Origin of the sequence: Acinetobacter junii, assembly GCF_018336855.1 — a bacterium.
Classification (GTDB): Bacteria; Pseudomonadota; Gammaproteobacteria; order Pseudomonadales; family Moraxellaceae; genus Acinetobacter; species Acinetobacter junii.
This window is the reverse complement of the sequence record NZ_CP059558.1, coordinates 2,422,197-2,537,539: the sequence shown is the minus strand read 5'-3', so window position 1 is coordinate 2,537,539 and position 115,343 is coordinate 2,422,197. Positions and strand designations below refer to the sequence as shown.

The following is a 115,343-nucleotide window of genomic DNA, read 5'->3' as shown; positions in this document are numbered from 1 at the left end:
TGATGAAGTGATGCCTTATGTATTTATATTGTACGCATTAGGGCGAGAGTCTGAGCACTGAATGAGCTAAATCTGAAGGTGATGAAAAAAGAGGTGGTATGGGTAATTTTTTTCTCTTACAAGCTTTGACAGCAGTTTTTACTCTCTCAATTGCAACCACTATTTTTAACAAACGTGTACTCGGTTTCCCACAAGCAATTGGGGTGCCGATTGTCTCAGCTATCTTTGTATTTTTATTACAATGGGGTGCCAGTCTTTTAAACGGGAACCAATTTGTTGAAATCAATATTCACAATATTGAATCCGCAGTACGTGATATCGACTTTTATGATTTTCTAATTAATGGTGTGATTTGTTTCATTCTTACATCATCAGCTTTAAAGTTCAAAATTTCTGACCTACAAAATTATTGGAAACCGATCAGCATTCTTGCCACCATTGCGCTAGTACTTTGCGCGATGATTTATGCTGGATTACTTTATGTATTTCAATGGTTAGTTGGTTATCCAGTACCGATTTCTGTATTACTGTTATTGGGTGCTGCATTGGGTGCAACAGACCCTATAGGGATTAAAGGGGTCTTAAGTTCCATTCGAGCACCGCATCATTTGATCGTAAAACTAGAAGGCGAATCATTATTTAATGATGCGATGTGTATTGCGTTATTCATGACATTACTAAACGTTATTCGTGGCGAGCATTTTTCACTTATCAGTACGATTGAAACACTGATCTACGAAATTCTTGTTGCAGTGCTTATAGGGTTTGCATTTGGACTTGGGATTTTACGACTACTAAAAGGCAAGCATGAGATGGAATCTCTGATTCTTACAACTGCTTTACTAGCCAGTGGTTCATATTTAGTTGCACTTTTTGCTCATGCTTCAGCACCGATTGCGTGTGTGATTGGCGGTTTGATTGTTGGTAATAAGTGGCAGGAGATCCGAGAACAACGTGAAATCAGGGAGGTAAATCATTTTTGGCATACCGTCGAAGGGATTATTAACTCGTTCTTGTTTACTCTAATTGGCTTAGAGCTTTTTATCTTAGATCTAAGTGCAAACTTGATCATCGGTGGAATATTTGCCTTTTTAATTCTGCACCTCTCTCGATTCGCAGCGAATTTTGCGGCGTTCAGGCTTTTTCCTTCTTTTAAAAACAAAAGTTATAACGGTAGTTTAACTATTCTTTCTTGGGGAGGTGTTCGAGGTGGAATCTCATTGGCATTAATACTCGCTGTAGCAAACATTCCTGCTTTAAGTCCTTATAGTAGTATTTTAATTGGTTACACATTCATTAGTGTTCTGCTGTCTGGCGTTGTTTGTGGTTTAGGTTTACCCGCAGTAATGAATGCATTTTATTACAATCCTAATGAGGAGAGAAATGGTGTAAAAGGTGTTTACCAACGCTTATGTCATAAAATGAATCGCCGTGGTTTTAAGTATGTGGTCACAGAAGACCAAGATGGAAAGGAAATCATTAAAATCTATAACCCTGAGCTAATTACCAATAAAAAGTCTGAAGATACAAAAACAGAAATCTATCATCCAGAAAAAGAAAAAGAAGTTGAGCAACTGCAGAATCCGAATAATTTCTAAAATACATTGCATGGTTATGCAGTTCTAAATTTGAACTTGTTTATTTGTGTTTATACGATAATAGGTTTTTTCTAATATGTAAGTTTTGTTAGTCCCTAACGAGATAAAAACAGAATAATTTCAATAGGGTTTATGGCTAAGCTCTTGAAAATTTTTGCTTATTTTTTGTTCTCTAATTTGTAATTTTTTGTGGAAAATACGATTTTAATGAAAGTGTTTATTGGTTTATTGAATAAACAATCGTTATTATTTGGTTTTTGATTTTGTTGATTATTTTACTTGTTGGTAAATATTTTAAATATTATATTTTAAATTAATATATTGTTTTTTAATGTGTTGAGTTGACCTTAAGAGAAAAGCAGGTTTAACAATTGTTAATAATATTTAATAAATTAATTCACAAGTGTAGTTTTTTTAATTATTTAAGATTTGTTTCGGCTTTTTTGACTTTTTAATCAAAATGTCCTGTCATTTTTGTAAATTTTTTTTGTGATATATTTAACAAAAATTGATTTTAATTTAGATTCTAAGAGGTATGGGAAATGATTATTAAACTAGACGAATATACATACACAAAAATTATTAAATAATCAGAGGAATAGCCAAAATGTCTGAAATTCAAATTATTTCTAAGGAAAGCCATAAAACACTTTCTACTACAATGGAAAGTACTACAACGATACCGACGGAACCATCCGTAGTATTGTTAAAAATTCCTATGAATGATATTTCCGTTATTAAAAAAGACGGTTTAAATGCGATAGTTTTCCTTAAAAACGGAGAAAAAATCGTAATTCAAAATTTCTTTAATGAGGAAAACACACTAGATAACAGCTTGGTGATCCAAGATGAAAATGGTCAGTTAATTTGGGCTAAGTTTAAAGAAGCAGAAAGTGATGCTGATGCTGATGCTGATGCTGATGCCGACGCTGATGCAGACACTGAAGCAGCTGCATATGTAGAAGAAATGCCAGCAGCAGTGCCTGAGGTTGTTGAGGCACCAGTTTCGGACGTTGTTTTTCAGCCTATCGATGCTATTGAGCCTTTACTTTACCATGATGCAAGTTTGAGCCCTTGGTTGTGGGCAATTCCACTCGTAGCTGGTGGTATTATTGCAGCTGCAAGTGACAACGATAGTAACAATAACAACAATAATAACAATCCGCCAAATACAGATAATGTTGGTTTTAATGTTGATCCAATTACATCTGATAACGTGATAAATTCGAGTGAATCTGCTGGTGATGTAACAATCACAGGGACACTTACAAATATTCCAAGTGACGCTGCATCAACAACAGTCACTGTCGTAATCAATGGTGTGACATACAACGCAATTGTAAATGTAACGAACGGTACATGGAGTGTTGTTGTACCGGGTAGTGCGTTAATTGCTGATAGCGACAAAACAATTGAAGCTACAGTTAAATTTACTGATTCGGCAGGTAACTCAAGTACAGTAACTGATACACAGACTTACACTGTAGATGTAACTGCACCAAATGCACCAGAAATTGATCCAATCAATCCAACAGATCCAATTACAGGTACAGCAGAACCAGGTTCGACTGTTACTGTAACGTTCCCTGACGGTACAACAGCAGAAACAGTTGCGGGTCCTGACGGTACGTGGACAGTGCCAAACCCTGGCTTAGAAGATGGCGATGAAGTTACAGCGGTAGCAACAGACCCAGCAGGCAATACATCACCACCAGCAACAGAGATTGTGGACGGTGTAGCACCAAATGCACCAGAAATTGATCCAATCAATCCAACAGATCCAATTACAGGTACAGCAGAACCAGGTTCGACTGTTACTGTAACGTTCCCTGACGGTACAACAGCAGAAACAGTTGCGGGACCTGACGGTACGTGGACAGTGCCAAACCCTGGCTTAGAAGATGGCGATGAAGTTACAGCGGTAGCAACAGACCCAGCAGGCAATACATCACCACCAGCAACAGAGATTGTGGACGGTGTAGCACCAAATGCACCAGAAATTGATCCAATCAATCCAACAGATCCAATTACAGGTACAGCAGAACCAGGTTCGACTGTTACTGTAACGTTCCCCTGACGGTACAACAGCAGAAACAGTTGCGGGTCCTGACGGTACGTGGACAGTGCCAAACCCCTGGCTTAGAAGATGGCGATGAAGTTACAGCGGTAGCAACAGACCCAGCAGGCAATACATCACCACCAGCAACAGAGATTGTGGACGGTGTAGCACCAAATGCACCAGAAATTGATCCAATCAATCCAACAGATCCAATTACAGGTACAGCAGAACCAGGTTCGACTGTTACTGTAACGTTCCCTGACGGTACAACAGCAGAAACAGTTGCGGGTCCTGACGGTACGTGGACAGTGCCAAACCCTGGCTTAGAAGATGGCGATGAAGTTACAGCGGTAGCAACAGACCCAGCAGGTAATACATCACCACCAGCAACAGAGATTGTGGACGGTGTAGCACCAAATGCACCAGAAATTGATCCAATCAATCCAACAGATCCAATTACAGGTACAGCAGAACCTGGATCGACTGTGACTGTAACATTCCCAGACGGTACAACAGCAGAAACAGTTGCGGGTCCTGACGGTACGTGGACAGTGCCAAACCCTGGCTTAGAAGATGGCGATGAAGTTACAGCGGTAGCAACAGACCCAGCAGGCAATACATCACCACCAGCAACAGAGATTGTGGACGGTGTAGCACCAAATGCACCAGAAATTGATCCAATCAATCCAACAGATCCAATTACAGGTACAGCAGAACCAGGTTCGACTGTTACTGTAACGTTCCCTGACGGTACAACAGCAGAAACAGTTGCGGGACCTGACGGTACGTGGACAGTGCCAAACCCTGGCTTAGAAGATGGCGATGAAGTTACAGCGGTAGCAACAGACCCAGCAGGCAATACATCACCACCAGCAACAGAGATTGTGGACGGTGTAGCACCAAATGCACCAGAAATTGATCCAATCAATCCAACAGATCCAATTACAGGTACAGCAGAACCAGGTTCGACTGTTACTGTAACGTTCCCTGACGGTACAACAGCAGAAACAGTTGCGGGTCCTGACGGTACGTGGACAGTGCCAAACCCTGGCTTAGAAGATGGCGATGAAGTTACAGCGGTAGCAACAGACCCAGCAGGTAATACATCACCACCAGCAACAGAGATTGTGGATGGTGTAGCACCAAATGCACCAGAAATTGATCCAATCAATCCAACAGATCCAATTACAGGTACAGCAGAACCTGGATCGACTGTGACTGTAACATTCCCAGACGGTACAACAGCAGAAACAGTTGCGGGTCCTGACGGTACGTGGACAGTGCCAAACCCTGGCTTAGAAGATGGCGATGAAGTTACAGCGGTAGCAACAGACCCAGCAGGTAATACATCACCACCAGCAACAGAGATTGTGGATGGTCTTGCACCAGTTGTAACGGTAGAAGATGCACTGACCAATGACAGCACACCTGCATTAACAGGAACAGTGAATGACCCAACAGCGACCGTAGTTGTCACGATTGATGGCGTGGATTACCCAGCGACCAACAATGGTGATGGTACATGGACACTTGCGGACAACACCTTACCAGCGTTAACTGATGGTGATTACACGATTACTGTGACGGCAACAGATGCAGCAGGTAACAGCTCAACAGCGACTGGTACCTTAACGGTCGATACGATTGCACCGAATGCACCAGTACTTGATCCAATCAATGCGAATGATCCAATTACAGGTACAGCAGAACCTGGTTCAACAGTTACTGTGACATTCCCAGATGGAACGACAGCAGAAGCGATTGCTGATCCAGTAACGGGCGAATGGAGTGTTCCAAACCCAGGCAACTTGGTTGATGGAGATGAAGTTACAGCGACAGCAACAGACGGAGCGGGTAACGAATCATTACCAGCGACAGGTATTGTTGCAGCGGACATCACACCACCAGTTGTAACGGTAGAAGATGCACTGACCAATGACAGCACACCTGCATTAACAGGAACAGTGAATGACCCAACAGCGACAGTTGTTGTCACGATTGATGGCGTGGACTACCCAGCGACCAACAATGGTGATGGCACCTGGACACTTGCGGACAACACCTTACCAGCGTTAACCGATGGTGATTACACCATTACTGTGACGGCAACAGATGCAGCAGGTAACAGCTCAACAGCGACAGGTACCTTAACGGTCGATACGATTGCACCGAATGCACCAGTACTTGATCCAATCAATGCGAATGATCCAATTACAGGTACAGCAGAACCAGGTTCAACTGTGACTGTAACCTTCCCGGATGGTACGACAGCAGAAGCGATTGCTGATCCAGTGACAGGCGAATGGAGTGTTCCAAACCCAGGCAACTTGGTTGATGGAGATGAAGTTACAGCGACAGCAACAGACGGAGCGGGTAACGAATCATTACCAGCGACAGGTGTTGTTGCAGCGGACATCACAGCACCAGTTGTAACGGTAGAAGATGCACTGACCAATGACAGCACGCCTGCATTAACAGGAACAGTGAATGATCCAACAGCAACAGTAGTTGTTACGATTGATGGCGTGGACTACCCAGCGACCAACAATGGTGATGGCACATGGACACTTGCGGACAACACCTTACCAGCGTTAACAGATGGTGATTACACCATTACTGTGACGGCAACAGATGCAGCAGGTAACAGCTCAACAGCGACTGGTACCTTAACGGTCGATACGATTGCACCGAATGCACCAGTACTTGATCCAATCAATGCGAATGATCCAATTACAGGTACAGCAGAACCAGGTTCGACTGTGACTGTGACCTTCCCGGATGGTACGACAGCAGAAGCGATTGCTGATCCAGTGACAGGCGAATGGAGTGTTCCAAACCCAGGCAACTTGGTTGATGGAGATGAAGTTACAGCGACAGCAACAGACGGAGCGGGTAACGAATCATTACCAGCGACAGGTATTGTTGCAGCGGACATCACACCACCAGTTGTAACGGTAGAAGATGCACTGACCAATGACAGTACTCCTGCATTAACAGGAACAGTGAATGACCCAACAGCGACAGTTGTTGTCACGATTGATGGCGTGGATTATCCAGCGACCAACAATGGTGATGGTACATGGACACTTGCGGACAACACCTTACCAGCGTTAACCGATGGTGATTACACCATTACTGTGACGGCAACAGATGCAGCAGGTAACAGCTCAACAGCGACAGGTACCTTAACGGTCGATACGATTGCACCGAATGCACCAGTACTTGATCCAATCAATGCGAATGATCCAATTACAGGTACAGCAGAACCAGGTTCGACTGTGACTGTGACCTTCCCAGATGGTACGACAGCAGAAGCGATTGCTGATCCAGTGACAGGCGAATGGAGTGTTCCAAACCCAGGCAACTTGGTTGATGGAGATGAAGTTACAGCGACAGCAACAGACGGAGCGGGTAACGAATCATTACCAGCGACAGGTATTGTTGCAGCGGACATCACACCACCAGTTGTAACGGTAGAAGATGCACTGACCAATGACAGTACTCCTGCATTAACAGGAACAGTGAATGACCCAACAGCGACAGTTGTTGTCACGATTGATGGCGTGGATTATCCAGCGACCAACAATGGTGATGGTACATGGACACTTGCGGACAACACCTTACCAGCGTTAACCGATGGTGATTACACGATTACTGTGACGGCAACAGATGCAGCAGGTAACAGCTCAACAGCGACAGGTAGCTTAACGGTTGATACGATTGCACCGAATGCACCAGTACTTGATCCAATCAATGCGAATGATCCAATTACAGGTACAGCAGAACCTGGTTCAACAGTTACTGTGACATTCCCAGATGGAACGACAGCAGAAGCGATTGCTGATCCAGTAACGGGCGAATGGAGTGTTCCAAACCCAGGCAACTTGGTTGATGGAGATGAAGTTACAGCGACCGCAACAGACGGAGCGGGTAATGAATCATTACCAGCGACAGGTGTTGTTGCAGCGGACATCACAGCACCAGTTGTAACGGTAGAAGATGCACTGACCAATGACAGCACGCCTGCATTAACAGGAACAGTGAATGATCCAACAGCAACAGTAGTTGTTACGATTGATGGCGTGGACTACCCAGCGACCAACAATGGTGATGGCACATGGACACTTGCGGACAACACCTTACCAGCGTTAACAGATGGTGATTACACCATTACTGTGACGGCAACAGATGCAGCAGGTAACAGCTCAACAGCGACTGGTACCTTAACGGTCGATACGATTGCACCGAATGCACCAGTACTTGATCCAATCAATGCGAATGATCCAATTACAGGTACAGCAGAACCAGGTTCGACTGTGACTGTGACCTTCCCGGATGGTACGACAGCAGAAGCGATTGCTGACCCAGTGACAGGCGAATGGAGTGTTCCAAACCCAGGTAACTTGGTTGATGGAGATGAAGTTACAGCGACAGCAACAGATGGAGCGGGTAACGAATCATTACCAGCGACAGGTATTGTTGCAGCGGACATCACACCACCAGTGGTAACGGTAGAAGATGCACTGACCAATGACAGCACACCTGCATTAACAGGAACAGTGAATGACCCAACAGCGACCGTAGTTGTCACGATTGATGGCGTGGATTACCCAGCGACCAACAATGGTGATGGCACATGGACACTTGCGGACAACACCTTACCAGCGTTAACAGATGGTGATTACACCATTACTGTGACGGCAACAGATGCAGCAGGTAACAGCTCAACAGCGACTGGTACCTTAACGGTCGATACGATTGCACCGAATGCACCAGTACTTGATCCAATCAATGCGAATGATCCAATTACAGGTACAGCAGAACCAGGTTCGACTGTGACTGTGACCTTCCCGGATGGTACGACAGCAGAAGCGATTGCTGACCCAGTGACAGGCGAATGGAGTGTTCCAAACCCAGGTAACTTGGTTGATGGAGATGAAGTTACAGCGACAGCAACAGATGGAGCGGGTAACGAATCATTACCAGCGACAGGTATTGTTGCAGCGGACATCACACCACCAGTGGTAACGGTAGAAGATGCACTGACCAATGACAGCACACCTGCATTAACAGGAACAGTGAATGACCCAACAGCGACAGTAGTTGTCACGATTGATGGCGTGGATTACCCAGCGACCAATAATGGTGATGGCACATGGACACTTGCGGACAACACCTTACCAGCGTTAACAGATGGTGATTACACCATTACTGTGACGGCAACAGATGCAGCAGGTAACAGCTCAACAGCGACTGGTACCTTAACGGTCGATACGATTGCACCGAATGCACCAGTACTTGATCCAATCAATGCGAATGATCCAATTACAGGTACAGCAGAACCAGGTTCGACTGTGACTGTAACCTTCCCGGATGGTACGACAGCAGAAGCGATTGCTGACCCAGTGACAGGCGAATGGAGTGTTCCAAACCCAGGTAACTTGGTTGATGGAGATGAAGTTACAGCGACAGCAACAGACGGAGCGGGTAACGAATCATTACCAGCGACAGGTATTGTTGCAGCGGACATCACACCACCAGTTGTAACGGTAGAAGATGCACTGACCAATGACAGTACTCCTGCATTAACAGGAACAGTGAATGACCCAACAGCGACAGTTGTTGTCACGATTGATGGCGTGGATTATCCAGCGACCAACAATGGTGATGGTACATGGACACTTGCGGACAACACCTTACCAGCGTTAACCGATGGTGATTACACGATTACTGTGACGGCAACAGATGCAGCAGGTAACAGCTCAACAGCGACAGGTACCTTAACGGTCGATACGATTGCACCGAATGTTGTACTGGATGACTTAACAACTAATGATTCAACTCCTCCTCTAAGTGGAACAATTGATGATCCAACTGCAACAATTATTGTTACAGTAAATGGTGTTGACTATCCTGCAATCAACAATGGTGATGGTACTTGGACGTTAGCTGATGATACTTTGGCAAGTTTATTAGAGGGGCCTAACACAGTAACAGTCACTGCTACAGATTCTGCAGGTAATACGACTACTGATACGGCAATTATCACTTTAGACACAATTCCACAAGACTTGATTGGTGCAATCACCCTACCAGAAGACCTCAATGGCGATGGCGTGTTAAATGCTGACGAGTTAGGTTTAGATGGCGTATTTGATGTCCAAGTTGGTTTAGGTCCAGATGCAGTTGAAGGCACAGTAGTGAATGTCAACGGTACGGACTACACCGTGACGGCAACTGATCTTGCGAATGGCTTTATCACAGCGACTTTAGATGCCTCAGCAGCAGATCCTGTGACAGGTGAGATCGTGATCCATGCAGAAGCAGTCGATCCACAAGGTAACGTGGATGTTGCAGATGCTGATGTGACTGTAACGATTGATACCGTTCCACAAGACTTGATTGGTGCAATCACCCTACCAGAAGACCTCAATGGCGATGGCGTGTTAAATGCTGACGAGTTAGGTTTAGATGGCGTATTTGATGTCCAAGTTGGTTTAGGTCCAGATGCAGTTGAAGGCACAGTAGTGAATGTCAACGGTACGGACTACACCGTGACTGCGACTGATCTTGCGAATGGCTTTATCACAGCGACTTTAGATGCCTCAGCAGCAGATCCTGTGACAGGTGAGATCGTGATCCATGCAGAAGCAGTCGATCCACAAGGTAACGTGGATGTTGCAGATGCCGATGTGACTGTAACGATTGATACTGTTCCACAAGACTTGATTGGTGCAATCACCCTACCAGAAGACCTCAATGGCGATGGCGTGTTAAATGCTGACGAGTTAGGTTTAGATGGCGTATTTGATGTCCAAGTTGGTTTAGGTCCAGATGCAGTTGAAGGCACAGTAGTGAATGTCAACGGTACGGACTACACCGTGACGGCAACTGATCTTGCGAATGGCTTTATCACAGCGACTTTAGATGCCTCAGCAGCAGATCCTGTGACTGGTGAGATCGTGATCCATGCAGAAGCAGTCGATCCACAAGGTAACGTGGATGTTGCAGATGCCGATGTGACTGTAACGATTGATACCGTTCCACAAGACTTGATTGGTGCAATCACCCTACCAGAAGACCTCAATGGCGATGGCGTGTTAAATGCTGACGAGTTAGGTTTAGATGGCGTATTTGATGTCCAAGTTGGTTTAGGTCCAGATGCAGTTGAAGGCACAGTAGTGAATGTCAACGGTACGGACTACACCGTGACGGCAACTGATCTTGCCAATGGCTTTATCACAGCGACTTTAGATGCCTCAGCAGCAGATCCTGTGACTGGTGAGATCGTGATCCATGCAGAAGCAGTCGATCCACAAGGTAACGTGGATGTTGCAGATGCCGATGTGACTGTAACGATTGATACCGTTCCACAAGACTTGATCACTGTGATCACTGTTCCAGAAGATTTGAATGGTGATGGCATCATCAACGCCACTGAACTTGGACTAGACGGTGTACTTGAAGCACAAGTTGGTTTAGGTCCAGATGCAGTTGAAGGCACAGTAGTGAATGTCAACGGTACGGACTACACCGTGACGGCAACTGATCTTGCCAATGGCTTTATCACAGCGATTTTAGATGCCTCAGCAGCAGATCCTGTGACAGGTGAGATCGTGATCCATGCAGAAGCAGTCGATCCACAAGGTAACGTGGATGTTGCAGATGCCGATGTGACTGTAACGATTGATACCGTTCCACAAAACTTGATCACTGTGATCACTGTTCCAGAAGATTTGAATGGTGATGGCATTATTAATCTTGTTGAATTAGGTGTAGATGGCGTATTTGAAGCACAAGTTGGTTTAGGTCCAGATGCAGTTGAAGGCACAGTAGTGAATGTCAACGGTACGGACTACACCGTGACTGCGACTGATCTTGCCAATGGCTTTATCACAGCGACTTTAGATGCCTCAGCAGCAGATCCTGTGACCGGCGAGATCGTGATCCATGCAGAAGCAGTCGATCCACAAGGTAACGTGGATGTTGCAGATGCCGATGTGACTGTAACGATTGATACCGTTCCACAAGACTTGATTGGTGCAATCACCCTACCAGAAGACCTCAATGGCGATGGCGTGTTAAATGCTGACGAGTTAGGTCTAGATGGCGTATTTGATGTCCAAGTTGGTTTAGGTCCAGATGCAGTTGAAGGCACAGTAGTGAATGTCAACGGTACGGACTACACCGTGACTGCGACTGATCTTGCCAATGGCTTTATCACAGCGACTTTAGATGCTTCAGCGGCAGATCCTGTGACTGGTGAGATCGTGATCCATGCAGAAGCAGTCGATCCACAAGGTAACGTGGATGTTGCAGATGCCGATGTGACTGTAACGATTGATACCGTTCCACAAGACTTGATCACTGTGATCACTGTTCCAGAAGATTTGAATGGTGATGGCATCATCAACGCTACTGAACTTGGACTAGACGGTGTACTTGAAGCACAAGTTGGTTTAGGTCCAGATGCAGTTGAAGGCACAGTGGTGAATGTCAACGGTACGGACTACACCGTGACGGCAACCGATCTTGCGAATGGCTTTATCACAGCGACTTTAGATGCCTCAGCAGCAGATCCTGTGACAGGTGAGATCGTGATCCATGCAGAAGCAGTCGATCCACAAGGTAACGTGGATGTTGCAGATGCCGATGTGACTGTAACGATTGATACCGTTCCACAAGACTTGATTGGTGCAATCACCCTACCAGAAGACCTCAATGGCGATGGCGTGTTAAATGCTGACGAGTTAGGTCTAGATGGCGTATTTGATGTCCAAGTTGGTTTAGGTCCAGATGCAGTTGAAGGCACAGTGGTGAATGTCAACGGTACGGACTACACCGTGACGGCAACTGATCTTGCGAATGGCTTTATCACAGCGACTTTAGATGCTTCAGCGGCAGATCCTGTGACTGGTGAGATCGTGATCCATGCAGAAGCAGTCGATCCACAAGGTAACGTGGATGTTGCAGATGCCGATGTGACTGTAACGATTGATACCGTTCCACAAGACTTGATCACTGTGATCACTGTTCCAGAAGATTTGAATGGTGATGGCATCATCAACGCTACTGAACTTGGACTAGACGGTGTACTTGAAGCACAAGTTGGTTTAGGTCCAGATGCAGTTGAAGGCACAGTAGTGAATGTCAACGGTACGGACTACACCGTGACTGCGACTGATCTTGCGAATGGCTTTATCACAGCGACTTTAGATGCCTCAGCAGCAGATCCTGTGACTGGTGAGATCGTGATCCATGCAGAAGCAGTCGATCCACAAGGTAACGTGGATGTTGCAGATGCCGATGTGACTGTAACGATTGATACTGTTCCACAAGACTTGATTGGTGCAATCACCCTACCAGAAGACCTCAATGGCGATGGCGTGTTAAATGCTGACGAGTTAGGTCTAGATGGCGTATTTGATGTCCAAGTTGGTTTAGGTCCAGATGCAGTTGAAGGCACAGTAGTGAATGTCAACGGTACGGACTACACCGTGACGGCAACTGATCTTGCGAATGGCTTTATCACAGCGACTTTAGATGCCTCAGCAGCAGATCCTGTGACAGGTGAGATCGTGATCCATGCAGAAGCAGTCGATCCACAAGGTAACGTGGATGTTGCAGATGCCGATGTGACTGTAACGATTGATACCGTTCCACAAGACTTGATTGGTGCAATCACCCTACCAGAAGACCTCAATGGCGATGGCGTGTTAAATGCTGACGAGTTAGGTCTAGATGGCGTATTTGATGTCCAAGTTGGTTTAGGTCCAGATGCAGTTGAAGGCACAGTGGTGAATGTCAACGGTACGGACTACACCGTGACGGCAACTGATCTTGCGAATGGCTTTATCACAGCGACTTTAGATGCTTCAGCGGCAGATCCTGTGACTGGTGAGATCGTGATCCATGCAGAAGCAGTCGATCCACAAGGTAACGTGGATGTTGCAGATGCCGATGTGACTGTAACGATTGATACCGTTCCACAAGACTTGATCACTGTGATCACTGTTCCAGAAGATTTGAATGGTGATGGCATCATCAACGCTACTGAACTTGGACTAGACGGTGTACTTGAAGCACAAGTTGGTTTAGGTCCAGATGCAGTTGAAGGCACAGTAGTGAATGTCAACGGTACGGACTACACCGTGACTGCGACTGATCTTGCCAATGGCTTTATCACAGCGACTTTAGATGCCTCAGCAGCAGATCCTGTGACAGGTGAGATCGTGATCCATGCAGAAGCAGTCGATCCACAAGGTAACGTGGATGTTGCAGATGCTGATGTGACTGTAACGATTGATACTGTTCCACAAGACTTGATTGGTGCAATCACCCTACCAGAAGACCTCAATGGCGATGGCGTGTTAAATGCTGACGAATTAGGTTTAGATGGCGTATTTGATGTCCAAGTTGGTTTAGGTCCAGATGCAGTTGAAGGCACAGTAGTGAATGTCAACGGTACGGACTACACCGTGACTGCGACTGATCTTGCCAATGGCTTTATCACAGCGACTTTAGATGCTTCAGCAGCAGATCCTGTGACCGGTGAGATTGTGATCCATGCAGAAGCAGTCGATCCACAAGGTAACGTGGATGTTGCAGATGCCGATGTGACTGTAACGATTGATACCGTTCCACAAGACTTGATTGGTGCAATCACCCTACCAGAAGACCTCAATGGCGATGGCGTGTTGAATGCTGACGAATTAGGTTTAGATGGCGTATTTGATGTCCAAGTTGGTTTAGGTCCAGATGCAGTTGAAGGCACAGTAGTGAATGTCAACGGTACGGACTACACCGTGACGGCAACTGATCTTGCGAATGGCTTTATCACAGCGACTTTAGATGCCTCAGCAGCAGATCCTGTGACTGGTGAGATCGTGATCCATGCAGAAGCAGTCGATCCACAAGGTAACGTGGATGTTGCAGATGCCGATGTGACTGTAACGATTGATACCGTTCCACAAGACTTGATCACTGTGATCACTGTTCCAGAAGATTTGAATGGTGATGGCATCATCAACGCCACTGAACTTGGACTAGACGGTGTACTTGAAGCACAAGTTGGTTTAGGTCCAGATGCAGTTGAAGGCACAGTAGTGAATGTCAACGGTACGGACTACACCGTGACTGCGACTGATCTTGCCAATGGCTTTATCACAGCGACTTTAGATGCCTCAGCAGCAGATCCTGTGACAGGTGAGATCGTGATCCATGCAGAAGCAGTCGATCCACAAGGTAACGTGGATGTTGCAGATGCTGATGTGACTGTAACGATTGATACTGTTCCACAAGACTTGATTGGTGCAATCACCCTACCAGAAGACCTCAATGGCGATGGCGTGTTAAATGCTGACGAGTTAGGTCTAGATGGCGTATTTGATGTCCAAGTTGGTTTAGGTCCAGATGCAGTTGAAGGCACAGTAGTGAATGTCAACGGTACGGACTACACCGTGACGGCAACTGATCTTGCGAATGGCTTTATCACAGCGACTTTAGATGCCTCAGCAGCAGATCCTGTGACAGGTGAGATCGTGATCCATGCAGAAGCAGTCGATCCACAAGGTAACGTGGATGTTGCAGATGCCGATGTGACTGTAACGATTGATACTGTTCCACAAGACTTGATTGGTGCAATCACCCTACCAGAAGACCTCAATGGCGATGGCGTGTTAAATGCTGACGAGTTAGGTTTAGATGGCGTATTTGATGTCCAAGTTGGTTTAGGTCCAGATGCAGTTGAAGGCACAGTAGTGAATGTCAACGGTACGGACTACACCGTGACGGCAACTGATCTTGCGAATGGCTTTATCACAGCGACTTTAGATGCCTCAGCAGCAGATCCTGTGACAGGTGAGATCGTGATCCATGCAGAAGCAGTCGATCCACAAGGTAACGTGGATGTTGCAGATGCCGATGTGACTGTAACGATTGATACCGTTCCACAAGACTTGATTGGTGCAATCACCCTACCAGAAGACCTCAATGGCGATGGCGTGTTAAATGCTGACGAGTTAGGTTTAGATGGCGTATTTGATGTCCAAGTTGGTTTAGGTCCAGATGCAGTTGAAGGCACAGTAGTGAATGTCAACGGTACGGACTACACCGTGACGGCAACTGATCTTGCGAATGGCTTTATCACAGCGACTTTAGATGCTTCAGCGGCAGATCCTGTGACTGGTGAGATCGTGATCCATGCAGAAGCAGTCGATCCACAAGGTAACGTGGATGTTGCAGATGCCGATGTGACTGTAACGATTGATACCGTTCCACAAGACTTGATCACTGTGATCACTGTTCCAGAAGATTTGAATGGTGATGGCATCATCAACGCCACTGAACTTGGACTAGACGGTGTACTTGAAGCACAAGTTGGTTTAGGTCCAGATGCAGTTGAAGGCACAGTAGTGAATGTCAACGGTACGGACTACACCGTGACGGCAACTGATCTTGCGAATGGCTTTATCACAGCGATTTTAGATGCCTCAGCAGCAGATCCTGTGACAGGTGAGATCGTGATCCATGCAGAAGCAGTCGATCCACAAGGTAACGTGGATGTTGCAGATGCCGATGTGACTGTAACGATTGATACCGTTCCACAAAACTTGATCACTGTGATCACTGTTCCAGAAGATTTGAATGGTGATGGCATTATTAATCTTGTTGAATTAGGTGTAGATGGCGTATTTGATGTCCAAGTTGGTTTAGGTCCAGATGCAGTTGAAGGCACAGTAGTGAATGTCAACGGTACGGACTACACCGTGACTGCGACTGATCTTGCGAATGGCTTTATCACAGCGACTTTAGATGCTTCAGCAGCAGATCCTGTGACTGGTGAGATCGTGATCCATGCAGAAGCAGTCGATCCACAAGGTAACGTGGATGTTGCAGATGCCGATGTTACAGTTACAGTCCTTACAACAAGTGCATTACAAGCTTTTGATAACTTTGATACAGCTGTATTGGCGCCTGAACCTCTTCTTGTACAAGATGATGCTTCTTTAGGTAGCCAAACTTACTTAGCGTTGGTATCACTTGCAGGTCTAGATTTACAGTTAGGCTCTGAATCAATTGACTTTACAGTAGGCGCCAACCAAGAAGGAACAGCGACATTTACATATAGTGCATTAATTGGTGTGGATGCATTATCTGACTATTCGCTTGTAGTACAAAAATTTGATACTGCTACAGGTCAATGGACATCAATTTACGGCGGTGGTGAAGCAGATATTCTTGATTTAACCTTATTAGGTTCAACTCCTGGAGTTGTTATTGAAGGTTTGGAAGAAGGACAATATCGTGCATTCATGACTTACACAGGTCTAGCTGGTATTGGTCTACTCGGAACATTGAGTGGAACTATGGATGTGTATGATACGACTCAAATAGGTGGTTTCTACACAGAAACAGCTGATGGTAATGTCATTACTGATATTAATACCAGTGGTGAAACAGATATCGTTACACCTACAACTGTCGTTACAGCTGTAAATGGTCAACCTGTCACAGCCGTAGATACTGTGATTAACGGTTTGTACGGTACTTTAGTGATTGATCCAGATGGTACCTACACTTACACACCTAATTTAGATGCTGCTGGTGTTGGTCAAACAGATGTGTTTGTTTATACATTGACTGACCCATTAACTGGTGATGGAGCTCAAGCAACATTAACGATTCAATTAAGTTCTGTTAATGCTGTGGATAACTTAGCTGTAGCACAAATTAATCCAGAACCTTTACTAGTAACTGATGATGCTGCATTAGGAAGTTCTAGTTATCTTGCTGCTGTATCATTAGCTGGATTAGATTTACAGTTGTTAGGTAATGATGCAATTGAGTTCTCGGTTGATCCAAATCGTGAAGGAACTGCTACATTTACATTTGATGCCATAATTACCGCTGATTTGTTAAGTGATTATGCAATCGTTGTCCAAAAATTTGATGAAGTAACTGGACAATGGGTATCAATTGGTGGAACAGATCCTGAAGCAACATTGGTTGATTTGTCTTTAATCGGCGGTACTCCTACAGCAGTCATTGAAGGTTTAGATGCTGGTCAATACCGTGCATTTATAGGTTATGAGGGCTTATTAGGTATTGGTTTAGGTGGAACCTTAACTGGTACTATGGATGTCTTTAATCCATTTATCATCGATGGTTATTCAGTAGTTCCTGTTTCTGGTAACGTGATTAATGATACAGGAATTAGTGGTGGTGTAGATGCTGCTAGTGGTAGTGCTATTATCTCTATGGTCAATGGTGTAGCTATTGATCCAGCAGGTACAACAATAAATGGTACTTATGGAACATTAGTCATCGATCAAGATGGTAACTATACGTATACACCGGATGCCGATGGACTAAATTTAGGTCAAGTAGAGCAGTTCACTTATACATTACTCGATCCTGTTACAGGTAATACTTCAGATGCCATTCTGTATGTACATCTAGACAGTGAAAGTGTGGATATGACTTGGAATGATCTAGATCCATCACAACCAGCAGTTATTAATAGTCCATTACCAGTCGATGCAATGGATAACGTTGAATCTGCGTCTATTGATATTGTTTATCCGGTAACAACAGAAGTTCTTGATAACGCGATTAGCTATAGTTGGTTACTAGGTGTTGGTGGCTTAGTAATTGGAGCTAAAGAAGGTACAGCTAACTTTACTGTTGATCCAGGTAATATCACAGATGCTGTTATCTCTGTTGACTTCGGTTCAGTTGCTACGGTGGTTGATGGGTTACATGTAGTTCTTACTCGAGTTAATCCAGATGGTTCTCGTACTGTTGTAGCCGATAGCAGTGATACAGGTGTAATTGATTTACTCGGTATCTTTGGTTCAACTGTAGAGTTCCAAGTAAGCAACTTAGGTGCTGGTACGTATGAATTGTTTATGGAAAGCAATACACTTCTTACCGCGCTTGGTAGCGTGACTGCAGATATTACTTTGAATCATGGTGATATTACGCAGACTCCAACACTTGAAGTGGCAACTGTATCTGGAAATGTATTAACAGATGATGATTCAGTTGTATATGGTGCTGGTTATACACCAGACTTCATTACAAGCAGTTCTGTTGTAACTTCGGTGACTACTGAAGTTGGTGTGACAGAAGCTGTAGTTGTTGGTGTACCTACGGTTATCAGTGGTGTTTATGGTGATCTAACAATTAATTCAGATGGTACTTATAGCTATGTAGCTACAGCTGATTTATCAAATGTTGGTAAAGTGGATAGCTTTACTTACACTGTTACTGATCCATTAACGGGTAGAACAGATACTGCTGTATTGCATGTCCAAGTTGGCTCACCAGATGTAGATATTGCTTGGAATGTTGCTGATCCTTCAGCTGATGCTGTAATACCTGCACCAGTGGCTAACCCAGATACAAATGACGCTACGGTAAGTATGGTGAATAGTACTGGCAGCATTGCGGATACGAATGTATTCAACTTTGCGACTAATACATCGCTGTTGAACCCAATCAAATCAGGTAGCTCTTCAGGTTCAATCACTGTAGCTGCAGGAACATTATCTGATTTAACAATAACTGCGGAAATGGGATCGGCAATTGCTGGCTTATTCCCAAGTTATACATTTACTTTGGTGAATTCGCTTGGTGTAACAGTTGCAACTGCTACACAAACAGCTTTACTTGATTTGTTAGGTGGTACAACTGCACAAGTAACATTTGAATCAGTTCAAGCTGGTACGTATACATTACAAGTTTCAACAAGTGGTGTTTCTGCAACGAACTATTCATCGGCTGTATCAGTTGCTCAAGACTTTGTAAACTTGAATCAATTTATTCCTGATGGACAATCAGATTGGATTCAAGGAAATATCTTGAGTGGCGATGCTCTAGGTGGTGTGGCTGATACATTTGAAGGATCTCAATTGTATGTATTCAACCCTGTCTCTGGCGTGTATGAGATCGCTGCTGGTCAAGTAATTAACACTGGTGAAGGTCAGTTAGTGATGTACACCGATGGTAGTTACTACTACAAAGCGAACGATGCAACTATAACGCCTGCGACAGATGTAATTGATTACAAACTTGTTAACATTGATGGCACGATTGAGTCAACTTCATCACTGACAATTGATGTAACCGCTGAGCTTAATCAAACATTTGTGAGCACATCAGCTAATGATACTTTCACATATGGAAATGGTTCAGATACGTTGATCTACAGCGTATTAAATATTGCTAGTGCAACTGGTGGCAATACAACCGGTGGTGGGGTAGATACTTGGACTGACTTCCATTTAGGTGATGTTGCGACTGATAGTCAAGCAGATAAGATCGATATTTCTAGTTTATTAAATGGATCACCAACTGCACTTACTATCGGACAGTATGTTGATGTAAATTACGATGCAGCTTCTCAAACTGTTACGTTGCTTGTTGACCGTGACGGTGGATTGCTAATCGAAGGCACATTCACTGAAACTCCAATATTGCAATTGACGAACATTACAAGCGAGATCACATTACAAGACTTGCTTAACAATGGTCAGATCATTTACTAATCCTTTCTTCTAAAAAAGAGAACCTTCGGGTTCTCTTTTTTATTTCAATCTAATATAAATTTGTATGGTATCGTGTTAAAAACGCAAAGAATTTTTAGAATATAAAGTCATGATAGTTACATCAAACGAAGAATTTAAACACCTAAAAAAACAGATTAAAGAATATTTTGAAAGGATTGCTCAGCATATTAATATGAGTAAAACTGTGCTGTTTTATTCATATGGCGATCGAGAAAATCGTTGCCAAGTTTGGAATTCTTCATACTTAGAATTAAATAACGCGTTAAATCAACTTTTTGAAATACTGGATCATCAATTTGCAATCAATCAACAACTCAATGAATATATAAAAATTGATTGTGCTTACAACATTCAAAAGGAAGATTGGCAAAAAATAGATCAAGCCATAAAAAATCAACAGCACAATAACCATTACCGTAAGGGGTTAAGTTTTGATGAAAAATTTACTATTTGCTTTCTAGAACAAGAGCTTTATGGAAGGGCAATTATTCGTGGATTAAGTTATGATCAGCCGAATTACTTTGACCAAGATAACCTAAACTCGGCACTAGAATATAAATATTCAAACCAGAACACATCTATACAATTCAAGCAACTTGAATATGCTTGGACTTTTGACACCTACGCTGTGTTTTATGAAAATGGTCAACTGATTCCTTTACAAAGCCAATTTACTGAAAATGGAGTACGTTATTTAACAAGCGACAAAAAGACGCACATCAAAGACATCATTAAAAAAAATGCGAGCTTTTTATCAAGTCAAATAGCACAAGATGGAAAATACAATTACGGTTTTTTCCCTGCCTACGATCGTTCTATCAGAAGCTATAATACGGTCAGACACTGTACTACGACCTATTCATTACTAGAAACCCTGATCATAGACAAAAATGACTCAGTTCTTGGTCGTTGCAAATTAGCAATAGAGTATGCATTTCAACATTTCTATGTAGAAATTCAGCCTAATCAAGCTTATATGTTAGATGGATCGACTCCAGAAGATTTAGATGAAATAAAATTAGGAGCAAATGCAGCAGCGTTGTTAATGCTAACAAAATATCAGGAGATTACAGGGGAGACTACTTATCTAAATCAGGCATTGGCATTGGCTAAGGGTATTCAATCTTTGATGAATAGTGAGGGTGAAACTTCACATGTATTGCATTATCCAAGTTTAGAAATGAAAGAAAAATTTAGAATTATTTATTACGATGGTGAAGCTGCTTTAGCCTTACTGCGTTTATATCAACTACATTCAGATGAGCATCTATTAAACAGTGTCAAACTTATGTTTGAACGATTTATACAAGAAAAATACGAGCGTTATCATGATCATTGGTTGAGTTATTGCACCAATGAACTTACCAAAATTTGTGCAGAAGAAAAATATTTCTTATTTGGAATAAAAAACTATGTCAGGCATATGATTTTTATTCGTAATCGAAAAACTACTTATTCAACTCTTCTAGAAATGATGATGTCTGCATATCTCATGGTCAATCGGATCAAAGAATTGGGTCTCAATGATATTCTTGAGAAAGCACATTTTGAAGATCTCAAGAAGTTGATTGAATTCAGGGCTGAATTTCAGAGAACTGGTTTTTTCTATCCAGAAGTTGCGATGTATATGGCATGTCCTGAAAAGGTTTTGCACGCATTTTATGTCAGACATGATCGTTTTAGAGTTCGTATTGATGATCAGGAACATAATCTTTCAGGTTATATCGCCTATGTACAACATTTTAACTAGTCAAAATCTAGGATCATGACTATGAAATTACAAGAAGAAATAAAAATAATTTCGCATTTGCATCAAGAAACTTTCCAACATCCAATTTGGAATCAAGTATTAAATGTCGATTGCACTCATTGGATGACTTTACTTTTAGCCATCGAACATATTTCCGATCAAAAAATTCAATTAGATGATGTGATTCCGATTGAGAAACAGCAACAAGAAAATTTTTGGGCAAGTTTTGAGAAAAAAAATTATTCGGTTTTAGCTCTTCTACAGCGCCTCATTCTGACTGCAGATAAGGAAATGAGTCAGCACATTTTGTCTCATATTTTTGGAAATATGCTGATTGCTCAAGAAGTTATAGATAAAAAATTAAAAGAATTAGACATAGACTCACATCGGGTAAAAATTAAAGATTTATATGTGATCGCTCAGACAATATTTGAGCTGCCAAATGCACTAATCAAGAAAATATTTTCTATCCAGCCGCTTATTGATAGTGCAAATATTCCATTAAAAACATTACTTTTTAGTTGTACTCAACTTGATGCACTTATGTATTTAGAGTTTGAACAAAGGATACTATATTGTTCCTTTCGTGCTCAAAATCAAAGTATCGGCCTGTTTTCCTTATTAGATAATATCCATCGAATAGATCATCTCGTGCCTTATTATCATTATTTTTCAGAAGGCTTAATTGAAAATAAAACCATTCAGCCTAAAACTGAATGGATGAATGTAATGGGGGATACTTATTTTGGTGAATACTATACAGAAATTAGAAAATGTCGTGGTCAAGATGATGCGTTGCAACGTTATGGTTATGGGCATTCATTTGAAAAAATTAAATCTTTCTTTCAAAAAGATGATATTAATTGCATTAATTTTGAAGCGGTATTTAATACAGAAACGCGTTCACCATTACAAGATGCAAAAGCTTTTATTTTAGGGGCTGATCATACTCAAACGCTTGAACAGTTTCAGCATTTAAATATCAATCTTGTCAATCTCGCAAATAACCACTTAAAAGATTATGGTAGCAAAAGTTTAAAATTTACCTTAGATAAATTTGAGGGAGCAAACATCTGTCATATGGGTGCAGGTGTCGATCAGCAGAAAGCTCATCAGTTTATTGAGTTAAATCTCAAACCTAAAAAAGTTGCTATTTTTAATGGCTATTGGCATCGTGATATTGCTTATCAAGACTATGACTTTTATGCATTAGGTAAGAGTGCAGGCGTGGCTTGCTTAAATGCCATCCTATTTGAACAAATCATGCAATATCGTATGCAGAATCCAGATGCAAAAATCATTGTAATTTGTCATTGGGGCATAGACTTTAAATCGATACATCCTGAACAAGAAAAACTAGCCAACTTATTTACACAGATTGGTGTTGATTTAATTATCGGACATGGTGCTCATACGATTCAATCCATTCGCTATGTTAATAATAAGCCAGTTATTTTTGGCATCGGTAATGGAGTGTTTAATAGCAATGGAGAATATGAAAAATACCAAGCTTTACCATTTGGAGCTATCATTAGAATTAATTTAGTAAAAGAAGTTGTTCAGTTGTATCCTATTTTTACTGATAATTTATCAAGTTTTTGGCAACCTTATCCTGTCAATCAGCAACAATTTGAACGAGCAAGTGATTACTTAACCAAAGACTTAAATCAACATCATTTTAGAATTAGGAAAAATGATTTAGGGTTTTATGTAGAACTAAATATTTAAGGATACTTTGAGTAATTATCTAGAATTATATTCAATTGCTCAGAAGTAAAACCAAGATTACGTAATCCGCCACTGCCTAGTTTGCAATCATAACTAGTCATGATATTTGTCGGTGTGGTTTTCTTGGCGTTTGGTGCACAGACATGATTGAGACCAAAAGCATGTCCCATTTCATGAATACTCGCAGCTTGAGTCTGATAATTTAATCGTTCCCAATCAATTAGAATGAAAGGTCGACCTTGATTCCTAAAACCCCAACTCGTGATATCACTATATTTCAGCTTGGGGGAGTAGGAGTCATAGATAATAAATAAAACTTCTTTACTTTTGCGTTTAGGAAAACAATCTTTGACTGCACTAGGCACATTTTCAGTGACTAAATCCATTGGTTGATTCAGTTTTGAAGCAAGATCACATTTCCTTTTTGTAAAATCACGATATGAATAGTAGTGATTCATCTTAAACTTGAAGATCTTATTGTTATTTTCATCCAAAAAGTAACGATTTAAGATTTCAATTTCTTTTTGCATCTGAGCTTTAGTATCAAAGATCTTTGCTTGAGGTCGATTGATTGTATAAACAAAAGTAAGATATACGATAGGCAAATGATCGGATGAATCAGTTTTGTACTTATATGGGGTAATTTTAATAGGTGGTTTTTTGGAAGGTGTGCATGAAGCTGTAATCGCAATACTCAGTATGGATACAAATAATAGTTTCAATTGCATCTTCGAACTCTCAACTCTTCAAGATTTTAATTGTTATGGAAGTATTTTAATGTGGATTTAGACATGCTAACAGATTTTATGAGTAATGATGATGAATGATACCAATGAACTACAACGCCAAATTCTTGAAGTCGTCGCTTTAATTCCATTTGGAAAGGTCGCTACCTATGGACAAATTGCTCAACTAGCTGGGCTACCAAAACATTCCCGTCTTGTAGGTACAGTTTTAAAGAATTTAGATGAAGGAAGTCAGCTTCCATGGCATCGGGTAATTAATTCACAAGGTAAAGTGAGTACAACAAACCTAGATGAACATGGTGAAAATCGACAGTTAAAGCTATTAAAAAATGAAGGTATTTTGTTAGAGAATCACAAAATTAAATTAAAAGATTATCAATGGATATTTTAACTAATTATTAATTGAACAAACGATAAAAATAATATTGAAGCTTTATTACATATAAAATACAATTCGATTACAAAAAAATACATACCTTGTTTTGGAAATTAAATGAAAAAATTATTCATTGCATGTTCAGTTTTAGCCTTAAGTTTATCTGGATGTGCAAGTATTATATCTGGTAGTACTCAAACGATGACATTCCAGAGTACGCCTGAATATAGCAATATTACAATTTTAAATCGTGCTGGAAATAAAATTCATGTTGGTCAGTCTCCAGTTACAATCAATTTGAAGCGTGGAGCAGGTTTCTTCAAGCCTGAAAAGTATCAAGTTACTTTTGAAAAAGAAGGATTTGAGACAAAAACAATTAATATCTCATCTAGCATTAATGGATGGTATGTCGGAAATATTTTATTTGGTGGGTGGATTGGATTGTTAATAGTGGATCCTGCTACAGGGGCGATGTATACCTTAGACTCTAAAAATAGTAATGTTGTACTAAATGATTTGAAGAAAGACGTTGCTCCTAATGCTCAATCACTAACGATCGTATCTACCGATGAATTACCAAAAGATGTGTTAGATAAAGCTAAGCTTGTTAAATAATAAAAAACTGCATGCCTGAAATTGGGCATGCAGTTTTTATTTAGATTAACGATAATCTTAAATCAGCGAACGATCAGAACAGGAATATGACTTTCCCCCAAAACTTTCTGAGCAACGCTACCTAAAATAAACTTTTTAAATCCAGTTCTACCATGAGAACCCATGATAATTAAATCCACTTCAAGATTTTGAGCAGCTTTAATAATTTCCTCATGAACTGAAAAACCTTCTACAACTTGTGTTGCAACTGTTTGTCCCAATTCTTCAAATTGTTTTTGAGCTTTCGTTAAATTTTCCTGAACATAAGATCGCACACGTTCGATCAATTCATTACTTTGCCCCATACGTAAATACGCATCTGCCAAATATGGGTCTAAAGTCATTACTTGAACCAAAGTAATTTGGCTATTTAAAGCTTTAGCAAGTTGTGCTGCTTGCTGAATGACATTTGCTGAAATTTCAGAGTCGTCGATAGCGACAAGAATTTTTTGATAAGCCATGATAAATACTCCTTATTATTACACTTTGATTCGCTTCTAAATTTTTGTTTAAAATAAAAACTATACTTTCATATTAAACTTATTATTCGCATAATAAAACCTAGTAATTTCATAAGAATAATTGTTGGTTTTAGATGTTTTGATGTGTTTAGTTATTTGAAAAATATAAGAATATTAAAATTATATAAGGTGTATTGTAAAGTTAATTATTTTATAGACTTTTGTCTAAATATGAGCGTAAACCATCAAGTTGATCAGTTTGTAATAGTTCTCTAATTTTTAAAATCTGCTTTTCATCTAGCTCATAGAGTTTTAAAGAAAGTATTCTTTCAATATCTGTTTCAGAAAAACGATACTTAATAATTTTAGCAGGTACACCGCCTACAATTGCATAAGGTGGGACATCTTGAGTGACTATAGCTCCTGTGGCAACCACAGCACCTTCACCGAGTTTAACACCTTGCATGATCATGGCTCTGCTTCCAATCCAGCAGCCATCTGCAATTATGGTGTCACCCGCAGGGAGAAAACTGCGTGTATCAAAGGGGAATGTTGAGATCCAGTCTGGTCTATGCAGCTGATTGCCGCCCATCATAATGACACATTCGGCACCGAAGCAAACAAAATTACCAATATAAAGTTGGTCTATTGGTTTATCTGGTGTGGATACTTTGTCATGTAGATAACGTACTACACAACGTTCAAAACCCTGATCCCAATAAGCAGAATAATAGGAATAATTACCTTTAATATGGATATTTGGATTCTTTACAGTTTTCGCAATAAATTCGAACTCACACCAATGTTTAACAGGGGAGTTGATCGAAGTTGAGTCCATTTACATTTCACAGAATAATTTGAGAAGAAAAACCCCTCAAAGGTGAGGGGTTAATTGGGCTTGGAATATTATAGGTATTCCACGCTCACGATTTCGTATTCAACTTCACCTTGTGGTGTTTGAATTTTAGCTTCATCGCCTTCGCTTTTGCCTAATAGGCCACGTGCGATCGGAGAGTTCACTGAGATTTTATTAATTTTAAAATCTGCTTCATCGTCGCCTACGATTTTATAGGTCTTACGTTCTTCAGTATCTAGGTTTTCAATCGTTACCGTAACACCAAATACAACACGACCGTTTTGTTCAAGATCTTTAACGTCAATTACCTGACATGCGCCAAGTTTACCTTCGATATCTTGAATACGACCTTCACAGAAGCCTTGTTGCTCACGTGCTGCATGATACTCAGCATTTTCTTTGAGGTCACCATGCTCACGTGCCTCAGCAATAGCCTGTGTAATACGTGGGCGATCAACTGTTTTTAACTGTTGTAATTCTTTCTCTAAGGCAACCTTGCCTTCAGGAGTCATAGGATAACGTTGCATTTTAGTCCCCTCTAAATTGGTTGGGAAAATACAGGATTAAAAAAAGAAAAAGCCCGCCACCGATAAGGTGACGGGACTTTATCGGTAGAGAATTAACCTACAGTTTGTAAATCTTGCAAGCGGTATACATCCATTGGCAATTTCACAGCAAATGCTTGGCAAACTGCTTCTGCACCATTGATTGTCGTTGTGTAGTACACTTTGCCTTGTAGGGCAGCACGACGAATCATTGCAGAATCGTATTGAGCTTGTTTGCCTTCAGTGGTGTTGACAATAAGATGAATTTCACCATTTTTCAAGCGGTCTACAATGTGTGGACGGCCTTCAGTCACTTTATTGACTGCTTCACATTCCAAACCAGCTTCTTGCAATACTTGGTAAGTACCGTTGGTTGCAACAAGTTTGAAACCGTAAGCAATCAATTGTTTAGCGATATTAGCAATATATTTCTTGTCTGATTCACGAACAGATAAGAATGCATATTTCACTTCGCCTTCAGTTGGCAAGCCTGGTAAACGTTCATTTGAACCAAGCACAGCTTTGTAGAATGCTTCGCCAAAAGTTTCACCTACACCCATAACTTCGCCCGTAGATTTCATCTCAGGTCCAAGCATTGGGTCAACACCTTGGAATTTAGCAAACGGGAATACCGCTTCTTTTACAGCAAAGTGAGTTGGGATGATCTCTTTAGTGAATCCTTGAGATTCTAAAGATTGACCAGCCATACAACGAGCAGCAACTTTCGCTAAAGATTCACCGATACATTTCGATACGAAAGGAACCGTACGTGATGCACGTGGATTCACTTCAAGTACATAAATGTCGTTGCCTTTTACTGCAAACTGAACGTTCATCAAACCTACAACGCCAAGCTCTTTTGCCATCGCAACAGTTTGACGACGCATTTCATCCTGAACTTCTTGTGAAAGAGAGTAAGGAGGAATCGAACATGCTGAGTCACCTGAGTGGATACCTGCTTGTTCAATATGTTGCATGATACCGCCAATCACGACGTCTTTACCGTCAGATACGCAGTCCACATCAACTTCAGTTGCATCATCAAGGAAACGGTCAAGAAGAACAGGCGCTTCATTAGACGCTTGAACTGCTTCACGAAGGTAACGCTTAAGTTCTTCTTCGTTATATACGATTTCCATTGCGCGACCACCTAATACATAAGATGGACGAACAACTAGCGGGTAACCAACTTTTGCAGCTTCAGAGATACCTTCTTCAGCAGATTTTACAATGCTGTTGTTCGGTTGACGAAGTTGTAGACGTTGAATCATTTGCTGGAAACGTTCACGGTCTTCTGCACGGTCAATCGCATCTGGAGATGTACCAATGATTGGTGTACCTGCTTCTTCCAAAGCACGAGCCAATTTCAAAGGTGTTTGACCACCGTATTGTACAATCACGCCTTTAGGCTTCTCAGTACGTACGATTTCAAGAACATCTTCCAATGTAACAGGTTCGAAGTACAAACGATCTGATGTGTCATAGTCAGTTGAAACAGTTTCAGGGTTACAGTTCACCATGATTGTTTCGTAACCGTCATCACGCATAGCTAGGGCAGCGTGTACACAGCAGTAGTCAAACTCAATACCTTGACCAATACGGTTCGGACCACCACCGATGACCATGATTTTGTCACGGCTTGATGGATTTGCTTCACATTCTTCATCATAAGTTGAATACATGTAAGCTGTACCTGATTCGAACTCAGCAGCACATGTATCAACACGTTTATAAACTGGATATACACCCAAGTTCCAACGTTGTTTACGGAATTGCTTTTGCGAAATACCCATTAAGTCAGCAATACGAAGGTCAGATAAACCTTTGCGCTTGAATGAACGGATATTGTCAGCGTTTAAATCACCAAAACCTAGAGTTTTTACTTGAGCTTCAGTTTTAACGATATCTTCAATTTGGATCAAGAACCAACGGTCAATCTTCGTTGCTTCAAACACTTCATCTAATGAGAAACCATGACGGAATGCATCGGCAACATACCAAATACGATCTGGACCTGGAACTTTAAGCTCTTTTAAGATGATGTCTTTAGCATTTGCTGTACCAACTTCGATTTTTTCATCAAAGCCACTCACACCGACTTCAAGACCACGAAGTGCTTTTTGAACAGATTCTTGGAAGTTACGACCAATCGCCATCACTTCGCCCACAGATTTCATCTGAGTTGTAAGAACAGGCTCAGCTTGTGGGAATTTTTCGAAGTTAAAACGTGGAATCTTGGTTACGACATAGTCAATTGCTGGTTCGAAGCTTGCAGGTGTTACACCGCCAGTGATGTCATTTTTCAATTCATCAAGGGTATAACCAACAGCAAGTTTTGCAGCAATTTTTGCAATCGGGAAGCCAGTAGCTTTAGACGCAAGCGCAGATGAACGAGAAACACGAGGGTTCATCTCGATCACAACCATACGACCATCTTTCGGATTAATACCGAACTGAACGTTTGAACCACCTGTTTCAACACCGATTTCACGCAGAACAGCAACCGATGCATTACGCATGATTTGATATTCTTTATCTGTCAATGTTTGAGCAGGGGCAACAGTGATTGAGTCACCAGTATGCACGCCCATTGGGTCAAAGTTTTCGATCGCACATACGATAATACAGTTGTCGTTTTTATCACGAACAACTTCCATCTCGTATTCTTTCCAACCAATTAATGATTCATCAATCAATAATTGTTTAGTTGGAGAAAGATCGAAACCGCGTTCACAGATTTCAATAAATTCTTCTTTATTGTATGCGATACCACCACCAGAACCACCCATCGTGAATGACGGACGAATGATCACTGGGAAGCCGAAACGTGCTTGAATTTCCAATGCATGTTCCATGCTTTCAGCAACATCAGCACGTGGACATTCAAGTCCAATTTTACGCATTGCGATGTCAAAAAGTTTGCGATCTTCTGCTTTCTCAATCGCTTCTTTTGATGCACCAATCAATTCAACGTTATATTTTTCTAAAATACCGTTAGCATCTAATGCAAGTGCACAGTTCAATGCAGTTTGACCCCCCATCGTTGGGAGAACTGCATCTGGGCGTTCTTTTTCAATAATTTGTGCAACTGTCTGCCAAGTGATCGGCTCGATATAAGTTGCATCCGCCATTGAAGGGTCGGTCATGATGGTCGCTGGGTTAGAGTTCACCAAAATAACACGGTAACCTTCTTCACGAAGCGCTTTACATGCTTGCGCACCAGAGTAGTCAAACTCACACGCCTGACCAATGACAATAGGACCAGCACCAATAATTAAGATGCTTTTAATATCCGTACGTTTAGGCATTATTCGCTCCTTAATTACTTCTTAGCTGCTTCGATAAGTTCGATGAAATGATCGAACAACGGAGCGCAATCATGTGGACCAGGACTCGCTTCAGGGTGACCTTGGAAGCTAAATGCTGGTTTGTCAGTGCGATGAATACCTTGGTTTGTACCATCAAACAATGAACGATGTGTTACTTTTAAGTTTGAAGGTAAGGTGCTTTCATCAACTGCAAAGCCATGGTTTTGAGAAGTAATCATCACTGTACCATTCTCAAGGTTTTGTACAGGATGGTTGGCGCCGTGATGACCATGATTCATTTTCATCGTCTTCGCACCAGAAGCAAGCGCTAAAATTTGGTGACCTAAACAAATACCAAAGACTGGTAATGTTGTGGTTTCAACAATGGTTTTAACTGCTTCGATTGCATAGTCACATGCTGCTGGATCACCAGGACCATTTGACAGGAAAACGCCATCTGGATTTAAAGCAAGGACTTTTTCAGCAGGTGTTTGTGCAGGAACAACTGTTAATTTACAGCCGCGATCTGCGAGCATACGTAAGATGTTGGTTTTGACACCATAATCATATGCAACAACATGATATTTAAGTTCTGGTTGGGTAAAACCTTTGCCTAATGCCCAAGAACCTTCAGTCCATTCGAAACCTTCAGGGTCACAGCATTCTTTAGCAAGATCAAGACCATTTAAACCACCGAATTCACGTGCTTTGGCGATAGCTTCTTCTTCTGTAATATTTTCGCCAGCAAGGATACAACCGTTTTGTGCTCCTTTTTCACGTAAGATACGAGTTAACTTTCGTGTGTCAATATCTGCGATTGCAACAACATTATGTTGTTGTAAATATTCGCTAAGTGATTGCTCAGAACGGAAGTTACTGTGTAATAGTGGAAGATCACGAATAATTAAACCATTCGCCCATACTTTATGGATGCGACCTGATTCAACGTCTTCACTATTACAGCCAGTATTTCCGATATGAGGATAAGTCAACGTAACAAGTTGCTGTGCGTAACTTGGGTCAGTCAAAATTTCTTGATAACCAGTCATGGCAGTATTAAAAACGACTTCACCAGTCGTACTACCCGATGCACCGATAGACGTTCCTTTAAAGATCGTTCCATCTGCGAGGGCTAAAATGGCGGGGGTGCTCAAACCAAAGCTCCTGAACTAAAACCACAAAAATAGGGCTGTAAAAAAGCGAGTAGACATAAAAAAAGGTAGGCTGTCTTTAAAAACATGCCCCTCCTTCCAGTCTGCTCGCTTGTAACTTAACAGCGCATTATACGCATGAGTCTCTGAAAAGTCTATGTGTTTTATTTATTAAAGTGAGTTAAAAGCACACGTGTAAAAATGAGGGGCAGAAAAGAGTGTCTATTGCAAAATAACTCATTCTTCTAAGTATAGAATGAGATATTATGAAAATTGTTAGACAATTTTTGCCTGATTCGATACTGAAGCGATTTATCTTATACCTAGCCAAAAAATCAACAATCAGTATAGAGGGGAATCAAAATGGCTGAGAATCAAGCGCCGACAACTGCTGAAGAAGTGAAAGAAGTTGCTGTCGAGAAAACGGCTAAAGCTAAAGAAACTGTTGCTGCAAAAACGGCAGAAGTTAAAGAAGTTGTAGCTGAAAAGACTGCTGAAGTTAAAGAAGCAGTTGCAGAGAAAACAGCAAAAGCGAAAGAAGTTGTGGCTGAAAAGACTGCTAAAGCGAAAGAAGTAATTGCTGAAACTCAAGAACAAGCGAAAGAAGTAATTGCTGAAACTCAAGAGCAAGTGAAAGAAGTGATTGCTGAAACTCAAGAAAAAATTGAGACTGAAGCTAAAGAATTGAATCAAAATATTCAAAATCAATTGACTCAAATCAAGCAAGATTTACTTCAACGTATTGAAGTGATCAAATCACAATTAAATTCTTCTCAAGGTAACTTGGTTGAATTAAAGAATGCGTTGAAAACTGAGTTAAATGCTTTGATTGAAGATTTAACGAAAGTAAGCAAAGAATTAAAAGATGATATTAGCCAAATCTCTGTTAAGCACAAAGATACGCTAGTTGGCAGTTTTAAACGTACTAAAGATCAAGCTGTAGAAGCTTGGAACAAAGTTCGTGCTAGTTAATTACTAGCCAATAAAAAAGCGAGATATATTCTCGCTTTTTTATTGATTAAAATTGATGTAGCCAATCACGTTTGTTGTGAAAATCGGCTTGAGGGCTACTGTGCTGCATTGCAAAATAATGCATACCTTGTGTGGTATTTAATACAGCAGTTAAACCTACAAATAAATCTGACCACTTCAACTTATTGCTTTGCATAAATTGAGTAAGGTCTAAACTTACATTTAATCCGTAATGGGTTTTCTGTAAGTGATTTAGCTCAATATCATATGCAGGAAGTGGCGGTATATTTTCAGGGAATCGGTATTCTTCAAATTGATAAGCTTGCCAAGCTTGAGAAGGGGAAAGATTAATTTCTCTATAGAAATCTTCATCTTTCACACCTACAAAAATTTCAAAACACGTTTGTTCCCATAAAAAGTCGAGGCGAGGATGTGCTGCGACGAGATCGGGATAAATTAAAAACTGATTTGGGTCACGAACCCAAAAACCAACATTTATAGTCGCTGGTGTTTGTTGCTCAATCGCTCCAACAACGGTAATTGCACTAAAACGATCGAAAGCAGAGAGTTCATAACTTGCCATAGCTTGATTACTTGCTTAAATGTGCAAAACGAACGAGATTTGAGAGATTTTGATTTTGTTTGTTCGCTTTCTTATAAAGCAAAACAATTTTACCAATTTTTTGTACTGATTCAGCGCCTGTAGCTTCAACAAGTGCATCAATTACAGCTGCACGATCTTCACGATCTTCACCCGCGATTTTAACTTTGATAAGTTCATGATCATTCAAAGCGCGATTTGTTTCTTCAATTACGTTTTCTGTCAAACCCTGACCACCAATCATAACAACTGGATTCAGCGCGTGGCCAATTTGACGTAAACGTTTGCGCTCATGGATAGATAAAGCCGCCATTTAAAAAATACCTGATTTGAAAAACGAACTAGTATAACTTGCATCCCGTTTCTAAGATAGATTAATGGTGCTTGTGGATGGATAAAAATGATCAAAAATAAGAGAAATATCCAATCTAGATGATCGAAAAAAATCTGTAAAAGTTCGTGTGAATGAAGTACATCCGTACTGTAATGAGAGTAATTTTCACGTACAATGACTAATCAGAAGTTTTTTGAAATTTAGTGAGTTATGGCGACACGCATTACCAATCAAAAATTGTCTAAAAGCAGTCGTGCATGGATGAGAGAGCACTTGGATGATCCTTTTGTGAAAAAAGCACAAAAAGAAGGTTATCGCGCTCGTGCAGCATATAAGTTACTTGAAATCCAAGAAAAATATAAAATGATCAAACCAGGAATGACGGTTGTCGATCTTGGTGCAGCACCAGGTAGTTGGTCACAAATCGCTGGAAAGCTGGTTGGTTCTAATGGTCTAGTAATTGCTTCAGATATTTTACCAATGGATGCACTTCCTGACGTGACTTTCTTACAAGGTGACTTCCGAGAGGAAGAAGTTTTTGAAAAATTGTTAAATATTTTAAATGGACGTCAAGTTGACGTTGTAATTTCTGATATGGCCCCCAATACATCAGGTAATAGGGCTGTTGATCAACCGCGCCAAATTTATCTTTGTGAATTGGCTTTGGATTTTGCTCAAAAAGTTTTAGGACCAAATGGACAATTTATTGTTAAAGTGTTCCAAGGTTCGGGCTTTGACGAATTCAGAAAGCAAGTGGTCGATAGTTTTGATGTATTAAAAACAGCTAAACCTGAGGCGTCACGTGCTCGATCAAAAGAGGTTTTTTTGATTGGACAAGGTCGTAAAAAGGCATTGCAATAAAAGTGTACTTGCCAAGTTGTTAAAAATTGTGCATTTTGTACCTTTTAAGTTTTTTGCAACGCAAATTCATTGCTGTTTTTGTGAAGGTCAGCCAAGATTAGGTATGATCAAATTAGATTGATATGGGAATAAAGCCTTGAGCGATTACTTCAAGAATGCCGTATTGTGGCTCATCATACTCGGTGTTCTGATTTTGATTTTTAGCAACGTCAGTGACCGCAATAAGCCTGCCGCGATGAAATATTCTGATTTCGTAGCAGCAGTTAATGCTGGGCAGATTAAACAAGTCACAATTGACGGTTTAAATATTAGCGGTGAAAAAACCAATGGTTCTTCATTTGAAACGGTTCGCCCACAAGTTGAAGACACTGAGTTGCTACCAAGCTTGAACAAACAAAATGTTGTAGTTGAGGGGACAGCTCCGCAACGTCAAGGCATTTTGATGCAACTTCTCATTGCGAGTTTCCCAGTATTGCTCATCATTTTATTATTCATGTTCTTCATGCGTAATATGGGCGGTGGCGCTGGTGGCAAAAACGGTCCTATGAGTTTTGGTAAGTCAAAAGCAAAAATGTTATCTGAAGATCAAATCAAGGTAACGTTTACTGATGTTGCAGGTTGTGACGAAGCAAAACAAGAAGTCGTTGAAATTGTCGATTTCTTAAAAGATCCAGCAAAATTCAAACGTCTTGGCGCAACTATTCCACGTGGTGTGTTAATGGTTGGTCCTCCAGGTACAGGTAAAACATTATTAGCTAAAGCAATTGCTGGTGAAGCTAAAGTTCCTTTCTTTAGTATTTCTGGTTCTGATTTCGTTGAAATGTTTGTTGGTGTTGGTGCTTCACGTGTTCGTGATATGTTCGAACAAGCTAAACGTCATGCACCATGTATCATTTTCATTGATGAGATTGATGCTGTAGGTCGCCATCGTGGTTCAGGTACAGGTGGTGGTCATGATGAACGTGAACAAACTTTGAACCAAATGCTTGTAGAGATGGACGGTTTTGAAGGCAATGAAGGTGTGATCGTAATTGCTGCCACAAACCGTGTAGATGTATTGGATAAAGCTTTACTTCGTCCAGGTCGTTTTGACCGTCAAGTGATGGTAGGGTTACCTGACATTCGTGGTCGTGAGCAAATCTTAAATGTTCATTTGAAGAAATTACCTTCAGTGACTGGTGTTGATGTTAAAGTCCTTGCACGTGGTACACCAGGCTTCTCTGGTGCGCAACTAGCAAACTTAGTGAATGAAGCTGCATTGTTCGCTGCTCGTCGTAACAAGAACACTGTCGACATGCATGATTTCGAAGATGCAAAAGACAAAATCTACATGGGTCCTGAACGTAAGTCGATGGTGATTCGTGAAGAAGAACGTCGTGCTACTGCGTACCATGAAGCGGGTCATGCCATCGTTGCTGAAATCTTGCCTGGTACTGATCCTGTGCATAAAGTAACGATTATGCCACGCGGTTGGGCTTTGGGTGTGACATGGCAGCTGCCTGAACAAGACCAAACTAGCCATTATAAAGATAAGATGTTGAATGAGCTTTCAATCTTATTTGGCGGTCGTATTGCTGAAGAAGTTTTCATTAATCAAATGTCAACAGGTGCTTCAAACGACTTCGAACGAGCGACTAAAATGGCTCGTGCGATGGTAACCAAATATGGTATGTCAGAAAGACTCGGCGTCATGGTCTATGAAGATGAAAACCAAAATGGTTTCTTTGGAAATGTTGGTAGTCGTACAATTTCTGAAGCTACTCAACAAAAAGTAGATGAAGAAGTTCGTCGTATCCTCGATCAACAATATAAAGTTGCTCGTGATATTTTGGAAAATAATCAAGATATCGCACATGCCATGGTTAAAGCCTTGATGGAATGGGAAACGATTGATCGTGACCAAATTCGTGACATCATGGAAGGGCGTGAACCTCGTCCACCAAAAGTATATGTTGCTGAGAATCCTGTGGCTGCATTTGAACCACCAAAAGATGGTCCATCTACGCCACCACCATTACCAGCAATGGGTTAATACTTTGAAATTAAAAAGAGCAACTTAGGTTGCTCTTTTTTTATGTTCTAAAAAATATATAAATAAAATGAGCATTTGTTAGCTTGGAAATTGCAACTTTATTATTCTATTGAAAATAAATCATCAGCTTGCGCACTTCAGTCTTGTTAATATATACGAACTAGAGAGAGGAGTGTCTAAATGCAGTTGATGCCATTACCAAATTGTCAGTTGAAGTGTGGTCGTTTAAGTTTAGATTTATCTCAACCTCAAATTATGGGTATTCTGAACGTAACTCCTGATTCTTTTAGCGATGGTGGGTTGCATCATCAAAAAGATCAAGCAGTACAACGTGCGTTACAAATGATTGAGCAGGGCGCTACTATCATTGATATAGGCGGAGAATCTACCCGTCCCAATGCTTCACCAGTCGAACTAGAAGAAGAAATTCGCCGTGTGATTCCTGTGGTTGAAGCATTATCAAAACACGATGTGATCATGTCGATTGATACCAGTCAGCCCGAGGTGATACGTGCGGCAGTGAAAGTAGGTGCACATATTTGGAACGATGTTCGTGCACTCACACGTCCCAAAGCATTAGAAACGGCTGCCGAATTGAATATACCTGTAGTTTTGATGCATATGCGTGGTGAGCCGACTAATATGAATCAGTTAGATCAATATGAAAATGTGACAGAGGACGTGATTCAAGAGTTACAACAGCGTCTAGATCAAGCTGTTCAAGTTGGAATCAAACCTGAAAATATTATTCTCGATCCTGGTTTTGGTTTTGCTAAAAATGCTCAACAGAACTTCCAATTACTAAACGAGTTTTGGAAACTGAATCGCATGGGATTTCCTTTGCTATCTGGTTTATCTAGGAAAAGATTTATTGGTGATGCATTAGCAGGTATACCAGCACAAGAGCGTACAGTAGGGAGTGTCATGGGACATATGTTAAGTATCCAGCAGGGTGCGAGTATTGTTCGCGTACATGATGTTAAGGCGACTAAAGATGCAATCAATGTTTGGGATAGAATGTTGTTCAGTTCATTGTAATTTAAGAGAAATTATGAAGATAAAGATACATTAACATACGGTGTATCTTTATTTTTTTACGTAGAATATTAAGCAAAAGACATATCTAAAAAAATTGAAATTAGATCTAGGGGCTTTAAGATGTATCAATCAAAGAAAATTTTGAGTTTAGCAGTACTCAGCTCTATGCTCGTTGCTTGTGGTAATCCAGTCAGGGAAACAGGCATTGTTGCTATGTCACCGCCGCCGACTGCGCACATGTCTTCGGAAATGGCACGTAAGATGGTTACACCGTCTTACATAGCTGCAATCCCTGCACCTGAGCGAGTAAAACTTGAGGCAAACACAGAAAAATATCAAAAGAATGAAGTCAATCCAGTTCATCGCGTAGCTGAGCAAGCAGTTTCTACTTTTAGTATAGATGTCGATACAGGAAGTTATACCAATACAAGACGTTTTCTGAATGATGGTCGCTTGCCTCCTGTTGATGCTATTCGTGTCGAGGAAATGATTAATTATTTTGATTATCAATATCCTCAACCTGTTGGAATCCATCCATTTTCAGTGACAACGGAAACTGTTGATTCTCCATGGAAAGAAAATGCCAAATTAATCAAAATTGGCATTCAAGCAAAAGATTTATCAGTCAAACAGTTACCTGCTGCTAATCTTGTTTTTTTAGTCGATGTTTCAGGCAGTATGGATGATCCAGATAAATTGCCATTAGTGAAGCAAACATTAAGAATCTTAACTGAACAGCTTCGTCCTCAAGATAAAGTAACGATTATTACTTATGCGAGCGGGGAAAAATTAGTTTTAGAACCCACCTCAGGTGATCAAAAAGATAAAATTCTTCGTGTAATTGATGAGCTTCGTGCGGGTGGGGCTACATCAGGAGAGCAGGCGATACAACTAGCTTACAAACAAGCTGAAAAAGCATTTATTAAAAATGGAATCAATCGCATTTTATTGGCAACGGATGGCGATTTTAATGTTGGAATTACAGATTTTAGTACCTTAAAAGGTATGGTGGCTGAGAAGCGTAAAAGTGGAGTTTCTTTGACTGCATTAGGTTATGGTACAGGTAATTACAATGAAGAATTAATGGAGCAAATTGCTGATGCAGGTGATGGTAATTACTCTTATATCGACAATAAGAATGAAGCTAAAAAAGTCGTGCAACGTCAGTTATCATCAACATTAGCCACTGTCGCTCAAGATGTTAAAATTCAAGTTGAATTTAACCCAGCAACTGTTAAAGAATATCGATTAGTTGGTTATGAAAATCGTATGTTGAAACAGGAAGATTTTAATAATGATAAGGTTGATGCTGGAGACATTGGTGCAGGACATAATGTCACAGCACTTTATGAAATTATTCCAGTGGGTCAGCAAGGCTGGAATAACGATTCACGCTATCAAGCAAGCACAAAAATCGATGCTTCAAAGAAAACAGAATATGCATTTGTAAATTTGCGCTATAAATTGCCAAATCAAGATAAAAGCATCTTATTGAATCAAGCTGTTCAGCTTGGCAGCAAGCCTCTAGAAAAAGCCAATAGTGATACAAGATTTGCGATAGCAGTAGCATCATATGCACAGCAATTAAAAGGTGGACAATATAATGGTGCAATGGGCTGGGATCAGATCATTCAACTTGGTCAGCAATCTACCCAACCTGATCCATATCAAATGCGTGCAGAGTTTGTAGAGCTTGCTAAGATCGCCAAGAATTTAAGTGCACGAAAAGATTAAAATCTGTTTTCTAAAAAGCGGTTGATAGAGCCGCTTTTTTTATGCCTAAATATCGTGCTTTACATGAGATTGTGATATAAGCATGTCGTTTTATTGATGTATTCATTTTTATGTTTGAAAATTTACTTCTCCCGATGTTTGATGATGATTATTATCCCGATATTCTCGTGGCTGAAATCAAACAACATATTAAGCAATTTTCAAAGAAAGTCAGTCGGTCTGATTTATCTGAAATGGAAATTTACGCAGTAGCTCATCAAACGATGAAAGAAATAAATGAGATGAAACCTCAGTTTGAAGATTTAGAGTCAAGTTTAGATGATACAGCCGCAGATTATATCGCTGAAGCTATGATGATGATTGTTCAAGATGCAGGTTATCTTGATATCGAAATGGAAGAGTTAATTGCCAATCGAGAGTGGTAATCACACTCTCGATATAATTATTTAATAATTACTGCTGAGTTACCTCTTTTTCACTCCATAATTTAGGTAACTTTATTTGGCCAGAAATCCAAGCTTCAACTTTGTTCTGTTTTACTCTTTTGTAATATTTACTTTGACTATGAACGAGTAGCCCAATCGTATCTCCTTGTTGAAGATGGGTATTAATGCTTGGTAACTCAACATCTTGATAATTCTGTGTCTTTAAATTTAATCTAGAAATAATTTGGTCATAAAGTTGCTTACGTTTTGGGTTAAATGGTGTTGTTTGTTCATTAAGAGTCTTATATTTCCCTGTTTGAGCTGACTTGACTGCCATTGAAATAAAAAAAGTTGCATCATCATTTTCTGTTTCGACAGCAAGTGACAATAAAGACGATCCTGTGATGAAGCTTTTTTGATTTGCTGTATGGATAGGGATAAATACATCCTGAGTTGTGTTTGGTGCAATCCATGTTTTGTTCAAATCGTAGGATGTAATCGGTTTTAAATCATTGATTTGGATTGCTGGACTTTGATCAATACAGACTTCAGGAAGTTCAGATGATGAATTTTGATCTTTTAGTTTGAGGTCGAACCAGCTTATTATGGTTTTTTGTAAATCGTAGCTCTTTTGATTCCCACAACGAATAGATTTTCCAATATACCAAAAAGGTGTACTGCCCAAAGGAGAGTGTTGAGCAAATGGCTGTAGATGCCCACCTTCGACACCGATCAAATGTACTTGACGATTCGCTTCTTGCAAGCATTTTGTTGCTTTCACACCTTCATTAAATGGGAAAAGTACATCTCTAAATCCCTGAATAATTAAAGCATCAGCCTGAGGACGTTGTTCACGTTGGCAAAACCAGCTAGCTTGATGTGTTTTTAGAAAATCATAAATGGAAGGATTGAGTTGCTGCTGTTGAGTATCTCGATATGCTTGTTTTAATTCTGGGTCGAATTTGTTCCAATTCCACCAGTCGCCAATCAGATTTAAGAAATCAATCCAATTACTTTTTGGCACACCATTCGGGGCTAAACTTTCAACAATATCGTACCATGTCGTAATAGGAACAATTGCTTGTAATCGTTTGTCTAAAGCTGAAGCAATATATTGCACACCACCTGCATAGGATTCACCAATCATTCCAGCACGAACACCATTTTGATTTTTAGCCAGTTGCGGTAAATTTTGTTCTGCCCAATTTAAAATCGTAATGACATCTTGTGCTTCTTTTTCAGGGTCTGTTAAGCGAATCTTTCCTTGACTCCCCCCATGTCCTCGTTGATCAAAACTGATGACCCAATAGCCTTTTTTCCAAGCTGATTTGGCAACCTGCCCAGTTGGAAGTAGAAAACCATACAAGCTTAGTTCAGGGCGCTTCATGCGAGATAGGCCGAAACCATGTGTATGGAGGATTAATGGGGCAGTTTGATTTGTTGATAGTTTGGGTTGATAGACGGTAAAAGCAATCAAGGTTCCATCAGAAGCTTTTGTTTTGACTTGATAATAACGTTGTTTTAGCTCAGTCGTATGAGCTTTAGAAATTTGATTTGGTTGAACAGTGGCATGCACACAGCCTTGTAAAATCAAAAATACAGCGAACCAAATCCATAAAAGGCTACTACGCATTGATTCTTTCATCCTTGAATAAATCTTTCTATAAGTAGTGTAACTGTAGCATAGCGGGTTATGCTATCGACGAGTCGGTCATTTTACTGACCAACTCGAGTTCTGATTAGCTAGTATTTAGTTCTAGGATAGGTATACGCAAAAAGACCAAAACACAGCAAGCCCAATCCAGTAACCAAATATAAATGGATTTGCTCATGATTAAATAAGGTACCCCAAATTGTTGCCAGTACTGGAGTAATAATCGTAATGAGCATGACTGTTGTTGGATTGAGTTTTTGGACTAAGTGAAAATAAAAAATCATAGCCAAAACTGAAGAGCACAAAGCACTATAGAGTAAAGCTATAGAGGTTTGAATGCTTGGCAGCTCTGTTGGAATTGCTGACAGAAAAAAGGGAAGTAGGCACACATAACCTAACCATGACACGATCGTTGAACCTGTCATTTGAATGATAGGGTGTATACCAGCTCCAACTCGTGCAATTGCAAACATCGATAATACATAGAGCATCACTGCAATGATTTCATAAATCACGCCAACAAGATCAAGTTGAATATCGCGTGAACCGATACCTATTGTCAGTAACAAGCCTATAAAGGCAATCGTCAGACCAAACCATTGGCGGTTATGAAATCGTTCTTGTTTAAGGATAAAAACTGAAATCAAACCTGTCCATAAAGGTGCTGTTCCATAAATGATTGAAATCATGCTGGATGAAACTCGAGTTGCTCCCATATAGCAAAATGTCATAGAACCAAATAGTCCCAATGCACCTGCGAGATAACTCATCAGTGCCTGTTTACTGAGGGTTAATTTAAGTCGAAAGCAGACTAAACAAATGAGTGCAAAAGGAATTGCCAAACTGAATCGGATAAACAAGCCCCACGCCCAATGAATCTCATGCACGGTCCAGACGGCTGCTAACGGAGTGAGCGACCAAATCAATACAACCGCAATAAATTGCCCGACTGTAGCAAGGCGAGGGTGAAACATCGCTACAGTCGGCGAAGTCGGTGTTGGTGAAATAAAATTCTTTTGTTGTAGCTGTGTCATTTGATAACTTCCTTATGGATAGGTTTTTTTATGCAATAAAAAAAGGTCGCTGTTGAGGCGACCTTTCTGTTGTGAATGTTTTATTTAGTCATTCATTTGATCAACGTTAGAAAAGTTTCCTCGCATAAAAATGCAGACACGTCGCCATGCTGCATAGGCTGAGACGCGATGCGAAATTTGTACTAAACGTGGAGAAAAACTTTTCGATTTAGTCATAAGAGGTTTAACTGAATATTTGTAATTTTTATAACATAAGATATGTCTGAAAAATAGTCATATTTATAGTGGCAATAAAATAGATTTAAGGAAAATCATATTTTAAAAATTGATTATTAAATAGAATTTCTCATAATAAATAGATCGGACTACATTGAAGTATTAATTTGTCTAATTTAGAAATTTTCGCCGTTTTAATTAGTATTATTGGCGTTAGCTTAACCATAAAGCGAAATATGTGGTGTTGGGGATTTAATGTATTCGCATGTGTTCTCTATGCATATCTTTTTTTTAATTTTAAGCTCTATGGAGAAACGATTCTACAGTTCTTCTTTGTAGGTATGAATCTATATGGATTGTATGTATGGCTGACAGGAAAACGCCAAGATCATGAAATTCGCATTGAAACAATAAATATAAAATCGATGTATCTGCACATAATTTTAGCGTCGATTGGTGGTTTGTGCTTCGGTGTGTTTCTTAAACAATTTACGGATGCATCTGTTCCAATGCTGGATTCACAGTTAGCAGCATTTAGTTTACTAGGAACCTATTGGACAAGTCGAAAATATATTGAGACTTGGATTTTATGGATCGTCGTTGATATTGTTTATGTGGGTATGTTTATCTATAAAGAGTTACTGTTAACAGCAGGCTTGTATGCTGTATTTGTAGGTTTAGCGGCTTATGGTTGGTGGCAATGGCAACAGGTAAAGCGCAATCAAATTGCGATGTAAGGAAATGGGTAGTCTGAAACTACCCATTTTTTGATTTATTGTGCAGAGGTAGTTAAATAACTTTGGACCGCTTTGCGCCCAATAGCTGGATCATCAGTAAATACACCGTCAACACCTGCTTTAAAGTAGAGTTGCATTTCTTTGATAGAGCCAGATTCACAACGTTCGTCAGCTTTTGAGCTGCATTTTAATGATTCAGCTAAGAAATTATTCTCAGGTCTGAAAGTATAAGGATGAACCTTTAAACCGACTTGGTGTGCATCTTTTACAAAGGATGTGGTTTCAGTCATGCTTGCATCTTTAAAGACATATACTTTCCATGGTCCAACACCATTTGCATAGCTTGCCACTTCTTTTAAGCCTTGAGCGGTTGCCATATCTCCATATGTTGTCGAGATTTGTTTAGCAACATAGTCTGCTGGTCGAGCTGATTGTTCATCGTAAAGCTGGATGAGTTGTGCGTGTTTGAGGCTCTTGTGCAAATCTAACTGTTGTTTAAGGTATTTTAAATTGCTTACTTCAAATGATTGAAGATAGATTGGAGCAATATCTCGACTGTATTTATATTTAGATAAAGTTTGAAGTAAACGATCTTCCATTGCTAGATTTTGATTTTGGAAATACGTTGGATGTTTCGTTTCTATATATAAGCCGACAATCTTGCCGGTTTTTTTGTAATGAGCATCAGCAAGTTCAATAATTTGCTCTAGAGTCGGAACTGGATATAAATCATTGTATTTAGTATTTTCTGGTCGATACTGTGGAATTCGTTCACGCGCTTTCAGTTGCTGTAGCTCATTTAAGGTAAAGTCTTCTGTAAACCAGCCTTCAATACTTACGCCGTCAATGACTTTAGTTTTTTTACGATTAGCAAATTCTGGCAATTCTGCAACATTGGTTGTTCCACTAATTTCATTTTCATGACGTGCGACTAACACACCATCTTTGGTCGAAACTAAATCGGGTTCAATGAAATCTGCACCATCTTCGATAGCTTTTTGATAGGAGGCGAGTGTGTGTTCTGGGCGTAGGGCACTAGCACCACGGTGACCAACTACTAAGATTTTCGGTAGCTCATAATTCGGTTGTTTGGAGTTGGTTTGATCATTATTGTCATCATTACAACCAACTAAACTGAGTAAGCTCAGGCAAATCACTGCTTTTTTTAACATAAATTGACTCTTTCATTTTTTAATTAAAGCAGTCAGTGTGCAAATTAAATTTATCAAACGGATGACAGTAAGATGATAATTTTATGAATTTTTTATAGATAAAAATAAACCCAGCTTAACCTCTTGATCAAACTGGGTGTAAAAATCATTTTCTTAAGATTTATTTTCCCAATAGGGCCAATTTACCTCAGGTGTGAAACGATAATCTTGATCTAACCAATACGAATGATTGGAAGAGGATTTATCTTTTAAGCCCATGATATGCATTAAATTCTGATCCAGTTCAGCAGTATTGAGATTTGTATCTTTATTTACGCCTGTTAAATTTAACTTATCCGACCACATGATGACAGGAACTTGGTAGCCTGCTTTGGTCGTTGGGCTATGACCAGCATAATCTAGTTCATGTCCAACTTCATTGCCGTGATCTGAAACTACCGTGAAAGACCTAAAATCAGGTAAATGATCAGCTCTTAAAGTGTCCAGCATTTTTGCCAATAAATGATCTTCATATAGTACTGCATTGTCATAATCATTACGTAAGGAACGAATCCAAGGATCGATATTTCGTGCTTTTAAATCTGATTCAACACGATCATTACTATTACTATTAAATTTATTAAATGCCGTTGGGTAGCGTTCTTGGTAATTAGGATGAGTCCCGATCAAATGTAAAATAATAAGTTTCTTTTCGACGGGATCAGCAAGTGCCTGCTGGTAAATAGGCAGTAAATTTTCATCTAAAGATGAGCTGCTACGACCTGAACGGGTATTTTTATAAATGGCTTGATCCGCATAAGAGCCAAATAATGATGATAGATAACTATCATCTTGATTACTTAGCCAATAAATTTTATATCCTGCTGCTCGAGCATAAGCCAATACACTTTCGGGTGAATATTTATTATGTTCTGATGCAGGGCTTTCAGTCAATAAAACACGTAAAGCATTGATGGTGGAAGGCGATGGAGAAAATGCATTACAGAAAACTTTGATCTCTGAAAGTCGTTTATTTAACTCAGGAGTGGTATCCCTAGGATAACCGCAAATGCCAAGATTTAAACTGGTTAAGCTTTCTGAAAGTACTAGGACATGGGTTTGTTTACCTTTCGCCTGTCGCGTCATGACTAGATTTTTTTCAGCACTTAGATCCCATTGCTTATGTACATTCTTATGTTGTTTTACTCGCCCACGGAAATCTTGAATCTTTGTTTGATATTCTGTCCAAAAAATAAGAGGATGCACCTTGCGAGAAGGTTTCATCAAATAGCTAGTCAGACTTAATACGGTAAGCAAAATGATAAATGAGCGAAAGATTTTACTTTGCCAAATTTGCTCTACATGCTGAACTTTAATTAATTTAAAGACTGCAAAACTATGTAATGCGATGAGAATCATTAAACTGATAAAAACAGTAGATACTGCGACTGAATGAAGTTGTAGAAATTCCCAAATTTCTTGGCGATTAGTATTGGCAATCGCTTCAATAATAAAGTAGGCTTCACTATCACTACTGAAAAGAAACCATGTACTTGATCTGAGCAGTGAGTCGAGTAAAAAAATAAACCACCACAACAAAGAAAAAATATACCAGTATGTATTTCTTCGTGTGATTGCAAAGTAAGTAAAAATAACGCCTGGTAGGGATAAAAAACCTAGACGTAAACCATCTGATAGGTTTCCTGCAACAATTAACAAACCACCTGTAACGAGAGCAGGCAGCAGAATAAGTAGCAGAATATTAAAACTTTTTAAGCTTGCCGTCATAAATGTCAAGTACAATAGGAGAGAGAGCCGAACACGCTAATATCTGTGGAAGTTCAAGACCTGTCAATCTGTATTTGTGAAGTATTTGATTGTGCAGTAAATTAATTTTAAATGTATGATCTTCATTTCATAATGCTTCATACATTTAAGATGTGAACCTTGTAATAAAATCCATTATTTCTCCTCATTTCCTCCGATTTGAAATGATATGTTAAAAGGCATGGTGTTTGCTTAATTGTTCAGTAATGATCAAGAACTGAACTACTCTTATTAGTCTCATTTAACAATTGACTGTTTCAGAAAATGGAATGAACAGCCATGCTATCCAAGTTTTTTATTGAGCGACCAATTTTTGCCACCGTACTCGCGATTATCGTTATGGCGGTTGGTATTTTTTCGATACAAAAGCTCCCAGTTGAGCGATATCCAGATATCGCACCTCCTCGAATTACTGTTTCTGCAACTTATAGTGGTGCAGATGCTCAAGCTGTTGAAGACAGTGTGACGCAAGTGCTTGAACAACAGATCAAAGGAATCGACAATTTACTGTATTTTAGCTCCAGCAGTGATGCGAGTGGTAATAGCCGAATAAGTTTGTTCTTTGAACAGGGCACAGATCCAGATCAAGCACAAGTCCAAGTCCAAAATGCAGTTAATGGGGCAATAAATCGTCTGCCTGAAGATGTTCAACGTCAAGGGGTGAACGTACGCAAGTCACTAAGCGATTCATTTATGGTGATTGGTCTAGGTGATAAATCTGGACGTTCAACAAATTTAGATATTTCTGACTATTTGACCAATAACTTTGAGCTTAATTTGAGCCGTATTGAAGGGATTGGTGAAGTTAATATTTTTGGTTCGCAGTATGCAATGCGAATTTGGTTGGATCCACAAAAACTACAGAGCTATCAATTACAAGTTAGTGATGTTCGATCAGCATTAGAAAATCAAAATACTCAAGTAGCTGCAGGTGCAATTGGAGAACTCCCTTCAGTTGAAAATCAATATCTGAATGCGAAAGTTACCTCAGGGTCTTTGTTACGAACACCTGAACAATTCGAAAACATCGTCGTAAAAGCAAATAATGATGGGCAATTTATTTATCTAAAAGATATCGCACGCGTTGAAGTAGGAGCAGAAAATTATCAGGTTTTTAACCGTTTAAATGGTTATCCAGCATCAGGTCTTTCGCTGTCATTGACCGTTGGTGCAAATGTAATGCAAGTTGCTGATGCAGTATATAAAGAGGTCGCTCGATTAGAAAAAGCATTACCTGAAGGGTATTTTGTGGTGTATCCACGTGATGATACTCCTTTTGTAAAAGAGTCTATGTCACAAGTGGTTTCGACATTAGTTGAGGCAATTATCCTCGTTGTCTTGGTGATGTTTATCTTCCTCCAAAACTGGCGAGCAACACTTGTTCCTGCTGTGACCGTACCCGTTGTAATTTTGGGGACGTTTGCTGTTTTATCTGTTTTAGGGATGAGCATTAATACCCTGACATTATTTGCGATGGTATTGGCAATTGGCCTGTTGGTCGATGATGCGATTGTTGTGGTTGAAAACGTTGAACGTCTTATGCACGAACAGCAATTAAGTGCTAAACAAGCTTCGATTCAGTCCATGCAGGAAATCAGTGGAGCATTGGTCGGGATTACTTTGGTTCTAACTGCGGTTTTTATTCCGATGTCATTCTTTAGTGGAGCAACAGGGATTATCTATCGACAGTTTTCGATAACCCTTGTCGTTGCCATGGTGCTATCACTTTTTGTTGCTTTGATTTTGACTCCAGCGATGTGCGCCATTTTACTCAAACCACAACAGAAACAGGCGAAATGGGCGATCTGGTTCAATAACAGTTTGGACAATATCAAAACGCGTTATTTGAAGTTTTCAAGTAAGGTTATTGGTTTTAAAGTATTTTCTTTAATCGCGATTGTTGGCTTAATTGCAAGTTTTGTTTTGGTTTATCGAATTCTTCCGACGAGTTTTCTACCTCAAGAAGATCAAGGTTTGCTAGGAGTGCAATTTACGCTTCCTCAAGGTACACCGATGAGTAAAACAGAAGCGGTAGGTAAGACCATTTCTGATTATTTCCTTGAAAATGAAAAAGCAAATTTGAATGGTGTCATGGTCATCCATGGTCGAAATTTCTCTGGTACAGGGCAAAACCTTGGACAAGCATTTATTTCTCTTAAACATTGGGATGATAGACCCGGTTCAGAAAATAGTGCTCAACAGATTCGTGCTAGAGCGATGCAATATTTTTCCAAAAATAATCAAGCGCGAATCATGGTGATCATGCCTTCAGTGATTCGCGGTTTAGGTAACTCAGACAAAATGGATTTCTGGCTTCAGGATACTCAAGGTCTGGGGCGGGATAGTCTTGTGAAGTCTTTTGAGGCTTTACAACAGCAGGGCAATCAACAGGATTCAGTAGAGAATCTCGATAAAAAAAGCAATGATGATCAAGCCGTATTAAATATTAAGATCGATTATAAGGCTGCGATGATTCATGGTCTTAATGTAAATGATATTAACCAAACTTTATCTACTGCTTGGAGTGGAAGCTATATCAATGACTTTATTGATCGTGGACGGATCAAACGCGTCTATTTACAAGGTGATGCACCATATCGTTCAAAGCCTGAGGATCTAAACTATTGGTATGTAAAAAATGCCAGTGGACAAATGGTGCCTTTTACTCAATTCAGCCAAATAGATTGGCAAGGTGCACCACCGATGTTAGAGCGTTTTATGGGTTACCCTGCGATCAATCTCGAGGCTGATGCAGCTGCTGGTTTTAGCAGTGGGCAAGGCATGCAAGCGATTCAAACTTTAGTAAATCAAATGCCCGAAGTCGGATTGGAATGGAGTGGTCTATCCTATCAAGAGCAACAATCGAGTAATCAAGCGATTTGGTTATATCTGGTTTCAGTCGCGTTTATTTTCCTTTGTTTAGCAGCACTTTATGAAAGTTGGTCTATTCCATCTGTTGTGATGGCAGCCATACCTTTAGGAATTGGAGGAACGATTATCTTTAGCTATCTGTTTGGCTTTGCTAATGATATTTATTTTCAGATTGCACTATTAACCACGATTGGTTTGTCATGTAAGAATGCAATTTTGATGGTTGAGTTCGCAGCAAGCTTACAGCAACAGGGTCGCAATAGTTTAGATGCAGCATTGCATGCGGCAGGTTTACGTTTAAGACCGATTCTGATGACATCAATTGCTTTTGGTGCGGGTGTTATCCCATTAATGTTTTCAACAGGAGCAGGAGCGCTGAGCCGACAAGCGATTGGTTTTAGTGTGTTTGGCGGTGTGGTTTTTGGAACTGTTTTGGTGCTGATATTTATTCCATTTATGTACGTGTTAGTCACACATTACTTTAAGCCTAAAATGAAAACTGCAAAATTATAGATTATTAAAATTTTAAGTTTTACGGATGAACAATTTGATAGGGGGTATTTTACCTTTGACTCAAATTGTTCATTTTTGTTGTGTAGGTTGAGTAAAAAAAGAAATATTTGTAGTATTGCCCTGCCGTATAAGCGGTTCTAAGAGGTTTTGTTCCCTAAATGGACATACACAGTTGTGATTTATTCATAATTTCACATTTTATTATTCATCAAAATCAGGATGAAGAACTCTTATTGTCAGTCAACTAAAGGACTGTACAGTACTCTTCATTGCTGATTATTTGTAGTGAAGAGATCCACATGAGCTATAACAACTTTTTATATTTATTAAGCGACGCGTTAAAAAATAATCATATCGAACTCGCTCTAGCATCGCTAAAAACATTTCGCCCTGTTGATATTGCAGATGTATTGACCCAGTTATCTTTAGATCAAAGTCAATTATTATTGACCCATTTGCCTGATCGTGCCTACGTGTTTTCATATCTAGCACCGAATGAACAAGTCAAATTAGCAAAAGCTATGCCACGAAATACCTTGGCTGAAATCATAGGTGAAATGTCATCTGATAAACGTGCAGATGTATTTAAGTGTTTGGATGAAGATCAACAAAATGCATTGTTGCCTGCACTCGCACAGGCTGAAAGAGAAGATATTCGCCAGCTTGCATCCTATCTAGAAGGAACAGCTGGTGCGATTATGAGTTCGGAATATGCAACCTTAAAACCCAATATGCAGGTCAATGAGGCAATCAAAATGTTGCGTTTAGAGGCCCCTGACACTGAGATGATTTATTTTGCATATGTTCTCGATGAAGCTAGAAAGCTTCTAGGTGTATTATCCTTAAAGCAACTCATCTTAGCAGCTGAAGATCAAAATATTAATCTACTTATGGAAACCAATGTACTCACAGCTTATGTCGATACAGACCAAGATGAGGTTGCAAAGACGATTGCACGTTATGATCTATTGGCATTGCCGATTATTGATCGCAATGGCATGATGGTCGGTATCGTGACCTATGATGATGCGATGGATGTTGCAAGTGAAGAAGCAACAGAAGACTTTTTAAAAGTAGGTGCAGTAAATGCATCATCAAAGCTTAGTATTAAATCTGCCCCGATTCTTCAGCTCTATCAAAAACGTGTCTTTTGGTTGGTGTTTTTAGTTTTTGGTAGTTTGCTTTCAGGTATCGGAATAGCACACTACGAAGATGTGATTGCCCAAAACTTAGTTTTAGTTTTTTTCTTACCGTTACTTGTGGGGAGTGGGGGAAATGCTGGTTCGCAATCATCTACTCTGATGGTGAGAGCTTTAGCGACAGGCGATGTCCAATTTAAAGATTGGTTTTACTTACTCGGACGTGAAAGCCTAGTCGCGTTGTGTTTGGGGGGAACAATGGCGATTGCCGTATCATTACTAGGTTTTTTTCGTGGTGATGAAATGGTGGCTTTAGTCCTTGCCCTAAGTATGATGGGAATCGTATTGATGGGGTGTTTGATTGGTATGAGTTTGCCTTTTATTCTGAATAAAGCTGGTTTAGATCCTGCAAGTGCTTCTGCGCCTTTAGTTACTTCGATTTGTGACGCGACAGGTGTCATTGTTTATTTGTTTATAGCTTCAATGATTTTATTCTAAATTTTAATAATAAATGTACCGACAAAATCTAAAAACTACTTTATTCTCAAGCATAAACGTAGTTTTTAGGTTAGATTGATGACTGGTCAAACAGAACAAAAAAAATTAACTCAACAGCAAGCAATCGCAGTCGAGCGAGATTTAGCTAAATTTGCCAACACAATGGATAGTTTAGTCCGAATTCCCTTCACGAAACAGGGCGTTGGTGCGGATGCTGCATTAAGCACAATCCCATTTGCAGGAGATATTGCGGGTTTCATTCTGACCATGTATGCCTTTAAAAAGGCAAAAGAAGTTGGTGTACCACAATATAAATTAGCTGGTGTAATTAAGCTTGCCATTCTCGATATGCTGGTTGGATTTGTACCGATTGTTGGGACACTATTTGATGTATTTATCCGTCCAAGTCGTAAAACATTAGAGATTGTGCATGACCACATCCGAGAGGAATACCAAGTGCATAGTGATATTCATGTGGTACATCCTTTTTTGCATGAGTCTTTGGAACAAAAGCAAAAGACCTCAGCATTTTGGCGTAATCCTATTGTAAGTTGGATTTGGTTACGTATTCCTGATCTATTAGGAATTGCTGTATTGATCTTACTGATTCTCGCTGTTTGGCTCGGTGTCAGTTATTTATGGCAACTTTATCAGTCATTCTAATCGGCTTAATTTGCACTCATAAATATAAATAAAGCCTCCATTAAGGAGGCTTTATTTTGTTTAATCTATTTGAATTATTGAACATTTAATTGTTGTAGAGCTGCTACACGTTGTTCAATACTTGGGTGAGTTTGGAATAAAGCCGCTAAGCTGAAACCTTGCTCTTTACCTTCAGTAATCGCAAAAGCTTTCATTTCTTTTGGCATTTGATCAGGCATTTCTGATTCTGCTTGTAAACGGAGTAATGCCGAAATCATGGCTTGTTTACCCGCTAAACGTGCTCCAGCCTCATCTGCGCGGTATTCACGTTGACGAGAGAACCACATCACAATCGTAGAGGCTAAAATACCAAATACGATATCGAGAACAATGGTAATTGCGAAGTAAGCAAGACCAGGTGCTTCTCCATCTTCACGACCAAAGACATTGCGGTCAATGAAATCGCCTGCTACACGTGCAAAGAACATCACAAAGGCGTTCACAACACCTTGTATCAATGCCAAAGTGACCATATCACCATTTGCAACGTGACCGATTTCATGTGCAAGAACCGCACGCAATTCATCTTTATTCATTCGCTCAAGTAAGCCAGTTGATACAGCTACTAAAGCGTCATTCTTGTTCCAACCAGTTGCAAACGCATTTGATTGGTATGACGGGAAGATACCCACCTCAGGCATTTTGATACCTGCGCGTTGGGATAATTGAGCAACTTCTTGTAACAACCACGCTTCAGCCTGATTTCGAGGCGCATTTGGGTCAATTAATTCAGTTCCAGTGGTTTTTTTAGCCATCCACTTCGACATGAAGAGGGAAATTAATGAACCCACCATACCAAAGACAAAACAGACGACCAAAAGGTTGCCTAGATTCAAGCCACCCGCGCCATGGTAACTACCGACACCGAAGAGTGACAAGATAATGCCAGCTACAACCAGTACCGCGAGGTTGGTTAGCAAGAACAAACCAATCCGCATCATTGAGAAAACCCTCATGTAAAGAAAAAGTAATCTGATTTATAAATTTAAATCATGATCATAATATGCAGGGCGATGCTTAAAAATTCAAGCAAAAAATGGGTGTAGATACATTAAGCTAATAAAACAATGAACTAGTATTTAAACAGTCACTTAGCGAGTGAGAAAGTTATAAAATCAACACTAAAATCATAGTATGAGAATATAGGCTAAACGATCATTCGCTAATATTTATTCGGGCTGATGCAGTTGCATTTGCTGTAGTATATGTACCTGATGGTGCATCAGTAAAAGTACCATCAGCTAGGGTAATGATTTGTCGATTATATTGTTTTGGTGGAGGACTCGGTTCGCTTCGTGGTGGAGTAGTGTAGTTCGCAGACTGAGCTAGTACTTGTCCACTTTGAGCAGACGATGAGTTACTCATGCCTAGACCAGAAGCATATAAGTTTTGATAACGACTGGTTACTCGACGGACATAATCTTGAGTTTCTCTAAATGGAGGAATTCCACCATATTTATCAACATTACCTTCACCAGCATTATAGGCTGCAAGTGCAAGTTGAGTATTTCCATTAAATCTTCGTAGTAACCAACTCAGGTATTTTGCGCCAGCATATATGTTTTGTTGAGGGTCATATGCATTACTTACATTAAAACGTCGAGCCGTTGCTGGCATGAGTTGCATTAAACCTTGAGCGCCAACAGGAGAACGTGCGTTGATATTAAATCCTGATTCAGTATGCATCACGGCTTTGATTAATCCTTCTGCAACTCCATGTTGTTGAGCTGCTTGTCGAATTATTTGATCAAATGCATTTTTATTACGACTATAGCTAGGAAGTACTGAAGCTTCACTCGCACCCCAGTTACTATAACTGTGAATATTACTATCAGGATAATAAGTGGCTTTCACCACTTTGAGATGGCTATATTCTGCCTTTTTCTTATTGGTGAGTAGTGTAGTGCCGTTAGTATCTTTGAATTGATAAATGGTCTGACCAGCATATATTGCTGAGCAGGTCATTAAACCGACTGTCCCCAACCAAAGGGCGAAAAAATAATTTTTACTATCCATCGTTATAATATTCGCAAAAAAAGCATAATTTCTTCACAGCAGTTTAACAAAAAAAATCATAAAAAGAACTTTTGCTACAATTTTTTTAATTTTGACTGTCTGACAAAAATCAAGTCCTTTTGTGCGAATGTTCATCAAAAAAAATTAAATATTTTTTTTGAAAACGAAAACTTGACATATATAAGTAATTGATTTTGATTGTTAAAAAGTGTTGGTTAAAAAATGATCAATTTGATCGGAAGCCTTATTTTCAGCTAAAAGCAGTTTGTCAATAGCGAAGAAATCCACAATTTTATCCACAGGTTTTGTGGAAAACTGTGGAAAAGTTTGAAATATAAGCAATCTAGCTAAATATGATCAAATTTGATGCAGATTTAGTCAGTATCCTTTTTGAATATGACGAATGAAAGAAATTGAAAAATTCTTTTGGTGCGCAAATTTTCGGAATCGGATAAAATCTCGCGGTATTTTTGTTTATGGGTAAATCACGTCTATGTACGCGCCAGTGGAGTCCAACCAAGGATTTAATTTCAAGCCAGAACTTCCGACAAGTTCGGCGTATTATCGCCTGTTGAAAAAACTTCGTCGCCAAGTAGGGCATGCAATTCGTGATTACAACATGATCGAAGATGGCGATAAGGTAATGGTATGCGTGTCTGGAGGTAAAGACAGTTATACATTGCTTGATATCTTATTGCAGTTTAAGCGCATTGCACCGATCAATTTTGATATCGTGGCTGTGAATCTTGACCAAAAGCAACCTGGTTTCCCAGAAGACGTGCTACCACGCTATATGGAAGAAAATAACATTCCATATTATATCCTTGAGAAGGATACCTATACGATTACTAAGCGTTTAACGCCAGAAGGTAAAACGTATTGCGCCGTTTGCTCTCGTTTACGTCGTGGTTCACTCTATGGTTTTGCTCAAGAAATTGGCGCGACCAAAGTTGCATTAGGACATCACCGTGATGACATCATGGCGACATTCTTTTTGAACTTATTTCATGGCGGCAGTTTAAAAGCGATGCCACCAAAATTATTGTCTTCGGATAAAAAGAACATTCTGATTCGTCCATTGGCATATGTTGAAGAAAAAGACATCATCAAATATGCAGAGTTAAGAAAGTTCCCGATTATTCCGTGTAATCTTTGCGGTTCGCAAGAAAATCTACAGCGTGCGATCATCAATGACATGCTACGTGAATGGGATAAACAATATCCGAAACGTTTACATAGTATTTTTGGGGCATTACAGAATGTTTCTCCATCACAACTAGCGGACCGTGAATTATTTGATTTCGAGGCATTGGATAGTCAACGTGAGTTTGATATGAAAGATCCAGAAGAAATGAAAAATCGTCTCGATGTGGTGAATTTGAGTTTTGCTGCAGAGTAAAATGTAAAAGTTTTTTAAAAGGCACTTTGATAAGTGCCTTTTCTTTATAAATTTTTTAAAAATTGAATATCGCGTACAAAAAATCATAGCCTAAAATAAAAATTACATGCTATAACAGGGCACGAGCAAAAAGCTTCATGTGATGTCGTCTGGATAGATGGCACAAGAAACTGAACAAATACATTTGAGGAATAATCATGGCTGCATTTTTAACTGATGATTGGTTTGCAACTGTTGAAAAACTTACTGCTGAAGCAGGTGATTTAAATTTACCACCAGCACTTGCAAACTTAGCGATTAACTTAGTTGTAACAGATGCAGCTGGAAATACAGAGTTAGCTTTAGACGCTGGTAAAATCCAAAAGGGTTTATCTCCAAATGCTAAAACAACTTTAAATATGGATGCAGAGACTCTACGTAAAGTGTTCTTAGAGTTTGATATGGCAGCTGCTATGCAAGCATTCATGACAGGTAAAATTAAAGTGCAAGGCGACATGTCTCAATTGATGGCATTACAAACTGCTAAGCCTAGCCAAGAACAAAAAGATTTATTCAAAAAGGTTCTTGAACAAACTGCATAAGTTTATTCATAAAAAAAGCTTACCGTTGGTAAGCTTTTTTTTGCGCTGAGCATTTTAAACTTCGATACGATTACTCGTTTTTAGATGCTCTAGATATGTACGGATTCGGGTGACGTACTGTAATGCTTGCTTGTAACGACCATTACGCGCTTGATTACGCTGTAAATAGTCATATAGGTTTACCCATTGATTTGGGTTCTTACCTTGAGCCTTAATACGTTTTTGAATCTGATTTACTGCACCTGGTCCCATATTGTATGCAACCAGCGCATACCAGTTACGATCTGGATAGGGAACATTTTCATATTGATCTAACATAAGATCATAATACTTTGCACCGCCCTGAATGCTTTGTATTGGATCTGTACGGTTAGTTACACCCATAGCTTGCGCTGTGCTGCTCGTCAGCATCATCAAACCACGAACACCCGTGGGAGACACCGAAGTGGGTTTTAAATATGATTCTTGATAACCAATTGCAGCTAATAAATGCCAATCTAAATTATATTTCGCAGCACTTTGTTTAAAGCTTGCCTTATAGATTGGAAGACGCTGATTGAGGTCTTTTTGAATCGTTGACCAAGATTCAGGTTTAACGACATTACGATTATAAAAAGAGGCTAATTGCTGAGTTGTTCCTGACTGTTTGCTTTGGCAAACAAAACCACTCGCAGTTAAAGTCAGTGGATCGTCAGCTTGTTTAAACACCCAGTTTAATTGAGGGTTTAAACCATTTTTACTCAAAGTTGCTTGATCGCCACAACTTGCAGAAAAGGAAACAAGTTGTTTACTTTCTATCGTTGCAAGATTTGCTGTGGTCATTGCAAGATTTGCTTTGCCTTGAGCAATCCACTTTAAAGCAGTGGCATTGTCAGGTACGGTCTTAAAATCTAACTTTACGTTGAGACTTTGTGCGTAGTTTCGAGCTAAATCGTAACCGAAACCATGTAAAAATTCGCCGTCTTTAAAAACTGTGGTTGGATTTTCAACAGCAACCACGGTTAAAACTTTTGTCGTTACGACTGTGTTGTATTGATGAGATTTCTCAGCATTCAAGCTATTAAAAGGAAGGATTGCGAATCCTAAAGCTAAAGCTTGAAATGGACGTTTAGAAGATAAAGAGTTAAGGCTAGGCCTAGACCCAGAACTTGAATTACTGTGCATGTTGTCTCCGCTACAGATAATTTATGCCCTAAAAGCTCAGAAAACAAAAACTTCGCTTTTAAAAGTTGATAAATTCGATAAGGGGTGGGCAAGTCATGAACGTCATTCAAAATGACATTGGGTTGATCGGATATTTAATAAATGTTTCACAACATTTACAAAATGTATAAAAAGTAAACAAAAACTAACTTAGGGGCGCATATTAAGGGTCAAAAAACTGATTGTCAAATTTTGTACAGTAAAAAAATGAGAAATACATCACAACCGTCTGATTTGAAAAAGAATAAAATTTATACACTTTGGTGATGATCAAATAAGGAATACAATGCTAAATCTTGTAAATGGAATGTTGTAATAGCGTATTTTTATCTATGAAATCGAATTTAATTACTCGTACAGGACATGATTTATTGGTTGCCGAGTTGAAAAAGCTTTGGCATGACGAGCGACCTGAGATCACTAAAAAAGTAAATTGGGCAGCAAGTTTAGGCGATCGTTCGGAAAATGCTGATTATCAGTATAATAAACAATTGCTTAGGAAAATTGATCGCAGAGTTAGATATTTAGGAAAGCGTTTAGAAGAATTAAAAATCGTAGATTATGTCCCTGAGCAAGAAGGAAAAGTTTACTTTGGGGCTTGGGTTGAGATAGAGAATGATGCTGGCGAGCAAAAAACCTTACGTATTGTCGGTGTCGATGAAATATATGATCATCATCCACAACATATATCCATTGAATCACCAATGGCGCGTGCTTTATTGAGTAAACAAGTGGACGACGAAGTTGAGGTCATCACTCCTCTAGGGAAAAAACTTTGGTATATCAACTCAATTCGCTATGAAAAATCTCAAAATCAATAAATTTATAAGCTGTTGATTTTATTTTGAGCGTTCAGTGCATTATTTTGAATAAAAGATTTGCCAAGTTGAATTTTTATTTATATGATAGCCGCCATTGGAAGCGTGGCAGAGCGGTTTAATGCACCGGTCTTGAAAACCGACGAGGGTGTGAGTCCTCCGTGAGTTCGAATCTCACCGCTTCCGCCAAATATCGAAATAAGCCCTTGTTTTTACTAGGGCTTATTTTTTACTTGTGCATTTACCCCTCAACCTACCCCACATCAAATGTTGGATTAAATTAAATAATTTTGGATTGGTAAGGGCGGAATTGGAAAAGTAAGTTTAGCAGTTGGCAATTTCATCTAAGAATAATAGAGCATAAATTAAGATCAAATTTCCTTAATCGTTTTTTACTTTTCTGAAACGCATATTTTTTGCACTATATAAAAAAGTCCTCAGTCTCCGAAGAGAACTGAGGACCGATTTAACCTCGTATTACTATTTTTTTAATAAAGTTTATGTTCAATACGAACTGTTGGATTATGGTCATCAATTCGAATCCAGAAATCAGAACCAACGATTTGAGCTTTTAACACTTTCAATCGTTCTCCAACATAAAGCTGATTGTGATCGTAATAATTATGCTCTTGAGACTGATATAAGGGAAATACCCCTGCATTCATTGATGAGATCATTCCTAAAGCAACACAGTTTGCAGCATCGTCAATGAAGAATGGCTGCAGATCTGTGTACAGATTAGATTCTCTGAAATCTTGCCAATCTGAGGACTTCTTTTGCACAAAGAAAATCAGACGTAAAGTCTCACTGCCAAATATATTCATTTCACGTTTCGATAATATACCTAGCACATCATTATTCTTTCGATTCTGCCACACTCGCTTGATGATTGGCTTTGCTTTGTCAATTAGAATTTCCTTAGCTAATTGATCAATAAAATGCTCATCACCAAATTGAGGATATAAACCATTCACTTTTTTGCGTTGGATGACAAGAGAGTGAACCTCGAAGAGATCAGTTTCAGATGCAATGACATCCATAAAACGATCATATTGATTATTTACGTACGTAAATTTAGTATTCCAAGATTTGAATTGAGTTTGAAAGTCTCGCGTTGTAATCCTGACTTTAAAATCACTTAAAAAATGATTGATTATCGACTCATATTGAATATGATCGTTCACTGGTAAAAAAGGAAGATTATGGTTCCAGATTGTTTGTGCTAATACAGCAATCATTGGATTAATCTTAATGTTGGGGATTTTTTCCAATATAAGTGGATTTTGTCCGCAGTCACAGATTACAGGAAAAATCATTTGTCCTGCCTTGGTAAGATACAGATTCGGTCGAAATTGAGCATCAGTTGGTTGAGGTGTAAATATCCTCATATTTTTTGAAGACTGAATTTTCATTCCTGCCTTGAAGTAGTAATCAAGATTCCTACCATAATTGATTGGCAATATCTGTTGGTATATAGGTTGCTGTGTGAGTAGACTAACCTGAGTAGTTTGGTTGATGAAGTCTAGTGATGATAAGGTTTCTAGAGCATCTAACTGTTTAGTGAATTTCTTAGTCATGATGATTGCTCCATAGTATTATCATCGTTTTGAATTTCAATTTTAGATTGCTGACTTACTTTGCGTGGACGACCAACCTTGGGCTTTTCTCCAAGAATTTCACTAGACTGAAAACGACGGGCAGCTTTGAGATTTGAAAAGATGAAGAACTGATCGGCTTTACAGATGTAATCAAAAGTTTGAAATAAGTATTCCTGTTTTACTTTGTCTGAATGATGAATCATGCCTATGGCACAACGACGGTATGAATCTTTCTTCATATTGCAGATATAAGTTGTACCTTGTCCCTTGGTAATGTCTTCATTCCAGATTTCGGCAATTCCCTGCGCAAGCGTAATGTCTTCACGATGTTTGTTCCCATTGAAGTATAGGTAACTATGTATGTGGAAGCCTGTGCGTACTGAATACTCAAAACGGAAGATATAACCAATTACCTCCTTGAGGATGCGATTGTAGCGTTTCATTTTAAGTAGCTTCTGAATACACTCTTTGAGGTAGGCAAGGTCATCTTTCGAATGAATTTCATCTATCCGATAAAAATTCTTGAGCAAAGTTTTTGGATCACGCTTAAGAGCAAAATCTAAGCGGACCACAAGGACTTTGGAGAAATTATCAAATATCGATTTAGTAAGCTCAATACACCGACTTTTATTTTCTTGACAATTCGCGGCACGATCCCGAAGCTTGCGCTTGATTATGGGGTCTCTCATATAACGGCGAATTGAATTAGCAAAGTGGTTTACGAGTTTTACGTAGTACTCTAAGCCACTTTGATTTTCGGGATGAATGGACTTTCCACCCAGATGAATGACTTCAATTTCTTCAGATGTGAGTTGGCTGCGGACTGACTCAAAGGCCAACCATTCAACACCACCAATCAAAAAAGTAGGCAAAACGTAATACATAAGTTCACTTAAATGCCTGAGAAGCATTTGGGTTTCTTGGTCGCACTCCAAGTGATGGACAACTTTGTTAGGAGAAAGACGATGTTCTCTGATACGAATCACATCATCCTCGCGATCTTGCCATTTAAAAACTATTTCAACGGCTTTGATGATTTGCCCAGTCCAATAATCAGTATGGCATTGGATGAGTGTTTGTCGGGCATCATCGCTATAAGTGACGAATTGCTGATCCTCTTTGATTTGATCTAATAAAGCTAGATGAGCTAAAGGCTCATGAGTAAGTTGAGTTTGATTCAGTTTGACTTTTAGATTACGTTTAATACTCATTGTATATTCCTCTATAGGAGAGGCACATGACCAGCACAGAAATTAGGCATAGCTTTTCCTAAGGACACTGTTGTAGGCAGTGTCCACTTAGAAATGTGTGTTGATGACGTAGACGGATTGGGGAGCAGAGTGTTTTGAGATCAAGTACACTATTGTATCTACCAATCAATGAGGGACTAAATAAGCTTTAATCGATAACCAACACATTAGTTGGTTATTGTTAAGTATAATTAATCAATATATTAAATATTACTTAATTATAAATGGTATAAAACCGAAATTTAGTCTCACGGCATCATCGATAAGCTAAAGCCCAAAATATGCGGATCAGCGCGAGATTTTGGAAATGTTAAAACACGGAGTTAGCTCAACGAATCAGGTAGATTTCTTAATGCCGCTTTGGATTCAATCCATGCATCGATTTCTGATTCAAGCCAACCTACCATATGCCCCATTTTTAAAGGACGAGGAAATGTTGGGTCATAACGCTTCGATTTAGGATCTAGGCGATCATAAATACTGGAACGGGAAATACAAAGTTTTGCTTCCAGATCCTTTCGACGATAAATCTTCATAACAACTCCTGAAATGATAACGAAAGCCCCTTGCTTTCTTAGTTCAGAAGCATGGAATAAAAAAATTGGTATGTAGAGGATTGAAATGATTTTTACAATAATTAATCTAAGGTACTGAAAATTAGATTTTATTTTAAATAAATTTATTTTTGTAAGAATTTCTTGAATTTTTTTCTATAATATGATTCATCCAGGGTGAGGGAGTCAGGTTGTTCAAGTTTGAGAGCAAACTTCTGTATATCTACAATTTTAGAAGAAGTATCTTCAATGAGGTATTTGAGTGAACCCATATAGATTTGAGTTTGGGCTTCACCAAAGATCATGGGACACTCGATAGAGAAAGTAAAAAAAGAACTGTTTAAATGATCACGCAGTTTTCCTTCTAATTGCCGTAGTTCGGTCTCTAAAATTAAACAAAATTCTTTTAGTTTTGGTTTTAATATTTTGTTTTCAAATGTACAAGCAGAAAATTTTTGAAACGTCACAATCTGATTTTCTTCACAATAATTCATAAATAATTCGTCCTTTTGGCGGGCAAGGAATTGCTTTATAGTTGGTATTTTTGCTTGTTTTTTAAATGATGCTTTATACATTCTACTCTTATTATAAATGTCTTTAACCTCTGGATCTTGTAGATCAAGATGCTTTCCTGAAATGTTAAAAAAATGAGATAATATTTTGTGACGTGTTTTTTTTACCACTTCCTCTTGAAGTTGATTAATATCATTAAAGCTTTCATAAAAATTGAATATGAGGCTGAATAATGTTTGAATATCAGGCGGGAGTTCTTCTTTTGAAAATTTATGTATGATGGCATAATTCATTAATATATTTGATTGAAATTTTTGTATGCCTAAAGATTCGGAATAATTTGAAATATGCTTTAAATAAACTTGAAGAAGCATATCAACTTCATTGGCTATTTCATGAGCAATCTCTATTTGCCTTAATTGCTCACTGGTAAAAGGTTTCCAGTTTGGATCTATATGGAGATATTGGTGTGGAGGAGATGGGATTATGCTAGGTTCTTTTAGTTGAGAGAGCAGTGGTGAAGACATCTCATCCATGGTGATTTCTTATTTAAAATTAAGTTTAAATATTATACCACTTTTTGAACTTTGGTACGGTTGTATGTATTCGAAAAGATAGTGCTTACTTGATACGTTGCTGAGGCACAGACTTGGTAGGTAGGGATTGAAATTTAACGTTATTTCTATTTTTTTGCTGTTAAATGAATGACGGATTCTTTCTATTCAATAAGTTTCAAAAAATTATATGAAAATTCTAGTTTTTAAAGTAAGCACTTTTTTACATGAATTTATTTTATTAGAAAAAATTAATAAATTCTATTATTTTTATCACTGTTTTATACTATTTTTTATTCTGTGGGATTATTGTTTTTATATTGGTTTTTTGGGGGGTATTTTAGTTTGGCTGAGTGAAATGTTTGGTTAACTAAATGGAGTTGCTTGGGTTATGACTGCTGAAGAAGGGTGAATTCAAATATGAGGTGCTACAGTTTCAAAAGCCTTATGATAATCAACAAGCTGAGCGAACTTCTCTAATGGTGTAAGCCAATCTAACGCTTTTCTAGGACGAGTATTCAGTGACATGGCAACTTGATTTAAATAATGCTGATCTGCCTGATTCAAATAAATATCTTTGGGCAGAGTCAATTCTTGGAATAAGAAATGAATTAGGAGAAAAAATCAAACTAATTGATAAAATTGATCACAGAACACTTCAATGGTTACATGATGCAATAGCTGGCTAATTTCGTTTAAACTTTTTATCTAATCAGCTTGATCTTTTTGATAATTCCAGAATAAATACTAATATCGATGTTGAAATAGATTTCCTTCTGCAATGGCAGAACTTTTAAGTACAGAGTTAGATAATATTTTTTTAGAAGATCCTAAGTTGGTTAAAATTATATGTATAGCCGTAACATTTAAAAAAACAGATAAGCGTGGGTGTCAGGCAGAACATAATATTTATAGATTTACTTTACTAAGATACGAAAGTTTACTTGTAAAAAACAGAACAGCTGACATTTTTTGATTAACCCGCATTCTGTTTAAGCCAATCATTCCATTACTGGCTGTATCATTTCGAAAGTTACCCAGCATGACTCTGATCAGGTTCACAAGCCCCTGATATCCCCAAACTACTATGAGCCAAATCGAGGTGACCATGACAGAAAATGAGATGATAGGCCAATGATCCAGTTTGAGAAAAACGCCAGCGTAGAGTGAAATGATCATTTAGCTATACAGGTTTATCAACTATTAAAAAAATGCTAAATTATTATCATAAAGAGCAATGTAAAAATATTTTTTTGAATTTTAGAGGTTTTTAGACTAAATGACCGAGGGTACAGCAACATTTGCATATGATTCATTGGAGTCGATTCGTAAGAGACTATTGGATTTAAGTTCAAGAAATTCGCTGTTAAATTATAAGTTTCCACGTGGTAAATGCCTTCAGTTCATTGAAACTACACCAAACTCTATATTCAAAGCATTAAATGACAGAAAAATAATAGATCTACTACCAATTCCTAAACCATTAGATGCAGAGCTCAAGAGCTACTATGGGGGGGAGGAAAAGAATGTTAGTGGTATTAAAGATCACGGACCAAGTGTTGAATCTTGGGCAAAGCATTTAGGTTATGAGATTAGTTTTGAATTGAGTCACAATTATACGAGTAATTCATCAAAACCTGAAAATACAAATGTTTTACAGAGTTTACTTTATCCAAAGGAGTTAGAAACTCGAGTTAAATATATTAGACAACAAGCCGAATCATTCATAAATGAAACAGGTTCGAATGTTTTATATATTGCGATTGGTTTTTTAGAATGGGCTGAAAGTAAAGATTCAAATCTGAAACGGTTAGCTCCACTTTTCACTCTACCTGTAAAAATTGAAAAAAAGCCAAAAACAAAACATGGGGGCTATGATAATTTTGAATTATCTATGTCAGATGAAGGATTATTAAGTAACGTCACATTACATGAAAAGTTAAAAAATGAATTTGGCTTAGAATTGCCTTTATTGGATGAAGAAAGTACGCCAGAAGATTATTTTGACTTAATTGAAAAAAATATTTTGTCTCATGAAGTAGGTTGGAGTATTAAACGCAAGGTCTGTATGTGCTTGCTAAATTTTTCTAAGCAAGCAATGTATCAGGATCTTGATCCTACGAATTGGCCTAAAGAGTATTCAATAGAAGATCATCCAGTTATTCAACAATTATTTAGTAAGGTGGCCAAAGAAAGTCAGTCTCATAGTTTCGACTCTGAATATGAAATTGATGATATAGAAGATATCCATGAAAAATTCCCAATCATTTACGATGCTGATAGTTCTCAACATAGTGCTTTAATCGATGCCGTAAAAGGGGAAAACTTAGTTATTGAAGGTCCTCCAGGATCTGGTAAATCTCAAACAATTACAAATTTAATTGCTGCAGCAATCAATGATGGCAAGAAAGTACTTTTTGTTGCTGAAAAAATGGCTGCATTAAATGTAGTAAAAGATAGACTAGATAAAGCTGGATTAGGTGGATTCTGTTTAGAATTACATAGTCATAAGTCTAATAAGTTAAAAATATTACATGACTTAAATGAGCAATATAAGGAATTGGGGCACTATGCTAAAATACATGAAATACAAATCACAAAAAACAAACTTGAGTTAAGTAAAAATTATTTAAATCAATATGTAAAAAGAATTAATAAAGAGTGGGGAGAGACGAAATATACAGCACATGAAATTTTAACAAAAGCAACTTACTTCAAGAATTTATTGGATATAAATCCTGAAGATGTATTAATCGATAATTTAAATTTGATTACATTAAATCAGGATGATATCCAAAGCTATATTGATTGGGGGAAGTTGTTAGAAAATTCATTTATACAAACTCGAGATCAATGCCCTGACAAGGAGATCTATAAACACTATTGGTTTGGGGTTAATAAGGTAAACTTAATTGATTCTGAAAAAGCAGAAATTGTGAAATTTCTTAAAGAGTGGAACTATGAATTAACAGTAATACAACGTTTATTTTCTGAGCTTTTTTTTTGTGATGATGTGAATTTAGAATTAGTTGAAAGAGTAACTAATAATGCAAAAGAATTACCAAATTTTGATGAGGGAATATCTTATCATTTAATTAATGATCAAATAGATAATATTAGTTTGCTATCTGAATACATTAATTTGTATGATGAAATTAATAAAAACTACAGAGTAATTGTTGCGGTAATTAACAAAGAATATCTTGGAGAGTCAAATTCTCGTGAAGTTGAAATCATTAGGAATTTGATAAATGAAAGCAAAGCATTTGATAAAAGTATCACTTTAGAAGATATAGATGAAGCGATATACCAACTAGAAAAAATTAAGACTGCTTTGTTGGATTTAAAGCCTGATATTGAACTAATTGAAAAGAATATACCTTCTGAACTTAAGAAGGTGTTTGGATATTCAGAAGAAAATTTTAAAGCTATGGAGATTTTGGTAGGACATTTAAAAGGGTTGCCATTTGATCTTCTAAAACATAGAAATGAAATATTTGATGAATCTAGTATTGATCAGTTTATAGTTGATTTTGAACCAATATTTAAACAGTTGCATCAAAACTATCAAGATTGTCAAAGACTGTACAAATTAGAGATCTTGCCTAGTGTGGAAGACTTAGAGATAAATTACAAAAATATATGTATAGGTGGATTTTTTAAATATTTTACGATGCGTTGGTGGAGCGCTCGAAAATTTATATTAGGTATCAGTAAAAATGAAGGTACTCCACTTATTGAAATACAAAATAATTTTTCTAAATTAATAGATTTTAAGAAAGGTATTGATTCTGCAAATAAATTGAATGATAAATATAAAATATTAAATCATATGTATGATGGAGTTAATACGCCATTAAATGATATTAAAACATTGCGTGATTGGTACAAAGGCGTTCGCCATGAATATGGTATTGGTTTTGATGAGAAGGTGAAGATAGGTTCTGCTATTTTAAGATTAGAGAGCCACTTAGTAAAATCTATTATTGAAGAATATGATCGTAAAGTTGCACCTAAGATTAAAGATTTATTGAATTTACTGCAGGGCTTTTCTATTTTATATGCAAGTAAAATTAGTCATTTGAGAAATGTCCACGAAATTATTGATGATGAAAGTGAGATTTCTCGTACATTAATTTCTCTTAAAGAATTAAAGTTAAAACTTGGGCCCTTTATTATTGATAAAGAATCTTCATTAGCTCGTATTGAAAATGAATTAATTTTATTTGATGCTAATGTAGTAAAAGTAACTCGATTTAACGAAATTAGAAAAAATTATCCTCAATTGTCTAAAGAATGGAACTTTGATTATTTAAAAGGAGAAATTAATGTTGCTGAACTAAATCGCGCTCAAAAGACTCTTAAGCTTTTAAATATAATTTCTGATTCATTCGGAATTTTAAGAGAGAAACTATCTAAGATATCAGATAAGGAAAGTTATCAAAGATTAAAAAAATCTTTAGATGAAATCTCTCATCATTTCAAAAATGAAGGAATAAGAAGAAAACAATTTGAAGAGCATTCTAATGTTGAAGCAAATTGGACCAATCAGCTTAAAAATTCTTTTATTGAAACGATAAAAAGAAATAATTTAGCTTTAGAGAATGAAGATTGGTTATTTACATGGAGTAATTACCATACTATTAAGAATAAAGCTGAAAATTCTGGTTTAAGATGCATTATTAAAAAGTTGGAAAATGCTGAATTAGAGAGGTATTCAGTTGCTGACGTGGTGCAACTATCTTTATATAGTTCTTTAGCAAAGTATATTATTAATACAGATACACTGATTCAAAAATATAACGGTATAGAATTATCGACTATGGTTAGTAATTTTCAGAATTATGATAATGAATTACTAGTATTACAAAGAAAGCAGATTGCTTGTAATGCCTCATCAGTCGATGTTCCTGTAGGGATTGCTTATGGTAGAGTATCTGATTTAACAGAATATTCATTAATTGCAAAAGAGGTTTCAAAAAAAACAAGACATATTCCAATTCGGTCTTTGCTAGAAAGAGCACCTAAATCAATTCAAGCATTAAAACCATGTTTCATGATGAGTCCTATGTCTGTTGCTCAGTACTTAAAGCCAGGACTTTTTGATTTTGATTTGGTTGTGATGGATGAAGCATCTCAAATTTTGCCAGAAGATGCGATTGGAGCATTAGCTAGAGGCAAAAGTGCAATTATTGTCGGTGATCCAAAACAATTACCACCTACAAGCTTTTTCAGCACATCAGTTAACTTTGACGATGCAAATGAAGATGAACTTGTTGGAGTAGAGGATGCTGAAAGTATCTTAGATTCAGTCTCAATGTTTAAGAAGAGGCGTTTACGTTGGCATTATCGCTCGCGTCATCAATCATTAATTGCCTTCTCTAATAAATACTTTTATGACTCTGACCTTGTTTTGTTCCCATCACCTATCCAAAGTTCTCCAGAACTCGGTATCCGATATAAGAAGGCATCTGGCATATTTGATTCAGGGCGAAACTATAAAGAAGCACAAAGTGTTGTAGATGAAGTATGTGAATTAATTCTTCAAGATAAAGAAGAGTCAATTGGTATAGTTGCGATGAATAGTCAGCAACGGGATGAAATCGAAAGTCAATTAGAACTCAGACTATCAAAAGATTCTAGGTTGCAGGATCTTTATGATAAAAAAATGAAATCTCATGAACCTGTATTTGTTAAGAATCTTGAAAATGTCCAAGGTGATGAAAGAGATGTTATTGTCATATCCATGACTTATGGGCCGTCACAGGTTGGGGGTAAAGTATTTCAAAGATTTGGTCCGATTAACCAAAGTTCAGGTTGGAGACGACTCAATGTACTGTTTACCCGTTCAAAGAAGAGAATGCATGTAATTTCATCTATGAATTCATCTGATATTTTATCATCTGAATCAAGTAGTAAAGGTGTAACTGCATTAAAGGCATTTTTAAGATACTGCGAAACTGGTTTTTTACATGAAGAAAAAGTAACTGGCAAAGCACCTGATAGTGACTTTGAAATAGCAGTCATTAAAGCGCTTGAGAAGCATGGATATGAATGTGAACCTCAACTTGGTGTTGCAGGATACTTTTTAGATCTTGCTGTCAAAAATCCAGCTAATCCAGGAGAATATTTGTTAGCAGTTGAGTGCGATGGTGCAACTTATCATTCTGCAAAATCTAGTAGAGATCGTGATCGTTTACGCCAACAAATTCTAGAAAGTTTGGGTTGGAATATACATCGGATTTGGTCAACAGACTGGTTTAAAAATTCGCAAGAACAAATGCAAATTTTGTTGGAAAAATTGAGAGTATTAAAACCGGCTGTTGATATACAAGATACTATTAATACCCAAATAACACGGCCAACAAGCATTAATATTGAGAAGCAATATTTACTTGAATTTGAAACAGAAAATGAATCACACGATAATATTATTGAAATAATAGAGGCGGGTGATCTGGTGAGATATTTGGATAGTAGGCATCCTGAAAAAATAATGAATGTTAAGATTTCTAATAATCTTAACAATTTCCAGGAAGGTATTACACATGTTAATAGTCCCTTAGGTCAAGCATTAATGGGACTAACGATAGATGACAGTACAACCTTATCTTTGCCAAGTGGTGATGTGAAAATCACAGTGAAAGAGATCATTAAGTCTTAAGTAAATTTTAACAATGGTGGTAAATATGAATTTTGAAATAGAAAAGTTAATGAGAGCTGAGGAAATTGCTGCATCTGGTATTTATAGTCTTTCTGAATCTGAACAGCAGGCTATATTACAGTGGGGCTTACGTTTATTTGGGATGGGGCAGCACAAAGTCGGTGATATACACGAGATTAAATACGAGGGCAGAGTGGTTGTTTTAGATGACGGTTCTAGATGGGAAGTCGAGTCATACGATGCATCAACTGTAGATTTTTGGGGGGAGTTTACAAAAGTAGCTATTATAGATGATGAAATGTATCGTTTAGACGAGAGTGTTTCTGTAAGCGAGGATTTGGTTTAAAGATCCTATACATTAGACGTCTTGTAAAAGTATGCTTATACCTAATTTTTGAATCAGCTAAACCTTCTAAAATACAGCTTGCTGCTGTTTAAATTTTGACTAACGCAAGAAGTCTAATGTAAATTTTATTTAATTAACTAGCCTGAAAAAATGTAATTCGGTTTGCGGGGAAATTAAATGAAAATAATTACAAAAAAATAACATAAATAATGTATGTATCCGAGTTTGTATCATATTCCATTCAATAATAAATATATATGAAACATATACTTAAAATTGAGTATGGTAACGTGCTGGGAGCACTATAAAATGTTCAAACCATTTCAACTCAAGTCTCGTATCAGCACTGGAGTCGTCAGCAGCTTGTTATTACTGGGGAGTTTAACGGGTTGTGGAGTACAAGATGCAGCGCGGGAAATTCCTAAAGCGAATGCCATACTTCAGTTATTGCATACCCAAGATCGCTCTGTGATACAGATCAAGTTACAACAATGCCAAGTCGGTAATTTATTTGCAGGGCAGACAGGCACCAGTTCCAAATATGACCTCTACAGTTGCCAAGTGCATGTTGAACGCTTTGACGATGAATACAAGCAATCGTTTATCCAAGAGCAAACCGTCTATCTACGGCCCTTCGACTCTGATATCGGTTGGCAACTGATCGCGCCGAATGAATAGTTAAAACAAAGATAAAGCGAAGAAAAAAACATGAATAAAGAAATAGTGATCTCTTATCTCAGTATTGCGGTGCTGTATTGGTTTTATCTGCTTTGGCGGATTGAAGACAGTGGACCAATTGCAGCCTACCTTTTTGGACGCGCCATCATGTGGCCGTTTCAATTACTGAAATTTATATTTTGATAAAGCCTTCATGGGAACAAGAGTGAAAAATCGATGATGGACTTTAATCAGTTTAAACAACAGTTTGCTCAGTTGGCATTACTACAAGCTGACCCAAACATTTATGTCGCTCCACAGATTCCCATGAATAAGATTCTGGGTGCGATGAGTTATTTACCTGCACAAACCCACGCTAAAGAAGTCTTGGTCTTAGTCGATGAAACCGTCTTTGGACAGGGAAAAAATGGCTTGTGCTTAACCGATCAAGGTATCTACTTCAAAGAAGCCTTTGCCAGTGCAAATGCCTATCCCTTGAAATCGATTAGCTCGGTTGGCTATTCGATGGGACTGCTCAGCAAACACCTGGTGATCAATGGCACAGTCAAAGTCAGCTTGGCTCAACCTGAAAAAGCAGGAATACGCCTTTTGGCCGATTTCCTCAATCAGTATTGTGCCTTCGCTAAAGCTCAAACGCAGAAGAATTCCTCAGACTTTATACATGAGAATCAGCAGCAGACCCAAAGCCAAGACACTATTGCCAATCTACAACCGATCATGAAGCTCTATGCTTACCTATTGTTGGGGTGGAGAGGAGAGTGGAGCCAATCCACAAGAAGCTTGATGACACAATTGTTTGATCGAGACATGGTTCATCCCAATGACCAACAGTTTCTCAAACAAATGATGCAACACCATCATCCATTCGACTTTTTTGACATCTTGGATGAAATCACATTGATTCAGCACAGCCTACCTCCTTCGTTATGCCTTGCTTTGCTCGAAGAAGTATTAGTGTTAATGAATAAAAGAAACTTTGACGCTGAAACAGCACGCAGCCATTTCTTTCAAATCAGTACAGCATTCAATGTTGAGCAACAAACAGCTTTCGCCATACTGGCCAAGTATCCTGCATATACAGATATCCAAGCTAAGCAGCATACCAAAGCATCTTCCATACCGATCCATCAGCTGACACCCGTACAACTCGCTGCGTGTGAGTTACTTGATATCACTCCTGAACAATTAGATCGACCAAGCCTCACGCTTGCCTACCGTCGTAAGATGGCTGACTTCCATCCTGACCAATACCAACAATTACCTCCAGCAGTGAGGCAATTGATTGAACAACAGGCGCAGCAGATCAATCAAGCACGCAGTTGTTTAGAAGCACTGCTAGCGTCGCTTTGACGGAAAATCAAAATAAAGAAATTTCAGATACATATTACCTATTTGAACAACCAGCACCAAGCGAACGCAATGAATCGCTGACGACTGTCCAAACACAAATCAAGCCTTATCAAATAGAGGATAAAATAATGATGTATAGATTGAAGACTTTTCTATTGCCTGTACTACTCATACTTCCTTTGAGCTTATCGGGATGTGGTACTGAATTTAATCCTGAACGAATGGAAGTTACGCTCAATACGGAATATAGCCCAGGCGGATTATACGATCGGACATATGTGATCCTCACCATCCGTTCACTCGATGCAAATCCAATCACACTGAATAAAGTAGATGTGAATAATGGACGTTGTGGATATACCGCACGCTACCGTAATCCCATTCAATTACCAGCACATTTCCAAATGGGCCAAGCCTTAGAGTTATATTTAAACTGCTCTTACGAATCGATTGTGAAAGTTGATATTGAAACAGATCAAGGTGCAGCAAGTTATCGCTTTAAATAACACGGCAAAACTCAGGACGAGTATCACTGTATAGCGTAAAAGCAAGCAAAAAACCATGCCCATGTTGGGCATGGTTTTTTTATGCCTACAGATAATGCTTGTCATCACTTTACTCACGACGAGGACATTCATGATAAATCCCGTACATTGTCCTTATTGCCATTCAGATCAGGTGATCTTGAAAGCCACACAAGCGCATGGCCCTCAGTATTTTGAAAAAATCCTAGAAAACTTCTCACCCTTCACGATGGCTGTACTTGGAATAAAGCTGGCAAGAAGTGCGGGCATTCCCCCGTATGTCGGTGGATTGATTGGTGTAGTTGCAGGGGGCGTATTGATCTTGGTCAGTCAACATTACTTTTATCGCCATTACCACGCGGCTCAACATTACCAATGTTTGCATTGCGGACAAAGCTTTGCCGTGGCTGATTAAAGAATTACCGCATTCATCGCTATCTCAACGCTAGCTGCAACACCCCTAAGCACACTGCATTTTAAGTTTTAAACATCACATCTTTATTTTTATAGAGGAATTCTGCTCATGGCACATTTAGTTGAAACAATGGCATTCACAGGTCAAACCCCTTGGCATGGATTGGGGAATCAACTCACACCCAATCAACCCATCGAAGTTTGGGCACAACAAGCAGGTATGGACTGGCGTATCGAATCCTCTGACGTGAGTTATATGGCGAAAAACCAACGTGGACAAAACATCATCTTACCTTTTGAAGAACAACGAGTACTGTATCGTTCAGATACCCATGCACCTTTATCTGTGGTCAGTCAGCGCTTTCAAGAAGTACAACCCAAAGATATCTTAGAGTTCTATCGTGATCTGACTGAACAATCAGGCTTTGAGTTGGAAACTGCAGGCGTACTGAAAGGTGGGAAGAAATTCTGGGCATTAGCCAAAACTGGACAGACCTCAGCACTGAAAGGTAAAGATGTCAGCAATGGCTATATTCTTTTAGCGACGGCGTGTGATGGCACCTTAGCCACGACAGCACAATTCACTTCTATTCGTGTGGTGTGTAACAACACGCTAGCGATTGCACTAAAAGCACACAACAGTACATCGAATAATACGGGTGTGGTCAAAGTCCCACACAGCACTCGTTTCGATGCTGAAAAAGTCAAACAGCAATTGGGTGTATCAGTCAGAGCATGGGATGAACACATGTATGAAATGAAGCAGCTCAGTCAACGTAAAGTAACGCAACAAGAAGCATCCGCTTACTTTGATGCGGTATTTAACAACACCAACCTCAGTATTGTTGAACAGGATGAAAGCATTATTCAGTTTTATCGAAATGCAGCCATGCCGAATCAAACAAACTCATCAAAAGCCGACAATAAAACCGAACCGAATGGACGTGCGATGTCAAAAGTCATGACTATGTTTAACGGACAAGGACGAGGGGCAGAACTCAGTTCAGCCAAAGACACGGCCTATGGTTTGTTATGCTCAATCACGGAATTCGTCGATCACGAAAGACGTGCCATGAGCACCGATCATCGACTCGATTCAGCATGGTTCGGAGCAGGGGCAGCGATTAAACAACGTGGCTTAGAACAAGCGCTCAGAATGGTGGCATAAATTCAGTTTCAGTTAAGCAAGCTATATTAGCCTAAGCAATAACACCCTTCGCCACATTCCTCAGATGTGGCTTTTTTTATGCCCAAAATTCAGCTTTTACATATTTCATAACGATAGGATCAATACACCATGCAGAGTCATACCCATATTCAGAACAGTTTAAACCATCCACCTTTATTGCCTTATGTATCTCAGCTTAACCCAAACCAAAACCCACCAACCCAACAGGTCGAAGTAGGCACCCGAAGTAAACGTCATTCATCCAATCCAGCTCAAACTAAACAGCCTCGCAAAAGCAGAACACCAGTTGCTAAACGCTTAGCTAACACCAAGCAACTCAATTACCAACAATGGCTAGAAGTCAGAAAGCAAGGCATCGGGAGTAGTGATGCAGCAACTGCCTGTGGACTAAATCCTTATATGTCGATGCTGGAACTATGGATGATCAAGACAGGTCGGATGCAGCAAAACATTGAGGACGAAAGTGCAGGTTATGCACCGTTATATTGGGGTAAGCAGTTGGAACCCTTGGTGGCTGAATACTACAGCATGCACACCAACCACAAAGTACGACGAGTCAATGCAGTGTTACAACATCCTGATGAAGACAAACACTTTATGTTGGCAAATCTCGATTATGCCGTAGTCGGTAGCGATGAAGTTCAGATTCTAGAATGTAAAACGGTTGGAGAATATGGTGCAAAGCTTTGGCGGGATGGTGTACCACTGTATGTACTGTGCCAAGTACAGCACCAACTGGCGGTAACAGGCAAACAAGCGGCACATATCTGTGCCTTGATCTGTGGACATGAAACCAAAATCTATAAAGTGACAAGAAATGAAACCGTGATCCAGCACATCATCAATGCGGAACGTCACTTCTGGCAATGTGTGGAATCAGGTATTCCACCGAGTGTCGATGCTTCGGATTCCGCTGCTAGAGCCTTGCAACAACTGTATCCAGAACAGATTCCATTAACCGTAGAAGACCTCAGCCAAAATGAACAGGCTAACTATCTCTTTAACCAACTGTTAGAAGAGCGACATAGGCTTGAACAACATCAACAGTATTTCGATGAATTAAAACATCAAATACAAATGATGATGAAAGATGCAGAACGTGCCGTGTTTACAGGTGGTTCAGTGACATGGAAGAAATCACTAGACTCAATCAGCTTAGACAGTAAAGCTTTATTGAAACAATACCCTGAATACCTCCAGCAGTTCCCGCAAACTAAAGTGGGTACACGGCGTTTTCAGATTTACCCGAATGGTGGATAACTCATTCTTTATCCACAATTTAAAAGTCAAAAATAAGGAAAGCATGACCAGTAGTATTAAAGTCATTCATTTGAAAGCATGGTTTTAACCGTGCTTTTATATTTCAACATCTCGTCTCAATAGACCACACAAACAACTAGCTCAGATTAAGAAACCCTACGTCCTCTAGGAACGTAGGGTTTTTTTATGGCTTAACTTTTAAACTCCATAGAGGATACATTATGATCAAAGGTCTCGCAATTACACCACCCGTACTAGGTCGTATCAGTATTGGCAAGGTCGTGGAAAAGAATGGTAAGCGTGTCCCTGAAAAAGATGATCAATTTACCATTACCAGTCAAATTCAAGGGAAAGATGGATGGTTCAAGCACCCATTAGATGAACAACTACGAGCCAAAGCACCGAACCAAAAACTCAGAAGCATTCCAGTGAGAATGATCTTTAACGATCCTGAGTTGAACCTACGGGCAGAGTACAGTCTGTTTGATCGACAAACAGGGCGTCCGATTTGTGTGGGGAATGGTCAAACCTGCCAACGCATGACATCACAAGGTGTAGAGCAACATCCTTGTCCATCACCCGACTTATGCCCACTTGGACAAGGTGGACATTGCAAGCCTTATGGACGCCTACATGTCAATTTAGGCGAAGCCGATGAGTTTGGGACTTTTATTTTCAGAACCACAGGCTTTAACAGTATTCGGACTTTGGCTGCGCGACTGAGTTATTACCATGCGGCATCAGGTGGTTTGTTGTCGTGTTTACCATTGCAGCTCACCTTGCGTGGAAAAAGTACCACCCAAAGCTATCGTCAGCCCGTGTATTACGTAGATTTAACGTTACGGGAAGGTGTGGATTTGCAATCCGCCATACAGACAGCCAAGGAGATTGACCAACAAGGTAAGCAGGCAGGGTTTGATCAGGCGGCATTAGATCAGATTGCGCGGCAGGGTTTTGCCAATGCCAAGTTTGAGGTGCATGCAGAGGAGGGGATGGAATTGCTAGAGGAGTTTTATCCAAACAATGACAGTGCTGTAGATACAGAGCATTCAGCGCAATTGGGCTATGTGCAGGAGATTCAGCAAGGTTTAAAGCAGAGTGTGCAAGCAGTGAATTAGATCTGTTTAGACGCCCTCGAATTATTTTTTTCGGAGCGTCCTGTTTATTTGAGCGGAAGACAGCTCGCTTAAATAATTTTAGGAGAACATGTCATGAATGCATTTGTTGGACAAACCTTTCAAATGAATCAAATTATTAACCTTATTGATGTCATCGAATTTAAGAGTATTAATCGAGCTAAGATCTATGAAATGATCAATTAGAAATCAAAATACTATGATCCTACATTTCCTCGATCTATGCGCTTAAGTGAATCACGTATTGGCTGGTCAGCTTGGGAAATCAATCAGTGGATTGAAGCCAAGTTGGAAAGCCGGTAATGGATGGGAGCTTCGGCTCCCTTAATTTTTTTGTTATTCAGGAGTGATAATGCAGGTTTCAAAAATAGCGATCAGTCCATCTAGCCGGCAGTTGAATCCATCAATATTGGCCTGAATCCAGACTTCCTTATTGTTAATTTTACTCCACTGTACCCCATAGCCGCAGTGGGCGAGTAAATGCTCAAAGAAAATACGCTGAGTGCGTCCATTGCCTTCTCTGAAAGGATGAATAACATTAAGTTCACAATAAAAATCAGCGATTTTTTGGATAAGTGCTGGTTTGGCTAAACCTTGAAAATAGTTCTGCTGCTCAAGTTGCTTGAAGAGCTTATTGGCTTCAATTTCAATACGCGGGAAGGTACAAAAGCGGGTATCGCCTTTGGCAATATCCACTTGTCTTAGTTCACCTGCCCAGGCATACAGGTCTGAAAAGAGCTGAAAGTGAATGGATTGCAGGTATTTGAGATCGTAAGGTGGCTCCGCATACTCAATGCGTGTGCTGGCATACTCAGTCAACTCCATTTCTGCCTGTTGCAGAATTTCAGCATCCTGAATGTTCAGTTTGTTTTTGAGGACGTCCGAGTAGGGGTAACAGTAAATGCTGTCACCCATTTCACCATATTTATCCATAAGGAAGCCTGATCACGATTCCGAAGTTTGTGAGAACTTTTTATATTTTTCTAAAATCTGTGCTTTATCTAATGTTGGGGCGGTTGAAGATGGCTGGATCCCTTCCAACTTTAAACTGGCCTGATAATTCTGTAGGCGCGTAGCTTGGATATATTTTTTTTTCTGTTCGAGAGTGTTTAGCATTTCGGAATTTCCTTGAACAAAGGTAATGTAAGCCTAGTTTAGCAGATGGGCTTATAAATAGGCACGGCTTTCAAAAGCAGGGTTGTAGCGTTATGGTGGATGAACCTTCTATGAGAAAAATCTGAAACCAGACGACAAAATTTGTCGCTTAACTGTCATGCAATAAATGAATAATCAACAATCTGCTTTTAAATAATATAATATTATCCAACAGTTAAAAAATTATCAGTATTATCTCTAGCAACCGAAGTGTCGCCAGATACTGATCACAGATAAGAATTCAGGAATTGATTCACCACTATGACCAACAATAACTTTTCACAAATCGCTTCTTTCATCTGGTCGGTTGCCGACCTGCTGCGTGGTGACTTCAAACAATCGCAATATGGTCGCATCATTCTGCCATTTACCTTGTTACGTCGTCTGGAATGTGTACTGGAAGAAAGCAAGGCGGCGGTACTGGCAGAACATGAAAAAGTCTCCAAGCTGAATCTGCCAGAAGAAGCTCAAGAAAAGTTATTGCTGCGTGCCACCAACGGTCTAGCCTTCTTTAACACCTCCCCAATGGATCTTAGCAAAATGGGGCAGAGTGATATCAAGGCCAACTTAAGCACTTATGTGCAAAGTTTCTCTAAAGATGCCCGTGAGATTTTTGAATACTTTAACTTCATCGAATTTGCGGGCTTACTCGATGATGCCAACCTTTTGTATAAAGTCGTGCAAAAGTTTGCTACCACGGATCTGAGTCCAAAGAACGTATCCAACCATGACATGGGCTTGGTGTTTGAAGAACTGATCCGTCGTTTTGCCGAAGGTTCTAATGAAACCGCAGGGGAACACTTTACCCCGCGTGACATTGTGCGTCTGACCACGGCACTGGTGTTTATGGAAGATGATGATGTACTGACCAAAGATGGCATTATCCGTACCATTTACGATCCTACAGCGGGGACGGGTGGCTTCCTCTCTTCCGGTATGGAATATCTGCATGAGCTGAACCCGAATGCGGTGATGCGTGCCTTTGGTCAGGAACTCAATCCGGAATCCTATGCCATCTGTAAAGCCGACATGCTCATTAAAGGTCAGGATGTAAGCCGAATCAAACTTGGTAATACCTTGTCGAATGACCAACTCTCTGTCGATCAGTTTGACTATATGCTATCTAACCCGCCATTTGGCGTGGACTGGAAAAAAATCGAACAGGACATCAAGGATGAGCATGAACAAAAAGGCTTTGATGGCCGTTTCGGTGCAGGCTTGCCACGGGTATCGGATGGTTCACTATTATTCCTGATGCACCTGATCAGCAAGATGCGTGATGCCAGCAGTACTGAAAGTGGTAGCCGCATCGGGATTATCCTGAATGGTTCACCTTTATTTACCGGTAGTGCGGGCAGTGGTGAAAGCGAGATCCGTCGCTACATTTTAGAAGCTGACTTGCTTGAAGCAATCATTGCCTTACCCAACGACATGTTCTACAACACCGGGATTGCCACCTATATCTGGGTACTCAGCAATAAAAAAGCCGCTGAACGTAAAGGTAAGGTACAGCTGATCAATGCCTCAAACCTCAGTACCAAAATGCGTAAGTCGCTGGGTTCAAAACGTAACTATCTGACTGAAGCTGAAATTGCCACCATTACCCAAAATTACGGTGACTTTGTCGCGGTAGACACCTTGGCGCAGGATGGCGAAACCGAACAGCAAAAACCATTCGCCAGCAAAATCTTTGACAGTCATGAATTTGGTTACCGTCGCGTGACCATTGAACGTCCATTACGCTTATCGGCACAGATCACGGATAGCGCGATTGCTGCATTGCGTTTTGCGCCAAAACCGTTTAATGCCGTGATGCAAAGTATCGATGCGCAATTGGGCACAGCCTTTGGTACAGCGTGGACAGCAGAAACTTATGGTCAGTTGCAGGATGTGGCGCTTGAAATCCGTGCCCTGATTAAAGCCGAGTTCCCTGAGCTAAAAGAAAAAGACATTAAAGAGGTACTGGACAGCAAAATTTGGTTATTCCAGAAAGCCTTGATGGAAAAAGCCCAAGCGTTACAGGCCGTGATCGGCACTGAGCAGTTTGATGACTTTAACCAGTTTGATGAAGTGCTGAAAAAAGCCCTCAAGCAAACCGATATCAAGCTGGATGCCAAAGAGAAGAAACAACTGTTAGATGCCATTACATGGAAGAATCCGGAAGCAGAACCAGTGATAAACAAGGTCGTGAAACAGGCGGAAAACCCACTGTATGGCCAGTTCAGCTATCAAGGCAAAGTGGTGGAGTTTGTACAGGATGGGGATTTGCGTGATGCGGAGAACATTGCACTGAATCCAAAAGTCAGCACTACAGAACTGATTGAAGATTACTTTAAACGTGAAGTACAGCCACATGTGCCGGATGCCTGGATCAATGCCGACAAGCGTGATGAAAAAGATGGCGAGATTGGCATCGTGGGTTATGAAATTCCGTTTAACCGTCATTTCTACGTGTACCAGCCACCACGTGATTTAGCCGAGATTGATGCGGATTTGGATGCGGTAAGCCGTGAAATTATGGCACTTCTGCAAGAGGTGCATTCTTAATGGCAAAGTATCAGAAGTACGCAGAGTATAAAGATTCAGGGGTTGAATGGTTGGGGGATATTCCGAGTCATTGGGATTTACAACGCTTGAAAGTGATATTAAACGAGCGTAATGAAAAGAATGATCCCATTAAATCTACCAATATTCTTTCTTTGACTATGCATCAAGGTGTTATTCCTTATAGTGAAAAAGAAGGGAGCGGTGGTAATAAACCAAAAGAAGATTTAACAGCTTATAAATTGGTTTATGAGAATGACATTGTTCTAAACAGTATGAATGTTATTGTTGGATCGGTAGGCATTTCAAAATATTTTGGTATAGCTAGTTTAGTTTATTACATGCTTTATCCTCGTAGTCTAAATCAAACTAATATTCGGTTTTATAATTACATATTTCAGGCTAAATCATTTCAAGAAAATTTAGGTAGGTTAGGTACAGGTATTCTAATTAAGAAATCTGAATCTTCAGGAAAACTGAATACGATACGTATGAAAATTTCTATGGAAGATTTGAATAATGAAATCCTGACTATTCCTAGCGTGGAAGAACAAACCCAAATCGCTAACTTCCTCGACTACGAAACCGCCAAAATCGATTACTTGATTGAAAAACAACAACAACTGATTGAACTGCTGAAAGAAAAACGCCAAGCAGTGATTAGCCATGCCGTGACTAAAGGACTTGATCCAAATGTCCCGATGAAAAATTCTGGTGTGGAATGGTTAGGGGAAGTGCCGGAGCATTGGAAAGTTGCCCCTATAAAAAGAATTATCAACTTAATGGAACAAGGCAAAAGCCCTGAATGTGAAAATATTCCTGCTACTTCAGATCAGTGGGGAGTATTAAAAACCAGTTGTGTAAACAATGGTGTTTTTCATGCGAATCAAAATAAAGCTTTACCTGAAAATATTAAGCCTCATACTCAGTATCAAGTGAAAGCAGGGGATGTACTTATGTCTCGTGCGAGTGGATCAATTAATTTGATCGGATCTGTTGCATTAGTACCTGAGAATGTTCAAGAGAATTTATTACTTTCAGACAAGATATTTAGAATCCATTTGAGCAAAGACTGTGATTCAAGATTTTTTACACTATTGTTGGCAACACCATATATGCGAACTCTAATTGAGAGAGCTATTAGTGGTGCTGAAGGTATGGCAAACAATATTACAAAAACTGCAATTTTAGAATTTATTTCAGCAATCCCGCCATTAGACGAACAATTACAGTTAGTTGTTTATCTAAATCAAAAAATAGAGACATTTAACTCATTGATTGAAAAATCAAGCAGGGCTATTGAGGTAATGCAAGAACGCCGAACCGCCCTGATTTCTTCGGCAGTGACTGGAAAAATTGATGTTCGCCACTGGCAAGCCCCAACAGTTGCTGAGACACATACGGAGTTAAGTGCATGAGTCTAGACGCGACCCGTGAAAGCATTTTCCAGAACGACATTATTTCCCAAATGCTGGCACAGGGCTGGCAACTCGGTACGCCACAAGGCTACAACCGTGAAACCGCCTTGTATGAGCAGGACGTACTGGATTTTGTGCAACAAACCCAAGCACAAGATTGGCAGAAGTTTCAGCGCATCTTTCCAAATGATACCGAACGGCATTTTCTCGATGCGGTGGTTGCCCAGCTGAAGAAAGCCGACATCAATGCCACCGATGAACAGTCACGTAGCTATGGCACTTTAGGTGTGCTGCGTCACGGAGTGAAAACCCGCAGCGCACGTTTTTTCCTCTGTCAGTTTAAACCGGAACATGCGCTGAATCCCGATACCTTAGCTAATTACAAAAAGAACATCTGCCGCATTGTGCCAGAGTTGGTCTATAGCCCCTATGCTACCGCTGCCGAGTTACAGGACATGGGCAAACAGGCCAAGAAATGGCGTATTGACTTGGTATTGTTCATTAACGGCTTTCCTGTTGCTACTCTGGAACTCAAGTCCGAGTTTAAACAGGCGGTGCAGAATGCCATGTTGCAGTACAAACGCACCCGCTTGCCGAAAGATCCAGAAACTAACAAGCCTGAACCCTTGCTGATGTTTAAGCGTGGCGCATTGGTACACTTTGCCGTGAGTCAATACGAAGTCTATATGGCGACCCAACTGGCCGGAGAAGATACTTTCTTCCTGCCATTCAATAAAGGCACGCATGACGGTGGCGCAGGCAATGACGTGCCAGAAGACCAGAATCAGTACGCCACCGCCTATCTGTGGAATGAAGTTCTCACCCCGGACAATTTGCTGAATATCATTGGACGTTTTGTCCATCTGCAAATTGAAGAAAAAGAAGACTGGGAAGGCCGCAAGTACAAAAAAGAACTGCTGATCTTCCCACGTTACCACCAGTGGAATGTGGTCACCAAACTGATCAATGCCGCCTTAGAGGAGGGCACTGGGCAGAAATATTTGATTCAGCACAGTGCAGGTTCAGGTAAGTCCAACTCGATTGCCTGGACAGCACATCAGCTGTCGACCCTGTACGATCAACACAATCAGAAACTGTTTGATTCGGTGATTGTGGTCACTGACCGTACCATTCTGGATGCCCAGCTACAGGACACCATCTACCAGTTTGAACATGCCGATGGCGTGGTCGGACGCATCAATAACAAAGAAGGCGATGGCTCCAAATCGGAAAAACTGGCCAAGGCACTGGAAACCTCACAGCCGATTATCATTGTGACCATCCAGACTTTCCCCTTTGTGCTGCGTGCGATTGAAAACAGTACCAATCTGAAACAGCGACGTTATGCGGTGATTGCCGATGAAGCGCATTCTTCACAAAGCGGCTCTACGGCACGACAACTCAAAGAAGTGTTGATGCTGGAAGAGCGCGAAGAGGATGCTGAACTGTCTTCGGAAGATATTTTGGATGCGGTGGTGGCTGCACGTAAGGGCAGTAATAACCTCAGCTACTATGCCTTTACCGCGACACCGAAAGACAAAACCCTGCAACTGTTTGGCCGTGTACCCAATCCTGAGCTACCGCCATCCAAGCAAAACAAGCCGGAAGCCTTCCATGTTTACTCCATGCGCCAAGCCATTGAAGAAGGCTTTATTCTGGATGTGCTAAAAAACTATACCAACTATAAAGTGGTGTATAAACTCAAACAGAAAATTGAAGAAGCCGACAAACAGGTCGATGCCAAAAAAGCCAAGATCAGGCTGAATCAATGGGTACGCCTGCATGACCACAACATTTCTCAGAAAGTGAAAGTCATTGTCGAGCATTTCAAAAATAACGTGATGGGCTTATTGGGTGGGCAGGCTAAAGCCATGGTGGTGACCAGTTCACGTAAAGAAGCGGTGCGTTACAAGCTGGCCTTTGACAAATATGTGACGGATCAGGGCTATAAGTCCATTCAGGCTATGGTCGCATTCTCGGGTGAGGTTGAGTTTAATGACAAGGATACCGACAGCAGTGGTTTAGTCGGTCAGACCTTTAATGAACGCAACATGAACCCAGGGCTAAAAGGACGGGAAATGCGTAAGGCCTTTGATAGTGATGACTATCAGGTGATGCTGGTGGCCAACAAGTTCCAGACTGGCTTTGACCAGCCGAAACTGTGTGCCATGTACGTAGACAAAAAACTCGGTGGTGTTGAGTGCGTACAAACCTTATCACGCTTGAACCGTACCTATCCGGGTAAAGCGGAATCTGGCACCTTTGTATTGGATTTCTTTAACGATCCCGAAGACATTCTTGGGGCCTTCCAGCCTTACTATCAAACCGCAGAACTGGCTGATGTATCGAATCCGGATCAGATCTTTGACTTGTTTGAAAAGTTGAACGCCAGCAAGATTTTCTTGTGGACGGAAGTCGAGCAGTTTGTCGATGCGTTCTTTACCAAGAACAAATCCAATGCCGCGATCAGTAACATTTGCAAGCCTGCGGTTGAACGTTGGCAGAAACGCTATAGCCAAGCCATCGAAGCCTATAACACCACCCGAGACATGCTGGAACGCTGCAAGAAAACCAATGATGCGGTGCTGATTGCCAATGCCGACAATGCCTTTAAAGAGGCCAAGCTTGAAAAAGACAAGCTGGAAATCTTTAAAAAAGACTTGGGAAGCTTTACTCGTTTTTACGAGTTTATGTCGCAGATCGTGGACTACGATGACAAAGAACTGGAAAAACTTAGTCTGTATGCGCGTAACCTGCGTCCATTGCTGCGTGAAACCGCAACGAAAGACGATGAGGTAGATCTAAGTAATGTCAGTATGAGCCATTACCGCTTGTCCAAGATCCGTCAGCAAGACATCAAGCTGAAAGAAGATGCCGAAGACAATCAGCTGGAACCGGGCAATGACCTCGGTGCAGCCAAGCCACGCGATAAGAAAGAAGAGTTCCTGTCACAGATCATTGAGCGTCTGAATGATGTCTTTATCACTGATAACCTAACCGATAAAGACATGCTGAACTATGCCTATACGGTACGTGACAAACTGGCGGAAAATGAGATTGTGATGAAGCAGATCGCCAACAATACCCGTGAACAGGCCATGCTGGGTGATTTCCCGAAAGCGATGGATGATGCCATTCTTGGCAGTAGTGCGGCACATCAGGAACAGATGATGCAGTTGCTGTCTGATCCGGCGAAGGCCAGCATCTTTGCACGGGTGATTTTTGATATGTTGAGCAGTCGATAATTTTAGAGAGGGAGAGGGGGAAATAAAATGCAAATTGATGCCCAAGTAAAAAGTATTTCAGATATTAATCAATTCTTTATTGTTCCTGATTATCAAAGGGAATATGTATGGAAAGCTAATGATCAAGTAAAACAATTCATCACAGATATAGATAATGCTTTTGAAACTTCAAATAATGATTCGAGCTACTATCTAGGGTCAGTAATTATTGTTAAAAAACAGGATAATTATGATGTCATAGATGGTCAGCAACGTCTTACTACAATTGTACTAACTCTCTGTGCATTAAAAGATTTTTTAGAAAGTATTACCCGTACTGAATCTGCTGAAAACTTTTATAACGCGATTAAATCATGGTTGTCGACTTTCAATATGAAAACGGCATCCCATCAAAACCGTGTAGAGTTGCAATACGAAGAAAGCCAAAATTATTTAGGCTATCTTATTCATAAAAAAGAATACAAAGGTAAAGTTACGCCATCTATTCAAAAAATGCAGGCTGCCTATGATGCGATGTATGAATATATTGCAAGTTTGAAGAATGAAGGACAAGAGCATCTGGTTGACTTTATTACTTTCTTCTTTAATAAAATTGTCCTAGTTTTTATTGTTTCTGCGGACCTTCATGGCGCATTGAAAATATTTGAAACCAGTAATCAGCGTGGGGCAAGCCTGGATGCTATGGATTTGGTTAAAAATCTTATTTTTAGTGAAGCTAATGAAAAAGATTTTCCTGATATCAAATCTAAATGGAAAATGGTTGTTGGAAATATTCATGCATGTAAGGAAGGGGAGAACCCATTACGCTTCCTACGATATTTCTTAATGGCACGTTACTGTAATAATGGAATTCTACGTGAGGAAGATATTTATAAATGGATCATTTCTGAGGGTGAGCCATTAATTAACTATAAAAATAAACCAATCGAATTTGTAAATGCATTATTGAGTGCTTCAGAACGCTATTCAAAATTAGTTAATGCGACAAGTTTAGCTGATCATCATCAAGCTTACCCTGCTGTAGTTAATATAGGCTACATTAATAAATATATGTCCAGACAGCACTTATTACTGTTATTGGCCTTAGATGTTAATTGTGAAGATGAAGTGATCAATTATCTTGCAAAACAATTAGAAACTTTGTTTTTTGTGAGTAATACATTAGGTATACAGGCAAAATATAACGAGAACAATTTTAGTATATGGGTGCAATATTTCCGTGGCTTAAAAACCATTGAACAGGTAAAAGTTGCTGTTGAAAAAACTATTGCAAAATATATAACTAAAAAGGCGGCAGAATTTAAACAAACCTTCTTAACGAAACGTCATGATGCTTTTAATCCGCTTTATCGTCTGCGTTATATTCTAGGTACATTGGAAAATAAAGCGGCTGAGCTTTGTAATATGCCACTGAAGGACCATGGATTTATCCAAAGTCTGCAAGTTGAACATATTTTACCTCAGACACCTAAGGCTGATGTAATTCCTGAAGAGTATGGGGCTGGCTATTTAGAATATAGTGGCCAAGTTTATATGTTAGGTAATGTGACATTATTAGAAGGTCAGATTAATCAGGCGGTTAATAATTTTAATGACCTAAGTGCAGATTGGTTTAAACAAAAGCAATCTGAGTATAAAAATTCAGCATTAGTACTGAGTAAAATGCTAGATAATGAGTTTAGTATTGGTAAAAATACCTCAACGAATCAATTTATCCAAGATTATAAGTATGCTTTTACTGAATGGAAAAATGAGCAGATTCTACAGCGTCAGCAAGTTTTATTGAATTTAGCTCTTTTGGCTTGGACAATTAATGGACAAAGAATAGACCAATATAAATTTGCTGATGAAAATGAGCAATGTACAAACATAGATCAAGTTGTTACACCGGTATTATAAAGAAGCTGTAAGTCAAGGTAATCTTAGATCATTCTAAATATTCAATATATTGTTTAATTATTTATTAAAATGATATTTAACTTTATTTCAGTAGCCACTTCGGTGGCTACTGAAATAAAAAGCCTACCATAGAAACTTTTAGAAGTTTTGAAGAGAAAAAAATATCCTTTTGATGTATACGCGTTAAATAGCGACAATGAGCTTCAAAAATTTGATCTCGGATTATGATCCTAGACAGTATCGTGGACAACCGATCCCTCTAAATTTTTGAAATATTTCTGTTCAAAGGCTGATCCTAGACAGAATTGTGAACAATCGATCCCTCTAAATTCTTAAAATATTTCTGTTCAAAGGCTTCTGGACTTAACCAACCATTGGCAGAATGTCGCCTCATTCGATTGTAGTAAATCTCAATATATTCAAACAAGACAGCATTGGCTTCTTTTCTAGTAGTAAACACACTACCGTGTACCACATGACCTTTCAATGTATGAAAGAAGCTTTCTGTAACAGCATTATCCCAACAGTTCCCCTTGCGAGACATGCTTTGAATACACCCATTCGTCAATAGTATCGCTCTAAAATCACGACTACAGTACTGTGATCCTTGATCTGAGTGAACCATCACCCCCTTTGGATAACCCTGACGTGCCATTGCATAATTAAATGCGTCACACACCAATTGACGGTCTATTCGATAGCTGGTTTGCCAACCCACAATACGACGGCTAAATAGATCTAACATCACGCATAAATATAACCAGCCTTCTTTGGTTCGAATGTATGTAATGTCTGTCGTCCATACCCGATTCGGCTTTGTGACGGTAAATTGGCGATCCAATAGATTGGGAGCTGTAGGCAAACGATGATTTGAATCTGTCGTATGTTTATATTTACGGGAAATTTTACTGCGTAACCCGAGATGCTTGAGCATTCTTCCTACCGTACGTTCGCTCAGGTTATAACCCAAATCATGCATATCATGAACTAGTGATGGGGCATCTAAGCGAGCATGATGGTACCAATACACTGCTTTTAAATCCTTATATTTCTGAGCAGTATCAACTCGTCGCTTACGCCAAGCATAATAACCAGAAGGGCTGACGGCTAAGTATTTACAGGCGGAAGATATAGTGACTGCCTTTTTCATCGTTAAATCCGCTATTACCGTGTACTTTTCTTGGTTTGATCGGCGGTCAGAAAGTACACATGCGCCTTTTTTAGAATATCATTGGCTTCCTTGAGTTGTCTGTTTTCCTTCTCAAGTTCAACAATACGTTGTTGTTCTGGTGTAAGTTGTCGTTTACTGGTTCCAGCCAGATTCATTGCACGTACCCATTTATCTAGTGTTGAATAACCCACACCTAACTTCCTGGCTATGACAGCTAATGGTTCATGTGTGTTTGCTAGTGCGTACTCTATCGATTGTTGTTTAAATTCAGGACTAAAGCGTTTCGCCATTTCTTGTATCTCCAAAGTTAACTTTACGTTAGCTTTAGAGGAACTATCTGTCCATTATTTTGGCTAGGATCAGTTCATCGCTAGAAGCATATAAACCCATGATGTGCATTAGATTATGCATTGCAACCAAACGGTCACTTGGTGAACCATGTGCAATATCCTGTGTAAATTTAAAACGTAAAAATTCATATTCTTCTCGTGTTGGCAGGTTCATTAGTGTTTCTCCAAAGCATTAATACGTTGTTCTAATTCATCAATCTGACGAATACCATTTAAAGCATTAATCGCTTCAATGATTTGTTTACCCACATCAGGCGCAACATTGTCGTCAGCAATAGCCTGTAAAACAGATTGAGCTTGTTCGGTAACACTTGCTGTGGCATCTAGCTCGAACTGGACTGTTTCTGTTTGAGCTTTAAGTGTTGGTGCAATACGGGAAAGGACTAAGCTAGCCGCTTGCATATCGCCTGAAAGAGCAGATTGAATAACTACTTTGCCAATATTCCTGTTGAAAGCTTGATCCATCAGAATCAAAAAGCCTATTACGAAGCATTGCAAGTAAGTACAGTTCGTACTGATTCAGCACCATTTATAGAATTCATCTTACAGATGATTTTAGATGCAATCCTGAGTTCAACTGATACCGCTCAAGATAGCGATCATGTTACCGCTCAAGCTGGCGTATAAGTGAGCGATCAAGTACAACGTTTGGTTTCGGCAATGAAGCAAGAAGACTATACTTTGGCTGAATTGATGCAATTGGTGGGTTTGAGCCATCGAGCAACATTCCAAAAGAATTATTTGAATCCAGCAATAGAAGTGGGTTTAGTTGATCGTACTATTCCAGATAAACCGAAGAGTCCGAAGCAAAAGTATAGATTGAGTGTATAAAACTAAGTGGCGTCATAGGTAGACAATCGGTGGCTCAATACCAAAAGCCGCTGGATTACCAACTATGCCTATATAACTCTAAATAGGTTTCGGGTTATTTTTAGCAAGTAAATGAAAAAGTAGTTAAATGTCATCTTATTTAAATATCTGCGGCGTATGGTTCAGCCATCTTTAGATGGGTTGATGCCATGCTCGGTTCTTTTGAAAAATTCCAATTAAAAACAATCAGCGTGGTATGTATAAGTTTCAGCGCTTTATTGCTTACCGCTTGTCAAACTACTACGATAACGCGAAATCAACAAGCCAATACAGAGCAACAGCTCCAACAAGAAAAAGTCCAACAACCGAAACGTGTGGTCTTTTTTTTGGGTGATGGTATGGGCATCACCACGCTTACCGCTTCACGTATTTATGCTGTTGGTGAAGATGGTCAGTTGGCGATTGATCGGCTGCCTGAGTCTGCTTTTGTTCGTACCTTTTCTGAAGATGCACAAGTCACGGACAGCGCACCTTCGATGGGCGCATACATGACCGGTGTGAAGATGAAAAACGAGGTGATCTCGATGCAGACAGGGACAATTGCGGTTGAACCTGACTCAGTAGGGAATAACCAGTGTGCGACTAACCCTCAAAACAAAAATAAGCAAAACACACAGACTTTACTCGAATTAGCCAAAGCAAAGGGTTGGGGAACCGGGGTTGTAACCACGACGCGGATCACGCATGCCACGCCTGCATCGACTTATGCGCATATATGCCACCGTGATGCTGAAAATGATATTGCATCACAGTTGGTCCCGAGTTCAAAAGGCGATGATTATCAACGTTATAACCTCAAACTCAAAGATGGAGTCGATGTTGTTTTAGGTGGAGGTAAGCGTCAATTTTTGCCTAAAGATGCAGGTGGAGAACGTACTGATGGGCGCAATCTAATTACCGAGATGCAAAAGGCAGGCTACCGCGTGGTTTTTGATGAAAACCAACTCTCCCAAGTGCAACTGGCGAAAAATGAAAAATTATTGGGTTTATTTAATCACAGTCATTTAAATTACGACTTAGATCGCACCAAGAAAAACTTGGCAGAGCCGAGTCTCAAGCAAATGACGCTGTCTGCTTTAGATATCCTGACGCAAAATAAAAAAGGTTTTTTCCTGATGGTGGAGGGTGGGCGTATAGATCATGCGCTACATGACACCAATGCCAAGCGCGCTTTACAAGACACGATTGCCTTAAATGATGCTTTAGAAGCAACCATTCAAAAACTTAAACAAAGTGATCCTGAACTTAAAAATACACTGATTGTAATCACGGCAGACCATGATCACACCATGGTTTTAAATGGTTATGCCAAGCGCACAGGAAAATATATTGAAGGTAAGGAAACCAGTGTGCTTGGTCTAGTGAAAAATTATGACCAAGCGGGCTTTGCTCAAGATATTCATGGTCAACCTTATCCGATTATCGGTTTTGGTACGGGCAAAAAACGCCCTACTCAAAACCGTATGGATGACTTGGTGCTGAACTTAAAAGACAGTGATGTCTGTCATCCTGTACAAGGGCCAAAGGCACCACAAGGCGAAAAATATAGCTTCACTTATCCTTTGGCTGAAACGGGTTGGTGTACGGGCACTGCTGCGGATGATTTCCAACAAGAAGCTGTGATTCAAACGGGCTATAAAGATAAAGAAACGCATGGTGGTGCCGATGTGTTTTTAGGTGCGATTGGTCAGGGGGCAGATCAGTTCTCGGGTAGCCTTGAAAATATTGAGGTCAATCACCTGATTCGTAAGATCACAGGCTTATAGCAGAGGGATATCCATGAAACCTATTTTAAAAACCATCCCATACATGATGCTTCTGCTTACAGCGTCGATTTCTTCAAATGTTTTGTATGCTGCTGACACCACACTTACACCGACGAAAAACGTTATATTCTTTTTAGGCGATGGCATGGGACCAACCACAGTGACGGCAAGTCGTATTTATGCTGTGGGGGAAAATGGCAAACTGGCCATGGACAGCATGAAGCACGCAGCACGGATTAAAACCTATTCTGAGGATGGTCAAACCACAGATAGCGCTCCCTCTATGGGCGCCTATATGACTGGGCAGAAAAATAAAAATGAAGTGATTGCCATGACAACAGGAACGGTTGCGGTCGAACCTGAAGATGGAAAATTGCCGAATGGCAAAAGCTTAGCGAAAGCCATCAACCGTTGCCCAGAACAGGGCAGTAGTATGGTCGCAGGGATGCCTGCGTTAAGTATTTTAGAACTGGCAAAAAAGCAGGGTAAAGCGGTTGGCGTAGTGACGACGACCGAACTCACCCATGCCACACCTGCGGCAACCTATGCACATATCTGTCACCGTGATGCGCAATACGATATAGCGCTTCAAGCTGTTCCAAAAGGTAAAGCTTATAATCCAAACTTATTGGATGGCATTAATGTCCTTATGGGAGGCGGCTTAAATCATTGGACGCCTTATGATGCAGTCTCTAACCCCAAAGGGCGCTTGGATGGTCGTGATTTATTGGCAGAGTTTAAACAGCAGGGTTATCAAACCGTTTTAAGCCAAAGTGATTTGGCACAGACGGTCAATACTCAGAAAATTTTCGGCGTATTCTCCACACAGTCGCATTTAAATTTTGATTTGGATCGACTCAAGAAGAATATAGAGACTGAACCGAGTCTGGCGGCGATGACCAGTAAAGCGATTGATGCACTGCAAGCACAGAATCATGGACAAGGCTATTTCTTGATGGTTGAGGGTGGGCGTATTGACCATGCGCTACATGCCAATAATGCCAAACGGGCATTGCAGGAAACCAAGGCATTTAATGATGCAATTCAAACTGCACTGGATAAAGTGGATTTGAGCAATACCTTGATTGTAGTGACGGCAGACCATGACCATGTGATGACCTTTAATGGTTATGCCGCACGAACGGGTCAAACGACGGAAACTAATCCAGGTATTTTGGGGCTGAGCTATGACTATAATATTGCAAAAGAGCAAAATGCTTACAGCAAAGTGCTGGCTGATGGCCAAGTACATAATCCATACCGCGATGTAAATGGGGCAACAGGAACGACGCTTGTTTTTGGAAATGGTACGGGTAAACGTTTAGATATTCGTGACAGTATTAGCAACGAGCAAGCCTTTGCTGACGACTATAAACAAGAAGTCGGGGTACAACTGACGAAAAGCGAAACACATGGCGGCGGAGATGTGATGCTGTTTGCTGAAGGAAAGAATTCAAATCTATTCAAAGGCACACAAGAAAATACATGGGTATTTGAGCAATTGAAAAAGGCGTTTGGATTCTAATGGATACAAGATTTATACGGCCGTTCAAATTCAAAATGAAATTCTTAGCATTGTCTTTCAGTTTGCTCAGTCCATGGGTATGGTCGGCCGATGAATATCGTATTGATTATCAGATTGAACGGTTGGATGCCAATGGGGTCACGACAATTCAAAAATACAGTGAGAAAATAATTCGAGATGAGCAAAATATTTGGATTGAACGTCTAAACACACAAACGCATGCTGACGAAGCCCAGACACATAGCAACGCTCATGTGTCTGCCAAAACAGACACCCATGAGCATGTGAGTTTTGACAGTGCAATTCAGTGGATGCAGCGCAAAGATGTAGTCGGGCAAGCAAACGTAGAAAGTCCGTTTCAGCGTTTTTATATTTTGCCAGATGAAAAAATGCGGGTGCAATTGCAGGATGTCGATCAAGAAATGCTAGGGATGAAAAACTGTTGGCGCTGTGAATATAGTTTGATTCATCCTGACATTTTAAAGCGAGCACAATTGATTCAACGTGATCCGAAGTTAGTGCATTATCAAATACGCAGTGCTGGGCAAACGTTGAATATTATATGGAGTGAACAGGATCAACTGGTTCTAAAATATGAATTGCTCAAACCGACCTCAGGCTATGCCAAAACCTTTACCGTGCGCAAAATTGGCCAACATGTTGCTACACCTTGGACACAAACAGAAAAATACAGCGAACGTGACTATGCGGACTTTAGTGATTAGCCGATGAGTTTTTGACTTTTAATTTCGACGTTACAATAGAAATACCCGTGATTTTTTTGGGAAAAATAAGCGCTTAGGACTGTGCCGCTTGTACGGTTAAACCACTCCACCGCTTAAACGCACGTCGAAAATTAGTGGCATCGTTAATTTGTAAATACTGAGAAATCTGTTCAGTTTTAAAACCATGTACACGATATAAAATGATGGCAGTATGCAAACGACTTTGATCGAGTTGCGCCTGAAAATGGGTCTGATGCTTTTTCAGTTTACGTTTTAAGGTGGCAGAACTCATTTGAAAATAGTCAGCGGTTTGTTCAAGTTGAATATTATTTTGAATATTCTGCATTAAATATTGGTGCAAACTGAGCAAAAAACTCTGTTGAATATTTTGAGCTGTCATTTCTTTCAGCGCATATTGATAACTGATTGAAGCTAAGGTCGAAGAGGCATTTGGAAGTTTTTCATAAATCAAATCGCGAGGTAGGCTCATCATGTTGATCGGGCGATTAAACTCTAAAGCACTGCCTAAATGTGTCCAATATTGTTCAATATAATCCGGTTCAGAAAAATTAAACTCGAATTTCCACGCTAATTTGGCTTGGTACAGTTGACGGCTAAACGCTTGTACTGCACTCATTGCGCTTTCGATTAAAAAGCGATTTTCAAGCTTGTTTTCATCTAACCAATAAATATGAATATGGCTTTGACTGTACATGAGTCGAGGGCATAACCAAGGTGAAACGGACGCGGAAAATGTTAAATAACGGCTAAGTGCCTCATCGAAGGTCGATGCATAAAGCATGGATTTAATGGCGTCATTAAAGGGGGTGGTTAGGCTGCGTTGACCAAATAAAAAACTGATGTCCTGATTGCGAAAACACTGTTCAGCATTTTTTAAAACCTGTTGTAACTGTTGTTGACTAATTAGTTTTTGCCCCGAAAAGATATCTTCTAAGAAAATACTGCTGCCACTGAGCAGGACGTGATGTTCGACTTCATGACTCGCTGCCAAATCAATTAAAATAGACAATTGATGATGCGCAGGAATGTAGCTGTAGTCGCATTCAAAGCTCATACCATGACTCGCTTCGGTGAGTAGTACTGCTTCACTTGGAGCAATTGCTGATTTAAGGCACTCAAGAGTTGTTGGGCAGTTTGGTATTGTCCGACAGCGCAGCAGGTCGTGAGTGCTTTTAGAGGAATGTGCACGGACAAATCACGTTGATAATAAGCACTGACCATAAGCATGCGTTCAAGTTGAGCAGCCATTTTTTCAGCCTGTTGTAGCTTCGTCTCTGGTAACAGCATAATAAAACGATCTCCTGCGAAGCGGCAGAGCAGGTCTTGTGGTCGTAAGTTTAAGCTAATCAATTGTGAAACATGCTGTAAAATAGACGTGCCTTCATCAAAGCCATGTGCTTGATTAATCTGATTAAAATTATGCATATCTAGCAGTATGACGGACATGTCGCTGGGTTCATGCGAGTTTTGCTCGATTGCGGCTTTGAGCTGTGTTTTAAAATAATGAGCATCGGCCAAAGGGGTGAGTGCATCGAATAAGCGATGATCCCGATAAATACGTTCTCGTTTTTGCATGTGTTTAGAAATTGCCTGTTCTTCTTGATGCCAAAAATAAATCCCGATGGTAAATAGATACAGTCCAATTGGAAAAGGAATGGACTCAAGCCATGCATCCCACATGATTTCTTTAGGCAGGCGAATAAACTCATCTAAGCTGTCCATCCACATGTGGAAAAAAATAAAACACAGTCCATAAAAGATATAGTTGGTTACACGGCCCAAAGGACGGCTTTTAATAATAAAGAAAATCCAAATACCAATAAAAACAGTTGCTCCCCCTTCACCTAAAATATCGACCCAGTTCCATTCAGCAAATGACTTGCTCTGCCCAAGTAAGATAAACAACCAAAGGGATAAGCTACAGGCAGTCGCTACACATAATAAAGGCCAGCGGTAGTAAGCAAAGTATTTAGGCATAGCATTTTTTGAAATGATTTATTTTCGCCCAAGCTAAACAGATTTAGATGACAGTTTGATGGCAATGGCTAGGGTCAAAATAGATCAATGTATTTTTGATTTTTGAGAATAAAAATGCTGAAAAACCCTATCCTTGAGGTGAATATGCATCATTCTGTATGCTCAGTATTTTCTCTATACAGATCAAATTAGCTCACTTTTTGCTGAAAATGGCCAAAAACAAATAAAAAGGGCAGATCGTAAAAGGGACTGTCACATCATGTTCACATTCAATTTCTATTGTGCGTTCAAACCATGCCACTTTGGCTTGAGGGGAAGAACATAATGCAAAATAATCAGAGCCGTTTCATGAAACATAAGCGTGCGGGTTTTCAGCTCAGCACACTGGTCGTGTCAATGCTGAGCATGACGCATCTACATGCCGAAGATAACACGGTGGAATATGTACAGGTCATTGGTCAAGCTGCAAGTATGGATAAAGCACTCAAAGAACAAAAACGTGCCGACCAAATCAGCAGTGTGGTACATGCCGATGGCATTGGACAATTACCCGATGACAATGCCGCAGAAGCGTTGCAACGGATACCAGGTGTATCTACAGAGCGTGACCAAGGCGAAGGACGTTTTGTTTCCGTTCGTGGTTTAGGCGCTGACTTAAATGCAGTAACCATCAATGGTACTTTGGTTCCCGCGCCTGAAAGCGATCGCCGTGGCGTAGCATTGGATGTCTTACCTTCAGAGCTAGTACAGTCATTGGCTGTGGTGAAAACGCTGACACCAGACATGGATGCCAACTCATTAGGTGGTACGGTGCAGGTTGAAAGTTTATCGGCTTTTGACCATGACGGTTTGTTTTATACGGGAACGATTGAAGGTGGTTATGATGAAAAACGGGAAAAATATAGCCCTAAAGCATCTGGTGCTATCAGTAATCGTTTCAGTGTTGGTGAGGGGCAAGACAACCTTGGGGTGGCACTGGCACTGAGTTATCAAAACCGAAAATTTGGCTCGGACAATGTTGAAACGGGTGGGGCTTGGGATGGAGACGCACTTGAAGAAACCGCAATGCGTCAATATGACATCGAACGTGAGCGCATTGGTGCGGGTTTAAACTTTGATTACCGTCCGAATGACACAGGCGAATACTATTTAAGAACTTTATATAGTCGCTTTAAAGACACTGAATCACGTCAGGAAGTGGCGGCTGAATTTTCTGATCCACAACTTGCAGGCCAGCGTGGTGATGCAGAAGTGACTCGTTCACTGAAGAGCCGTGAAGAAACACAAGAAATACAGTCTTTTGTCCTCGGTGGTAAGCAAGGTTTTGGCACGTGGACGGTGGAAGGTCAGCTCGGTTATAGCGAAGCATCGGAGGAAAATCCAGGGGGAATTTCGGGGGCAAAATACCAAGGTGATTTTAGTAATGTTGGATTTAATAGTACGCAAAAACCTGTAATTACGGCAGACCAAGATTTTTATGATGCGGCCAACTATGAGTTAGATTCGGTGTCGTGGGAAAAATCTAAAACCACCGATAAAGAATACAACGGTAAATTAGACTTTTTGAAAGACTATATGCTGGGGAATTATGCTGCTGCATTGAAGTTCGGCGGAAAAATCAGTCAACGTGAAAAAACCAACAATACCGATGAATGGAAATATGAAGATCTCAGTACGTCAAGTTCAGATTTCAATTCAAACAGCCATTATGAACTGGGTCAGTTTGGTCCAACCATTAATAAAAACGCTATTAAAGATAAAATCAGTGGATTAAATCCAAATGATTATGTGGTTGCTGACGGTTCAATCATTAATGACTTTAAGTCGAATGAAGACATACAAGCGGCTTATGTCATGAATACCGTTGATTTGGATCAACTGCGTGTGATTGCAGGCTTACGTTATGAAAATACCAACTTTGAAGCACGTGGTTTTGAGTTCAACGATGATGTGATCACTGCGACTAAATATAAAAATGACTATGATCATTGGTTGCCAAGCCTACATTTACGTTATCAATTGGCCGATAACGCTTACCTCCGTGCCGCTTGGACCAATAGTGTGGTACGTCCAAACTTTGCGCAAAGTGCACCAAGTGTTTATATCGATGGCGATGAAGCTGAGTTTGGTAACCCAATGTTAAAGCCTTTAGAATCTTCTAACTTTGATTTGGGGGTGGAAAAGTATTTTGGCAAAGCCAGTATGGTGGGTTTCTACGCATTTTATAAAAATATCGATAACTTTATTTATAACACCAATATTGCAGGAACAGGGCAATGGGCTGACTTTGATGAAGCTATAACCTATAAAAATGGTAATGAAGCAAAACTGTACGGGATGGAGTTTGCCTACTCACAAAAGTTTGACCATCTAGGAGCACCATGGAACGGGTTCTTGTTGGGTTTAAATACCACCTTTAGTAAGTCAGAGGCGGATATTGATTCGATGAAAGATGGCGAACTTCTGAGCCGTCGTATTCATTTACCAAACCAGTCGGATGTGGTCGGTAATGCCATGATTGGTTGGGAAAATGAACGCTTTGGTGTACGACTTTCAGCAAATTATAAATCGAACTATTTGTATGCATTAGGTGATATCGACACGCCAGAAAAAGACATTTATACCGATGACCAAATCTTCCTTGATTTCAGTAGTCATGTGAATTTATCTAAAAACTTACAATTGACGTTTGATGTGCAAAACATCACCGATGAAACTTATTACAACTATGCAGGCTCTAAGGCTTATAACGCTCAATATGAAGAATATGGCCCAGCATACAAACTTGCACTGACCTACACCCATTTTTAAGTCGAATTAAATTTAGTTCTCAGGTTTGCTCAGCAAAAGCAGACCTGAGTTTCCTTGCCCAATTTTGAGTGTCTCTATGAAATTTTCATCTTTTAAATTGTCTGCTTTAAGCAGTTGCTTGCTGTTATTGAGCGCATGCAGTCAGCACAGCGTGCCCCAAGCTCCGCAAAATAGCCAGTCGTTAAGCTCGGCTGAAATACCAATAGATCAGCCTATGGCAGCGAAGTTGCAATTACGTGAAGTCGACATGAATGGGGCAAAAACTGAGGATGTGCAATCGTTAAGCTTGAGTGCATGGCCTGAAGTTGCCGCACTGTTGAGCAGTAAAAACAAAGGGCTACAAATCTTAGATGATCAACAAAATGTACTACATCAAATTCAAGGTCAGTTTGGGCGTTTTGATTATCGGATTGGTTCGGAGCGTTTATTGATTGCTGCGTCAAATTTGCAACAACAGCAAATTCAACTGATGAGCATGAACTTAAAAAATAAAGCATGGGACAAACCCAGCTTTATTCCAAAGCGTTCATTTAAGTCTGAAGATGTTTGCTTATATACCGATGCTCAAGGGCTGAGTTTTGCTTTTTTAGTGGGTGAAGAGGGGCTTGGTGAGCAATGGTTGGTGGCTCAGCATGAAAAGGCTTTGGTTCAACCACAGTTGGTACGTCGTCTTAGTTTTCCACCTGCCAGCAGTGTATGCAAAGTGAATGATAGCACCGCAGAGCTGTTCATTAATGAAGAGAATGTTGGGGTTTGGGCATATCCAGCACATTCTGAAGCTGACATGGTGCGTCAAGCGGTAGATCTCGTGCAACCCTTTGGTTCGATGCAAGGTTCACCCTCTGCAATTGCGATTGTAGATGATCATATCGCTGTACTCGATGCAGAAAAACCTTTGCTTTATCGTTATCAAAAGCAAGATAAGCAATGGAAAGCACAGCCACCTTTACAATTAGACACGGTGAAAGAAGCAGAGACTTTGAGTGTTCAAGGTAATTTAACCGATAAATCCTTGCTGATTTTAGATGATAAAACCGTAAAAGTGGCGGATGCGGAATGGGAAACTCAGACCCAGACCAAAGCTCAGAATATCATCACCATTCCAGCAGAAGTGCAGACGGAGGGTGTGCCAAGTACAGGTGACGCGGCTGATGATCCTGCGATTTGGCATAACGCTACACAACCGAGTCAATCCCGCATTTTAGCGACAGATAAACAAGGTGGTTTACAGGTTAACGATTTACAGGGCAAAACCGTGCAGTATTTGCCAGTAGGGCGATTGAATAATGTTGATGTACGCTACGGTTTTAAATGGGGCAATCAAACGGTCGATTTGGCTGTGGCATCGAACCGAGATCATAACAGTCTGCATCTCTTTGCGATTCAACCCAAAACGGGCAAGGTTTCTGTGCTCGGCGAGCTAGCAACTACATTGGATGATATTTATGGCATTTGTATGTACCGCGATGCTCAAGGGGAAATCTATGCCATTCCCAACGATAAAAACGGGACTTTTGTTCAATACCACATCACGGCTGCACAGCAAAAATTACGGGCTGAAGAAGTACAACGTTTTTCAGTTCAAACCCAACCTGAAGGCTGTGTCGTAGACGATGCCACAGGACGTATTTTCTTGGGTGAAGAAGATGTCGCGGTGTGGGTAAAAGATCTCAATCCAAAAACTCAGCTCCCTATGCAGCAGGTGATAGGTGTAGGAGAGGTGATGCATGATGACATTGAGGGAATGGGACTTTATCACGGTAAAAAGCAAAGTTATTTGGTAGTTTCAAGCCAAGGCAATGACAGCTTTGTGGTGCTTGATGCCGCAGCACCTTATACGGTTCGTGGCGCATTTCGTGTAGGCATCAATATCGACAAAGGCATTGACGCTGTGTCTGAAACAGATGGACTAGATGTGAGTTCCCTAAATTTTGGTGGCAAATGGAAGCAAGGCATGTTGGTGGTGCAAGATGGACGTAAACGGATGCCTGAAACCAATCAGAACTTTAAATATGTGCCGTGGGAAAAAATCGCTCAAGCCCTGCATTTGGACTAAATAGCGCTTTAGTACATAGGCTGGGGCAAAGAGTCACAGCCCATTTTAAAAATATACATGTACTGCACCATGCAGTAAAAAATTGGAGTGCGTTATGCAAGCAACAATGGATCAAATGTCGGTTTGGATGTTGATTAGCCATGCCAGTGTGTTGGTGAAAGTAGTGATGTTGATTTTGGTTTTATCCTCAGTAGTAAGTTGGTATTTAATCGTGCGTCACGGTATGTTACTTCGTGGACAAGAGCAGCTTTGGAACCGCTTTTTAAAGAATTTTAGACAGCAAAAAGATCTCAATCTTTTACAGCAAGATTACCAACAGCCTGAACAACGGAAAGGCGTAGTCAGCATTTTTCAACATGGGGTGGATGAATACCATCAATTGATCAAAGATGACCAACTCACTACAAGTGATGTGATTGATGGGGTAGAACGTCGTTTGCTCAGCAGCATCAGTGAAGAAGAAGAAAAGCTTCAGCAAAATCTGACCTTTCTTGCAACAGTCGGTTCAGTCAGCCCGTATATAGGCTTATTTGGAACGGTCTGGGGCATTATGAATGCGTTTATTGGACTGTCTGCCGTTGAACAGGCAACCCTCAATACAGTTGCACCAGGGATTGCAGAAGCGCTTATTGCGACAGCTATTGGTTTATTTGCCGCTATTCCTGCGGTCGTGGCGTATAACCGCTTTTCGGCACGTGCTGACAAGCTTTCCAGTCGTTATTACGGTTTTGCCAATGAGTTGCAAACGCGTATTTATCGTTTGTTGGGGCACACTGAGCATTTCGCGTTAAGGAGCAAGAACCATGATTAAGCGTCCTCAAAAATTAAAACCCAATGCTGAAATGAATGTGGTTCCTTATATTGATGTCATGTTGGTGTTGTTGGTAATTTTTATGGTGACTGCACCAATGTTGACGCAAGGCATTCAAATTGATTTGCCTAAAGTGGATGCCAATGTCATGCCCGCGTCACAACAGCAGCGTATTGTAACCTTATCTATTCAAGCCAATGGCCAGTATTACTGGAATATTGGATCAGAAGTGAATACCGAGAAAGTTACGGATCAGGCCATTGATTTAGCCACTATGCAACAAAAGCTCGTTCCGATTATTCAAAAAGATAAAAGCTTACAGTTTTATGTACGTGCCGATCAGGATGCTGATTATCAACTGGTTGCACAGGCCATAGCATCCTTGCAAAAAAGTGGGGTAACGAACTTGGGGCTAGTGACAGAGGAACCACAATCATGATGACAACCGTTTCCAAAATTAGGTTTCGTGATCAAGGCCTAGCACTTTCGGTCACGGCTGGATTGCATATTGCGCTAATTGCATGGTTATGTACGGTTGAGATGCATGAAACATTGGCGGAACCCAAGCCGAAAACCATTCAATTACAATTTGTGCAAATACCCCCTCCAGCCAAACAACAACCTGAACCTAAAAAGCCTGAGCCGATAGTCGAAGAAAAACCCTTACATGAGCCTGTCAAGAAACAGGTTGAGAAACCTACTGAAGTCCAACCGAAAACCACCAAGAAGTTTGTAGAGTCACAGAGCAACAAAATTGTACCTACAGCGTCTAAACCGACACAGCAAGTCGTGACGGAAAAGCAAACGGCAGTAGCGGAATCTCAGAAAACAGTAGATACGCAGTCTCAAGCGGATATACCAACTCAGACCAAGACCCAGAAATCAGTAGAACCTAAAGCACAAACTCATCCTGAATCATTTGATGTTAAAAATTATCAACCTGTTACAAAAATAGCACCAGCTTATCCTGAACAAGCTTTGGATCGTAAGCTGGAGGGGGATTGTACGGTGGTGTATAGCGTGAACGAAAAAGGACGGGTAGAAAATCCAAAGGCACAAGGCGACTGCCATCCGATGTTTGTACGACCTTCGATTCAGGCTGCTCTCACTTTTAAATATCAGCCTCGTCTCGTCGATGGCAAACCGACTAGCGTGTTGAATGTTAAAAATACTTTCCAATATCGTATTGAAAGTTAATTGTATTGATCAATTGAGGAAATCACTCGATTTAGTTTGATTAGAGTGCCTGACTTGCTTTAATTTTAATGCTTTAAATACATTAAGTTGGTTTAAGTGCAAAAATTAGCCCAATCTGCCATCAAACTCTTACGTTTTTCAAGATAAGCTCCGCGTAAATAAGCAGCTTCAACTTCATCTGGCAATTTATGTGCAAGTACATGTTCACAAACTTCACGAGGGTAATCGGTTTTGTCTGCTGACCAATCTCGGAAGGTTGATCTAAAACCATGTGTAGTAATCACACGATTCTGCTTAGGATCAATATAGCCTAAGCCATTTTCTTTAAGCTTTTGTTCATGCATACGCTTGATCAGAGTAGTCAATGACATGTCAGATAGCATTCCGCCATTGCGTGGTGCTGGAAAAATAAAATCTTGCGGCTGAGTATATTCTTGGATGGATTCAAGTAAGTTAATCGCTTCTTGAGATAGGGGCACACGGTGTTCTTTGTCTGCTTTCATACGCTCTTTAGGAATGATCCAAACTTTATTCTTAAAATCAATTTCCTGCCATTTGGCCCCAAAAACTTCCCCAGAACGACATGCAGTTAAAATTGTAAATTCTAGTGCCTTTGGTGAAATTCCTTTTTTCTGTGTCAGATGCTGGATAAACTCAGCAACCTGTTCATAAGGTAGGGATGGGTGTGGGCGGGATTCTTGCTTTAAGTTACCTAAGATAGGCTCAAGATTACCTTTCCAAGCGGCTGGGTTATCACCCACAAAATATCCCATCGCTTTAGCATAATCGAAGATGGTTTCTATACGACCACGAATACGTCTGGCTGTTTCATTCTTCTCAATCCAGATCGGTTTGAGAGCTTCAGCAATAGCTACTTTGGTAATGGTGCCAATAGTGAGATCACCCAGCGTTGGATAGATATAGGTTTCCAGTGTTGATGACCATTGCCCAATATGCTTTTCATTTTTGAGTTCACGGGTTTTATTGGCAATAACAACTTTCGCACATTCCATGAATGTTTTGTTCCGTAGTTGCTGAACAAGAAGCTTTTCAAGCTGTTCTTGTTTGTGTGCAATAGGATCAATGCCACTTCGTATTTGTAATCTCAATTCGGTTGCTTTGGCACGGGCTTCGGCTAAAGAAACTTCAGGGTAGGGACCAATGCCAATATCACGTCGATGAGGTTTTAGTTTTCCTTCTTTATCTAACCGTTTGCCAACAACAGCACGCAAAATCCAAACACGAGAATTACCTTCGACGTTCAGGCAGAGGCCATCAACACCGCCAACAGAATGTCGTCCAGTCGCCTTAATTTTTGCTACACTTAGAGCAGATAGCTCTTTAGATTTCTTTGGCATGTTTTTTTACCCCACAACCTACCCCTCATAAAATACTGGAACTGGTAGAATGAGACAAGATGTGTTAGGATGATTAAAATGTTAAAACATTGAAATATATATGTTTATAATATTTATTTGGATTGCTTAGGATTATTGTTAGACGGACACCGCTTCCGCCAAATACTTAAAAAGCCTCTGTTTATACAGAGGCTTTTTTATTTCTATAAGAAAATTTTAAACATCTATTTATTATTTAAATTTTTTATGGAATCTAAAGTGGATAGATTTTGTGAAAAAGAATACTGATGTTAATGCATTCACCCAAGCAAATTTCATACTAAATTGATTGTTTGATAAATTAAGAGAATTGTTATCTAAAATAAAAATAAATTTTGTATGCTAAAAAACAAGAAAAATCTTTGCTGATAGCATTGCATAACTATTATCTATGTTTTGTACTGCTTTAAAAATCATGCATTTTTTGCATGAAATATTTAATTTTTGCATTATCGTTTTTAAAAGAAAAAAGTGACACTTGCCTGTGCTTATTGTTGAGTCGAAAGTTCTGCTGTATGGCTGAAAAATTTTGACTGAGTCAACATGGATTATCACCAAGGTTTGATGTGTATTGATCACATTGGTGTAAAGAAGGATAGGGAAGGAATAATTATTATGAACCAAAAAAGGTTGCTCAAATATATTCTCATCGCAATGATATCGGGAATATTAGTTGGTTGGGCATGTCATAGCTCAGTAAGTACAGCACAAGCAACGGATATTGCATCTTATTTTAAGATTGTCACGGATGTCTTTCTTCGATTGATCAAGATGATCATTGCTCCATTAGTCTTTGCAACGATTGTTTCAGGATTAATTTCGATGGGTAAATCATCCTCTTTAGGATCGATTACAGTCAAAGCCATGAGTTGGTTTATTGGCGCTTCATTTATTTCGCTATTGCTGGGTATGGGACTTGCGAATTATTTCCAACCAGGTGTGGGAATGAATCTCGTTATACCGAAGGAAGCTGTAGATGTGGGCGTAAGTGCATCAAGCTTAAGTCTTCAAACCTTTATTACGCATATTTTCCCGCGTAGTTTCGCTGAGGCAATGGCGAATAATGAAATTCTTCAGATTTTAGTCTTTTCGATATTTTTTGGTTCGGCTTTAGCTTATGTTCAACATCAATCTGGGGCTACCATCATTGGGCGCATTATTGATGAGCTATGTCGTGTGATGTTCCGTATCACGGATTACGTGATGGCTGCTGCACCAATCGCTGTTTTCGCGGCAATTGCATCTGCAATCACAGTTCAGGGTCCGAAGCTGATCTTAGACTATAGTATTTTTATCGGGCAGTTCTATGTGGGGCTGTTGATCTTATGGATGATCCTGATTTCTTTTGGTTATATTTTCTTGAAGAAAGATGTTTTTAGATTGGTCAAAGCTGTACGTGAACCGACAACTTTAGCTTTTGCTACGGCAAGTAGTGAATCTGCTTATCCTAAGACAATGGAAGCGTTGAATAAGTTTGGTGTACCGAAACGGATTACCAGTTTTGTGTTGCCACTTGGTTATTCATTTAACCTAGATGGTTCAATGATGTATATGTCTTTTGCAGTACTCTTTATTGCGCAAGCTTACAATATTGATCTAAGTTTTACTCAACAAGTTTTAATTCTATTAACGTTAATGATCACCAGTAAAGGAATAGCTGGTGTTTCAAGGGCTTCAATTGTTGTGATTGCATCTACTTTAGTGATGTTTAAATTGCCTGAGGCTGGAATTTTATTGATCCTTGCGGTTGATCAATTTTTGGATATGGGCAGAACTGCAACAAATGTCATAGGCAACAGTATTGCTACAGCTGTGATTGCTAGAACTGAAGTGGGCAATGAGGAAGTCGATGAGGTTGAGGAAGTGGTTGTTGATTCAATTGTGCCAGTGAGTCGTTTAGCAGATAACACCTAACTTTTGAAACCAGTAAAAAAGATTGGATGACAAGTAAATTTATAAACTAAAATGATTGTTTAATATCTTTGAATCTGATTTTAGATCATCGATATTAAGCAATCATTTTTATTTCATAATTATTATTATTTAAATTCTTGTGAGGTTAAAAAATCCCAAATATAGTTTATTCTTTTGGAGAGTACGATTTTTCTTCTGATGATATAAACGTCTTGATATGTGTGAAAATTAATTGGTTCAACGACTTTAAGTTTATTTTCTGCAATCTCTTTTTCAACAAGAAGCTTTGGTAGCCAAGCAATTCCTAAACCTTGTAAAACGAGTTCTTTTAAATCGCTTGCATTATCAGTTTCATATAATATTCGATAGTTTAGTTGATTTTCTATAATATCATCGACACATTTTCTCAAATAAGCCTGCTTGCTATATGATAACAACGGAAATAATTCATTAAATGAATATTTTGGTTGGTTATTATAAAGGGCGGTCACAGGCAAAATTTCCATTTTCACGATTTTGTGGAAAAGAAAAAGTGAAAAATCCATTTGAGCTAAAGTTTTCTGGTCACAATAACAAATCAAGAAATCGCAAGAACCATCTGTGAGCAAGCGCATGCCTTGTTTGAGGTTTGCTGCAATAATTTCTAATTTTAAATCACTCAGATCTTCGGAAAGCTCATGAATAAAACGAGGGAAAAATTGTGTAATAAGTGAATGCGAAACAGCGAATTTTGTATTTAGTTCATTGTTTTTAATATTTTTTTCTAAATAGGTAATTGTGCTTGAAAGTTGGTTGTGAATGTTTTTAGCAGTAGCTAATAAAATTTGTCCAGCTTCAGTGAAATCAATATTTTTACTTTCTCGATCGAGGATTGGGAAACCCAAAGCATTTTCAATATTTTGTAGTCTACGTGAGAAGGCGGACTGAGTTACATGCCTGATCTCTGCTGCTTGGGAGATTGATTTTTCCTGTTCTAATGCAAGTAAATCTTCAATCCATCGAATTTCCAAGGTCATAAATTATCCTTAATGCATGCTCATACACTATTATAATCTATTATGCAAAAAATGCATGTAGTAATATTTTTTTACATTAGAAAAAACACACACAGTCTTTTAACATAAAAATATAGTCGTACAGGATTTATTCAAATGAACATTAAGATTAATACGCGGACTGAAAAAGATTTATTGGGTTTTAAAGAAATTCCTTCGAATTGTTATTATGGTGTACAAACTTTAAGAGCAATCGAGAATTTTAGTTTAAGCCAAAGTAAATTAAGCCAGTTTCCAAACTTTATTAAAGCATTGGCAATGGTTAAGTCTGCGTGTGCTTATTCAAATCTTAAATTAAATAAAATTGATGGAAATAAGAACAAAGCAATTCAATATGCATGCCAGCAGATTTTAAATAACCAATATCATGACCAATTTATGGTGGATATGATCCAAGGTGGTGCTGGAACCTCAACCAATATGAATATAAATGAGGTTGTGGCAAATATTGGATTGGAATATCTAGGTCATAGCAAAGGAGAATATCAATACTTACATCCTAACAATGATGTGAATATGTCTCAGTCGACCAACGATGTATATCCTACTGCAATCAAAATAGGTTTAATTGCGGCAATTGAACAGTTAAATGTACCTTTTAATCATCTAATTGCGAGTTTTAGAGCAAAATCTGAAGAGTTTTCGGATATTTTGAAAATGGGTAGAACTCAGTTACAAGATGCCGTGCCGATGACATTAGGACAAGAATTTGGGGCTTTTGCTGCTACATTACAAAATGATTTAGATAAATTAAATCAGATCATGCCTGATGCTTTGAGTGTTGTAAATCTAGGTGGTACCGCGATAGGTACAGGCATCAATACTGAAGTGAAGTATCGTGAATATGCTATCGAAGCTTTGTCAGAAATTACGGGTCGTAAGATTAGCAGTTCACCTGATTTAATCGAAGCCACATCAGATATGGGTGATTTTGTTTTATTGTCGAGTTTCTTAAAACGTACAGCGACGAAGCTTTCAAAAATCGCCAATGATTTGCGTCTATTATCGAGTGGTCCACGTGCTGGTTTAAGTGAAATTTATCTTGAGCCACGTCAGCCTGGAAGTTCAATCATGCCAGGTAAAGTGAATCCTGTAATTCCAGAGGCAATGAATTTAATTTGTTTCCAAGTGATTGCAAATGATTTGGCTGTCACTTTAGCTGCTGAGGCAGGGCAGTTGCAGCTTAATGCGATGGAACCATTGATTGCATTCAAACTATTTGAATCAATTGATTTGCTAGGAAAAGCAATGCAAATGTTCCAACTTAAATGTATTGATACGATTCGTGCTAATGCGGAACTTTGTCAGTCACAAGTTGAAAATTCGATTGGTATTATTACAGCATTAAATCCATTTTTAGGTTATGAAACCACGACACGTATCGCTAAACAAGCAAATGAATCTGGTCAAAGTGTGCTGAGTCTAGTTAAAGCTGAAAATCTAATTTCTGATGAGGTTTTGGCAGATATTTTAGCTGTAAAAAATATGGTACATCCAAAGCAATCAGTCTGACTTTTAAAGACTTGATGTAAATTTGTTAAACTCAAGAAAGCTTGTGACAGCTTTCTTGGGTTATTGATCTTCAAAACGATATAGCTCTAAACCGCTCTGAAAAAATAAGAAATAAAATCGTATTTTTACATTTTCAATACTACTCCTATACATGTGGGTCCAAGCAGAATGATTCTTGCAATGTAAAATATGAAAAATTAATTAATTTTTATAGTTTTGATCGTAGTTTACAAAAATTTAGTGTTGAAGCTGACATTGAATCCTCGTGTAAACGTTCAAACCATATTTGGAAATAGATGATCTTTTTAATCATTCCAATTTGAAATTTTGATCCATCTATTGGGTTTATCCAAGTCTAAAACCGAAGCTGATTTAGAGACTTTTTATGTTTTCTCCCTACATCCATGCATTTGCATTGTTTTTTTCATTACTGAATCCATTCCTTATGAGTGTTTACATGATTGGTATGATTCGTAATACGGATGCTAAAGTTTTTAGCAAAGCATTGATTCAAGGATGTTTAATCGCATTTATTGTCTTTATTTTATTTGCTTGGGGTGGTGAAAGTATTTTTAGCCGTTATTTGAATGTTCGATTTGAATCATTTCAAATTTTCGGTGGTCTCATCTTTTTAGTCATTGGTTATCGTTACGTTTTTCAAGGTGCAGAAACAATTGGTGAGATGAGAGGGGCGCCTGAACATTTAGCTGGAACAATAGCTATGCCATTTATGATTGGTCCAGGAACCATAAGTGCTGCAGTAGTCACGGGGATTAGTGTTCCATTTTCAGGTGCGGTTGCAGTCATTGCGATTACGTTGATGTTAACGTGTAGTATTTTGATTCTGATGAAATTTGCACATGATCATTTACGCTATAAACATGCAAAATATATTGATCGTTATTTTGACATTGTAGGGCGTTTATCGGCTCTGCTGATTGGCACAATTGCTGTTGATATGATAGTTAATGGGATTATGGGGTTAATTGAAAGTGCCAGTATTATTAAATAGAAGTATATATGGTATTTAAAATATAAATGCCAAATGAACAATTTTCTCATTTCTATCTGAAAATTGGTGCGATGTAATCATTTTGAAATATTCATCGTAATTTATATAAATATATTTGATGGTATTTTGAGCTAATTTGCATATGTTTAATTGTCTGAATAAAGGATAATAGTGGCGTAGCATATTTACGAGTTTTACTCATGTCTCCTTTAGATCAATTAAACCAAGCTCCCGATGATCAATCTGAATTAACGATGTCAGTGCTTATGACACCTGATATGGCAAATTTTTCAGGCAATGTTCATGGTGGAGCAATTTTAAAGTTACTTGATCAAGTCGCATACGCCTGCGCTAGTCGTTATTCAGGTAGTTATGTTGTGACTTTATCTGTGGATAAGGTCAATTTCAAAGAACCTATTTATGTAGGAGAGCTGGTTACCTTTTTAGCAAGTGTGAATCATGTTGGTCGTACATCTATGGAGATTGGTATTCGAGTGGAAGCTCAAAATATCCAAAAAAGAACGATTCGTCATACCAACACATGCTACTTCACGATGGTAGCAGTAGATGAACAACGTCAGCCAAAAGCAGTTCCAGCATTAAATTTAGATACAGATTGGAAGCGTTGTCGTTTTGAAGCAGCTGAATTACGCAAAATTCATCGTTTAGAAGAAGTGCAACAACCATCATGCAGCATTTTCAAAAAATCTTCTCAATGCTAATAGCTTAATTCTCTGATTTAAAAAAAGAACGAACCGCAGCATGGTTCGTTCTTTTGCATTAATAACAAGATTCTATTGTTATTAATGTGGTCTAAAGGTCTGGAGGAACCTTGAGATCAGTTTAGTTTGTAGCAGCAGGTGCAGATGCAGGTGTTTCACTCGCAGTTGCATCAGTTGTTGCTTGACCTTGAGTTTCTGGCTGTTCTTGAGTTGAGACAACAACTTTCTCTTCTGTTTCATGCGCAGCATGTGATTGATCATGTGCTGTAGCAGCAAAGGTTGTTGCAGCAGCAAGTGTAAGCGTAGTAGCTAACAAAGTCTTAACAAGTTTCATAATTGGCATCCTTAAATTCAATTTTTAAAAGCCGCTATCAAGTTTACTGAACAAGCAGAGCCTGATTTCGACATGGGTTCATGCTAAGTGCCAAAATTATTTACAGCAATATTCTTAACAATGTTTTACGCCTAGCTTAACAATGTGAAATAATAATTAATGTTATGTTGCAGACATGTAAAACAAAACGCCAAAATGAATCATTAAAATGTGTGCAAATATGTTTTTTTGATTAAAAATAGAACAGGTGAATTACGAACGGGAAACATAAACTCGGATTTATATAAAATCTGTTGATTGTATAAAACGATTATATTTTTTAATTTAATTTCTTTATTTGATTTAATATGGTGATTTTGTCTTGGAAAATAATAATTATGTGACTTAAGTCTCAACTGGTGGTTTTTAATAAATTGCTTCATTTTCAGTTTTCTTTCTCGATACAATAGGCTTAACACTTAGATTGAGATTGTCGTGAAACTCATTAGCCATAAAGCTGTACCCACTCATATTATTTCTGGTTTTCTCGGTGCTGGTAAAACCACATTACTCCAGTATTTATTGACTCAAAAACCTGAACATGAGACTTGGGCAGTTTTAATGAATGAATTTGGGCAAATTGGTGTGGATCAGCAGCTTATTACTCAACAGCAAGGTTATGCAGTTAAAGAATTATTAGGTGGATGTTTATGCTGTAGTAGCCAGCTTCCTATGCAGATTGCACTTTCACGACTCTTAAGTGAAACACAACCAGATCGTTTGTTTATTGAGCCGACAGGTTTAGGGCATCCTGCCCAATTGCTTGAGCAACTCACAGAACCCCACTGGCAACGAAGTTTAGATATGCGCGCGTTGGTCATTGTTGTTGATGGAAGTCGATTACATGATGAAAATTGGGTAAGACAGAACTTATATAAAGATCAACTTAAAGCTGCACAAATTGTTGTAATTTCACATGCTGATTGCATGACGGATAGTGATCAACAGATTTATTTTGAACTAAAAAAAGAATTTCAGGCTTATGTGCAAGACTGGATTGAAGCTGAACATGGCTACGTCCAACTCGAAGTAATTGATAAAGCACAGCGACCTGTTTTACGTAAAATTCAACCATTATTGAAATTACAACAGCATCAAACGCTAGATGAAAATGTCAGCGCAGTGAAACAACTTCCGTACCATTATGTTGAGTCATCACAAGGCTATACCGTTGCAGGGTGGAAATTGCCGAAACGCTGGTTGTTTAATTTTAATGAGCTTTTAGATTTGCTTTGTTCACAACAGGATTGGGTGCGTATAAAAGGTATTTTTAATACAGATCAAGGTTGGAAAAGTTTCAATTTTAATCCTGAGCAATTTAATTACAAGTCAACTGAAGCAGAGCTAGATAATCGAATTGAAATTATTACGCAGGCATCACATGACTGGTTTAAGTTTGAGTCGGAGTTGTTAGATTGTCAGCTAAAAGATGAATGATTCATCGTCATAATGGTCAAATGGCATCTTTATTTTTTCAAAATAGAGTATGCTTAGCGCCAAATTTGAGGATGTATTCTATGGCTCTAAAAGCAACGATATATAAGGCAGATTTGAATATTGCCAATATGGATGAGCATATTTATGCTGATTATCAACTTACACTTGCGCTGCATCCGTCTGAAACAATTGAACGACTCATGGTTCGTGTGCTCGCTTACGCGCGTTTCGCTGACGAGCGTTTAGAATTCACAAAAGATCTGTTTGAAACTGACGAACCTGCTTTATGGCAAAAGGATCTAACAGGGCTTTTGGAAAAGTGGATCGAAGTAGGTTGTCCAGCAGAAGATAAAGTCAAAAAAGCAAGTGCTCGTTGCAAACAAGTCGCAGTTGTTGCATATGGTTCGCAAGTAGATGATTGGTGGAAACGTAATAGTAAAATCAAAACTTTAACGAATGTCGAAGTTTGGCAGCTGGATGATAAAACAACTAGTGAACTAGAGCAGTTGTGTGAAAGAACGATGCAGTTACAACTGAATATTTTAGATGGTGAGTGGACTTTGTTGAGCGATAAAGGTCAAGTCGATATTAAATGGCAAAAATTGCAATAATTGGCTTGATCGATATTAGGAGATAATTTGAGATGATAACTGAATTAGAAATTATTGATTTAAAAATTGGTGAAGGTAAAGAAGCAGTTAAAGGTGCGCTTATTACCACTCACTACACGGGATGGTTAGAAGATGGTACTAAATTCGATTCTTCAATTGACCGTGGAAATTACTTTGAAACCGTGATTGGCACAGGTCGTGTAATCAAAGGTTGGGATCAAGGTATCATGGGAATGCGCGTGGGTGGAAAGCGTAAGCTGATTGTTCCGTCACACTTGGCATATGGTGAAAGAAAAATGGGAAAAATAATTCCTGCGCATTCAAACTTGATATTTGAGATCGAATTATTTGATGTCAAAACACGTGATGAATAATTAAAAAAAATATGTTGATAGAAATCACAATTTAATCTTAATTTATGATTTTATTGTGATTTTTGTCATTTGTACAAAAACAATACAAATAAATATGTAGCCATTAATTTAAGTTTTTGATTTATATGGATTTTATCTAATTAATTTTTTAAGCGATTTAAGTATAAAGTTATTGATTCTGTAGACAGTTCTGTATATCTTTGAGTTAAAAGAGCAGTGTTTTGTGAATCAAACTTTTTTCATAAAATGTGAATTAAGTTTACCTTTTGGAAAAAATGATTAAACTGGATAATCATTAGGCAAACTAGCTTATTGATGTAATTAGCTAAATATAAAAATATTTCACTTGTGTGAACCAAGTGATAAAAATTGAGTGAGTGGAGGTGGGTATGAATGACTATTTGGATATTACCGCGTCTGAGCTATTAAAAGAGCTAAATAATTTTTTCATGATTGACACGTATGATGGCTCGGAAAATGGTTTTTGGGCAAATTCTAAAGCATTGACGGATAAACATTACTGGATGGATGGAGACAACAAAGTTGAAATCATTCGAGAGTTGAGTTCTTCTAATCCTCATGCAGAATGTAATTATAAAATTACATTACTTTCACCTGAGGAAGGTAATGTGGTTCTTCTTGATTATGATGGATTCAATAAAAAGATTTTAACTTTCCGTCGTGGTGATTGGGTCAACCGTCTTTATCGTTACTTTTATCATAAAGAGCGCTGCTACTTACAAGACCGTGCAGAACATCCAAATTTCCAACTTATTCAATACTAGTCTGGATACATTGATAAAGATTGCCTCGACTATCTAAGATGATCGAGGCAAATTTTTTTGTGGGTTTAAAATAACAATTTATTTTTAAGATTATTTTCAGTTTAAAAAATTATAACTACAATCCTCATATTACCCGACAAAGTCAGCCATCTAATTGTCGATAAGATGAAATCCTTCTGCATATCTCTGTACTGATTTTTCTTTATTATTGAGAATATTCTCCATGTCTACTCCTTCAAGATCGCCAGCTTTAAAATGCTTTTTAGGGCTCGTGGTTGGTATGTTATGCAACGCGGCAACTTTCGCAGCCAACCCCAAAATTGATGCTACTACCTTGACGGTGATTGGTTATCATGAGATTACCGATGAAAAAGATGCCCTGATACCAAGCTATGCGGTAACAACACAGCAATTTAGTGAGCATATCCAATGGTTAAAGAAAAATGGTTACCATTTTATTAATGTAGATCAACTTATTAAGGCTCATCAAGGCAAGTATAGATTACCCAAAAAACCTGTTTTATTAACAGTAGATGATGGTTATCAGTCTTTCTACCAAAATGCTTATCCAATTATTCGTAAAAATAAAATTCCAGTCTTACTTGCAGTGGTGGGTTCATGGTTAGAGCCATCCAATCTTGAAAAAGTCGATTTCGGTGGTGAGCCGATTGATAGAAATAAAATCTTAAGTTGGAGTGAACTTAAAGAAATGCAGAGTTCGGGTTTAGTGGAAATTGCTAGCCACAGTTATCATCTGCACGAAGGAGTCAATGCAAATCCACAAGGTAATTTAGAACCTGCTGCAATTTCTCGAATTTATGATCCCAAAAATCAAAGTTATGAAAGTGATTCAGCTTACCAGCAACGTATTTATCAAGATTTAAAAAAGAACAATGATTTACTACAGGCACATGGATTGCGATCACCACGAGTTATGGTATGGCCATATGGTCGATACAATATGCAGCTTGTGCAAACAGCAAAACAACTTGGTATGCCAATCACCATTACTTTGGATGATGGTGCAGATCATGCCAAACAGTCCTTGCAGAATATGAGTCGTATATTAATACAAGGTAATATGTCGACAAATGCTTTGGCACAAGAAATCAAAAATAGAGAATTGAATTTAAATGACAATAATCGACCGCAAAAAATTATGCATGTCGATCTTGATTACATTTATGATCCCGACCCTCAACAAGAAGAACGCAACTTAAGCCATTTGCTTGATCGTATTAATGGTATGGGCGTGAATACAGTTTATTTGCAAGCGTTCTCTGATCCTGATGCCAATGGTTCAGCAGATATGGTGTATTTTCCAAACCGTCATATACCAATGCGGGCTGATCTATTTAATCGTGTAGCTTGGCAAATTCAAACGCGTACCTCAGTACAACGACTTTATGCATGGATGCCAATGTTGGCTTGGGAGCTACCAAAGACTAATCCTGTTGCAAATGAGCTGGTTCAAACAGAGCAGGCCAAAGCAGGTGAACATTTAAACATGGGCTATATACGTCTGAGCCCATTCTCGCCAAAAGCTCGACAAACGATCAAAGAAATTTACCAAGATTTAGCGAAATCCACACCATTTGATGGTCTGCTATTTCATGATGATGTGACCTTATCTGATTATGAAGATGCTAGTCCTCAGGCTTTGGCTGCTTATGCGCAACAAGGCTTAACAACCGACTTAGCTAAAATTAGAAATAATGATGCTGATTTGCAGAAGTGGACTGCATACAAAACTCAATATCTTGATGATTTTGCAATGGAATTAGCAAATGAAGTGCGACAATACCAACCTTATTTAATGACTGCTCGGAATCTATATGCTCAAGTTGCATTAAATGCTTATGCAGAAAACTGGTATGCACAATCGCTAGAACAATCTTTAAATCGTTATGATTTCACTGCAATTATGGCAATGCCATATATGGAAAAGGTAGATCAGCCTGAACAGTTCTATAGCAACATTTTAAACCGTCTTAAAAAATATCCAAATGGTATTAAAAAGTCAGTGATGGAATTACAAGCCGTGAACTGGCGAAATGATCAAAAAATTCCATCTGAAGAGATGGCTGCGACAATCAAATCATTATATCAACAGGGTGCAATGCACATTGCTTACTATCCAGATGATCCGATTAAAGATCACCCTGATGTAAAGCAAATGCATGATGCTTTTGCACAGAAATCATCACAACTAGTGCCTTAATTGAGTATATGAAATGACTGAAATTGCAGCCTTATGGTCATATGCCATTAAGTTCGTATTCTATTATCCGTTATTCATGTCTTATTTATGGATGATGGGGGCAATTCTATTTTATTGGAAAGAACGCCAAGACCCACCTTATCAACAGCCAAAAAGTTTAGAGCTTTATCCAAAAGTTGCAGTACTTATTCCTTGTTTTA

The 115,343-nt window shown here is 39.4% G+C and carries 82 protein-coding genes, 1 tRNA gene and 3 pseudogenes (1 of these 86 only partly in view); 56 read left to right on the top strand and 30 right to left on the bottom strand.

What is annotated here, in order from left to right; translation table 11 throughout:
* Positions 1 to 98 precede the first annotated feature (98 nt).
* From H2677_RS11690 to H2677_RS11670, 5 genes are all read left to right on the top strand, one after another.
* A complete protein-coding gene (locus H2677_RS11690; protein WP_212638611.1) occupies positions 99 to 1,598 on the top strand; it encodes a cation:proton antiporter in 1,500 nt (499 codons plus the stop codon).
* A gap of 607 nt (positions 1,599 to 2,205) precedes the next feature.
* Positions 2,206 to 3,675, top strand: a complete 1,470-nt coding sequence (locus H2677_RS16210) for a BapA/Bap/LapF family prefix-like domain-containing protein (protein WP_212638610.1) — start codon at positions 2,206 to 2,208, stop codon at positions 3,673 to 3,675.
* A gap of 137 nt (positions 3,676 to 3,812) precedes the next feature.
* The gene (locus tag H2677_RS11680; protein WP_407929299.1) at positions 3,813 to 20,207 is read left to right on the top strand and encodes a BapA/Bap/LapF family large adhesin; all 16,395 of its coding nucleotides are present in this window, start codon (positions 3,813 to 3,815) and stop codon (positions 20,205 to 20,207) included.
* Between the two features lie 109 nt (positions 20,208 to 20,316).
* Positions 20,317 to 21,978 carry a poly alpha-glucosyltransferase gene (locus tag H2677_RS11675; protein ID WP_212638608.1) on the top strand — a complete coding sequence of 554 codons (1,662 nt, stop codon included), beginning with the start codon at positions 20,317 to 20,319 and terminating at the stop codon, positions 21,976 to 21,978.
* A gap of 21 nt (positions 21,979 to 21,999) precedes the next feature.
* Positions 22,000 to 23,706 carry a CapA family protein gene (locus H2677_RS11670; protein WP_212638607.1) on the top strand — a complete coding sequence of 569 codons (1,707 nt, stop codon included), beginning with the start codon at positions 22,000 to 22,002 and terminating at the stop codon, positions 23,704 to 23,706.
* Here H2677_RS11670 and H2677_RS11665 read toward each other — a convergent pair.
* The gene (locus H2677_RS11665) at positions 23,703 to 24,434 is read right to left on the bottom strand and encodes a metalloprotease (protein WP_212638606.1); all 732 of its coding nucleotides are present in this window, start codon (positions 24,432 to 24,434) and stop codon (positions 23,703 to 23,705) included. The genes H2677_RS11670 and H2677_RS11665 overlap by 4 nt on opposite strands.
* Before the next feature lie 91 nt (positions 24,435 to 24,525).
* On the opposite strand from H2677_RS11665, the gene H2677_RS11660 reads away from it, so the two are divergent.
* Both H2677_RS11660 and H2677_RS11655 read left to right on the top strand, forming a co-directional pair.
* Positions 24,526 to 24,843, top strand: coding sequence for an MGMT family protein (locus tag H2677_RS11660; RefSeq protein WP_129263682.1), 318 nt, complete (start codon positions 24,526 to 24,528; stop codon positions 24,841 to 24,843).
* 102 nt (positions 24,844 to 24,945) lie between these two features.
* A complete protein-coding gene (locus tag H2677_RS11655; protein ID WP_099949013.1) occupies positions 24,946 to 25,443 on the top strand; it encodes a peptidase associated/transthyretin-like domain-containing protein in 498 nt (165 codons plus the stop codon).
* Positions 25,444 to 25,505: 62 nt separating this feature from the next.
* On the opposite strand, the gene H2677_RS11650 is transcribed toward H2677_RS11655, so the two are convergent.
* From H2677_RS11650 to carA, 5 genes are all read right to left on the bottom strand, one after another.
* Positions 25,506 to 25,943 (bottom strand): universal stress protein, encoded by a 438-nt coding sequence (locus tag H2677_RS11650; RefSeq protein WP_004956015.1) that lies wholly within the window; start codon positions 25,941 to 25,943, stop codon positions 25,506 to 25,508.
* Positions 25,944 to 26,154: 211 nt separating this feature from the next.
* Positions 26,155 to 26,781, bottom strand: coding sequence for a CatB-related O-acetyltransferase (locus H2677_RS11645; RefSeq protein WP_004956018.1), 627 nt, complete (start codon positions 26,779 to 26,781; stop codon positions 26,155 to 26,157).
* Between the two features lie 68 nt (positions 26,782 to 26,849).
* A complete protein-coding gene (greA, locus tag H2677_RS11640; protein ID WP_004878279.1) occupies positions 26,850 to 27,326 on the bottom strand; it encodes a transcription elongation factor GreA in 477 nt (158 codons plus the stop codon).
* Between the two features lie 92 nt (positions 27,327 to 27,418).
* Positions 27,419 to 30,652 carry a carbamoyl-phosphate synthase large subunit gene (gene carB, locus H2677_RS11635; RefSeq protein ID WP_004908293.1) on the bottom strand — a complete coding sequence of 1,078 codons (3,234 nt, stop codon included), beginning with the start codon at positions 30,650 to 30,652 and terminating at the stop codon, positions 27,419 to 27,421.
* Positions 30,653 to 30,666: 14 nt separating this feature from the next.
* Complete coding sequence (gene carA / locus H2677_RS11630; RefSeq protein WP_004956022.1) at positions 30,667 to 31,806, bottom strand: glutamine-hydrolyzing carbamoyl-phosphate synthase small subunit; 1,140 nt, start codon at positions 31,804 to 31,806, stop codon at positions 30,667 to 30,669.
* 360 nt (positions 31,807 to 32,166) lie between these two features.
* Between carA and H2677_RS11625 the strand changes: the two genes are divergently transcribed.
* A complete protein-coding gene (locus H2677_RS11625; RefSeq protein WP_004956025.1) occupies positions 32,167 to 32,775 on the top strand; it encodes a hypothetical protein in 609 nt (202 codons plus the stop codon).
* A gap of 46 nt (positions 32,776 to 32,821) precedes the next feature.
* On the opposite strand, the gene H2677_RS11620 is transcribed toward H2677_RS11625, so the two are convergent.
* Positions 32,822 to 33,358, bottom strand: coding sequence for a DOMON-like domain-containing protein (locus H2677_RS11620; RefSeq protein WP_212638605.1), 537 nt, complete (start codon positions 33,356 to 33,358; stop codon positions 32,822 to 32,824).
* A 7-nt stretch (positions 33,359 to 33,365) separates the two neighbouring features.
* The gene (yhbY, locus tag H2677_RS11615; RefSeq protein WP_004908282.1) at positions 33,366 to 33,689 is read right to left on the bottom strand and encodes a ribosome assembly RNA-binding protein YhbY; all 324 of its coding nucleotides are present in this window, start codon (positions 33,687 to 33,689) and stop codon (positions 33,366 to 33,368) included.
* 231 nt (positions 33,690 to 33,920) lie between these two features.
* Between yhbY and rlmE the strand changes: the two genes are divergently transcribed.
* The 5 genes from rlmE (at position 33,921) to H2677_RS11590 (ending at position 39,800) form a co-directional block, all read left to right on the top strand.
* Positions 33,921 to 34,571 carry a 23S rRNA (uridine(2552)-2'-O)-methyltransferase RlmE gene (gene rlmE / locus H2677_RS11610; RefSeq protein WP_004908277.1) on the top strand — a complete coding sequence of 217 codons (651 nt, stop codon included), beginning with the start codon at positions 33,921 to 33,923 and terminating at the stop codon, positions 34,569 to 34,571.
* Between the two features lie 136 nt (positions 34,572 to 34,707).
* The gene (gene ftsH, locus H2677_RS11605; RefSeq protein ID WP_004956031.1) at positions 34,708 to 36,603 is read left to right on the top strand and encodes an ATP-dependent zinc metalloprotease FtsH; all 1,896 of its coding nucleotides are present in this window, start codon (positions 34,708 to 34,710) and stop codon (positions 36,601 to 36,603) included.
* A gap of 180 nt (positions 36,604 to 36,783) precedes the next feature.
* On the top strand, positions 36,784 to 37,641 hold the full coding sequence (gene folP / locus H2677_RS11600; protein WP_212638604.1) for a dihydropteroate synthase: 858 nt from the start codon (positions 36,784 to 36,786) through the stop codon (positions 37,639 to 37,641).
* Between the two features lie 120 nt (positions 37,642 to 37,761).
* A complete protein-coding gene (locus H2677_RS11595; RefSeq protein ID WP_087540165.1) occupies positions 37,762 to 39,375 on the top strand; it encodes a vWA domain-containing protein in 1,614 nt (537 codons plus the stop codon).
* Positions 39,376 to 39,485: 110 nt separating this feature from the next.
* Positions 39,486 to 39,800, top strand: coding sequence for a DUF5713 family protein (locus H2677_RS11590; RefSeq protein ID WP_004963525.1), 315 nt, complete (start codon positions 39,486 to 39,488; stop codon positions 39,798 to 39,800).
* A 28-nt stretch (positions 39,801 to 39,828) separates the two neighbouring features.
* Here the strand turns inward: H2677_RS11590 and H2677_RS11585 are convergent, their stop codons facing one another.
* Entirely contained in the window at positions 39,829 to 41,433 is a 1,605-nt protein-coding gene (locus H2677_RS11585) for an alpha/beta hydrolase family protein (RefSeq protein ID WP_212638603.1), read from the bottom strand.
* A gap of 110 nt (positions 41,434 to 41,543) precedes the next feature.
* Positions 41,544 to 42,488 (bottom strand): DMT family transporter, encoded by a 945-nt coding sequence (locus tag H2677_RS11580; protein WP_212638602.1) that lies wholly within the window; start codon positions 42,486 to 42,488, stop codon positions 41,544 to 41,546.
* A 383-nt stretch (positions 42,489 to 42,871) separates the two neighbouring features.
* On the opposite strand from H2677_RS11580, the gene pnuC reads away from it, so the two are divergent.
* Positions 42,872 to 43,441, top strand: a complete 570-nt coding sequence (gene pnuC, locus H2677_RS11575; protein WP_212638601.1) for a nicotinamide riboside transporter PnuC — start codon at positions 42,872 to 42,874, stop codon at positions 43,439 to 43,441.
* A 35-nt stretch (positions 43,442 to 43,476) separates the two neighbouring features.
* Here pnuC and H2677_RS11570 read toward each other — a convergent pair whose 3' ends face one another.
* Together H2677_RS11570 and H2677_RS11565 are read right to left on the bottom strand one after the other, a co-directional pair.
* A complete protein-coding gene (locus tag H2677_RS11570; protein ID WP_004963513.1) occupies positions 43,477 to 44,613 on the bottom strand; it encodes a glycerophosphodiester phosphodiesterase in 1,137 nt (378 codons plus the stop codon).
* A gap of 153 nt (positions 44,614 to 44,766) precedes the next feature.
* Complete coding sequence (locus H2677_RS11565; RefSeq protein ID WP_212638600.1) at positions 44,767 to 46,380, bottom strand: phosphoethanolamine transferase; 1,614 nt, start codon at positions 46,378 to 46,380, stop codon at positions 44,767 to 44,769.
* A 318-nt stretch (positions 46,381 to 46,698) separates the two neighbouring features.
* Between H2677_RS11565 and H2677_RS11560 the strand changes: the two genes are divergently transcribed.
* The 3 genes from H2677_RS11560 to H2677_RS11550 all read left to right on the top strand — a co-directional run bounded on the left by H2677_RS11560 (position 46,699) and on the right by H2677_RS11550 (position 52,103).
* Positions 46,699 to 49,803 (top strand): multidrug efflux RND transporter permease subunit, encoded by a 3,105-nt coding sequence (locus H2677_RS11560; protein ID WP_212638599.1) that lies wholly within the window; start codon positions 46,699 to 46,701, stop codon positions 49,801 to 49,803.
* 299 nt (positions 49,804 to 50,102) lie between these two features.
* Complete coding sequence (gene mgtE, locus H2677_RS11555) at positions 50,103 to 51,440, top strand: magnesium transporter (protein WP_212638598.1); 1,338 nt, start codon at positions 50,103 to 50,105, stop codon at positions 51,438 to 51,440.
* Positions 51,441 to 51,518: 78 nt separating this feature from the next.
* On the top strand, positions 51,519 to 52,103 hold the full coding sequence (locus H2677_RS11550; protein WP_129263646.1) for a DUF4112 domain-containing protein: 585 nt from the start codon (positions 51,519 to 51,521) through the stop codon (positions 52,101 to 52,103).
* A 74-nt stretch (positions 52,104 to 52,177) separates the two neighbouring features.
* On the opposite strand, the gene htpX is transcribed toward H2677_RS11550, so the two are convergent.
* Positions 52,178 to 53,083, bottom strand: a complete 906-nt coding sequence (gene htpX / locus H2677_RS11545) for a protease HtpX (RefSeq protein ID WP_004908232.1) — start codon at positions 53,081 to 53,083, stop codon at positions 52,178 to 52,180.
* Between the two features lie 214 nt (positions 53,084 to 53,297).
* The gene (locus tag H2677_RS11540; RefSeq protein WP_099949001.1) at positions 53,298 to 54,158 is read right to left on the bottom strand and encodes a lytic transglycosylase domain-containing protein; all 861 of its coding nucleotides are present in this window, start codon (positions 54,156 to 54,158) and stop codon (positions 53,298 to 53,300) included.
* 493 nt (positions 54,159 to 54,651) lie between these two features.
* On the opposite strand from H2677_RS11540, the gene ttcA reads away from it, so the two are divergent.
* Positions 54,652 to 55,557 carry a tRNA 2-thiocytidine(32) synthetase TtcA gene (ttcA, locus tag H2677_RS11535; protein WP_004908226.1) on the top strand — a complete coding sequence of 302 codons (906 nt, stop codon included), beginning with the start codon at positions 54,652 to 54,654 and terminating at the stop codon, positions 55,555 to 55,557.
* 197 nt (positions 55,558 to 55,754) lie between these two features.
* On the top strand, positions 55,755 to 56,138 hold the full coding sequence (locus H2677_RS11530) for an SCP2 sterol-binding domain-containing protein (protein WP_004676693.1): 384 nt from the start codon (positions 55,755 to 55,757) through the stop codon (positions 56,136 to 56,138).
* A 54-nt stretch (positions 56,139 to 56,192) separates the two neighbouring features.
* Here H2677_RS11530 and H2677_RS11525 read toward each other — a convergent pair whose 3' ends face one another.
* The gene (locus H2677_RS11525) at positions 56,193 to 57,302 is read right to left on the bottom strand and encodes a transglycosylase SLT domain-containing protein (RefSeq protein ID WP_004908222.1); all 1,110 of its coding nucleotides are present in this window, start codon (positions 57,300 to 57,302) and stop codon (positions 56,193 to 56,195) included.
* Positions 57,303 to 57,673: 371 nt separating this feature from the next.
* Here H2677_RS11525 and greB point away from each other — a divergent pair, with 371 nt between their 5' ends.
* Together greB and H2677_RS11515 are read left to right on the top strand one after the other, a co-directional pair.
* Entirely contained in the window at positions 57,674 to 58,162 is a 489-nt protein-coding gene (gene greB, locus H2677_RS11520) for a transcription elongation factor GreB (protein ID WP_004908219.1), read from the top strand.
* 96 nt (positions 58,163 to 58,258) lie between these two features.
* Positions 58,259 to 58,348, top strand: a tRNA-Ser gene (locus tag H2677_RS11515).
* A gap of 299 nt (positions 58,349 to 58,647) precedes the next feature.
* On the opposite strand, the gene H2677_RS11510 is transcribed toward H2677_RS11515, so the two are convergent.
* The 5 genes and pseudogenes from H2677_RS11510 to H2677_RS11490 all read right to left on the bottom strand — a co-directional run.
* Positions 58,648 to 59,736, bottom strand: a complete 1,089-nt coding sequence (locus H2677_RS11510; protein WP_212638597.1) for a hypothetical protein — start codon at positions 59,734 to 59,736, stop codon at positions 58,648 to 58,650.
* A complete protein-coding gene (locus H2677_RS11505) occupies positions 59,733 to 60,968 on the bottom strand; it encodes a YagK/YfjJ domain-containing protein (RefSeq protein ID WP_212638596.1) in 1,236 nt (411 codons plus the stop codon). Before H2677_RS11505 ends, H2677_RS11510 begins: the two co-directional genes overlap by 4 nt.
* Before the next feature lie 362 nt (positions 60,969 to 61,330).
* Positions 61,331 to 61,543 (bottom strand): helix-turn-helix transcriptional regulator, encoded by a 213-nt coding sequence (locus tag H2677_RS11500; protein WP_125298282.1) that lies wholly within the window; start codon positions 61,541 to 61,543, stop codon positions 61,331 to 61,333.
* Between the two features lie 143 nt (positions 61,544 to 61,686).
* Positions 61,687 to 62,610 (bottom strand): hypothetical protein, encoded by a 924-nt coding sequence (locus H2677_RS11495; RefSeq protein WP_212638595.1) that lies wholly within the window; start codon positions 62,608 to 62,610, stop codon positions 61,687 to 61,689.
* Between the two features lie 432 nt (positions 62,611 to 63,042).
* Positions 63,043 to 63,213: pseudogene (locus tag H2677_RS11490) on the bottom strand (IS30 family transposase); the annotation flags it as partial.
* Here H2677_RS11490 and H2677_RS11485 point away from each other — a divergent pair.
* The 12 genes and pseudogenes from H2677_RS11485 to H2677_RS11430 all read left to right on the top strand — a co-directional run bounded on the left by H2677_RS11485 (position 63,150) and on the right by H2677_RS11430 (position 76,492).
* Entirely contained in the window at positions 63,150 to 63,317 is a 168-nt protein-coding gene (locus H2677_RS11485; RefSeq protein WP_212639627.1) for a hypothetical protein, read from the top strand. The pseudogene H2677_RS11490 and the gene H2677_RS11485 sit on opposite strands and share 64 nt — an antisense overlap.
* A 92-nt stretch (positions 63,318 to 63,409) precedes the next feature.
* Positions 63,410 to 63,604: a hypothetical protein gene (locus tag H2677_RS11480; RefSeq protein WP_212638594.1), complete on the top strand. Its 195-nt coding sequence runs from the start codon at positions 63,410 to 63,412 to the stop codon at positions 63,602 to 63,604.
* Positions 63,605 to 63,907: 303 nt separating this feature from the next.
* A complete protein-coding gene (locus H2677_RS11475; protein WP_212638593.1) occupies positions 63,908 to 69,292 on the top strand; it encodes a DUF4011 domain-containing protein in 5,385 nt (1,794 codons plus the stop codon).
* A 49-nt stretch (positions 69,293 to 69,341) separates the two neighbouring features.
* Positions 69,342 to 69,638 (top strand): hypothetical protein, encoded by a 297-nt coding sequence (locus tag H2677_RS11470; RefSeq protein WP_212638592.1) that lies wholly within the window; start codon positions 69,342 to 69,344, stop codon positions 69,636 to 69,638.
* 309 nt (positions 69,639 to 69,947) lie between these two features.
* Positions 69,948 to 70,316, top strand: a complete 369-nt coding sequence (locus H2677_RS11465) for a hypothetical protein (RefSeq protein ID WP_212638591.1) — start codon at positions 69,948 to 69,950, stop codon at positions 70,314 to 70,316.
* Between the two features lie 219 nt (positions 70,317 to 70,535).
* Positions 70,536 to 71,666: a J domain-containing protein gene (locus H2677_RS11460; protein ID WP_407929298.1), complete on the top strand. Its 1,131-nt coding sequence runs from the start codon at positions 70,536 to 70,538 to the stop codon at positions 71,664 to 71,666.
* 131 nt (positions 71,667 to 71,797) lie between these two features.
* Positions 71,798 to 72,172 (top strand): hypothetical protein, encoded by a 375-nt coding sequence (locus H2677_RS11455; RefSeq protein WP_212639609.1) that lies wholly within the window; start codon positions 71,798 to 71,800, stop codon positions 72,170 to 72,172.
* Positions 72,173 to 72,305: 133 nt separating this feature from the next.
* Positions 72,306 to 72,605, top strand: coding sequence for a hypothetical protein (locus H2677_RS11450; RefSeq protein ID WP_031944332.1), 300 nt, complete (start codon positions 72,306 to 72,308; stop codon positions 72,603 to 72,605).
* Between the two features lie 108 nt (positions 72,606 to 72,713).
* Positions 72,714 to 73,772, top strand: a complete 1,059-nt coding sequence (locus tag H2677_RS11445) for a DUF932 domain-containing protein (RefSeq protein WP_212638589.1) — start codon at positions 72,714 to 72,716, stop codon at positions 73,770 to 73,772.
* A 129-nt stretch (positions 73,773 to 73,901) separates the two neighbouring features.
* Complete coding sequence (locus tag H2677_RS11440) at positions 73,902 to 75,053, top strand: YqaJ viral recombinase family nuclease (protein WP_212638588.1); 1,152 nt, start codon at positions 73,902 to 73,904, stop codon at positions 75,051 to 75,053.
* Between the two features lie 221 nt (positions 75,054 to 75,274).
* A complete protein-coding gene (locus H2677_RS11435) occupies positions 75,275 to 76,171 on the top strand; it encodes a recombination directionality factor (RefSeq protein ID WP_212638587.1) in 897 nt (298 codons plus the stop codon).
* A 93-nt stretch (positions 76,172 to 76,264) separates the two neighbouring features.
* Positions 76,265 to 76,492: pseudogene (locus tag H2677_RS11430) on the top strand (helix-turn-helix transcriptional regulator).
* Positions 76,493 to 76,525: 33 nt separating this feature from the next.
* Here the strand turns inward: H2677_RS11430 and H2677_RS11425 are convergent.
* Both H2677_RS11425 and H2677_RS11420 read right to left on the bottom strand, forming a co-directional pair.
* Positions 76,526 to 77,122, bottom strand: coding sequence for a putative adenosine monophosphate-protein transferase Fic (locus tag H2677_RS11425; protein ID WP_212638586.1), 597 nt, complete (start codon positions 77,120 to 77,122; stop codon positions 76,526 to 76,528).
* 12 nt (positions 77,123 to 77,134) lie between these two features.
* Positions 77,135 to 77,305 carry a YhfG family protein gene (locus H2677_RS11420; protein ID WP_079454551.1) on the bottom strand — a complete coding sequence of 57 codons (171 nt, stop codon included), beginning with the start codon at positions 77,303 to 77,305 and terminating at the stop codon, positions 77,135 to 77,137.
* Positions 77,306 to 77,605: 300 nt separating this feature from the next.
* Between H2677_RS11420 and H2677_RS11415 the strand changes: the two genes are divergently transcribed.
* From H2677_RS11415 to H2677_RS11400, 4 genes are read left to right on the top strand one after another with little or no spacing between them, the layout of a single operon-like run.
* Entirely contained in the window at positions 77,606 to 79,891 is a 2,286-nt protein-coding gene (locus H2677_RS11415; RefSeq protein WP_212638585.1) for a type I restriction-modification system subunit M, read from the top strand.
* A complete protein-coding gene (locus tag H2677_RS11410) occupies positions 79,891 to 81,306 on the top strand; it encodes a restriction endonuclease subunit S (RefSeq protein ID WP_212638584.1) in 1,416 nt (471 codons plus the stop codon). The genes H2677_RS11415 and H2677_RS11410 overlap by 1 nt, the downstream gene beginning before the upstream one ends.
* Positions 81,303 to 84,551: a type I restriction endonuclease subunit R gene (locus tag H2677_RS11405; protein WP_212638583.1), complete on the top strand. Its 3,249-nt coding sequence runs from the start codon at positions 81,303 to 81,305 to the stop codon at positions 84,549 to 84,551. The genes H2677_RS11410 and H2677_RS11405 overlap by 4 nt, the downstream gene beginning before the upstream one ends.
* Positions 84,552 to 84,578: 27 nt before the next feature.
* Positions 84,579 to 86,450 (top strand): DUF262 domain-containing protein, encoded by a 1,872-nt coding sequence (locus H2677_RS11400; protein ID WP_212638582.1) that lies wholly within the window; start codon positions 84,579 to 84,581, stop codon positions 86,448 to 86,450.
* Positions 86,451 to 86,745: 295 nt separating this feature from the next.
* Here H2677_RS11400 and H2677_RS11395 read toward each other — a convergent pair.
* The 3 genes from H2677_RS11395 to H2677_RS11385 form a co-directional block, all read right to left on the bottom strand.
* Positions 86,746 to 87,911 (bottom strand): IS3 family transposase gene (locus H2677_RS11395; protein ID WP_212638581.1). Its coding sequence is split into 2 segments (ribosomal slippage): positions 86,746 to 87,665 and positions 87,665 to 87,911, totalling 1,167 coding nucleotides; the frame shifts between segments, so codons are not numbered across the junction.
* 43 nt (positions 87,912 to 87,954) lie between these two features.
* Positions 87,955 to 88,125, bottom strand: coding sequence for a hypothetical protein (locus H2677_RS11390; RefSeq protein WP_212639626.1), 171 nt, complete (start codon positions 88,123 to 88,125; stop codon positions 87,955 to 87,957).
* Positions 88,125 to 88,373, bottom strand: a complete 249-nt coding sequence (locus tag H2677_RS11385) for a hypothetical protein (RefSeq protein WP_228301654.1) — start codon at positions 88,371 to 88,373, stop codon at positions 88,125 to 88,127. Before H2677_RS11385 ends, H2677_RS11390 begins: the two co-directional genes overlap by 1 nt.
* Positions 88,374 to 88,385: 12 nt before the next feature.
* On the opposite strand from H2677_RS11385, the pseudogene H2677_RS11380 reads away from it, so the two are divergent.
* The 4 genes and pseudogenes from H2677_RS11380 to H2677_RS11365 form a co-directional block, all read left to right on the top strand.
* Positions 88,386 to 88,802, top strand: a pseudogene (locus H2677_RS11380) (Fic family protein); the annotation flags it as partial.
* 188 nt (positions 88,803 to 88,990) lie between these two features.
* Entirely contained in the window at positions 88,991 to 90,607 is a 1,617-nt protein-coding gene (locus tag H2677_RS11375; protein ID WP_212638580.1) for an alkaline phosphatase, read from the top strand.
* A 13-nt stretch (positions 90,608 to 90,620) separates the two neighbouring features.
* On the top strand, positions 90,621 to 92,132 hold the full coding sequence (locus tag H2677_RS11370; protein ID WP_212638579.1) for an alkaline phosphatase: 1,512 nt from the start codon (positions 90,621 to 90,623) through the stop codon (positions 92,130 to 92,132).
* 35 nt (positions 92,133 to 92,167) lie between these two features.
* The gene (locus H2677_RS11365; protein WP_228301653.1) at positions 92,168 to 92,857 is read left to right on the top strand and encodes a hypothetical protein; all 690 of its coding nucleotides are present in this window, start codon (positions 92,168 to 92,170) and stop codon (positions 92,855 to 92,857) included.
* A gap of 73 nt (positions 92,858 to 92,930) precedes the next feature.
* Here H2677_RS11365 and H2677_RS11360 read toward each other — a convergent pair whose 3' ends face one another.
* Together H2677_RS11360 and H2677_RS11355 are read right to left on the bottom strand one after the other, a co-directional pair.
* On the bottom strand, positions 92,931 to 93,932 hold the full coding sequence (locus H2677_RS11360) for a helix-turn-helix transcriptional regulator (protein ID WP_005399817.1): 1,002 nt from the start codon (positions 93,930 to 93,932) through the stop codon (positions 92,931 to 92,933).
* Positions 93,929 to 94,855 carry a diguanylate cyclase domain-containing protein gene (locus H2677_RS11355; protein WP_113996999.1) on the bottom strand — a complete coding sequence of 309 codons (927 nt, stop codon included), beginning with the start codon at positions 94,853 to 94,855 and terminating at the stop codon, positions 93,929 to 93,931. Before H2677_RS11355 ends, H2677_RS11360 begins: the two co-directional genes overlap by 4 nt.
* 324 nt (positions 94,856 to 95,179) lie before the next feature.
* Between H2677_RS11355 and H2677_RS11350 the strand changes: the two genes are divergently transcribed.
* From H2677_RS11350 to H2677_RS11330, 5 genes are all read left to right on the top strand, one after another.
* The gene (locus tag H2677_RS11350) at positions 95,180 to 97,666 is read left to right on the top strand and encodes a TonB-dependent receptor (RefSeq protein WP_212638577.1); all 2,487 of its coding nucleotides are present in this window, start codon (positions 95,180 to 95,182) and stop codon (positions 97,664 to 97,666) included.
* A gap of 76 nt (positions 97,667 to 97,742) precedes the next feature.
* Positions 97,743 to 99,722 carry a phytase gene (locus H2677_RS11345; protein WP_212638576.1) on the top strand — a complete coding sequence of 660 codons (1,980 nt, stop codon included), beginning with the start codon at positions 97,743 to 97,745 and terminating at the stop codon, positions 99,720 to 99,722.
* 94 nt (positions 99,723 to 99,816) lie between these two features.
* Positions 99,817 to 100,533 carry a protein TolQ gene (gene tolQ / locus H2677_RS11340; protein WP_212638575.1) on the top strand — a complete coding sequence of 239 codons (717 nt, stop codon included), beginning with the start codon at positions 99,817 to 99,819 and terminating at the stop codon, positions 100,531 to 100,533.
* The gene (tolR, locus tag H2677_RS11335) at positions 100,526 to 100,972 is read left to right on the top strand and encodes a protein TolR (protein ID WP_086208627.1); all 447 of its coding nucleotides are present in this window, start codon (positions 100,526 to 100,528) and stop codon (positions 100,970 to 100,972) included. The genes tolQ and tolR overlap by 8 nt, the downstream gene beginning before the upstream one ends.
* Entirely contained in the window at positions 100,969 to 101,730 is a 762-nt protein-coding gene (locus H2677_RS11330) for an energy transducer TonB (protein WP_228206848.1), read from the top strand. The genes tolR and H2677_RS11330 overlap by 4 nt, the downstream gene beginning before the upstream one ends.
* Positions 101,731 to 101,822: 92 nt before the next feature.
* On the opposite strand, the gene H2677_RS11325 is transcribed toward H2677_RS11330, so the two are convergent.
* A complete protein-coding gene (locus H2677_RS11325) occupies positions 101,823 to 103,088 on the bottom strand; it encodes a tyrosine-type recombinase/integrase (RefSeq protein WP_212638574.1) in 1,266 nt (421 codons plus the stop codon).
* A gap of 654 nt (positions 103,089 to 103,742) precedes the next feature.
* On the opposite strand from H2677_RS11325, the gene H2677_RS11320 reads away from it, so the two are divergent.
* Positions 103,743 to 105,041: a dicarboxylate/amino acid:cation symporter gene (locus H2677_RS11320; protein ID WP_035338765.1), complete on the top strand. Its 1,299-nt coding sequence runs from the start codon at positions 103,743 to 103,745 to the stop codon at positions 105,039 to 105,041.
* Positions 105,042 to 105,166: 125 nt separating this feature from the next.
* Here the strand turns inward: H2677_RS11320 and H2677_RS11315 are convergent, their stop codons facing one another.
* Entirely contained in the window at positions 105,167 to 106,057 is an 891-nt protein-coding gene (locus tag H2677_RS11315; protein WP_004956096.1) for a LysR family transcriptional regulator, read from the bottom strand.
* A gap of 135 nt (positions 106,058 to 106,192) precedes the next feature.
* On the opposite strand from H2677_RS11315, the gene H2677_RS11310 reads away from it, so the two are divergent.
* The 3 genes from H2677_RS11310 to H2677_RS11300 all read left to right on the top strand — a co-directional run bounded on the left by H2677_RS11310 (position 106,193) and on the right by H2677_RS11300 (position 109,342).
* Positions 106,193 to 107,608, top strand: a complete 1,416-nt coding sequence (locus tag H2677_RS11310; protein ID WP_212638573.1) for an aspartate ammonia-lyase — start codon at positions 106,193 to 106,195, stop codon at positions 107,606 to 107,608.
* A 385-nt stretch (positions 107,609 to 107,993) separates the two neighbouring features.
* Positions 107,994 to 108,620: a MarC family protein gene (locus H2677_RS11305; RefSeq protein ID WP_212638572.1), complete on the top strand. Its 627-nt coding sequence runs from the start codon at positions 107,994 to 107,996 to the stop codon at positions 108,618 to 108,620.
* Between the two features lie 200 nt (positions 108,621 to 108,820).
* Positions 108,821 to 109,342, top strand: a complete 522-nt coding sequence (locus H2677_RS11300; RefSeq protein ID WP_004912784.1) for an acyl-CoA thioesterase — start codon at positions 108,821 to 108,823, stop codon at positions 109,340 to 109,342.
* Positions 109,343 to 109,463: 121 nt separating this feature from the next.
* Here H2677_RS11300 and H2677_RS11295 read toward each other — a convergent pair whose 3' ends face one another.
* Positions 109,464 to 109,676 carry a hypothetical protein gene (locus H2677_RS11295; protein WP_004912781.1) on the bottom strand — a complete coding sequence of 71 codons (213 nt, stop codon included), beginning with the start codon at positions 109,674 to 109,676 and terminating at the stop codon, positions 109,464 to 109,466.
* A 474-nt stretch (positions 109,677 to 110,150) separates the two neighbouring features.
* On the opposite strand from H2677_RS11295, the gene H2677_RS11290 reads away from it, so the two are divergent.
* The 6 genes from H2677_RS11290 to pgaC all read left to right on the top strand — a co-directional run.
* Positions 110,151 to 111,152 (top strand): CobW family GTP-binding protein, encoded by a 1,002-nt coding sequence (locus tag H2677_RS11290; protein WP_212638571.1) that lies wholly within the window; start codon positions 110,151 to 110,153, stop codon positions 111,150 to 111,152.
* 80 nt (positions 111,153 to 111,232) lie between these two features.
* Positions 111,233 to 111,763, top strand: coding sequence for a YaeQ family protein (locus tag H2677_RS11285; RefSeq protein WP_125299617.1), 531 nt, complete (start codon positions 111,233 to 111,235; stop codon positions 111,761 to 111,763).
* 32 nt (positions 111,764 to 111,795) lie between these two features.
* Positions 111,796 to 112,137, top strand: a complete 342-nt coding sequence (locus H2677_RS11280; RefSeq protein ID WP_004912770.1) for an FKBP-type peptidyl-prolyl cis-trans isomerase — start codon at positions 111,796 to 111,798, stop codon at positions 112,135 to 112,137.
* Positions 112,138 to 112,526: 389 nt separating this feature from the next.
* A complete protein-coding gene (locus H2677_RS11275; protein ID WP_004963404.1) occupies positions 112,527 to 112,922 on the top strand; it encodes a hypothetical protein in 396 nt (131 codons plus the stop codon).
* A 223-nt stretch (positions 112,923 to 113,145) separates the two neighbouring features.
* Positions 113,146 to 115,143 (top strand): poly-beta-1,6-N-acetyl-D-glucosamine N-deacetylase PgaB, encoded by a 1,998-nt coding sequence (gene pgaB, locus H2677_RS11270; RefSeq protein ID WP_212638570.1) that lies wholly within the window; start codon positions 113,146 to 113,148, stop codon positions 115,141 to 115,143.
* A 13-nt stretch (positions 115,144 to 115,156) separates the two neighbouring features.
* Positions 115,157 to 115,343, top strand: the start of a protein-coding gene (gene pgaC / locus H2677_RS11265) for a poly-beta-1,6-N-acetyl-D-glucosamine synthase (RefSeq protein ID WP_212638569.1). It continues 1,070 nt past the right edge of the window; 187 of the gene's 1,257 nt are visible here — the first part of the coding sequence; its start codon is at positions 115,157 to 115,159; its stop codon lies beyond the right edge, outside the window.

What these genes read in the sequence shown, in the direction of transcription:
- H2677_RS11690 (WP_212638611.1), top strand. Translation starts at nt 99, where the DNA reads ATGGGTAATTTTTTTCTCTTACAAGCTTTGACAGCAGTTTTTACTCTC.
- H2677_RS16210 (WP_212638610.1), top strand. Translation starts at nt 2,206, where the DNA reads ATGTCTGAAATTCAAATTATTTCTAAGGAAAGCCATAAAACACTTTCT.
- H2677_RS11675 (WP_212638608.1), top strand. Translation starts at nt 20,317, where the DNA reads ATGATAGTTACATCAAACGAAGAATTTAAACACCTAAAAAAACAGATT.
- H2677_RS11670 (WP_212638607.1), top strand. Translation starts at nt 22,000, where the DNA reads ATGAAATTACAAGAAGAAATAAAAATAATTTCGCATTTGCATCAAGAA.
- H2677_RS11665 (WP_212638606.1), bottom strand. Translation starts at nt 24,434, where the DNA reads ATGCAATTGAAACTATTATTTGTATCCATACTGAGTATTGCGATTACA.
- H2677_RS11660 (WP_129263682.1), top strand. Translation starts at nt 24,526, where the DNA reads ATGAATGATACCAATGAACTACAACGCCAAATTCTTGAAGTCGTCGCT.
- H2677_RS11655 (WP_099949013.1), top strand. Translation starts at nt 24,946, where the DNA reads ATGAAAAAATTATTCATTGCATGTTCAGTTTTAGCCTTAAGTTTATCT.
- H2677_RS11650 (WP_004956015.1), bottom strand. Translation starts at nt 25,943, where the DNA reads ATGGCTTATCAAAAAATTCTTGTCGCTATCGACGACTCTGAAATTTCA.
- H2677_RS11645 (WP_004956018.1), bottom strand. Translation starts at nt 26,781, where the DNA reads ATGGACTCAACTTCGATCAACTCCCCTGTTAAACATTGGTGTGAGTTC.
- greA (WP_004878279.1), bottom strand. Translation starts at nt 27,326, where the DNA reads ATGCAACGTTATCCTATGACTCCTGAAGGCAAGGTTGCCTTAGAGAAA.
- carB (WP_004908293.1), bottom strand. Translation starts at nt 30,652, where the DNA reads ATGCCTAAACGTACGGATATTAAAAGCATCTTAATTATTGGTGCTGGT.
- H2677_RS11625 (WP_004956025.1), top strand. Translation starts at nt 32,167, where the DNA reads ATGGCTGAGAATCAAGCGCCGACAACTGCTGAAGAAGTGAAAGAAGTT.
- H2677_RS11620 (WP_212638605.1), bottom strand. Translation starts at nt 33,358, where the DNA reads ATGGCAAGTTATGAACTCTCTGCTTTCGATCGTTTTAGTGCAATTACC.
- yhbY (WP_004908282.1), bottom strand. Translation starts at nt 33,689, where the DNA reads ATGGCGGCTTTATCTATCCATGAGCGCAAACGTTTACGTCAAATTGGC.
- rlmE (WP_004908277.1), top strand. Translation starts at nt 33,921, where the DNA reads ATGGCGACACGCATTACCAATCAAAAATTGTCTAAAAGCAGTCGTGCA.
- folP (WP_212638604.1), top strand. Translation starts at nt 36,784, where the DNA reads ATGCAGTTGATGCCATTACCAAATTGTCAGTTGAAGTGTGGTCGTTTA.
- H2677_RS11595 (WP_087540165.1), top strand. Translation starts at nt 37,762, where the DNA reads ATGTATCAATCAAAGAAAATTTTGAGTTTAGCAGTACTCAGCTCTATG.
- H2677_RS11590 (WP_004963525.1), top strand. Translation starts at nt 39,486, where the DNA reads ATGTTTGAAAATTTACTTCTCCCGATGTTTGATGATGATTATTATCCC.
- H2677_RS11585 (WP_212638603.1), bottom strand. Translation starts at nt 41,433, where the DNA reads ATGCGTAGTAGCCTTTTATGGATTTGGTTCGCTGTATTTTTGATTTTA.
- H2677_RS11580 (WP_212638602.1), bottom strand. Translation starts at nt 42,488, where the DNA reads ATGACACAGCTACAACAAAAGAATTTTATTTCACCAACACCGACTTCG.
- H2677_RS11570 (WP_004963513.1), bottom strand. Translation starts at nt 44,613, where the DNA reads ATGTTAAAAAAAGCAGTGATTTGCCTGAGCTTACTCAGTTTAGTTGGT.
- H2677_RS11565 (WP_212638600.1), bottom strand. Translation starts at nt 46,380, where the DNA reads ATGACGGCAAGCTTAAAAAGTTTTAATATTCTGCTACTTATTCTGCTG.
- H2677_RS11560 (WP_212638599.1), top strand. Translation starts at nt 46,699, where the DNA reads ATGCTATCCAAGTTTTTTATTGAGCGACCAATTTTTGCCACCGTACTC.
- mgtE (WP_212638598.1), top strand. Translation starts at nt 50,103, where the DNA reads ATGAGCTATAACAACTTTTTATATTTATTAAGCGACGCGTTAAAAAAT.
- H2677_RS11550 (WP_129263646.1), top strand. Translation starts at nt 51,519, where the DNA reads ATGACTGGTCAAACAGAACAAAAAAAATTAACTCAACAGCAAGCAATC.
- htpX (WP_004908232.1), bottom strand. Translation starts at nt 53,083, where the DNA reads ATGATGCGGATTGGTTTGTTCTTGCTAACCAACCTCGCGGTACTGGTT.
- H2677_RS11540 (WP_099949001.1), bottom strand. Translation starts at nt 54,158, where the DNA reads ATGGATAGTAAAAATTATTTTTTCGCCCTTTGGTTGGGGACAGTCGGT.
- ttcA (WP_004908226.1), top strand. Translation starts at nt 54,652, where the DNA reads ATGTACGCGCCAGTGGAGTCCAACCAAGGATTTAATTTCAAGCCAGAA.
- H2677_RS11530 (WP_004676693.1), top strand. Translation starts at nt 55,755, where the DNA reads ATGGCTGCATTTTTAACTGATGATTGGTTTGCAACTGTTGAAAAACTT.
- H2677_RS11525 (WP_004908222.1), bottom strand. Translation starts at nt 57,302, where the DNA reads ATGCACAGTAATTCAAGTTCTGGGTCTAGGCCTAGCCTTAACTCTTTA.
- greB (WP_004908219.1), top strand. Translation starts at nt 57,674, where the DNA reads ATGAAATCGAATTTAATTACTCGTACAGGACATGATTTATTGGTTGCC.
- H2677_RS11510 (WP_212638597.1), bottom strand. Translation starts at nt 59,736, where the DNA reads ATGACTAAGAAATTCACTAAACAGTTAGATGCTCTAGAAACCTTATCA.
- H2677_RS11505 (WP_212638596.1), bottom strand. Translation starts at nt 60,968, where the DNA reads ATGAGTATTAAACGTAATCTAAAAGTCAAACTGAATCAAACTCAACTT.
- H2677_RS11500 (WP_125298282.1), bottom strand. Translation starts at nt 61,543, where the DNA reads ATGAAGATTTATCGTCGAAAGGATCTGGAAGCAAAACTTTGTATTTCC.
- H2677_RS11495 (WP_212638595.1), bottom strand. Translation starts at nt 62,610, where the DNA reads ATGGATGAGATGTCTTCACCACTGCTCTCTCAACTAAAAGAACCTAGC.
- H2677_RS11480 (WP_212638594.1), top strand. Translation starts at nt 63,410, where the DNA reads ATGGCAGAACTTTTAAGTACAGAGTTAGATAATATTTTTTTAGAAGAT.
- H2677_RS11475 (WP_212638593.1), top strand. Translation starts at nt 63,908, where the DNA reads ATGACCGAGGGTACAGCAACATTTGCATATGATTCATTGGAGTCGATT.
- H2677_RS11470 (WP_212638592.1), top strand. Translation starts at nt 69,342, where the DNA reads ATGAGAGCTGAGGAAATTGCTGCATCTGGTATTTATAGTCTTTCTGAA.
- H2677_RS11465 (WP_212638591.1), top strand. Translation starts at nt 69,948, where the DNA reads ATGTTCAAACCATTTCAACTCAAGTCTCGTATCAGCACTGGAGTCGTC.
- H2677_RS11460 (WP_407929298.1), top strand. Translation starts at nt 70,536, where the DNA reads ATGGACTTTAATCAGTTTAAACAACAGTTTGCTCAGTTGGCATTACTA.
- H2677_RS11455 (WP_212639609.1), top strand. Translation starts at nt 71,798, where the DNA reads ATGTATAGATTGAAGACTTTTCTATTGCCTGTACTACTCATACTTCCT.
- H2677_RS11445 (WP_212638589.1), top strand. Translation starts at nt 72,714, where the DNA reads ATGGCACATTTAGTTGAAACAATGGCATTCACAGGTCAAACCCCTTGG.
- H2677_RS11440 (WP_212638588.1), top strand. Translation starts at nt 73,902, where the DNA reads ATGCAGAGTCATACCCATATTCAGAACAGTTTAAACCATCCACCTTTA.
- H2677_RS11435 (WP_212638587.1), top strand. Translation starts at nt 75,275, where the DNA reads ATGATCAAAGGTCTCGCAATTACACCACCCGTACTAGGTCGTATCAGT.
- H2677_RS11425 (WP_212638586.1), bottom strand. Translation starts at nt 77,122, where the DNA reads ATGGATAAATATGGTGAAATGGGTGACAGCATTTACTGTTACCCCTAC.
- H2677_RS11420 (WP_079454551.1), bottom strand. Translation starts at nt 77,305, where the DNA reads ATGCTAAACACTCTCGAACAGAAAAAAAAATATATCCAAGCTACGCGC.
- H2677_RS11415 (WP_212638585.1), top strand. Translation starts at nt 77,606, where the DNA reads ATGACCAACAATAACTTTTCACAAATCGCTTCTTTCATCTGGTCGGTT.
- H2677_RS11410 (WP_212638584.1), top strand. Translation starts at nt 79,891, where the DNA reads ATGGCAAAGTATCAGAAGTACGCAGAGTATAAAGATTCAGGGGTTGAA.
- H2677_RS11405 (WP_212638583.1), top strand. Translation starts at nt 81,303, where the DNA reads ATGAGTCTAGACGCGACCCGTGAAAGCATTTTCCAGAACGACATTATT.
- H2677_RS11400 (WP_212638582.1), top strand. Translation starts at nt 84,579, where the DNA reads ATGCAAATTGATGCCCAAGTAAAAAGTATTTCAGATATTAATCAATTC.
- H2677_RS11390 (WP_212639626.1), bottom strand. Translation starts at nt 88,125, where the DNA reads ATGAACCTGCCAACACGAGAAGAATATGAATTTTTACGTTTTAAATTT.
- H2677_RS11385 (WP_228301654.1), bottom strand. Translation starts at nt 88,373, where the DNA reads ATGCAAGCGGCTAGCTTAGTCCTTTCCCGTATTGCACCAACACTTAAA.
- H2677_RS11375 (WP_212638580.1), top strand. Translation starts at nt 88,991, where the DNA reads ATGCTCGGTTCTTTTGAAAAATTCCAATTAAAAACAATCAGCGTGGTA.
- H2677_RS11370 (WP_212638579.1), top strand. Translation starts at nt 90,621, where the DNA reads ATGAAACCTATTTTAAAAACCATCCCATACATGATGCTTCTGCTTACA.
- H2677_RS11365 (WP_228301653.1), top strand. Translation starts at nt 92,168, where the DNA reads ATGAAATTCTTAGCATTGTCTTTCAGTTTGCTCAGTCCATGGGTATGG.
- H2677_RS11360 (WP_005399817.1), bottom strand. Translation starts at nt 93,932, where the DNA reads ATGAGCTTTGAATGCGACTACAGCTACATTCCTGCGCATCATCAATTG.
- H2677_RS11355 (WP_113996999.1), bottom strand. Translation starts at nt 94,855, where the DNA reads ATGCCTAAATACTTTGCTTACTACCGCTGGCCTTTATTATGTGTAGCG.
- H2677_RS11350 (WP_212638577.1), top strand. Translation starts at nt 95,180, where the DNA reads ATGCAAAATAATCAGAGCCGTTTCATGAAACATAAGCGTGCGGGTTTT.
- H2677_RS11345 (WP_212638576.1), top strand. Translation starts at nt 97,743, where the DNA reads ATGAAATTTTCATCTTTTAAATTGTCTGCTTTAAGCAGTTGCTTGCTG.
- tolQ (WP_212638575.1), top strand. Translation starts at nt 99,817, where the DNA reads ATGCAAGCAACAATGGATCAAATGTCGGTTTGGATGTTGATTAGCCAT.
- tolR (WP_086208627.1), top strand. Translation starts at nt 100,526, where the DNA reads ATGATTAAGCGTCCTCAAAAATTAAAACCCAATGCTGAAATGAATGTG.
- H2677_RS11330 (WP_228206848.1), top strand. Translation starts at nt 100,969, where the DNA reads ATGATGACAACCGTTTCCAAAATTAGGTTTCGTGATCAAGGCCTAGCA.
- H2677_RS11325 (WP_212638574.1), bottom strand. Translation starts at nt 103,088, where the DNA reads ATGCCAAAGAAATCTAAAGAGCTATCTGCTCTAAGTGTAGCAAAAATT.
- H2677_RS11320 (WP_035338765.1), top strand. Translation starts at nt 103,743, where the DNA reads ATGAACCAAAAAAGGTTGCTCAAATATATTCTCATCGCAATGATATCG.
- H2677_RS11315 (WP_004956096.1), bottom strand. Translation starts at nt 106,057, where the DNA reads ATGACCTTGGAAATTCGATGGATTGAAGATTTACTTGCATTAGAACAG.
- H2677_RS11310 (WP_212638573.1), top strand. Translation starts at nt 106,193, where the DNA reads ATGAACATTAAGATTAATACGCGGACTGAAAAAGATTTATTGGGTTTT.
- H2677_RS11305 (WP_212638572.1), top strand. Translation starts at nt 107,994, where the DNA reads ATGTTTTCTCCCTACATCCATGCATTTGCATTGTTTTTTTCATTACTG.
- H2677_RS11300 (WP_004912784.1), top strand. Translation starts at nt 108,821, where the DNA reads ATGTCTCCTTTAGATCAATTAAACCAAGCTCCCGATGATCAATCTGAA.
- H2677_RS11295 (WP_004912781.1), bottom strand. Translation starts at nt 109,676, where the DNA reads ATGAAACTTGTTAAGACTTTGTTAGCTACTACGCTTACACTTGCTGCT.
- H2677_RS11285 (WP_125299617.1), top strand. Translation starts at nt 111,233, where the DNA reads ATGGCTCTAAAAGCAACGATATATAAGGCAGATTTGAATATTGCCAAT.
- H2677_RS11280 (WP_004912770.1), top strand. Translation starts at nt 111,796, where the DNA reads ATGATAACTGAATTAGAAATTATTGATTTAAAAATTGGTGAAGGTAAA.
- H2677_RS11275 (WP_004963404.1), top strand. Translation starts at nt 112,527, where the DNA reads ATGAATGACTATTTGGATATTACCGCGTCTGAGCTATTAAAAGAGCTA.
- pgaB (WP_212638570.1), top strand. Translation starts at nt 113,146, where the DNA reads ATGTCTACTCCTTCAAGATCGCCAGCTTTAAAATGCTTTTTAGGGCTC.